This window comes from Paenibacillus sp. LPE1-1-1.1, assembly GCF_040676435.1.
Classification (GTDB): domain Bacteria; phylum Bacillota; class Bacilli; order Paenibacillales; family Paenibacillaceae; genus Pristimantibacillus.
Map to the genome: position 1 here is coordinate 229447 of NZ_JBEGHY010000001.1, position 115343 is coordinate 344789.

General features: G+C 44.6%; 124 protein-coding genes, 5 pseudogenes and 1 riboswitch (2 of these 130 only partly in view). Of the genes and pseudogenes, 22 read left to right on the forward strand and 107 right to left on the reverse strand.

What is annotated here, in order from left to right:
- From flhA to sucC, 32 genes are all read right to left on the reverse strand, one after another.
- Window positions 1–119: the 5' portion of a flagellar biosynthesis protein FlhA gene (flhA, locus tag MRBLPE1_RS01105; RefSeq protein WP_364140454.1), read on the reverse strand. Its footprint begins 1912 nt before the window's first position; the window shows 119 of its 2031 coding nt (coding positions 1–119); the start codon lies at window positions 117–119; the stop codon falls past the left edge of the window.
- A gap of 22 nt (window positions 120–141) precedes the next feature.
- Window positions 142–1239, reverse strand: coding sequence for a flagellar biosynthesis protein FlhB (flhB, locus tag MRBLPE1_RS01110; protein ID WP_364140456.1), 1098 nt, complete (start codon window positions 1237–1239; stop codon window positions 142–144).
- A 12-nt stretch (window positions 1240–1251) separates the two neighbouring features.
- Window positions 1252–2049: a flagellar biosynthetic protein FliR gene (fliR, locus tag MRBLPE1_RS01115; protein WP_364140459.1), complete on the reverse strand. Its 798-nt coding sequence runs from the start codon at window positions 2047–2049 to the stop codon at window positions 1252–1254.
- An 11-nt stretch (window positions 2050–2060) separates the two neighbouring features.
- Window positions 2061–2330 (reverse strand): flagellar biosynthesis protein FliQ, encoded by a 270-nt coding sequence (fliQ, locus tag MRBLPE1_RS01120; RefSeq protein ID WP_183561717.1) that lies wholly within the window; start codon window positions 2328–2330, stop codon window positions 2061–2063.
- A 22-nt stretch (window positions 2331–2352) separates the two neighbouring features.
- The gene (gene fliP, locus MRBLPE1_RS01125) at window positions 2353–3060 is read right to left on the reverse strand and encodes a flagellar type III secretion system pore protein FliP (RefSeq protein ID WP_364144407.1); all 708 of its coding nucleotides are present in this window, start codon (window positions 3058–3060) and stop codon (window positions 2353–2355) included.
- A gap of 37 nt (window positions 3061–3097) precedes the next feature.
- Window positions 3098–3694, reverse strand: coding sequence for a flagellar biosynthetic protein FliO (locus tag MRBLPE1_RS01130; RefSeq protein ID WP_364140463.1), 597 nt, complete (start codon window positions 3692–3694; stop codon window positions 3098–3100).
- A 57-nt stretch (window positions 3695–3751) separates the two neighbouring features.
- Complete coding sequence (locus MRBLPE1_RS01135) at window positions 3752–4114, reverse strand: response regulator (protein ID WP_028611027.1); 363 nt, start codon at window positions 4112–4114, stop codon at window positions 3752–3754.
- Window positions 4115–4135: 21 nt separating this feature from the next.
- The gene (gene fliY / locus MRBLPE1_RS01140; protein WP_364140467.1) at window positions 4136–5413 is read right to left on the reverse strand and encodes a flagellar motor switch phosphatase FliY; all 1278 of its coding nucleotides are present in this window, start codon (window positions 5411–5413) and stop codon (window positions 4136–4138) included.
- On the reverse strand, window positions 5403–6404 hold the full coding sequence (fliM, locus tag MRBLPE1_RS01145) for a flagellar motor switch protein FliM (RefSeq protein ID WP_364140470.1): 1002 nt from the start codon (window positions 6402–6404) through the stop codon (window positions 5403–5405). Before fliM ends, fliY begins: the two co-directional genes overlap by 11 nt.
- Before the next feature lie 37 nt (window positions 6405–6441).
- Window positions 6442–6906, reverse strand: coding sequence for a flagellar basal body-associated FliL family protein (locus MRBLPE1_RS01150; protein WP_364140473.1), 465 nt, complete (start codon window positions 6904–6906; stop codon window positions 6442–6444).
- On the reverse strand, window positions 6903–7130 hold the full coding sequence (locus MRBLPE1_RS01155) for a flagellar FlbD family protein (RefSeq protein ID WP_364140476.1): 228 nt from the start codon (window positions 7128–7130) through the stop codon (window positions 6903–6905). The genes MRBLPE1_RS01150 and MRBLPE1_RS01155 overlap by 4 nt, the downstream gene beginning before the upstream one ends.
- A gap of 55 nt (window positions 7131–7185) precedes the next feature.
- Window positions 7186–8004 (reverse strand): flagellar basal body rod protein FlgG, encoded by an 819-nt coding sequence (gene flgG / locus MRBLPE1_RS01160; RefSeq protein ID WP_364140479.1) that lies wholly within the window; start codon window positions 8002–8004, stop codon window positions 7186–7188.
- Between the two features lie 116 nt (window positions 8005–8120).
- The gene (locus tag MRBLPE1_RS01165) at window positions 8121–8498 is read right to left on the reverse strand and encodes a TIGR02530 family flagellar biosynthesis protein (protein WP_364140482.1); all 378 of its coding nucleotides are present in this window, start codon (window positions 8496–8498) and stop codon (window positions 8121–8123) included.
- Window positions 8498–9025: a flagellar hook capping FlgD N-terminal domain-containing protein gene (locus MRBLPE1_RS01170; protein WP_364140485.1), complete on the reverse strand. Its 528-nt coding sequence runs from the start codon at window positions 9023–9025 to the stop codon at window positions 8498–8500. Before MRBLPE1_RS01170 ends, MRBLPE1_RS01165 begins: the two co-directional genes overlap by 1 nt.
- A gap of 41 nt (window positions 9026–9066) precedes the next feature.
- Window positions 9067–10440 (reverse strand): flagellar hook-length control protein FliK, encoded by a 1374-nt coding sequence (locus tag MRBLPE1_RS01175; protein WP_364140488.1) that lies wholly within the window; start codon window positions 10438–10440, stop codon window positions 9067–9069.
- A gap of 47 nt (window positions 10441–10487) precedes the next feature.
- Window positions 10488–11393, reverse strand: a complete 906-nt coding sequence (locus tag MRBLPE1_RS01180) for a magnesium transporter MgtE N-terminal domain-containing protein (protein ID WP_364140491.1) — start codon at window positions 11391–11393, stop codon at window positions 10488–10490.
- A gap of 37 nt (window positions 11394–11430) precedes the next feature.
- Window positions 11431–11877, reverse strand: coding sequence for a flagellar export protein FliJ (fliJ, locus tag MRBLPE1_RS01185; protein WP_364140494.1), 447 nt, complete (start codon window positions 11875–11877; stop codon window positions 11431–11433).
- Window positions 11878–11885: 8 nt separating this feature from the next.
- Window positions 11886–13211: a flagellar protein export ATPase FliI gene (gene fliI / locus MRBLPE1_RS01190; RefSeq protein WP_364140496.1), complete on the reverse strand. Its 1326-nt coding sequence runs from the start codon at window positions 13209–13211 to the stop codon at window positions 11886–11888.
- Window positions 13198–14037, reverse strand: coding sequence for a FliH/SctL family protein (locus MRBLPE1_RS01195; RefSeq protein ID WP_364140499.1), 840 nt, complete (start codon window positions 14035–14037; stop codon window positions 13198–13200). The genes fliI and MRBLPE1_RS01195 overlap by 14 nt, the downstream gene beginning before the upstream one ends.
- On the reverse strand, window positions 14030–15031 hold the full coding sequence (gene fliG / locus MRBLPE1_RS01200) for a flagellar motor switch protein FliG (RefSeq protein WP_364144410.1): 1002 nt from the start codon (window positions 15029–15031) through the stop codon (window positions 14030–14032). Before fliG ends, MRBLPE1_RS01195 begins: the two co-directional genes overlap by 8 nt.
- A gap of 23 nt (window positions 15032–15054) precedes the next feature.
- Window positions 15055–16626, reverse strand: a complete 1572-nt coding sequence (fliF, locus tag MRBLPE1_RS01205) for a flagellar basal-body MS-ring/collar protein FliF (protein ID WP_364140502.1) — start codon at window positions 16624–16626, stop codon at window positions 15055–15057.
- A gap of 42 nt (window positions 16627–16668) precedes the next feature.
- Window positions 16669–16974 (reverse strand): flagellar hook-basal body complex protein FliE, encoded by a 306-nt coding sequence (gene fliE / locus MRBLPE1_RS01210; RefSeq protein WP_364140504.1) that lies wholly within the window; start codon window positions 16972–16974, stop codon window positions 16669–16671.
- Between the two features lie 39 nt (window positions 16975–17013).
- The gene (flgC, locus tag MRBLPE1_RS01215; RefSeq protein ID WP_364140507.1) at window positions 17014–17463 is read right to left on the reverse strand and encodes a flagellar basal body rod protein FlgC; all 450 of its coding nucleotides are present in this window, start codon (window positions 17461–17463) and stop codon (window positions 17014–17016) included.
- 2 nt (window positions 17464–17465) lie between these two features.
- Window positions 17466–17879 carry a flagellar basal body rod protein FlgB gene (gene flgB, locus MRBLPE1_RS01220; protein WP_364140510.1) on the reverse strand — a complete coding sequence of 138 codons (414 nt, stop codon included), beginning with the start codon at window positions 17877–17879 and terminating at the stop codon, window positions 17466–17468.
- A 216-nt stretch (window positions 17880–18095) separates the two neighbouring features.
- Window positions 18096–18866 carry a GTP-sensing pleiotropic transcriptional regulator CodY gene (codY, locus tag MRBLPE1_RS01225; RefSeq protein ID WP_364140513.1) on the reverse strand — a complete coding sequence of 257 codons (771 nt, stop codon included), beginning with the start codon at window positions 18864–18866 and terminating at the stop codon, window positions 18096–18098.
- A gap of 27 nt (window positions 18867–18893) precedes the next feature.
- The gene (hslU, locus tag MRBLPE1_RS01230) at window positions 18894–20294 is read right to left on the reverse strand and encodes an ATP-dependent protease ATPase subunit HslU (RefSeq protein WP_364140516.1); all 1401 of its coding nucleotides are present in this window, start codon (window positions 20292–20294) and stop codon (window positions 18894–18896) included.
- 79 nt (window positions 20295–20373) lie between these two features.
- Complete coding sequence (gene hslV, locus MRBLPE1_RS01235; RefSeq protein WP_364140519.1) at window positions 20374–20919, reverse strand: ATP-dependent protease subunit HslV; 546 nt, start codon at window positions 20917–20919, stop codon at window positions 20374–20376.
- Window positions 20920–20979: 60 nt separating this feature from the next.
- Window positions 20980–22299, reverse strand: a complete 1320-nt coding sequence (gene trmFO / locus MRBLPE1_RS01240; RefSeq protein ID WP_364140522.1) for an FADH(2)-oxidizing methylenetetrahydrofolate--tRNA-(uracil(54)-C(5))-methyltransferase TrmFO — start codon at window positions 22297–22299, stop codon at window positions 20980–20982.
- 607 nt (window positions 22300–22906) lie between these two features.
- Window positions 22907–25015: a type I DNA topoisomerase gene (topA, locus tag MRBLPE1_RS01245; protein ID WP_364140524.1), complete on the reverse strand. Its 2109-nt coding sequence runs from the start codon at window positions 25013–25015 to the stop codon at window positions 22907–22909.
- A gap of 28 nt (window positions 25016–25043) precedes the next feature.
- Entirely contained in the window at window positions 25044–26177 is a 1134-nt protein-coding gene (dprA, locus tag MRBLPE1_RS01250) for a DNA-processing protein DprA (protein ID WP_364140527.1), read from the reverse strand.
- Window positions 26178–26353: 176 nt separating this feature from the next.
- On the reverse strand, window positions 26354–27286 hold the full coding sequence (gene sucD / locus MRBLPE1_RS01255) for a succinate--CoA ligase subunit alpha (protein ID WP_364140528.1): 933 nt from the start codon (window positions 27284–27286) through the stop codon (window positions 26354–26356).
- 59 nt (window positions 27287–27345) lie between these two features.
- Window positions 27346–28506, reverse strand: a complete 1161-nt coding sequence (sucC, locus tag MRBLPE1_RS01260) for an ADP-forming succinate--CoA ligase subunit beta (RefSeq protein WP_169083093.1) — start codon at window positions 28504–28506, stop codon at window positions 27346–27348.
- Between the two features lie 350 nt (window positions 28507–28856).
- Between sucC and MRBLPE1_RS01265 the strand changes: the two genes are divergently transcribed.
- The gene (locus tag MRBLPE1_RS01265; protein WP_364140530.1) at window positions 28857–29801 is read left to right on the forward strand and encodes a YifB family Mg chelatase-like AAA ATPase; all 945 of its coding nucleotides are present in this window, start codon (window positions 28857–28859) and stop codon (window positions 29799–29801) included.
- Here MRBLPE1_RS01265 and MRBLPE1_RS01270 read toward each other — a convergent pair.
- The 16 genes and pseudogenes from MRBLPE1_RS01270 to MRBLPE1_RS01345 all read right to left on the reverse strand — a co-directional run bounded on the left by MRBLPE1_RS01270 (window position 29737) and on the right by MRBLPE1_RS01345 (window position 46202).
- Window positions 29737–31515, reverse strand: coding sequence for a recombinase family protein (locus MRBLPE1_RS01270; RefSeq protein WP_364140533.1), 1779 nt, complete (start codon window positions 31513–31515; stop codon window positions 29737–29739). The two genes, MRBLPE1_RS01265 and MRBLPE1_RS01270, sit on opposite strands and share 65 nt — an antisense overlap.
- Before the next feature lie 431 nt (window positions 31516–31946).
- Window positions 31947–32261, reverse strand: coding sequence for a hypothetical protein (locus tag MRBLPE1_RS01275; RefSeq protein WP_364140536.1), 315 nt, complete (start codon window positions 32259–32261; stop codon window positions 31947–31949).
- Window positions 32262–32278: 17 nt separating this feature from the next.
- Complete coding sequence (locus tag MRBLPE1_RS01280; RefSeq protein ID WP_364140539.1) at window positions 32279–32614, reverse strand: hypothetical protein; 336 nt, start codon at window positions 32612–32614, stop codon at window positions 32279–32281.
- Between the two features lie 48 nt (window positions 32615–32662).
- Window positions 32663–33592 carry a restriction endonuclease gene (locus MRBLPE1_RS01285; RefSeq protein WP_364140541.1) on the reverse strand — a complete coding sequence of 310 codons (930 nt, stop codon included), beginning with the start codon at window positions 33590–33592 and terminating at the stop codon, window positions 32663–32665.
- A 54-nt stretch (window positions 33593–33646) separates the two neighbouring features.
- Window positions 33647–33880, reverse strand: a complete 234-nt coding sequence (locus MRBLPE1_RS01290; protein WP_364140544.1) for a hypothetical protein — start codon at window positions 33878–33880, stop codon at window positions 33647–33649.
- Between the two features lie 33 nt (window positions 33881–33913).
- The gene (locus tag MRBLPE1_RS01295) at window positions 33914–34162 is read right to left on the reverse strand and encodes a hypothetical protein (protein WP_364140547.1); all 249 of its coding nucleotides are present in this window, start codon (window positions 34160–34162) and stop codon (window positions 33914–33916) included.
- A gap of 42 nt (window positions 34163–34204) precedes the next feature.
- Window positions 34205–34858, reverse strand: a complete 654-nt coding sequence (locus MRBLPE1_RS01300; protein ID WP_364140550.1) for a hypothetical protein — start codon at window positions 34856–34858, stop codon at window positions 34205–34207.
- 108 nt (window positions 34859–34966) lie between these two features.
- On the reverse strand, window positions 34967–35572 hold the full coding sequence (locus MRBLPE1_RS01305; RefSeq protein WP_364140553.1) for a DUF1643 domain-containing protein: 606 nt from the start codon (window positions 35570–35572) through the stop codon (window positions 34967–34969).
- A 38-nt stretch (window positions 35573–35610) separates the two neighbouring features.
- Window positions 35611–36246 carry a hypothetical protein gene (locus MRBLPE1_RS01310; protein ID WP_364140556.1) on the reverse strand — a complete coding sequence of 212 codons (636 nt, stop codon included), beginning with the start codon at window positions 36244–36246 and terminating at the stop codon, window positions 35611–35613.
- Window positions 36247–36356: 110 nt separating this feature from the next.
- Window positions 36357–37184, reverse strand: a complete 828-nt coding sequence (locus MRBLPE1_RS01315; protein ID WP_364140558.1) for an HNH endonuclease — start codon at window positions 37182–37184, stop codon at window positions 36357–36359.
- Between the two features lie 534 nt (window positions 37185–37718).
- Entirely contained in the window at window positions 37719–37922 is a 204-nt protein-coding gene (locus tag MRBLPE1_RS01320; RefSeq protein ID WP_364140560.1) for a hypothetical protein, read from the reverse strand.
- Window positions 37923–38183: 261 nt separating this feature from the next.
- On the reverse strand, window positions 38184–38369 hold the full coding sequence (locus tag MRBLPE1_RS01325; protein WP_364140562.1) for a hypothetical protein: 186 nt from the start codon (window positions 38367–38369) through the stop codon (window positions 38184–38186).
- 428 nt (window positions 38370–38797) lie between these two features.
- Complete coding sequence (locus MRBLPE1_RS01330) at window positions 38798–41881, reverse strand: type I restriction endonuclease subunit R (protein ID WP_364140565.1); 3084 nt, start codon at window positions 41879–41881, stop codon at window positions 38798–38800.
- Window positions 41882–41896: 15 nt separating this feature from the next.
- Window positions 41897–43159, reverse strand: a complete 1263-nt coding sequence (locus MRBLPE1_RS01335; protein WP_364140567.1) for a restriction endonuclease subunit S — start codon at window positions 43157–43159, stop codon at window positions 41897–41899.
- A pseudogene (locus MRBLPE1_RS01340) lies at window positions 43159–45720 on the reverse strand (type I restriction-modification system subunit M). Before MRBLPE1_RS01340 ends, MRBLPE1_RS01335 begins: the two are co-directional and overlap by 1 nt.
- A 305-nt stretch (window positions 45721–46025) precedes the next feature.
- Window positions 46026–46202, reverse strand: a complete 177-nt coding sequence (locus MRBLPE1_RS01345; RefSeq protein WP_364140570.1) for a helix-turn-helix domain-containing protein — start codon at window positions 46200–46202, stop codon at window positions 46026–46028.
- Between the two features lie 595 nt (window positions 46203–46797).
- Between MRBLPE1_RS01345 and MRBLPE1_RS01350 the strand changes: the two are divergent.
- Window positions 46798–47226: pseudogene (locus MRBLPE1_RS01350) on the forward strand (NucA/NucB deoxyribonuclease domain-containing protein); the annotation flags it as partial.
- 60 nt (window positions 47227–47286) lie between these two features.
- On the forward strand, window positions 47287–47445 hold the full coding sequence (locus tag MRBLPE1_RS01355; protein ID WP_364144413.1) for an excalibur calcium-binding domain-containing protein: 159 nt from the start codon (window positions 47287–47289) through the stop codon (window positions 47443–47445).
- On the opposite strand, the gene MRBLPE1_RS01360 is transcribed toward MRBLPE1_RS01355, so the two are convergent.
- Window positions 47379–47627, reverse strand: coding sequence for a TerB family tellurite resistance protein (locus MRBLPE1_RS01360; RefSeq protein ID WP_364144415.1), 249 nt, complete (start codon window positions 47625–47627; stop codon window positions 47379–47381). The genes MRBLPE1_RS01355 and MRBLPE1_RS01360 overlap by 67 nt on opposite strands.
- A 133-nt stretch (window positions 47628–47760) precedes the next feature.
- Entirely contained in the window at window positions 47761–48582 is an 822-nt protein-coding gene (locus MRBLPE1_RS01365) for a tyrosine-type recombinase/integrase (protein WP_364140573.1), read from the reverse strand.
- Window positions 48583–49897: 1315 nt separating this feature from the next.
- Between MRBLPE1_RS01365 and MRBLPE1_RS01370 the strand changes: the two genes are divergently transcribed.
- A complete protein-coding gene (locus MRBLPE1_RS01370; protein WP_364140576.1) occupies window positions 49898–50101 on the forward strand; it encodes a YgiT-type zinc finger protein in 204 nt (67 codons plus the stop codon).
- Window positions 50102–50121: 20 nt separating this feature from the next.
- On the opposite strand, the gene MRBLPE1_RS01375 is transcribed toward MRBLPE1_RS01370, so the two are convergent.
- Together MRBLPE1_RS01375 and MRBLPE1_RS01380 are read right to left on the reverse strand one after the other, a co-directional pair.
- A complete protein-coding gene (locus tag MRBLPE1_RS01375) occupies window positions 50122–51183 on the reverse strand; it encodes a hypothetical protein (protein ID WP_364140579.1) in 1062 nt (353 codons plus the stop codon).
- 1687 nt (window positions 51184–52870) lie between these two features.
- A complete protein-coding gene (locus MRBLPE1_RS01380) occupies window positions 52871–53182 on the reverse strand; it encodes a hypothetical protein (protein ID WP_364140582.1) in 312 nt (103 codons plus the stop codon).
- 298 nt (window positions 53183–53480) lie between these two features.
- On the opposite strand from MRBLPE1_RS01380, the gene MRBLPE1_RS01385 reads away from it, so the two are divergent.
- Complete coding sequence (locus tag MRBLPE1_RS01385; protein ID WP_364140585.1) at window positions 53481–55517, forward strand: ATP-dependent DNA helicase; 2037 nt, start codon at window positions 53481–53483, stop codon at window positions 55515–55517.
- A gap of 178 nt (window positions 55518–55695) precedes the next feature.
- Here the strand turns inward: MRBLPE1_RS01385 and MRBLPE1_RS01390 are convergent, their stop codons facing one another.
- The 9 genes from MRBLPE1_RS01390 to MRBLPE1_RS01430 all read right to left on the reverse strand — a co-directional run bounded on the left by MRBLPE1_RS01390 (window position 55696) and on the right by MRBLPE1_RS01430 (window position 61062).
- Window positions 55696–55911 (reverse strand): hypothetical protein, encoded by a 216-nt coding sequence (locus tag MRBLPE1_RS01390; RefSeq protein WP_364140588.1) that lies wholly within the window; start codon window positions 55909–55911, stop codon window positions 55696–55698.
- Window positions 55912–56020: 109 nt separating this feature from the next.
- Window positions 56021–56551 (reverse strand): hypothetical protein, encoded by a 531-nt coding sequence (locus MRBLPE1_RS01395; protein ID WP_364140591.1) that lies wholly within the window; start codon window positions 56549–56551, stop codon window positions 56021–56023.
- A 48-nt stretch (window positions 56552–56599) separates the two neighbouring features.
- A complete protein-coding gene (locus tag MRBLPE1_RS01400; RefSeq protein ID WP_364140594.1) occupies window positions 56600–57154 on the reverse strand; it encodes a hypothetical protein in 555 nt (184 codons plus the stop codon).
- Between the two features lie 34 nt (window positions 57155–57188).
- Window positions 57189–57359, reverse strand: a complete 171-nt coding sequence (locus MRBLPE1_RS01405; protein ID WP_364140596.1) for a hypothetical protein — start codon at window positions 57357–57359, stop codon at window positions 57189–57191.
- Between the two features lie 37 nt (window positions 57360–57396).
- The gene (locus MRBLPE1_RS01410) at window positions 57397–57816 is read right to left on the reverse strand and encodes a hypothetical protein (RefSeq protein ID WP_364140599.1); all 420 of its coding nucleotides are present in this window, start codon (window positions 57814–57816) and stop codon (window positions 57397–57399) included.
- Between the two features lie 80 nt (window positions 57817–57896).
- Window positions 57897–58703 carry a hypothetical protein gene (locus tag MRBLPE1_RS01415; protein ID WP_364140602.1) on the reverse strand — a complete coding sequence of 269 codons (807 nt, stop codon included), beginning with the start codon at window positions 58701–58703 and terminating at the stop codon, window positions 57897–57899.
- The gene (locus tag MRBLPE1_RS01420; protein ID WP_364140605.1) at window positions 58700–58882 is read right to left on the reverse strand and encodes a hypothetical protein; all 183 of its coding nucleotides are present in this window, start codon (window positions 58880–58882) and stop codon (window positions 58700–58702) included. The genes MRBLPE1_RS01415 and MRBLPE1_RS01420 overlap by 4 nt, the downstream gene beginning before the upstream one ends.
- A gap of 22 nt (window positions 58883–58904) precedes the next feature.
- Window positions 58905–59552 carry a DarT ssDNA thymidine ADP-ribosyltransferase family protein gene (locus tag MRBLPE1_RS01425; protein WP_364140608.1) on the reverse strand — a complete coding sequence of 216 codons (648 nt, stop codon included), beginning with the start codon at window positions 59550–59552 and terminating at the stop codon, window positions 58905–58907.
- A 313-nt stretch (window positions 59553–59865) separates the two neighbouring features.
- A complete protein-coding gene (locus MRBLPE1_RS01430) occupies window positions 59866–61062 on the reverse strand; it encodes a phospholipase D-like domain-containing protein (RefSeq protein ID WP_364140611.1) in 1197 nt (398 codons plus the stop codon).
- A gap of 703 nt (window positions 61063–61765) precedes the next feature.
- Between MRBLPE1_RS01430 and MRBLPE1_RS01435 the strand changes: the two genes are divergently transcribed.
- Both MRBLPE1_RS01435 and MRBLPE1_RS01440 read left to right on the forward strand, forming a co-directional pair.
- Window positions 61766–62386, forward strand: a complete 621-nt coding sequence (locus tag MRBLPE1_RS01435; RefSeq protein WP_364140614.1) for a hypothetical protein — start codon at window positions 61766–61768, stop codon at window positions 62384–62386.
- An 81-nt stretch (window positions 62387–62467) separates the two neighbouring features.
- Complete coding sequence (locus tag MRBLPE1_RS01440; RefSeq protein ID WP_364140617.1) at window positions 62468–62662, forward strand: hypothetical protein; 195 nt, start codon at window positions 62468–62470, stop codon at window positions 62660–62662.
- A 185-nt stretch (window positions 62663–62847) separates the two neighbouring features.
- Here the strand turns inward: MRBLPE1_RS01440 and MRBLPE1_RS01445 are convergent, their stop codons facing one another.
- Complete coding sequence (locus MRBLPE1_RS01445; RefSeq protein WP_364140620.1) at window positions 62848–62979, reverse strand: hypothetical protein; 132 nt, start codon at window positions 62977–62979, stop codon at window positions 62848–62850.
- Complete coding sequence (locus tag MRBLPE1_RS01450; RefSeq protein WP_364140623.1) at window positions 62964–63209, reverse strand: YolD-like family protein; 246 nt, start codon at window positions 63207–63209, stop codon at window positions 62964–62966. The genes MRBLPE1_RS01445 and MRBLPE1_RS01450 overlap by 16 nt, the downstream gene beginning before the upstream one ends.
- A 99-nt stretch (window positions 63210–63308) precedes the next feature.
- Here MRBLPE1_RS01450 and MRBLPE1_RS01455 point away from each other — a divergent pair, with 99 nt between their 5' ends.
- A complete protein-coding gene (locus MRBLPE1_RS01455; RefSeq protein WP_364140625.1) occupies window positions 63309–64049 on the forward strand; it encodes an ATP-binding protein in 741 nt (246 codons plus the stop codon).
- 65 nt (window positions 64050–64114) lie between these two features.
- On the opposite strand, the gene MRBLPE1_RS01460 is transcribed toward MRBLPE1_RS01455, so the two are convergent.
- The 7 genes from MRBLPE1_RS01460 to rplS all read right to left on the reverse strand — a co-directional run bounded on the left by MRBLPE1_RS01460 (window position 64115) and on the right by rplS (window position 69566).
- On the reverse strand, window positions 64115–64522 hold the full coding sequence (locus MRBLPE1_RS01460) for a YraN family protein (RefSeq protein WP_364140627.1): 408 nt from the start codon (window positions 64520–64522) through the stop codon (window positions 64115–64117).
- The gene (locus MRBLPE1_RS01465; protein ID WP_364140630.1) at window positions 64512–64820 is read right to left on the reverse strand and encodes an EscU/YscU/HrcU family type III secretion system export apparatus switch protein; all 309 of its coding nucleotides are present in this window, start codon (window positions 64818–64820) and stop codon (window positions 64512–64514) included. Before MRBLPE1_RS01465 ends, MRBLPE1_RS01460 begins: the two co-directional genes overlap by 11 nt.
- The gene (locus MRBLPE1_RS01470; protein ID WP_364140632.1) at window positions 64817–66670 is read right to left on the reverse strand and encodes a hypothetical protein; all 1854 of its coding nucleotides are present in this window, start codon (window positions 66668–66670) and stop codon (window positions 64817–64819) included. The genes MRBLPE1_RS01465 and MRBLPE1_RS01470 overlap by 4 nt, the downstream gene beginning before the upstream one ends.
- Window positions 66671–66919: 249 nt before the next feature.
- The gene (locus tag MRBLPE1_RS01475; RefSeq protein WP_364140635.1) at window positions 66920–67534 is read right to left on the reverse strand and encodes a ribonuclease HII; all 615 of its coding nucleotides are present in this window, start codon (window positions 67532–67534) and stop codon (window positions 66920–66922) included.
- A gap of 21 nt (window positions 67535–67555) precedes the next feature.
- Window positions 67556–68422: a ribosome biogenesis GTPase YlqF gene (ylqF, locus tag MRBLPE1_RS01480; protein ID WP_364140638.1), complete on the reverse strand. Its 867-nt coding sequence runs from the start codon at window positions 68420–68422 to the stop codon at window positions 67556–67558.
- Window positions 68423–68431: 9 nt separating this feature from the next.
- Window positions 68432–69043 (reverse strand): signal peptidase I, encoded by a 612-nt coding sequence (gene lepB, locus MRBLPE1_RS01485; protein ID WP_364144417.1) that lies wholly within the window; start codon window positions 69041–69043, stop codon window positions 68432–68434.
- A 181-nt stretch (window positions 69044–69224) separates the two neighbouring features.
- Window positions 69225–69566, reverse strand: coding sequence for a 50S ribosomal protein L19 (gene rplS / locus MRBLPE1_RS01490; RefSeq protein ID WP_053375699.1), 342 nt, complete (start codon window positions 69564–69566; stop codon window positions 69225–69227).
- A gap of 210 nt (window positions 69567–69776) precedes the next feature.
- On the opposite strand from rplS, the gene MRBLPE1_RS01495 reads away from it, so the two are divergent.
- Window positions 69777–71180, forward strand: a complete 1404-nt coding sequence (locus MRBLPE1_RS01495) for a CAP-associated domain-containing protein (RefSeq protein ID WP_364140640.1) — start codon at window positions 69777–69779, stop codon at window positions 71178–71180.
- Window positions 71181–71253: 73 nt separating this feature from the next.
- On the opposite strand, the gene trmD is transcribed toward MRBLPE1_RS01495, so the two are convergent.
- From trmD to MRBLPE1_RS01585, 18 genes are all read right to left on the reverse strand, one after another.
- Complete coding sequence (gene trmD / locus MRBLPE1_RS01500; RefSeq protein WP_364140642.1) at window positions 71254–72006, reverse strand: tRNA (guanosine(37)-N1)-methyltransferase TrmD; 753 nt, start codon at window positions 72004–72006, stop codon at window positions 71254–71256.
- Window positions 72007–72009: 3 nt separating this feature from the next.
- Window positions 72010–72534: a ribosome maturation factor RimM gene (gene rimM / locus MRBLPE1_RS01505; RefSeq protein WP_364140645.1), complete on the reverse strand. Its 525-nt coding sequence runs from the start codon at window positions 72532–72534 to the stop codon at window positions 72010–72012.
- Between the two features lie 260 nt (window positions 72535–72794).
- Window positions 72795–73025, reverse strand: coding sequence for a KH domain-containing protein (locus MRBLPE1_RS01510; protein ID WP_053375695.1), 231 nt, complete (start codon window positions 73023–73025; stop codon window positions 72795–72797).
- A gap of 25 nt (window positions 73026–73050) precedes the next feature.
- Complete coding sequence (gene rpsP / locus MRBLPE1_RS01515; RefSeq protein ID WP_056637034.1) at window positions 73051–73323, reverse strand: 30S ribosomal protein S16; 273 nt, start codon at window positions 73321–73323, stop codon at window positions 73051–73053.
- Window positions 73324–73355: 32 nt separating this feature from the next.
- Window positions 73356–74732 (reverse strand): signal recognition particle protein, encoded by a 1377-nt coding sequence (gene ffh / locus MRBLPE1_RS01520; protein ID WP_364140649.1) that lies wholly within the window; start codon window positions 74730–74732, stop codon window positions 73356–73358.
- Window positions 74733–74758: 26 nt separating this feature from the next.
- Window positions 74759–75121 (reverse strand): YlxM family DNA-binding protein, encoded by a 363-nt coding sequence (gene ylxM, locus MRBLPE1_RS01525; protein WP_364140652.1) that lies wholly within the window; start codon window positions 75119–75121, stop codon window positions 74759–74761.
- 166 nt (window positions 75122–75287) lie between these two features.
- On the reverse strand, window positions 75288–76295 hold the full coding sequence (ftsY, locus tag MRBLPE1_RS01530; protein WP_364140655.1) for a signal recognition particle-docking protein FtsY: 1008 nt from the start codon (window positions 76293–76295) through the stop codon (window positions 75288–75290).
- A 41-nt stretch (window positions 76296–76336) separates the two neighbouring features.
- A complete protein-coding gene (smc, locus tag MRBLPE1_RS01535; protein WP_364140658.1) occupies window positions 76337–79912 on the reverse strand; it encodes a chromosome segregation protein SMC in 3576 nt (1191 codons plus the stop codon).
- Window positions 79913–80142: 230 nt separating this feature from the next.
- Window positions 80143–80847 (reverse strand): ribonuclease III, encoded by a 705-nt coding sequence (gene rnc, locus MRBLPE1_RS01540; RefSeq protein WP_364140661.1) that lies wholly within the window; start codon window positions 80845–80847, stop codon window positions 80143–80145.
- Window positions 80837–82078 (reverse strand): beta-ketoacyl-ACP synthase II, encoded by a 1242-nt coding sequence (gene fabF, locus MRBLPE1_RS01545; protein WP_364140663.1) that lies wholly within the window; start codon window positions 82076–82078, stop codon window positions 80837–80839. Before fabF ends, rnc begins: the two co-directional genes overlap by 11 nt.
- 292 nt (window positions 82079–82370) lie before the next feature.
- Window positions 82371–82604: an acyl carrier protein gene (locus tag MRBLPE1_RS01550; protein WP_053375686.1), complete on the reverse strand. Its 234-nt coding sequence runs from the start codon at window positions 82602–82604 to the stop codon at window positions 82371–82373.
- Between the two features lie 91 nt (window positions 82605–82695).
- On the reverse strand, window positions 82696–83445 hold the full coding sequence (gene fabG / locus MRBLPE1_RS01555; protein WP_364140664.1) for a 3-oxoacyl-[acyl-carrier-protein] reductase: 750 nt from the start codon (window positions 83443–83445) through the stop codon (window positions 82696–82698).
- A gap of 15 nt (window positions 83446–83460) precedes the next feature.
- A complete protein-coding gene (gene fabD / locus MRBLPE1_RS01560; protein WP_364140667.1) occupies window positions 83461–84399 on the reverse strand; it encodes an ACP S-malonyltransferase in 939 nt (312 codons plus the stop codon).
- 23 nt (window positions 84400–84422) lie between these two features.
- A complete protein-coding gene (locus MRBLPE1_RS01565; protein ID WP_364140670.1) occupies window positions 84423–85409 on the reverse strand; it encodes a beta-ketoacyl-ACP synthase III in 987 nt (328 codons plus the stop codon).
- A 9-nt stretch (window positions 85410–85418) separates the two neighbouring features.
- On the reverse strand, window positions 85419–86408 hold the full coding sequence (plsX, locus tag MRBLPE1_RS01570) for a phosphate acyltransferase PlsX (protein ID WP_364140673.1): 990 nt from the start codon (window positions 86406–86408) through the stop codon (window positions 85419–85421).
- A complete protein-coding gene (gene fapR / locus MRBLPE1_RS01575) occupies window positions 86392–86988 on the reverse strand; it encodes a transcription factor FapR (RefSeq protein ID WP_364144420.1) in 597 nt (198 codons plus the stop codon). The genes plsX and fapR overlap by 17 nt, the downstream gene beginning before the upstream one ends.
- A 276-nt stretch (window positions 86989–87264) precedes the next feature.
- On the reverse strand, window positions 87265–87438 hold the full coding sequence (rpmF, locus tag MRBLPE1_RS01580; RefSeq protein ID WP_006036546.1) for a 50S ribosomal protein L32: 174 nt from the start codon (window positions 87436–87438) through the stop codon (window positions 87265–87267).
- Window positions 87439–87476: 38 nt separating this feature from the next.
- Complete coding sequence (locus tag MRBLPE1_RS01585; RefSeq protein WP_364140677.1) at window positions 87477–87998, reverse strand: YceD family protein; 522 nt, start codon at window positions 87996–87998, stop codon at window positions 87477–87479.
- 161 nt (window positions 87999–88159) lie between these two features.
- Here MRBLPE1_RS01585 and MRBLPE1_RS01590 point away from each other — a divergent pair, with 161 nt between their 5' ends.
- Window positions 88160–89419, forward strand: coding sequence for a nucleotidyltransferase (locus tag MRBLPE1_RS01590; RefSeq protein ID WP_364140680.1), 1260 nt, complete (start codon window positions 88160–88162; stop codon window positions 89417–89419).
- Between the two features lie 23 nt (window positions 89420–89442).
- Here MRBLPE1_RS01590 and MRBLPE1_RS01595 read toward each other — a convergent pair whose 3' ends face one another.
- The gene (locus tag MRBLPE1_RS01595) at window positions 89443–90495 is read right to left on the reverse strand and encodes a YlbL family protein (RefSeq protein ID WP_364140683.1); all 1053 of its coding nucleotides are present in this window, start codon (window positions 90493–90495) and stop codon (window positions 89443–89445) included.
- Window positions 90496–90706: 211 nt separating this feature from the next.
- On the opposite strand from MRBLPE1_RS01595, the gene MRBLPE1_RS01600 reads away from it, so the two are divergent.
- Window positions 90707–91933, forward strand: a complete 1227-nt coding sequence (locus tag MRBLPE1_RS01600) for a nucleoside recognition domain-containing protein (protein WP_364140686.1) — start codon at window positions 90707–90709, stop codon at window positions 91931–91933.
- Between the two features lie 28 nt (window positions 91934–91961).
- Here the strand turns inward: MRBLPE1_RS01600 and coaD are convergent, their stop codons facing one another.
- The 5 genes from coaD to MRBLPE1_RS01625 form a co-directional block, all read right to left on the reverse strand.
- The gene (gene coaD, locus MRBLPE1_RS01605; RefSeq protein ID WP_364140689.1) at window positions 91962–92471 is read right to left on the reverse strand and encodes a pantetheine-phosphate adenylyltransferase; all 510 of its coding nucleotides are present in this window, start codon (window positions 92469–92471) and stop codon (window positions 91962–91964) included.
- A complete protein-coding gene (rsmD, locus tag MRBLPE1_RS01610; RefSeq protein WP_364140692.1) occupies window positions 92458–93051 on the reverse strand; it encodes a 16S rRNA (guanine(966)-N(2))-methyltransferase RsmD in 594 nt (197 codons plus the stop codon). The genes coaD and rsmD overlap by 14 nt, the downstream gene beginning before the upstream one ends.
- A gap of 652 nt (window positions 93052–93703) precedes the next feature.
- On the reverse strand, window positions 93704–94180 hold the full coding sequence (locus MRBLPE1_RS01615) for a hypothetical protein (protein ID WP_364140694.1): 477 nt from the start codon (window positions 94178–94180) through the stop codon (window positions 93704–93706).
- 585 nt (window positions 94181–94765) lie between these two features.
- Window positions 94766–95017, reverse strand: a complete 252-nt coding sequence (locus tag MRBLPE1_RS01620) for a YolD-like family protein (RefSeq protein WP_364140697.1) — start codon at window positions 95015–95017, stop codon at window positions 94766–94768.
- A gap of 260 nt (window positions 95018–95277) precedes the next feature.
- Window positions 95278–95658 carry a DUF3221 domain-containing protein gene (locus MRBLPE1_RS01625; protein ID WP_364140700.1) on the reverse strand — a complete coding sequence of 127 codons (381 nt, stop codon included), beginning with the start codon at window positions 95656–95658 and terminating at the stop codon, window positions 95278–95280.
- Window positions 95659–95814: 156 nt separating this feature from the next.
- On the opposite strand from MRBLPE1_RS01625, the gene MRBLPE1_RS01630 reads away from it, so the two are divergent.
- The 7 genes and pseudogenes from MRBLPE1_RS01630 to MRBLPE1_RS01660 all read left to right on the forward strand — a co-directional run bounded on the left by MRBLPE1_RS01630 (window position 95815) and on the right by MRBLPE1_RS01660 (window position 99073).
- On the forward strand, window positions 95815–96036 hold the full coding sequence (locus MRBLPE1_RS01630) for a DUF2905 domain-containing protein (RefSeq protein WP_364140701.1): 222 nt from the start codon (window positions 95815–95817) through the stop codon (window positions 96034–96036).
- A 158-nt stretch (window positions 96037–96194) separates the two neighbouring features.
- Window positions 96195–96428, forward strand: a complete 234-nt coding sequence (locus MRBLPE1_RS01635) for a WGxxGxxG family protein (RefSeq protein ID WP_364140703.1) — start codon at window positions 96195–96197, stop codon at window positions 96426–96428.
- A 194-nt stretch (window positions 96429–96622) separates the two neighbouring features.
- Window positions 96623–97141: a DUF3231 family protein gene (locus MRBLPE1_RS01640; RefSeq protein WP_364140706.1), complete on the forward strand. Its 519-nt coding sequence runs from the start codon at window positions 96623–96625 to the stop codon at window positions 97139–97141.
- A 554-nt stretch (window positions 97142–97695) separates the two neighbouring features.
- Window positions 97696–97806, forward strand: a complete 111-nt coding sequence (locus MRBLPE1_RS01645) for a YjcZ family sporulation protein (protein ID WP_364140709.1) — start codon at window positions 97696–97698, stop codon at window positions 97804–97806.
- A gap of 276 nt (window positions 97807–98082) precedes the next feature.
- A pseudogene (locus MRBLPE1_RS01650) lies at window positions 98083–98505 on the forward strand (NucA/NucB deoxyribonuclease domain-containing protein); the annotation flags it as partial.
- Between the two features lie 57 nt (window positions 98506–98562).
- Window positions 98563–98661, forward strand: a pseudogene (locus MRBLPE1_RS33225) (excalibur calcium-binding domain-containing protein); the annotation flags it as partial.
- 142 nt (window positions 98662–98803) lie between these two features.
- Window positions 98804–99073, forward strand: a complete 270-nt coding sequence (locus MRBLPE1_RS01660) for a hypothetical protein (protein ID WP_364144426.1) — start codon at window positions 98804–98806, stop codon at window positions 99071–99073.
- Window positions 99074–99215: 142 nt separating this feature from the next.
- Here the strand turns inward: MRBLPE1_RS01660 and MRBLPE1_RS01665 are convergent, their stop codons facing one another.
- Window positions 99216–100745 carry an FAD-dependent oxidoreductase gene (locus MRBLPE1_RS01665; protein WP_364140712.1) on the reverse strand — a complete coding sequence of 510 codons (1530 nt, stop codon included), beginning with the start codon at window positions 100743–100745 and terminating at the stop codon, window positions 99216–99218.
- A 192-nt stretch (window positions 100746–100937) separates the two neighbouring features.
- Between MRBLPE1_RS01665 and MRBLPE1_RS01670 the strand changes: the two genes are divergently transcribed.
- A complete protein-coding gene (locus tag MRBLPE1_RS01670; protein ID WP_364144428.1) occupies window positions 100938–101756 on the forward strand; it encodes an MBL fold metallo-hydrolase in 819 nt (272 codons plus the stop codon).
- Window positions 101757–101808: 52 nt separating this feature from the next.
- Here MRBLPE1_RS01670 and MRBLPE1_RS01675 read toward each other — a convergent pair whose 3' ends face one another.
- The gene (locus MRBLPE1_RS01675; RefSeq protein ID WP_364140714.1) at window positions 101809–102147 is read right to left on the reverse strand and encodes a WGxxGxxG family protein; all 339 of its coding nucleotides are present in this window, start codon (window positions 102145–102147) and stop codon (window positions 101809–101811) included.
- Window positions 102148–102589: 442 nt separating this feature from the next.
- Between MRBLPE1_RS01675 and MRBLPE1_RS01680 the strand changes: the two genes are divergently transcribed.
- Window positions 102590–102748, forward strand: coding sequence for a hypothetical protein (locus MRBLPE1_RS01680; protein WP_364140716.1), 159 nt, complete (start codon window positions 102590–102592; stop codon window positions 102746–102748).
- Window positions 102749–102851: 103 nt separating this feature from the next.
- Window positions 102852–103420: pseudogene (locus MRBLPE1_RS01685) on the forward strand (nucleotidyltransferase family protein).
- A 56-nt stretch (window positions 103421–103476) separates the two neighbouring features.
- On the opposite strand, the gene MRBLPE1_RS01690 reads toward MRBLPE1_RS01685, so the two are convergent.
- The 11 genes from MRBLPE1_RS01690 to MRBLPE1_RS01740 all read right to left on the reverse strand — a co-directional run bounded on the left by MRBLPE1_RS01690 (window position 103477) and on the right by MRBLPE1_RS01740 (window position 114954).
- A complete protein-coding gene (locus MRBLPE1_RS01690) occupies window positions 103477–104250 on the reverse strand; it encodes a glucosaminidase domain-containing protein (RefSeq protein WP_364140718.1) in 774 nt (257 codons plus the stop codon).
- Window positions 104251–104493: 243 nt separating this feature from the next.
- Window positions 104494–105000, reverse strand: coding sequence for an ankyrin repeat domain-containing protein (locus MRBLPE1_RS01695; RefSeq protein WP_364140721.1), 507 nt, complete (start codon window positions 104998–105000; stop codon window positions 104494–104496).
- A gap of 160 nt (window positions 105001–105160) precedes the next feature.
- Window positions 105161–106012, reverse strand: a complete 852-nt coding sequence (locus tag MRBLPE1_RS01700) for a TatD family hydrolase (RefSeq protein WP_364140723.1) — start codon at window positions 106010–106012, stop codon at window positions 105161–105163.
- 3 nt (window positions 106013–106015) lie between these two features.
- Window positions 106016–106813 carry an ABC transporter ATP-binding protein gene (locus MRBLPE1_RS01705; RefSeq protein WP_364140725.1) on the reverse strand — a complete coding sequence of 266 codons (798 nt, stop codon included), beginning with the start codon at window positions 106811–106813 and terminating at the stop codon, window positions 106016–106018.
- Window positions 106814–106816: 3 nt separating this feature from the next.
- A complete protein-coding gene (locus MRBLPE1_RS01710) occupies window positions 106817–107590 on the reverse strand; it encodes an ABC transporter permease (RefSeq protein ID WP_364140728.1) in 774 nt (257 codons plus the stop codon).
- Window positions 107580–107882 carry a thiamine-binding protein gene (locus tag MRBLPE1_RS01715; RefSeq protein WP_308994609.1) on the reverse strand — a complete coding sequence of 101 codons (303 nt, stop codon included), beginning with the start codon at window positions 107880–107882 and terminating at the stop codon, window positions 107580–107582. The genes MRBLPE1_RS01710 and MRBLPE1_RS01715 overlap by 11 nt, the downstream gene beginning before the upstream one ends.
- A gap of 60 nt (window positions 107883–107942) precedes the next feature.
- Entirely contained in the window at window positions 107943–108989 is a 1047-nt protein-coding gene (locus MRBLPE1_RS01720) for an ABC transporter substrate-binding protein (RefSeq protein WP_364140731.1), read from the reverse strand.
- Between the two features lie 183 nt (window positions 108990–109172).
- Window positions 109173–109285, reverse strand: a riboswitch (TPP riboswitch).
- A 148-nt stretch (window positions 109286–109433) separates the two neighbouring features.
- Window positions 109434–110906 carry a glycosyltransferase gene (locus tag MRBLPE1_RS01725; RefSeq protein WP_364140734.1) on the reverse strand — a complete coding sequence of 491 codons (1473 nt, stop codon included), beginning with the start codon at window positions 110904–110906 and terminating at the stop codon, window positions 109434–109436.
- A gap of 179 nt (window positions 110907–111085) precedes the next feature.
- Window positions 111086–112168, reverse strand: coding sequence for a GerAB/ArcD/ProY family transporter (locus tag MRBLPE1_RS01730; RefSeq protein WP_364140736.1), 1083 nt, complete (start codon window positions 112166–112168; stop codon window positions 111086–111088).
- Window positions 112169–112184: 16 nt separating this feature from the next.
- Window positions 112185–113390: a Ger(x)C family spore germination protein gene (locus tag MRBLPE1_RS01735; protein ID WP_364140738.1), complete on the reverse strand. Its 1206-nt coding sequence runs from the start codon at window positions 113388–113390 to the stop codon at window positions 112185–112187.
- Window positions 113391–113406: 16 nt separating this feature from the next.
- Window positions 113407–114954, reverse strand: a complete 1548-nt coding sequence (locus tag MRBLPE1_RS01740; protein ID WP_364140740.1) for a spore germination protein — start codon at window positions 114952–114954, stop codon at window positions 113407–113409.
- A gap of 292 nt (window positions 114955–115246) precedes the next feature.
- On the opposite strand from MRBLPE1_RS01740, the gene MRBLPE1_RS01745 reads away from it, so the two are divergent.
- Window positions 115247–115343: the start of a hypothetical protein gene (locus MRBLPE1_RS01745; protein WP_364140743.1), read on the forward strand. 113 nt of this gene lie beyond the right edge of the window; only the first 97 of its 210 coding nucleotides appear in the window; it begins with the start codon at window positions 115247–115249; the stop codon falls past the right edge of the window.

Sequence of the window (115343 nt, forward strand, 5' to 3'; positions counted from 1 at the left end):
AATGCTATTGAAATGTTCAAAATAATTAAAATATCTAGTAGTAGGACTGGGATCGGGATTATCATCATGAGCACAATACCAATTACGCCAAATAGTACTACAAAGTCCTTTGCTTTCATGACGCCGTCTCCTCCCGTGGTGTTATGATGACTTTACTCGTCCCTTCATTTTGTATACATATGCAAGCACCTCGGCTACCGCTTGGAACAAGTCCGGAGGAATGACATCACCGATCTCGGCTCGTTCGTAAAGCGCTCTGGCCAAAGGTTTATTTTCCATCGTGACAACCCCGTTTTCTTTTGCGATCTCCCGAATCCGAAGCGCTACGTGATCCATCCCTTTTGCGATGATCTTTGGCGCCTCCATTTTCGTTGCATCATACTTCAATGCGATAGCAAAATGGGTTGGGTTGGTAATAATGACATCTGCTTTCGGCACCTCTTGCATCATGCGCTGCATAGCCATTCTTCGCTGACGCTCCCGAATTTTCCCCTTGATAAGCGGGTCGCCTTCTGATTTTTTGTATTCATCTTTGATGTCTTGCTTCGACATTCTTAAGCTTTTGTTATGCTCAAAGGTTTGATAGAAGAAATCAGCCAGCGCCAGAACGGTAAGCACTGCTCCGATCTCAATTCCGAGCTTTACGGTAAGACCCGCTGTAAACGTAAATATTTGTTGAATCGGCAGACTTGCCAGAACTAGAATGCGGTCCCAATCCCTTGAAATCGTCGTAAACACAAGCACAGCGACGATTAGGAGCTTTAAGACGCTTTTTAAAAATTCAACGACCGTTTTTGCTGAAAAAATTTGTTTAAACCCGTTTAGCGGATTAATCTTATCGAACTTCATTTTGAGAGGATCGCCGGTTAATAGAAAACCGAACTGCACGATGTTGCCTAAAATTCCGATCAAGACCGTTATTGCGAAGATCGGCAATAAAATAAGCATCAGCTCTATCGCAACATCATTGAAAAGCGACATGACATTTCCGGTTGTTAAGTCCATCAAAAGCCAGTCTTCGAATAAGTTCCCAAACATCACCATGATATGTTCTTTGAAATAGCTGCCTAACATAATGAATCCCAAAAACATAAACAATAATATAAATGAGCCCGGCAGGTCGGATGATCTGGCAACCTGGCCTTTCTTTCTTGCCTCATCTTTTTTCTTTGGCGTGGCCTGCTCCGTCTTTTCCTGACTGAAAAGCTGGAGATCAAGCTCTAGCCGGTAATTTCGCACGAAAGCATCCTCCTATGGCCCTTCAGGCGGCGGTCCTTGCACGATACCGAATAACTGCTCCAATGACTCGAACATAATGGAAAACAATCTTTCAAATATCCCGGCAAGACTTGGCATTAACAAGATAAGCAAAAACATGCCAATAATGAGCTTGAGCGGAATTCCGATGACGAACACATTGAATTGAGGAGCTGTTTTAGTCAAGAAGCCTAATCCTACATCCGTCAAAAACATGGCTACGATAAGCGGCGCTGCTACTTGTATGGCTAATAAAAATGTGTTTCCAACCATCCTCGTTAAAAAATCCGTTACGCTACCACTCATTAGCCTGCTGAACAAATCATTGGATAGAGGCATCCATTGATAGCTGTCCATAAGCCCAGTTAACAAAAAATGGTGGCCGTTCATCATCAGAAAAATAACGATTATTAACATGTACTTGAAGTTGCCAAGCAGCGGAGCCGAAGTGCCTGTATGAGGGTCTACGATGTTTGCCATTGCAAATCCGACTTGCAAATCCATAAAGGCGCCTGCCGTTTGGACCACTGTGAAAAACAAGTAAACAACATAGCCCATCAATACGCCGGTCAATATTTCACGAAACAACACTAGCACGTACTCTGCATCCGGAACGATCGTTTGTTTCATTCCGTAAGTTAAGAAAACGATAAACGATATAAAAAATCCTAGACCGATCTTGAAAACATTCGGAACACCCCGTGATGAAAACACAGGCGCTACGACGAAAAACGCAGTTATTCGACAAAAGATTAGCAAAAAAATAGGAAAACCCTGTACGATCGCGTTCATCCACTCACAACCTAACCGATGTAATTATGAAGATTATTCAGCAGATTGTAAGTGAAGTCGATAACCGTATTAAGTATCCACGGGCCAAAAATGATGATCGACACGAAAACCGCTACGATTTTCGGAACAAAAGCAAGCGTCTGCTCCTGAATCTGTGTTGTTGCTTGAAATATACTGATGATTAATCCCACGACCAAAGCAAGAACGAGCATTGGCGCACTGGCTTTCAAAACCACGAATACGGCCTCGCCGGCCAATCCGATTATGAAATCAGTACTCATCGAACGTCCCTCCCTGCTAGTATCACGTGTTGAAGCTTAACAATAAAGATTTTACGATAAGGTACCATCCGTCCACTAACACAAAGAGCAGTAATTTAAAGGGCAATGAGATCATAACCGGCGGCAGCATCATCATCCCCATCGCCATCAACGTGCTTGCGACAATCATATCGATGACTAAAAAAGGAATGAAAATCATGAAGCCCATTTGAAATGCCGTTTTAAGTTCGCTTATGGCATAGGCTGGTATTAATACCGTAATCGGAATTTCTTCAAAAGAAGCCGGTTTCTCTGTCTTGGTGTAATTCATGAAAAGCATGAGATCCTTTTCGCGCGTGTGAGAAAACATGAACTTCTTCATAGGTACGGAGGCTTCTTGAAAAGCCTCTGTTTGCGAGATTTGACCTTTTAAATAAGGCTGCAGCGCGACCTCATTTACCTGCGAAAAGGTTGGAGCCATAATGAAAAAGGTTAAAAACATGGCTAGACCGATTAGCACTTGATTGGGCGGCATTTGCTGTGTTCCAAGCGAGGTTCTTACAAAGCCAAGTACGATAACAATCCGCGTAAAGCTGGTCATAAGCACCATGATTGCCGGGGCGACGCTTAATACTGTTATCAATAGAAGAATGGATAATGCGCTTGTACCAGGCGCTTCGCCATTCCCGTCACCAATATTGATGGATACATCGGGCAACGGCTCTGCGAATACTTGCGTATGCACGAACATCGCAAGCAGCTGTACAGCGACGATTGTTATCCACCACTTATTTTTCATCGTCCATCAACCGTTCATTTGATTTAGAGTCATGCAGCAGCGATTCCAATTGCTGCTTGCGGTCGGCTTGCTGGGTAAGCTTGTTTTGCAGCAAATCTTGAAAAGAAGACGTTTTGTTCCATTGCTCATTGGATGGTTCAGGCTCGTTCTTTTTGTTGCGGTCCCTCAGCTTATTCAGAAGTTGAGTCGCAAAATCCTTCGGCCAAGCTGATTCCTGTTGACGCTCAAGTGAAGCGATTATAGCTTTCACCTGTTCGGAATCGTCAAGCTTATCGATCAGGGTTATGTTTTCGCCGACGCCAACGATATAAATGCGTCCCGCGATTTCAACGACTTGAAGCGAATTGTTTTGTCCAAGCGCAATGCCGCCGAGCGAACGAAGCGATCGGTTCGTTCCCCACATGCGGTTGCGCTGAGACAGCCATTTAATCACAAAAATAATCAACACGATAACGATGGCAAGCGAAATGATCACCCAAACCAAACTTCCCGCCAAATCGTTTGATCCGGTAAACACCATCTGTTCATCATTGTTTGCGCTGCTGCCTTCCACGGCAGCAGCCGCAAAACGAGGCCATATCGCCATTCCAAGAGCAGACACCATTGAAATGCGCGAAGCTATGTTAAACATATTATCTAACCGTTATCCGAGCGTTTTCTTGATCGCTTCAATAACGCGATCGGCTTGGAACGGTTTGACGATGAAGTCCTTTGCGCCTGCTTGAATCGCATCAATTACCATTGCTTGCTGACCCATTGCTGAACACATAATTACTTTTGCGTTACCGTCGAGCTTTTTAATTTCCTTTAGAGCGGAGATGCCGTCCATTTCAGGCATCGTAATATCCATCGTTGTCAAATCCGGTTTAAGTTCCTTGTACTTCTCAACCGCCTGAGCGCCATCTTGGGCTTCACCGACGACTTCGTAGCCGTTCTTTGATAAAATGTCACGAATCATCATGCGCATGAAAGCTGCGTCGTCTACGATAAGAATGCGGTTTGCCATCTTTTTTATCCTCCTAGGATGCTATTGTAATTTTTGAATGCGGTCCCATTGGCTTACGATATCCGTTACGCGAACACCAAAGTTTTCATCGATAACAACAACCTCGCCTTTGGCAATCAGTTTATTGTTTACTAGAATGTCTACCGGTTCGCCAGCTAGCTTGTCCAGCTCGATAATCGAACCTTGCGACAGCTCCAAAATATCCTTTATTTGCTTTTGGGTCCTACCTAATTCTACAGTGACCTTAAGCGGTATGTCGAGAAGTAAATTGAGGTTTGTTTCATCTGGTTGAATAAACGGCGCATTGCCAAAATTAGCAAATTGAACAGGCTGCACATTAACATTGCGATTAGCTGCATGACCGTATGTATGCGGTCCTGGCGGCTGCATGGACATGTCATAGCCAGCTGCCGGAATTTGGTACTGGTTAGGCGGCATTTGCTGCATGGGCGGCGCCATATTCATTTGCGGCGGCACAGCATTCATATACGCCGTTGCAGCTGTTTCCTGCATAGCCATCGCTTGCTGCGCTGCAGGCGCAGCAAGAGGCGCGGCAGGAGACGCTTGCGGCGGCGTAACAGGCGCTGCGGGAGCAGGCTCATCTACTACTCCCATCAAGATATCCACCATTTGCTTCGCAAAAGGAATCGGAAGAAGCTGCATGATGGTTGAATCGATAAGATCGCCAATCGTCAACCGGAATGAAATTTTAATGAACAAATCAACCGGCGGCAAATGATCCAAGCCGTCTCCGTTATTCACGTCCAAAATATCAATGCCTGGAGGCGAAATATTGACAAAGCGGTTAAAAATCGTTGACATCGATGTAGCGGATGATCCCATCATCTGGTTCATCGCTTCTTGGACGGCACTGATATGGATTTCATTAAGCTCTTCGATGCTAATGTTGTTACCATCCCCGCCAAGCATCAAATCCGCAATAATTTGAGCATCCTTTGTTTTAATAACCAATGAGTTTATGCCCTGAAACCCGTCAACATATTGCACGCTTACGGCGACATGCGGCTTTGGAAAAATATCTGGCAGCTCATCTTTTCTGACAATGGTGACTTGCGGAGTTGTAATATCCACTTTCTTGCCCAGCAAAGTCGACAAAGCTGTCGCAGCGCTGCCAAAAGTAATATTACCAATTTCTCCGAGTGCAGACTGTTCCATCTCAGATAAGAAGTCTGAAAGCTGAGTTCCGGCCTCAGAGGGCTGTTCCGTTTCCGGCTCACTGGAGGATTGACGAAGCAATGCATCAATTTCCTCTTGTGACAAATAGTCTTTACTCATCATAATCTTCTTCCACTCCCTCAACGACAATCTCATCTACTTGAACAGCTAACCGATCCTTAACGGAGCCAGGACTGCCAATAAACTTAAGCTTGTCACCAACTTTAATTTTCAGACCGTCATCGACTGACTTATTAAGTGAAATAACATCACCGATATTCAAGCCCAGAAACTCTTTAATCGTAAGCGATGATTCGCCGAGTTCAGCTACGATCGGAAGCTTGGCTTTATTTACCCGTTGCTCCAATATCTCGACTTCCTCAGGCGCTCTGGCTTTCTTCTGCGACACAAACCAATGATGCACGGACAATCTGGACATGATCGGTTCAATGACGACATGGGGGATGCAAAGGTTAATCATTCCTGTGGTATCGCCGATTTTGGTGCTGAAAGAAATCAGAGCTATCGTCTCGTTCGGAGATACGATTTGCATGAACTGCGGATTCGTCTCCAACGCTTCGAGTCTCGGAGAAATGTCGATGATCGTTTTCCAAGCCTCTTGCAAGCTTTCAAACGTGCGGCTAAAGATTCGCTCCATGATGATCGTTTCAATCTCTGTTAAGTTATTGATTTTGGACGGCGCCACACCTTGTCCGCCTAACATTCGATCGAGCATGGCATAAGCCACGTTCGGATGAACCTCAAGCACCATTCGGCCTTCCAGCGGCTCCGCTTCAAATATGTTCAAGATCGTCATCTTAGGAATCGATCGTATAAATTCGTCATAAGGCAATTGCTCGACCTGCACGACATTTATTTGAACAAATGTGCGAAGTTGCGCTGAGAAATAGGTTGTCAAATATCGCGCGAAGTTCTCATGAATCCGAGTCAAGCTCCGAATATGATCCTTCGAAAACCGAACGGCGCGCTTGAAATCATACAAACTGACTTTGCGGGTCGTCTCTTCCTTTTTTAAATCCTCTGCATCCATTTCACCGGAATCCAAGGCAGCAAGTAGCGCATCAATTTCATTTTGCGATAAAACATCAACCAAATATCTCACCTCCTTCGAGGAATGTCGGCGTAGTCAGTTAAATTTCAGTAATAATAAAGTTTGTGATTTCTACTTTTACCAATTTCCCTTTTGGTATGATTGGAGTGATAAGATTTAGCAGCTTGGATTCAAGCGCATCTTCGCCCTGCGAGCCCTGCAGCTCATCGGCGGTCATATCTGCCAAGGCACGGTTAATAATCGGTCTGACTTCGATTTCGATAATCTTGTCGAACTCTTCTTTTGCTTTCTTGCCGTCCAGCTGAAATGCAAAGCTAAGTACAACGACATATTCCGGATCTTTCAAGTTCCTTCTGAAATCCTTTAATTCCGAAGTCACTTCCACGCGTTCATCAGCAGACAAAACCTTAACCTCGATCGTTTCTGTCTCGGCAGCCTGCTCTTTCGGATCCGAGAAAAAGGATTTAAACAAAATGATGGCAACAATAGCGATTAACGTAATGGATAACAAAATCGTAATTAACCAGGGAAGCATTTTTTTCATGATGAGGGACCCTCCGTTTGCTCACTCTTCTGGGCCGCCGCAACGAGGCCAATGGTACGAAGATACTGTTGATTAAGTAACAACAGCTCTGCTGTCTTTTCTTTCACGACCAGCTTTTTTCCGGTCGTGAGCGTTATAACTGTATCCGCGGCTTCTTCTATCACTTCTATTAATAATGCATTGATTGTAACTTTTGTTCCGTTTAAACGCGTTACGGTAATCATTAGTAACCCCCTCTCACTTGGGGAGGCACTAAGCCTCCCGCCCATTATGACTTACCTATCGTTTTAAGTTAACAACCTCTTGCAAAATTTCATCGGAAGTTGTAATGATACGTGAATTCGCTTGGAAACCACGCTGCGCCACGATCATTTCTGTAAATTCTGCAGTCAAATCTACATTAGACATCTCGAGTTGGCCAGCAATAATTGCACCGGTGCCAAGCTCAGGGTCACCGGCAAATGTCATGAAATCTTCAATGGAAGCATCTGGATTCGCATTTGCCGTTACGCGGTACATGTTCCCGCCCAGCTTCTCAAGTCCGCTTGGATTTACTACTTTAGCAACCCCTAGCTGTGCAACGGCTTCCGTACCGTCAGCCGTCACGCCCATTATCGTGCCGTCTTGGCCTATCGAAAAAGCGGTAATCGCTTCGTCAAGCACAATCGGCTCCTGATCCGCGCTAAGTACAAAGTAACCGTCGCCTGTAACAAGCTGTCGATTCGCATCCAGCGTAAAGTTACCTGCACGCGTTAACAGCATCTCGGATTCCTCGCTTGCCCTTACGACAAAGAAGCCGTCCCCGTCAATACGCAGATCCGTCGCTTGGTTAGTCGTCATCGCGCTACCTGCGGTATGTACCGTGTCAATGGAGCCGATTGATACACCGAGACCGATTTGTTTCGCGTTTACGCCGCCCCGTACGCCTTCTTCTGGTGCGGTAACGCCCGCAACGGTTTGGCTTAGAATATCCTTAAACATCACTCGGCCTGCTTTAAAACCAACCGTGTTAACGTTCGCAATGTTGTTGCCGATAACGTCAAGCTTGGTTTGGAAACCGCGCATACCGGAAACGCCCGAATACATCGATCTTAGCATTTTACTTATTCCTCCTGGAATATGGATTAAAATCATTAGGCTTAAAAAGGATGTATGCACTATCATTTAGCTGCTTCAATCGGTCCACAGCTTGAGGCTTCCTGATAGGTCCAGCCTTACGATAAAATAATAGCGCTGTCGATTTGTGTAAATACGTTGCTTTTCATTTGTCCCCCGTCCATTGCCGTCACAACGGTGCGGCTTGGCACGTTCACGATCATTGCGATATCGCGGAAAACAATTAATGAGTCCTGCGCGCCCTTGGATGCAGCCTCTTCCACTGCGTTCATGATTTTTGTGAGTGATTCGGGCTGTAATTTAATGCCTCTCTGCTGCATGCGTACTTCTGCATGGTGACTGAACTTAAGAACTTTGGCATTAAGCATATCTTGAAACTCTGTTGACTGCGTTGCCCGGCTTGCGGCTGCTTTGCTAGCCTGAAGAGGTGTCGACTTCACGGGAAAGATATGACCGATTTTCACGCCATCGTTCATTAACTCTCAGCCCCTTCCCCCGCGCTCTCCGAACTGGAAGAATCGTTTTCCGCCGCACTCTCCTCTACATCTGTTACTTCTTCCGTATCGTTATTGGTTTCCGAGATAGATGTAACATAGTCCAGTGCTACCTCTGCTCCGCCTACTCTTGCATAAAGGATGCCTTCCTTCGAGATTATGGAATCGACAATCCCCTTAACGGTAATCACTTCGCCGGCATCGTCATATTCATTCCACTCAATCGATTTGCCGATAAGGCTAGAAGCTGAACCAATGTTCTGACGCATTAACGTAAGTTCAGTCGACATGTTCATGAGCTGCTCGACAGAAGTAAACTGCGCCATCTGTGCGATAAAATCCTTATCTTGAAGCGGCTGCATGGGATCCTGATTGCGCAGCTGAGTGACGAGTATGCTAAGAAATTGGTCTTTTCCAAGCGTATCCGAGCTTTTTTTGCTAGCTGCGGCCTGCACATTCGCTTGACTATAGTTAGGCCACACTGCGCGAGTTGAAATGCTATCTGTCATTTCCGATCACCTCCGATCATATTAACGATACATCCGATCCGCTAAGCTCTAACATTTATTCCCCTGCCAAAACCAAGGCCATGACTCGCAGCTTGTTCAACCATCTCCGTTTCAAAGCTGCCATCGCTTGAACTCTCGTCATTATGAAGCACCTGACGGTTCGAAGACTGCTGATGACTGCTGCTTTGCCCTTGATGCTGCTGAGACAGCTGCGAGGCGGATTGCCCTGTTGCTACCTCAAGCTTATCTACCATTAATCCCTGTGCTTGCAGCGCCGAGCGCAATTGAGCCATTTGATTGTCCAGCATATCTTTGGCCATCGCATTGTCTGTCTGGAAAATCGCTGTCAATAAACCGTTTTGCATCGTAATCCGAACATCAACTTGACCGAGATGCTCAGGGAATAACATGATCTTTGCTTCGGAAACACCGTTAACCGTTGTTAAATCGAACTTTTGAACGATCATCCCCGTCATCGATTGAGCAAACTCATCCGCAGCTACAAATGAAGTCGTTGCCGCTGTATTCACGACAAGCGGTGTGATTCCGCGCAACGTTTCCGGATTATTTGATCCAAGATGCAGTTGCGGGCTCATCTCAACAGCGGTAGCTGCTGCTTCCGTATCCACCGTTTGCACCACAGCTTGTGCTGTAGTCGTGGATAGCAAGGCAGGATGGACCGATTGCTGCGACAAGCGCTGCAAAAGAGTACCGGCTTCCGCTTGCGGGGCTTGCTGTACGGTAAACAGTTGTTGTGTAAAGGCCGTCGATTTCGTTTGTTGCTTTGTTGTATCCACAGGTTCGCCTTCCAAAATCGCTGTTAACGCTTGTAGCTGCTTTGCCACCAATGCAGTTGGTTCCTGCTGCTGAATCAGCTTCGTAGTCCCCTGCTGGATCATGATCTGTAACTGGATCAAGGTATCCTGCAGTTTTGGCTTAATATCCGCTGCGGTTATCATTTCTTGAGCTACCGTAACTGCGGCAGCCTCTTCGGGGATTAGTTTGTTCGTCGGCTGGATCACGGGAACGGGTAATCCAAGAAGCTCAAGTAATGCATTCATTTGATCCAACACTTCGGATAATTGTTGAAGCTGCTCCTCATTTTCAGCGGAAGCTTCCGTATCGTTTGAAACCGGAGTTTCAAGCTGCTCGAGCAGACCGTCTATGATCGACATAAGATCCGATAATGTAGGCGCCGAAGCAGATGCGCCGGCTTCGATCGCCGCTTCTTTATTTACAACAGCTGTTAAAGGCGCTGTTTGTGTTGTGCTTGGATTCGCTGCTGTCTCACCATTAATCTGTTGGACTAATGTTTTTTGAAATGCCGCGCCGCCTGCGTTTTTTCCAGCCTGAGCATTCGCAGTCGATTGTCCTTGCGGCTGCGCAATTGCAACCTGAGGAACCATCATTTCCATTTTTTCACCTCCCTTCAAATAGCAGCTATCCAAATCCAGATCAACTATTAGCTACCTGTCATTAGTTTCGATACCATTTGTGCGGTCAGCGTTTCATTAATGCCAGACATTTCGGCTAATATAGCCGATCTGGTTTCATTATCAACCGCGTTGAGGATCCGGAGAACCTTGCTCGGGCTGACCTCCACCATTTTGATCAATAGCTCACCCGCGCTCTTGGCATCCATCGCCGTAAAGGTTGCGCTTAGCTGCTCTTGATCAAGCACAGAAGATGCAGGCTTTGCCACGGTCGTTTTCTGAGAATCAAGCTTCGCTTGAAGCGCCGCAATCTGCAGATCCTTTGCCTTTACATTGTCCTTCAGCTTCATTGCTGCATCCGCAGCCGTCTGAGGATTCATTTTCTCCATAATACGAACCCTGTCATCCGGGCGCATATTCGCGAACACAAGAACCATTTCATCCAAAGTCATGCTTTGCAAAATCGGTGCTGCTTTGCTTGGCGTTATTTTGGAGAACATGCTCGCTAGTTCTTGAATCTTGGCTTGGTACTGTTCATCCTCTAGCGATTGCTCTTCATTCGCGCTCTTCAATTGTGAATTGTCGTTCTCAAGGCTCTTAACCTCTTGCTCAAGCGTGGTCTTCGTTTGATTAGCAGCGGCCAGTTCACTTTCAATGGCCGTTAGCTGTGCTTGAAGATCCGCAATCTTAGCTGACATATTCGATGCCTTCAATGCATCGTCATTTGTTAACCCGCCTGCAACCTTTGGTTCAGGCAGTACGTCTTTAATGAAAGGAATTGAATTTCCGGCTTCAAGCATCTTGTTTCGGAAATCATTATTGAACAAGGTGTACAAAACACCTAACAATACAATCGCAAATAATATAGGCGTCATCAAAAACATAATTCGTTCAAGCGTGCTGTAGCCTTGCTTCTCGTTATCCGTACCCGCCAATTCCACTCACTCCCTCTAGCCGGTGTCACGCATCACTTTATGGGGTTGGTATCATGAAACGGACGCTTGCCAGCTCATCCAGCTCGTTCTGCTCTTTGATTTGCAGAGCATACTGGAACCGGTCACGCGCATGATCTTTTGCTTTAAGCCACACTTTCTCATCCTTCATCTTGCCTGAAAGTTCAAGTCTGCTTTGCTCAACCGCTTTTTGTGCATGTAACACATCTTTCAATTTACTCGAAATGCAAGCAACCAAATAATCCAAGTATTGTTGAATAACCTGTAACTCGGATAATGGAACCGCTATGCGAGTTGCATCGTGTAATTTCTCCTCCCATTCCTGTTTCTTTGCACGCAACAGCTCAAGGGAAAGCTCCTCGGCAGTTAAAGCGCCAATCGCAGTAGAAAGTCCCCATTCTGCTTGCGTCTTCTCACTGCCCTTCAAATCGACAACCCTCTGAAATGTGTACCGAAACGCTGCCATTTAAAGGTTCAACTCCTGTAGAAATAATTGATTAATCGGGTTTGTGCTTCTTCTAAACTCACTTTTTCATTCGTTTTTTGCTTGGTGTAGCTTTGAATCGGTTCAATAAATTGCAGGGCTGTATCAATTTCTGCGTTAGAACCTCGTTGGTACGCCCCAATATTGATCAAGTCTTCCGAATCTCTATATACAGCTAGAAGTTTTTTTAATTCATTGGCGGCATCCTGTTGTTCTTCGGTTACGATTTCCTTCATGACCCGACTAACCGAAGCTAAAACATCAATGGCAGGAAAGTGTCCCTTATGCGCTAATTGACGGCTTAACACGATATGTCCGTCCAGGATTCCGCGAACGGCGTCCGCGATCGGTTCATTCATATCATCGCCATCAACGAGAACGGTGTAGAATGCCGTAATCGAGCCTGTCGGTCCCGTTCCTGCACGCTCGAGGAGCTTTGGCAGCGCCGCGAAAACAGAAGGCGTGTAACCTCGTGTAGCAGGGGGCTCCCCGATAGCTAAGCCGACTTCCCGAAGTGCCATTGCATACCGCGTAACGGAATCCATCATCAGCATGACATTCAATCCGCGATCCCGAAAATATTCTGCGATCGAAGTCGCGATTAACGCGCCTTTCATGCGAATGAGCGCTGGCTGATCGGAAGTTGCTACAATAACAACCGAACGGGCTAGACCTTCTGGTCCAAGGTCTTTCTCAATAAATTCAAGCACTTCACGTCCGCGCTCGCCAATCAGGGCGATCACGTTTACATCTGCGGATGTGTTGCGGGCGATCATGCCGAGCAGCGTGCTCTTGCCAACGCCAGAGCCAGCGAATATCCCTACGCGTTGTCCTCGTCCTACGGTAAGCAGGCCATCGATTGCCCTGACGCCGATACCGAGCGGTTCAACGACACGCGGACGCTTTAACGGATTGCTAGGCTCATTATGCGTTGAATAATGAGGCATTCTTCTAGGCAGGAAAGAACCGTCTAACGGGTTTCCTAAACCGTCCAGCACTTTGCCCAAAAGCTCGGATCCGACCTGAACGGTTAACGGCTTGCCCGTGCCGACCACGTCGCAGCCTGGACTTATTGCATGCAAATCGCCTAACGGCATCAAAATAACCTTGTTATCCCGAAAGCCTACGACTTCGGCTTTAATCGGCTTCGCGCCTTTGGATGGATAAATGAAGCAAACATCGCCTATGCTTGCGTCCGGTCCTTCGGATTCAACCGTAAGACCAATGACCTGCGTGACTTTTCCGTTAACCCGGACGGGATCGAGCGGCTGCAAATGTTCAATGTATTTGAGGACATCCAGATTATTCACTTTCATCGAAATGACCTCGTTCTTCGCCGCTGTGATGTGCAAGATGAATTAATTCCCGCTTTATCTCAGCGAGCTGCGTATCAATGCGGGCATCGATGCTGCCAAAAGCGGATCGAATGACACAGCCGTTATCTTTCACTGTCGAGTCAGGCAAAATCTGCAATTCTGCTTGCGAATCGATAGCGAAATGAAGCTCTTCCCTGGCAGCTTGTACAAACGCGAGCTGGCCCGGTGCGACACAAAGTGTGATTACGCCTTGTTCTCTTCGACGGGATAGAGACTTCCGGATCAGCTCAATAGCCATATCAGGCGCTAACGTAAGCTGCTGTCCGATAATTTTCTCTGCAATGGCACAGCTAAGCTCAACGAGAAACGGCTCAGCCTCTTGAATAATTTGCTCTCGCATCTCAAATGCCGTTTTGAGCACATCGGTTGCTTCGGCGAGCTTTTGCTCCCAGCTTTCACGGAGCTCAGCCTCGGACTGCGCTGCTCCTTCCGCATAACCGAGTTCATAGCCTGCTCGTCTCGATTGTTCGGATGCTGCTTCGTCTTCCGTTCGTTTTTGCAGCCACCAAACATCGATTTGCTGCTGTGTTTCGGCCAAAAGCTTTTCGCTTTCGTTGGCCGCTTCACGCAGTCTTTCTTCCGCATAGAGCTGAGCATCGTTCAAAATTTGATCTCGCAATGTAATAGTCTCTTCATCAGGTTCAGGCTCGACGTCCTCTTCCTGACTAAGTGTTTCATTGATTTCAAAATTCCGTTGATGCAGCCACTCCAGCTGCTTCAATTGGTCAAGAGTAATCACACTCGATGATTTGATCAAATTAGACAATGATATCGTCTCCTCCGCCACGGGCGATGATGATTTCACCAGACTCTTCTAATCTGCGGATTGTAGCTACGATACGAGTTTGTGCTTCTTCCACGTCACGAAGACGTACGGGACCCATGAATTCCATTTCTTCTTTGAAGGTCTCGGCCATGCGTTTGGACATATTGCGGAAAATCGCTTCCCGAACCTCTTCGCTTGCCACTTTAAGCGCAAGCTGGAGATCTGCATTTTCGATGTCGCGAATAATTCGTTGAATGGAACGGTTGTCGATATTGACGATATCTTCGAACACGAACATCCGTTTCTTAATCTCTTCTGCAAGCTCCGGATCCTGAATCTCGAGTGCGTCGAGAATCGTACGTTCTGTCCCCCGGTCGACGCCATTCAAAATTTGAACGATGGAATCGATACCGCCGGCATTCGTGTAATCCTGCGTTACGGTTGCGGATAGCTTCTGCTCCAAGACACGTTCCACCTGAGAAATAACCTCCGGCGACGTACTGTCCATCAAAGCGATCCGGCGCGCGACCTCTGCTTGCTTCTCTTGCGGAAGCGAAGAAAGGATATGCGAGGACTGTTCCGATTGCAAATAAGATAACACCAAAGCGATCGTTTGCGAATTCTCATTTTGAATAAAGTTCAAAATCTGGGTAGGCTCTGCTTTCCTTGCAAAGTCAAAAGGTCTTACTTGCAGGGTAGCAGTTAAACGGTTAATGACCTCTAATGCTTTTTCTGAACCGAGCGCTTTTTCTAAAATATCCTTAGCGTATGAAATACCGCCTTGCGTGATATATTCCTGGGCCAAACATATTTGATGAAATTCACTAAGGATGGTTTCCCTGTCCAAGCTGTCTACTTTACGGACATTGGCGATTTCAAGCGTTAACTGCTCTATTTCTTCCTCGCGTAAATGCTTGAATATTTGTGCGGATACCTCAGGTCCAAGCGTAATAAGTAAAATGGCAGCTTTTTGCCTACCAGATAAGCCTTGCATTGATTTTGACACATGAACCACCTCTATTCATCCACAAGCCATGTGCGAAGAAGATTAACAAACTCATCCGGTTTGCGTTTGGCAAGTGTTTCAAGATTTTTCCGAGCTTGGCTGTCGTTATTGACACTTTCCAAATCAAGAGTTGGATATTCCACTTTTGCTGGAGCAGCCAATTCAATTTCTTCCTCAACGGCTTTTTTCCGTCTGCGTGCCAGAATTACGATTAGTCCGCCGATAATGGCAAGAGCAGCAACACCTATACCGATTAACCATGGCATTGAAAGAACGCTAGCATTATCATCTGCACTGCTTCCAGAGAAAGTGCTTGCAATAAGAGCAACTTTTTTCCCCATCAGTTCGTCATTGGTCACGTCTTGACCGGAATCCGCAAGCTGGGCACGTACCAGTGCGGTCAAATAAGTCATTATGGCTGTTTTACTTGCCTCATCCTCAATTTCCGACTCTTCGATGCCGATACTAATGGAAAGGTCTTTTAAAACAAACGGTCCGGAAACGATGTTGTTATTGATTCGCGTAACATCATAGTTTCGAATTTGCGAGTTCGTCTCAGAAGTGCTTTCACCTGTCGTCGCAGCTTCATAACCAGGAACATCCGTCTCGCCTGTTCCGGCAACGCCGCCGGCATCTCCGGAGGAACCCGTTGATGTGCTGTTATTTATTTCTTCACTAATAATAATTCCGTTATTATTGTTGTTATCTAACGGCTTCACAACCGATTCTTGCGATGTCTTCTTATCGAAGTTCATACTGCTTGAAACCTGAATAACCAAGTTATCCGCGCCTACGATTGGTCCTAGAAACTGTTGAATGTTTTTCTTCAATTCCGTTTCGTATTTCCGTTGAATAATGAATTGCGACTCTACGGCATCGGAATTGTTAGCGATTCCACCATCCGTTTCCGAATAAGTCAATTCCCCTTGCGGACTGGATATCGTAATATCCTTCATCGCTAAATTGGGAACCGCTGTTTTTACAAGGTTATAATAACCGTCGATTTCTTTCTGGCTCGGACGATAGCCCGACATGAACTTCATCATGATGGAAGCCGAAGCCTGCTCTGCTTCTTCAGGCGAAAGAAAAACGCTCTCCTCGGGTAAGTTAACCAAAACCTTCGAGCTGTCAACGCCTTGCATGGCATTAAGAAGCTGTTGGATCTCACCGTTCAATGCATTCAGATACTTCACGTTAAATTCATTTTCCGTTGTTCCGAATTGACTCGAACTTGAATTAAAGGCTTCAAACCCGATGGAACCGTTTTGAACTAATCCTTGAGAACCTACATCAACTTTAATTCGCGCAGCCTCTGTGCTTGGAACCGAAATGCTTTTTCCATTATTGCTTAGCTCGTACGGAATACCGCTTCCGTCCAAGTAGGTCATGATGGCCGCAGCGTCTGTCGTATCCAAATTTTGAAAAGCAATTTCGTATTCCGTTCTTGTAAATACGATTGTTAACAAAATCACCGTCAACAACAAGCCACTAATCGAAGCCCCCAACCAAATTTTTTGTTTTCTGCCCATTTGACTCCAAAATTGCGTGAGCCTACTTCTAAATTGGGCGATTCTCTCGTTCACGTTGTCACCTCACCCAAATACTATGCTAGGTCAAAATTGCGATTAGATTTGCATCCGCATCATTTCTTGATATGCCTCGACCACTTTGTTGCGGACTTGTGAGGTAAGCTGCAAACTCAAACTTGCTTGCTCCGAAGCGATTAACACTTTTGTAACATCAATTTGGCCCGTTAAGTATTTATCATTAAGCTTATGAACGTTCTGCTCTTGATTGCTTACATTATCAATAGCGGTTTGTAAATATTGTCCAAACGATTGTGTTAATTGTGCCGGAGTCGCTTCTTGCACCGATTTAGCTTCTATGAGTTTGGCAGGTTGAACCGGACTAAGCGACATCGATTGTATCATCAATATTCCTCCAATGCTTCACATAGTGATTATGTGCAATTATCTACCTATTTCCAATGCTTTAACAAACATTGATTTGGTCGCGTTCAACGCGGTTACATTCGCTTCATAGGAACGGGTCGCAGCTATCATATCCACCATTTCTTTAGTAACGTCTACATTTGGCATGTTGACGTAACCGTTTGCGTCAGCGTCAGGATGGGTCGGATTATAAATAAGCTTGTTTGGCGATTGATCCTCTTTGATTCTTGTTACTTTCACGCCTTGGGCAGCCGTGTTCCCGTTCATTTGCTGTGAAAGCACGCTTGAGAAGGATTGCTGCAGCGGCTCCATAACAACCATTTTCCGTTTGTAAGGCTGGAATTGTCCGTTTACAAAACTACCACGCGTCGTTTCTGCATTAGCTATATTAGAAGAAATAACATCCATTCGCAGACGCTGCGCCGACAATGCCGAAGCACTGATATCAAATCCCGTGGACAACTTCATCGTTAGGCTCTCCCCTCAATTGCTGTGCGCATCATTTTCACGTCATGATTAATCTGTTGGACATAAAAGTTATAGCTTAATTGGTTTTTTGCCAGCAAAGACATTTCACGATCGATATCAACATTATTTTCATTGTTGTTCATCGATGTTGTTTCATCGGCGATTACTTTGGGTATAGGTACATTGGTTGAGGATAAGCCGATTGGAATATGCTTTTGATTGGTCCGTTTACCGACCAATTGCCCTTGCTTGTTGCCCATCGATTGTTCCAATAATTCCTCAAATAGAACTTCAGACCGTTTGAAATGCGGCGTATCACCGTTTGCCACATTGTTTGAAATGACGCGTTGCCGCATTTCTGCTGCTTGAAGCGCACCTTCCATCCTTCCAAATGCAGCGCCATTCAACAAATTCACGTATTTTCACCACTTTCACATAGAAGATCTCTTTTACGTATTCAACAGATTATTGCTCATTCCTTCTTTGTTCGACAGTAAAAATTAAAAAAATGAGATTGTTATGTCGATTTTTGCCGACATGATAATATTCAACAATTTCCTAAAATATTACAATAAGAAAAAAGCCCTATCTTTATAAAAAGATAGGGCCCATTTGGTCTGTACGACCTATTTTCACGACTTGATTTTGTCCAATTCCTGCAATAACTGATGATTTAATATTTTGATGTACGTGCCTTTCATACCTAAAGATCTAGTTTCGATCACGCCTGCGCTTTCCAGCTTCCGCAAAGCGTTAACAATAACTGATCTGGTTATGCCAACCCGGTCCGCAATTTTCGAAGCGACGAGCAGGCCTTCCTTGCCGTCCAGTTCTTCAAAAATATGCTCGACAGCCTCTAGTTCGCTGAAGGATAATGAGCCAACTGCGACTGCCACGACCGCTCGACTTCGTACCTCTTGCTCGATTTCCTCTGTACGCTCACGTAAAATTTCCATCCCGACGATTGTTGAACCGTATTCGGCCAAGATAAGATCATCGTCATCAAATGTGCCTGACAAACGGGTTAGCACTAAAGTACCCAACCGATCTCCACCGCCGATTATAGGCACAACCGTCATAATTTCTTGATCGCCTAAACGCGGGAAGGTTTCATAAATACCCGTGTCCGGCTTAACATTCGTCATCGACTCCTGCATGTCAAGAAATCGAACATTGCTTTCCTGCGGGAAACGAAGCTCATCTACGGATAGTGACCGCATGAAATCGTGATCATAAGCATCCACTGCGGAACAGCCTAATATTTTGCCCCGGCGGCTAACGACGAAAACATTCGTCTGAATCGTCGTACACAAAACCTCTGCCATTTCCCTGAAGCTGAGCGCTTTGCCGGCCGCACGCTGAAGCAATCGATTCAGTGTTCTTGTCTTTGTTAGTAAAGTCATTCTTTTGCCTCCCAAAACTCATAACAACTACAGTATATATTGACTCAAATCGCGATTTTGCGCAATACTTCCCAGCTTTTCTCGCACGTATTCCGGCGTGATTGTCATTTTTTCGAGCGACAGCTCAGGTGCTTCAAACGATAAGTCTTCAAGCAGCTTCTCCAAAATGGTATGCAAGCGACGAGCGCCGATATTCTCGGTATTGCGGTTAACGTCGGCCGCTATGGACGCGAGTTCATGGATTGCTTCATCCGAAAACTCGATTTGGATCCCCTCTGTTTCAAGCAAAGCGGAATATTGTTTTGTCAGCGCATTTTTCGGTTCTTTCAAAATACTTACGAAATCATCCAGACTGAGACTCGTCAGCTCTACCCGAATCGGAAAACGTCCTTGCAGCTCCGGAATCAAATCCGATGGCTTAGCGACATGAAATGCTCCAGCAGCAATAAACAAAACATAATCCGTCTTCACTGGGCCATATTTAGTCATTACGGTCGATCCCTCAACGATTGGCAAAATATCCCTTTGCACGCCTTCTCTTGACACATCCGGACCCGAGCCGCGCGATGGGCTGGCAATTTTATCAATTTCATCTATGAAAATAATGCCGGATTGCTCCGCTCTTGTGATCGATTCCGTAATGACATCATCCATATCGATGATTTTATTGGCTTCCTCTTGCGTTAACGCCTTTCGCGCTTCCTTAACCGGCAGCTTGCGTTTCTTCGGCTTCTTTGGCATTAATTGCCCAAAAAGCTCCTGCATATTCATGCCCATGCCTTCAGGCCCTTGGCCGGACAGCATATCCATCATATTAGGGGCGGAATCTTCTACTTCGATTTCAATGATTTCATTTTCAAGCTTGCCTGCAGCTAGCTGTTCCTTAATTAGCGATCGTTTTTGATGAAGCGCATTTTCAACTTCGGGTTCTTCTTTTGGCTCATCGGATTGCTGTTGGTTGCCAAACAACATTTCGAACGGGTTTTTTGTAGATTTCGCTTTAGCGGCAGATGGCGCCAGCAATGCTACGATTCGTTCATTGGCAAGCTTTTCTGCACGGTCTTTGACCTTTTCGGTTTTTTCCGTTTTCACCATACGAATCGCCGTCTCGACTAGATCGCGGACCATCGATTCCACATCCCGGCCGACATAACCGACTTCGGTGAACTTTGTAGCCTCAAGCTTCACGAAGGGCGCTTTCACCAGCTTAGCCAAGCGTCGTGCAATTTCCGTTTTACCTACTCCGGTTGGTCCGATCATCAAAATATTTTTCGGAACGATTTCATCGCGCAGCGTCTCATCAAGCAAGCTTCTGCGGTAACGATTGCGCAGCGCAATGGCTACTGAACGTTTCGCCGGTTTTTGTCCAACGATATACTTATCAAGCTCCGCTACAATCTGACGAGGTGTCAGTGCATCATTTCCCATTATAAAATCCCTCCGATTTATATATCTTCACTCTGACTTCCCGAAGCTTGTTCAGCCATTCTAAGCCGCATCGTTTATTTTATTCGATTTCTTCAACAATAATATTATGATTAGTGAATACGCATATTTCTGCGGCAATCTCGAGTGATGAACGCGCAATATCGCTTGCTGCCATTTGAGGCGCATGTCTTTGCAGAGCACGTGCGGCCGATAAAGCAAAACTCCCGCCTGAACCGATTGCCAGTACCCCGTCATCCGGCTCGATGATCTCGCCATTTCCTGAGATAAGCAGCAGACCCGTTTTGTCCATGACGAGCATCATGGCTTCAAGTCGGCGCAGCACGCGGTCAGAGCGCCACTCCTTCGCAAGCTCAACGGCAGATCTTTGCAAATTGCCGTGATGCTCCTCCAGCTTAGCCTCAAACTTTTCGAACAATGTAATCGCATCTGCAACAGAGCCCGCGAATCCTGCGATGACTTGACCGCGATAAAGCCTTCTTACTTTCTTCGCGGAATTTTTCATGACCATGCTGTTCCCGAAAGTTACCTGACCGTCCCCGGCAATAGCGCCCTTGCCTTCATGACGCACGGCGCAGATCGTAGTAGCGTGAAATTGCATTTCCATTGCAATGCCTCCTCTAGGTTCCATATTGAAAATAGATTGCCATGCCTTCACTACGAATTATTACTGCATATGTTCCCTTTTAAATTGTTCGATGCCTTCAAGCGCGCGATTTGCAATCATTTCATTTTTTTCTTTTTTGCTTTTCATTCTTTTCTCAAGCGGCGGGAACAGGCCGAAATTGGCATTCATAGGCTGGAAATGCTTGAAATCCGCTGTTGTAATATAATGTGCCATGCTGCCGAGCGTCGTGTGCTCGGGCAGCACGACCGGTTCAAGTCCGCGAGCCAATCTTGCTGCGTTAATACCGGCAATCATACCAGAAGCAGCAGACTCCACATACCCTTCGACACCGGTCATTTGGCCGGCAAAGAAAAGCGTATCGCGATTATTAAGCTGGTAAGTAGGTTTTAGGAGCCGCGGCGAATTAATAAATGTATTCCGATGCATCACGCCGAACCGAACGAACTCCGCATTTTCCAAACCGGGAATTAAAGAAAATACGCGTTTTTGCTCGCCCCATTTGAGATGCGTTTGGAAGCCTACGAGATTGTATAACGTGCCTGCAGCATTATCTTGGCGCAGCTGGATCACAGCGTGCGGAAGTTTTCCCGTATGCGGATTAATAAGGCCAACCGGCTTCATCGGTCCAAATAATACGGTTTGCTTGCCTCTGCTTGCCATAACCTCGATTGGCATACAGCCCTCAAAGTACACTTCTTTCTCAAAATCCTTCACTTCCGCTTTTTCGGCCGTAGTTAACGCTTCATGGAAGATTTCGAACTCTTCTTCCGTCATCGGACAGTTAAGATACGCAGCCTCCCCTTTATCATACCGAGAAGCCAAATACACCTTATTCATATCAATCGAGTCTTTTTCAACAATTGGAGCTGCTGCATCATAGAAATAGAAATACTCCTCGCCTAGCAGCTCTTGAATTTGGGAGGATAAGCCTGGAGCTGTAAGCGGGCCTGTCGCAATAACCACGATTCCGTCCTTAGGAATTTCCGTTACTTCCTCGTTGCGCACCTCAACTAACGGATGATCATGCAGCCTGCGCGTAACTTCGCCCGAAAAACCGTCACGGTCAACCGCCAACGCTCCCCCGGCAGGTACGGCATGCTGATCGGCGCAGCTTAAAATAAGGGAATCAAGCTGGCGCATTTCTTCTTTTAATACGCCAACGGCGTTCGCGAGCCCGTTAGCACGCAAGCTGTTGCTGCACACGAGCTCCGCAAATTGATTCGTATGATGAGCAGGCGTTTTTGTGACGGGACGCATCTCGTATAAAACGACAGGGACTCCTTGCGATGCAATTTGCCAAGCGGCCTCGCTTCCTGCTAATCCTGCTCCGATGACGGTTACTTTTTGTGGTTGTGACAAAATAAGTTCAATCCTTTCAAAATATAATTCACTTTGTTGGTATAGCTTCCGAACCCACCCAAACCCTCCCTTCCTAGGGAGTGCCTCAAGGGCGCTGCCCTCTGGACACCTGAATCCGTAACATGTTGCATGTTAAAGAGACGCTTAGATGTTTGGTTGGTGCATGGAACGCTTTCGTCCCTCTGGGACACGCTTTAATCATAGAGCGAATAGATTGTTAATTTAATCATTTCTGATTATTTGTCACAGTCCATTGCTCTCAAAAGCAGAATGATGCTTTTCTCAAGGCCTGAAATTGAGATTAGTCCTTTGATAGCGAGGAAACTCTAATTGCGTAACAGCAGCTATTTACAGCAGATCTGTTTATGTATCCACCATAGTAGATGATATCGAGTTATCGAGCCCATACTTATATATCCTATTGTAACAAGCCGCAAGCATAAATCTCAACTTCTGCAGCTATTCAGCTGATTACTTCCTCGTTTTAAAAGCATATCCGTAAAATTAACTTGCCCGTTTAACAACGGTGTCCCCCCTGGTTAAAGGGAGGACGGGTTCGTTGCGTTTTTATAGATTACGATATATCTGAGGGTGCTTATGCGATTGCTTAGTCGGTATCCGTACCCTGCTCGTCTTCATCAAGCACCTCTTCCGAATAGTCGCAAGTCGGACAAAGCAGTTTCACGCCGCTGCGGTTCCGCTTTTCCACGAGCTTAGACTCCTCGCATTGCGGACAAGGTTTGTTTGTCGGTTTGTCCCAAGATACGTAATCGCAGCCGGGATATTGGTCGCAGCCATAGAAAATGCGCCCTTTTTTACTGCGCCGCTCTATGATTTTTCCTTCTGCGCATTTCGGGCAGGTAACCCCAATATCTTTGACGATTGGCTTGGTGTTTCGGCAATCCGGAAAGCCCGAGCATGCCAGGAATTTACCGAAACGTCCCATTTTGTAAACCAAATGGCGTCCGCATTTTTCGCAAATCTCATCAGATACTTCGTCTTGTATCTCAATTTCCTTCATTTCATCCTCGGCCACTTCCAGCCGTTTCTCGAAGGATTCATAAAAATTCGCAAGAACCTTTACCCAGTCTTCCGTGCCTTCTTCCACATGGTCAAGATTTCCTTCCATGTTCGCCGTAAATTCAGCATCCAGTATTTCAGGGAAAAACTCTTCCATTAACTGAATGACTAAATCGCCAAGCTCGGTAGGCATGAATTTTTTCTCTTCCATGGCAATGTAGCCGCGCTTCTGAATCGTTTCGAGTGTAGGCGCGTACGTACTTGGCCTTCCTATACCGAGCTCTTCGAGCGTCTTGACTAACCTTGCTTCCGTAAACCGCGGCGGCGGCTGGGTGAAATGCTGCTTGGGATCTATCGATTCCGAGCTGATTACATCCCCTGATGCCAGAGGCGGCAAAAACTTATGTTCTTCCACTGTTCCGTCATCGTTGCCTTCCACGTAAACCTTCATAAACCCTGCAAACTTGACTTTAGATCCCGTTGCTCTAAAAATCGTATCGCCTGCCTGCAAATCAACCGTCATCGTATCGAGCACCGCAGATTGCATCTGGCTGGACACGAAACGTTCCCAAACCAGCTTGTATAGACGAAGTTGATCGCGGCTCAAAAACGGTTTCATGGATTCCGGGTCCCTTAAAATGGAAGTCGGCCGTATCGCTTCATGCGCATCCTGAGCGTTGCTGTTTTTCTTCGTATAAATTCTTGGCTGTTCAGGCACAAAGGACGCACCGTACTTTTCCGTGATATACTCTTTGGCTTCCTCTTGCGCGATTGGAGATATGCGAGTCGAGTCGGTTCTCATATAAGTAATCAAACCGACCGTACCTTCTTTGCCCAGCTCTACACCTTCATACAACTGCTGTGCGACAGACATCGTCTTTGAAGCCCGGAAGCCGAGCTTCCTAGCCGCTTCCTGCTGCAGGGAGCTTGTAATGAATGGCGGCGCCGGGTTGCGGAGGCGCTCCTTCTCCCGAACGTCAGAGACGGTAAACTGGCTGCCTTTCATCGCGCTTAGTACTTCCTGTACGTCAGCTTCCTTGCCAAGCTCCCGTTTATCGCCGCCCACCGAATAGTATTTGGCATCGAAAGGGATGCCTGAATGACTAAGCTTCGCCGTAATCGACCAATATTCCTCGGGAACGAATGCGTCAATTTCATTTTCGCGGTCAATAATGAGCTTAACCGCTACCGATTGAACCCGACCTGCAGACAACCCCTTTTTTACTTTCTTCCACAGCAGCGGGCTTATTTTGTAGCCCACCAGACGGTCCAAGATACGTCTCGCCTGCTGCGCATTGACCAAATCCATATTGATTTTCCGCGGGGTTTTGAATGCGTCCTTTACCGCCTGCTTCGTTATCTCATTAAAAACAACGCGGCAAGTATCCGTTTCATCCAGTTCCAGGTAGTGAGCCAAATGCCAAGCAATCGCTTCTCCTTCGCGATCCGGATCGGCTGCCAGAAAGACATGTTTTACTTTTTTGCTGGCATCCTTTAATTCCTTGAGGATGCTGCCTTTACCGCGTATCGTTATGTATTTCGGATTAAAATCGTTTTCAACCTCGACGCCGATCTGGCTTTTGGGCAAATCGCGAATATGTCCCATTGAAGCTTTAACGATATATTTGCTGCCTAGGTATTTCCCTATCGTTTTGGCTTTTGCAGGTGATTCGACGATAACTAATGAATCTGCCATGTAAGGCGCCTCCTCTCTCCATTGCAAGCTATAAAGCAATATATATTGATCCGGGCTGCAATTCAATTTTTCGTTTTATACATAAATTTAGCAGAAGTGCGTTCAAATGTCCAAACGGCATGGCTGAGAGCTCATGCAGTTCATTAATGGATAATGGCTGATCTCTTAAAAAAGCGATCAATTTACTTTCTTCGGCGGATAATGGCGCTTCAACTTCCACTGGGTTCGTTACGCTTGTTTTTTCCGCTTCCTTGTATGCCTCAAGCGCAGCCGGCAGCCAACTCAGTTCATCAATTATGTCGTTGATGCCCGTTATCAGCTTCGCTTCGCCCCGTTTAATCAGTTCATTCGGCCCCTCGCTCTTCGGAGATGAGATCGGGCCGGGAATCGCGAACAATTCCCTAGACATTTCCGAAGCATGCTGCGCTGTTATAAGTGACCCGCTTCTTGTCGCGCCTTCCACTACGATTGTTCCGACCGTTAGTGCCGCGATGATGCGGTTTCGCTGAGGAAACTGTCCCGGGTGCAGCGGCGTTCCAATCGGAGTTTCAGAGACGAGTAAGCCTTGCTCTGCAATTTTATGGAATAATGATAGATTCTCAGGCGGATAACATTTATCGATTGGGGTCGGAAGAACGGCAATCGTCCCTCCCGCGCCATTCAGCGCAGCTTCATGGGCTTTGCTGTCCACCCCTCTTGCAAGGCCGCTTACGACGGTTAAGCCCGCATGAGAAAGCTCTTGGGCAAATGCTGCTGCCGATTGCCTGCCATACGCCGTCGGCACTCTTGTGCCTACAACCGCGATTGCCGGTCTTTGCAGCAGCTCCAATCTGCCTCTAGCATATAAAACCCATGGCGGCTGAGCGATTTCTCTTAATATTTTGGGATAGTCGGAATCATAGGGCGTCAAAGCAACGGCATTCGCCTTTGCGACCGCTTCGGATGGATCTTCTGTCAATATCCAAGGCCGCTCGGCATAACGCTCCGCTGCCGCTTTCGCTTGACCCCGCTGTAAACCTATTGCTAGTAAATCTTCTATGCTCCATGATCGTTTATTCCAAAATTGATGCTGAACGGCTTTCTGAATCGCATGCCATCCAATACCCGGAATTTCATGAAAGGCAATGATCATTTGTCTGCGAATATCTTGATTTTGAATCATTTGATCCAACCCCTTTTTCATTCGGGCTGGCCTGCATTCTTATCTATTGTGCGTTACACGGCATAAGATTGCAAGTCAACCGCTAAAATAAAGACAACGGATAAATAAAAAAGCAACCTTCCAACTCCCGTTTACGGGTGGTTGAAAGGTTGCTTACCTTATATCGTACGATTCGATTATTTACGTGTAATACATTTTTGGAGCAAGCCTTGCTCTTCAAGAACACTAACAAGCGTTGAACCCATCTCGGAAGGTGTCGGAGCTACTTTAATGCCGCAAGCTTCAAGCGTTGCGATTTTTTCGGCAGCTGTACCTTTACCGCCTGAAATGATTGCGCCAGCATGTCCCATCCGTTTGCCTGGAGGCGCTGTAGCGCCGCCGATGAAGCCGACAACCGGTTTTTTCATGTTCGCTTTAATCCACTCAGCCGCTTCTTCTTCCGCTGTACCGCCGATTTCGCCGATCATGATTACCGCATAGGTATCTGGATCTTCGTTGAAAAGATTCAAGATATCAATGAACTCGGAACCTTTAACCGGGTCGCCGCCGATCCCTACTGCAGAAGATTGACCAATGCCGCGAGTCGTCAACTGATGAACCGCTTCATAAGTCAATGTTCCTGAGCGAGAAATAACGCCTACGTGACCTGCTGTATGAATGTAACCCGGCATGATGCCGATTTTGCACTCATCCGGCGTAATAACGCCTGGGCAGTTTGGTCCGATAAGAACGGTTTTGCTGCCGTCCATGTAACGTTTTACTTTAACCATATCAAGCACCGGGATGCCTTCAGTAATACAAATGACAAGATCAAGCTCAGCATCTACAGCTTCCATGATCGCATCAGCAGCAAATGCTGGCGGAACATAGATAACGGAAGCGTTAGCGCCTGTAGCGGCTTTCGCTTGAGCGACTGTATTAAATACAGGCAATGATACGAGCGTGCCGTTATCAAGTGTAATGTCAACGTTCGTGCCACCCTTGCCAGGTGTTACGCCGCCAACCATTTGCGTACCGTATTCCAGTCCGCCTTTTGTATGGAACAAGCCAGTAGCGCCTGTAATCCCTTGGGTAATGACTTTTGTATCTTTATTGACCAAAATGCTCACTCTTAACTCACATCCCCTGAATGAATTCGTATGCGGCATTAGCCACACAGCAAGTTATCTTATTTCACGAGAGCGACAATCTTCTGCGCGCCGTCCGCCATGGAATCCGCAGCCACGATGTTCAATCCCGATTCTTTCAAAATGTTTTTGCCGAGGTCTACGTTAGTACCTTCTAGACGAACAACGAGCGGACGGTCAAGACCGACTTGCTTCGCTGCTTCGACAACGCCGTTAGCAATAACGTCGCAACGCATAATGCCGCCGAAAATGTTAACGAAAATACCTTTAACCTTTTCATCAGACAAGATGATTTTGAATGCTTCCGTTACCTTCTCGGCTGTCGCACCGCCCCCTACGTCTAGGAAGTTGGCAGGGTCGCCGCCGTAATATTTGATAATATCCATTGTCGCCATCGCAAGGCCTGCACCGTTAACCAAGCAACCAATGTTGCCGTCAAGCGCAATGTAGCTAAGGTCAAATTTGGATGCTTCGATTTCTTTTGCATCTTCCTCTTCCAAATCGCGCAGCTCAACGATATCTTTGTGGCGGTACAGCGCATTGGAATCGAAATTAAGTTTCGCGTCAAGCGCAATAACTTGTCCGTCGCCAGTTACGACAAGCGGATTGATTTCTGCGATAGAAGCGTCTTTCTCAACGAAAGCCGTGTAAAGAGAAATCATGAATTTAACCGTTTTGTTGACAAGCTCGTTAGGGATGTTGATTGCGTATGCCAATTTGCGAGCTTGGAAAGCTTGCAAGCCTACGGCTGGGTCAACGATCTCTTTGAAAATTTTCTCCGGGGAGTGCTCAGCCACTTCTTCAATCTCAGTGCCGCCCTCTTCCGAAGCCATTATAACGACACGACCCGTACCGCGGTCCAATACAACGCCGATATAATATTCTTTTTTGATGTCGCAGCCTTGCTCGATCAGAAGACGTTTAACTTCTTTGCCTTCCGGACCCGTTTGATGGGTAACGAGCACTTTGCCTAAAATCTCACCAGCGTAAGCGCGCACTTCGTCGATGCTTTTTGCTACTTTAACTCCGCCCGCTTTACCACGGCCGCCTGCGTGAATTTGTGCCTTCACGACAACTACCGGTGTTCCGAGCGCTTTAGCCGCTTCAACAGCTTCGTCTACGGAGAAGGCTACTTTACCTTCTGGCACGACGACACCATACTGTTTAAGGACCGCTTTCCCTTGATACTCATGGATATTCATTGTTGAAATCCTCCATTTCACAGACTGAAATCAGTCATATGTACACAAACCTCTATTATTGTAGCACCTTTCCCCATCCGTTACCTTATTTTCATTCATAATAAATACGGCTTTTTTGATATGGGTTTCATCTCAATTTGAGATTAAATAAATAAAACCTGATGGATACTGGCATTTAAGGGTCCGGTAACTACGCCATCTAGTATGACCCATTGGCTGTTTTTGTACCCGATTTTTTTAAAATATTGACATCTAGAAGGGAACTATTCTATGATATTGGCAAATTCATAAATACGGATCAGAATCGTAAGGAAGCACCTTCATTCTCATACATGGGGGTGCTTTTTGTTATGTTCAGTGTTATTCAAAGTGCAAGCGTTTATGGAGTAGACGGCAAAAGCATATCGGTTGAAGTTGATATTTCGAGCGGATTGCCGCAAATCAGCATTGTCGGTTTGCCTGATCCCGCTGTGCGCGAATCGGTCGAACGTGTAAGGGCTGCGCTGAAGAACAGCGGTTTTACCTTCCCTATGGACCGAATAACGGTTAACCTTGCTCCCGCAGACCTGCGCAAAGAGGGTACATCGTTTGATTTAGCCATTGCTGCCGGCATCTTGACCGCTAGCGGACAAATAAGCGCAATGCCCTTCGAGAACACACTCCTTATTGGAGAACTCTCTCTCAACGGGAGCGTTCGGCCTGTTGCGGGCGTATTAGCCATGATTGAACAAGCGAAGCGGCTCGGCCAAAAGCGTGTTTTATTGCCTAGCGGCAACGTAAATGAAGCCGCATGGATATCGGACATGGAGCTTTATGCGCTGAATCATTTGAACGAGCTGGATTTACTCAAAAAGAAACAAGAAGGCTGGGATCACATTCGGGTCGCCCAGGGGAATGAATCTGCGTTTGGAGTTATGCAAACTAAAATAACAAAGGATAGGCAGGATGAAATAGGCGACTATGGCGATGTCATCGGTCAGCATCAGGCCAAGCGAGCCATGCTCATCGCTGCATCCGGCAAACATAATATTCTTCTAAGCGGCCCCCCAGGGACGGGGAAAACGATGATGATCCGGCGTCTACCCGGTATTCTGCCGCTGCTGAATGAACAAGAAGCGCTTGAGGTAACCAAAATTTATAGCGTAGCAGGCAAGCTGCTCGATAGTACCCACGGCTTGATTACGCAAGCACCTTTCCGCTCGCCGCATCATACGATCTCACCGGGAAATGTTATAAAAGGGGTGTGTATGGCAGGGATTCGTCCAGGTTTTCTTCAAACCCATGCTCGGAATTAAATTTCCTTATTTCCTTCTGAGCCATATCTTCATATATCTGTGATTCCACTTTATCCAAGAAGCTCCACTCAATGAATAAGATTTTCGGGTTATTTGGATCAATTTCTGGGTGATCAATTGGAATGTCAAAAGTATAAGCATTTATGTTATTTATTATTTTGCGCAAGTTTGAATTTGTAATATTGTTTTCATCAAAGTTTTGAATGAAATTAATAAATTGATTATACTTCAGTTTTGTCTCTTGGATTTTCACTTCGAAAGTCATTAATCTGTCGAGATCATTTTTAGCTACTCTTAATTCATCCTTAACTTCCTTATTCCTCAAAGTAAACTCTTCTTTATCAATTAGCCCCTCACTTAATAATTCCAAAATAAGCTTCGACCTATTGTTCAATTTCACTATTTGCATTTCAATATTTAATTTGTCTTCTGCTTCATTGTCATTTTTGATGTAAGTAAAAATATAATTATCCAGAGTTACTTCATGCTTCTCTTTCTTAAACTTAATAACTTCATCTTTAATGAATGTCAGCAAATATTCTTCCGTAAAAGAATTTCTATGTTTACACTTGGCACTGCCGTACATATCATTTGCAGCACAACTCCACTCATAACCTAATTCTTTACTTGTGCCATCTTTTCTGACAAAAGCCTTTCGCTTCTTCCTTTTAAGGGATGACTTACAATTATGGCAATAAAGTAAATTAGAAAAAACATGTTGATTACTATGTCTACCTGTTGAACGCTCTATTCTTCTTGCTTTAAAAACTTTAACATTTCCATCCTCATCAATGTATTTGTTTTCTTGGTATGATATATGACCAAATTGCTCTAATCTTTTTTGCTTCTCGAACTGTACTAAGTCAAATAAACTGGGTTCGATAATAATTAATTCATCTTTTTGTTGTTTAATCCAATCCTCTTCAGGAATGGCAATCTGAATATCACGATTAATATCAATCGTCTGGTTCATGTGTTGTATTTGAAGCCCTTTATATATTGTATTATCTAAAATCCTAGACACTTGAATTTGACTCCATTTAACCCCTTTTTTTGTGGGTATCTGCTTCTCATTAAGATATCTAACGATCTTCCCTGTACCACAACTCTCATAATAATATTTATTGTAAATTACTTTAACAACTTCTGCTTCTGTTTCATTAATAACTAAATAACCATTATTAATTTCGTATCCATAAGGAGCATGACCTGTGAATTTTCCTGCTTGTTGAGCTTTTCTTATTCCAAATTGAATAATGTATGATTTATTATTGGAGTCTTCCTGCGCTAACGAAGAGAAGAGATTAATCATAAACTCTTTGGAGTTATCAAGAGAATTGATTTTTAAATCTAAAAAATATACCCCTACACCTACTTCCTTCAAATCCTTAATTGTTTTAGCGGTATCTTCGACAGACCTACCGAACCTAGCCACACTTTTAGTTATTATCAAATTAAACTTTTTAGCCATAGCATCCTGAATCATTAATTTAAATGCTTCACGCTTCTTTAATGACTTACCACTTATTCCTTCATCCGCATAGCCACCCGAGAGAACTTGAAAAGTATTATTCTTTCTAAATAGAATCCCGCTGTCAGCTTTTTCGTATCCTTCTTCTTTAATGTAATTATCAAAAAAGTCAAGCTGATTACTAAGGCTGTTCAATTGATCTTCACTATCTGTTGAAACTCTTGCATAAAATACAGCTTTCAAATCGAAACCTCCACCCTACACAAAAATATAGTAATTGTTATATACTATATTACTTTATTGAATTATGTTAATCAATTAAAATGAGGTTATTATCGTTTGTAATAACCTCTATCAGTCATTTCCACATCTCGCCAAATCTCAGCATTTGTTGTAAACTGCTTTTAGGTCTAATTACATATACGAGACTGATGCCTCCTAAAAAAACACTAAAAATATATGAGAATGTTCGATTAAAATTTTAGATCTGTACCTTCCGTCACAAGAGACCAAAATCGCCTACAACGATAACATAGTTATCTTTTGTAATATATTTACTTTTCATGAAATTCATTTCTTCGAAACGCTCTCCACAACTTATCGAACCGTAAATATCACCTGTTATGTAAATTGCTATAGCCATCTCTCCTCTTCTTCTTTATAAAATCTTGTTTTTATAGAGCGTTATCCATTTGAATAGAAACTATTAGACCATCAATGTAATCAATGTAATCATCATTATCATTAACTATTAATTTCATGTGATTAATTATTGGTCTTCTTTCATTCTCGAATTTAATATAAATCATACTTTCATTTCGTTTAACCTCTGTGATGTTTTCAATGGAGATTATCACTCCACCAATGTAAACATTTTCTGCATCATATTTCAGTCGCACATTTCCGTTTCCAAATTCACTCACTAATCCGCCAGACACATATTTCACTGGCACTCCTATTGACATTATATATTCACTGATTAGCTCCACGAATTATTCTCTCCCCATTAAATCGTAATTTTTCTTTTCTTTTCATAGGAACTTGGTACTTTCTCACCATTTAAATAATAATCTTGGTCTCTGTATTCAACGTTTAAAATCGGATATACAGGAACGTATTTACCTCTACCTACTTGTCTAACTAATCCCAGATGCATCATTTCACGAAAATTTTGCGCCGTGTTGCTCGCGTTTGTGTACCCGATTGTGAAATTAATAAATCCACTCGTAGAAACGGGAATTTTATCGTATTCATATTTTTCTATCAAAGTTTGGTACACTCTAACATCGTACCTTAGTATATAATTAAAAAGACTTCGTATAGTCGTATTATCCATGCTCATGTTGTAAAAACTCCATTCCCCTTATAAAATCATCGATTCAATAATACTTTATATTCGTTCTCTAGAGTCATTTTTACTCATAACTTCTCCGTTATCATCAAATGTCCACTTGTCTATATTTTCTGCAAATATCATATGCTTTTCATTATCATTATCAATAAGTCTGTATAGTAAAGCTGCTACTTTTTGACCGTCATCAATGACTGTTTCAAAAGATTCTACTCGTATAACGTATGAATAATCAAAACCTGTTACCAGTGCCAATTCATCAAGTACTTTAACATACATCGGTTCACTGAATGTATGGTTTCCTTTTATGGTTTCTCCATCTATAACATTGTTTTTTATCGAAACAGAGAACGTATTTATGGTCTCACTAAAGTTTGCCACCTGTTCTCCTGTAGAATTATAAAAATGATCTCTCTCTATTGAATTATTCAATGTTTCATTACCATATTGTAAATATTGTTGTTTTAATGAATTAGAAGCATTTTCAAGATCAATATGTAGTGCTACTGCCAAATCATAAGGTATTATCAAAGTTCCATTAACTACAATAGTGCGTATAAGTCCATCCCAATCACTTTCCTCAGCTTCCTTGAGAATTGCCAGTTTAATGTTTTCATCATCTGCAAATTTCCTTGCACCAGAAGTATAGCCCTTTTTAGTTATTACTATTGCTTCATCAGGTTTAATCTGATTAACTGCTCCAAAAAAGTCACGAATAATTCCTATACCGATTAAACTATCGTACTCCTTACACTCAATTAGAATTCTCTTTTTATTATGATTTTTCTCTATGGTTACATCAATTTGATGTTGAGCTTTTTTACCATCACCTCTGAGTCGTAAATCATGGATAACCGTATCACTTTCATCAAGACTTTTAAATACAACAGCAGCCAATCTTTCATACTTTGAGCCGTTCTTTAATTTTTCTTCAGCTATGTGCTTATTGTAAATTTCATCAATAGACATTAATTTCACTCCCAAGATTACACTTTTCAAATGATTTATATTAATATGAAACCGTTATTTTATCACAATACTTTTAATGCGATTTAATTCATCTTCCACTTCTCGAAGCCATTCTTGTTTGAGTTGTTCAGCATATACTACTAGTGGTTTTCTTTTTGAACAAAAATAATAGACCCCATTGTACTGAGTAACTTCATCAGTTATAGTATCCTTCAAGTTATAGAAAACTTTTCTCAAAAGCTTAACTTCGAGCTTTCCTTCATCTTTACTCGCATATAAATTATACATATGTAGTTCTCCTTTTTTAATAAATGAGTCTTTTTATCCGATTAAACCAAACATCAAACTTGTTTTTGCCACCGTAACATGCAATCCTCTTTGGATAATTAATTCATCCCAACCTATAGGAAACACATGATTTACAAAATAAGTTTCTATTTGAGTAATATCATCTTCAGGATCGATGCATCTAAGCCCATGACCATCTCTCATGACTAATGTGTATTGTCTTAGGTCTTCTAAAGCAATCAAGTCGCCTCTCATTGGGAAGCATTCAGATATGTATTGCATTGTTCTCTCACTCTCCTTAAAATGGATCATTTATTTCTCTAATTAATTCAATGTAATTATCAACGGCACATGATCACTTTTATCAATCCAGTCGGAACGCTTGCCTACGTCAAAGTTTCCAATTCGATTAAGCAAATCATTCGATATAAAACAATAATCAAGATGAAATCCCGAACTAGGATTACGCTTATGGTAATACGTAAACTTTGTCTCTTTTCCGTATTTCTCGTTGAAGTACGTATGATACAAGCTCGAAATTTCATTTTGATTTAATAAGTTTATCATTTCTGAATGATTTCCTTTATTTATATACTTTTGATCCCATATGCTGTTACTATTGAAATCGCCTATAATCACCAACTTCTTACCACTGAGGATGGGTAAATAATACTTCATAGCCTGTATGAACGGCCCAACATAAGCATATTTTTTATCTCGTTTAAGCCAAACTGCTATAAGTATAAAATCGTACTCGTTGGTTTGGACTTCTATAGGGATAATCCATTTGTAGGATTGCGTGTAGCAGGATGCCAAATTAAAGTTAATGCCATGTTTAAATCCTATTCCAATTCCCTTCAATGGACTATCTCCGAACCAGATGTGAGATTCCATTAGCGAATCTTTTGAACATTCTTGGATGACTTTAATATCAGCATCGTAGTCCATGAGATAGTCTGATTTCTTATGATATGCCATTTGACAGTTCCATGAAATGATTCTGATATTGTCACCCCCTTTTAAAATTGACCTTTTATTGGCTCCAAAAAACCACGATGCTATATGTGCTGTCCTGTCTTTTTGATCTTAGTAAGAATCAATATGTTTCGCCTCAAAGTGAGTAAAATACGTGTTTTCTACAGGAACTTTTCTCTTCCGAGTACAGAGGTACGAAGGGTGAAGTGGATATTTTCCCCTACGATTTTTTGGTGAATATTGAACACGAATTAATCTTGCCGAATGCTTTTTTAAAAGATACTTTAATTCGGTTGGGAATAATACCTTCGTTCTTCCTTTTATAAGTCCCCCCCAACCAACCCAAACATGGGATGATCCATGTTCCAACACATTGGACACAATTTGAAGATTTAATTCATCAAAACATTCATTGACCAAGTCAGGATTTCCCCCTGTTTGAGGTATCAAGTTTACAATCTCAAAACTACCGTATCCATGATGCTTACATAGTTCTTTTATATAATTAATTGTTTTATCCTTTCCAATAAGTGAACTAGGATTGTATAAGAAAATCGTTAGTTTTTTATCTAACGAAGGATCTACTACACAAAAATAGTAGTAACGCTCCATACCACTGACAGATTGGAACCACAAATCATTACCATCTTCACCCAATTTTATTGGCGCACGATTATTTGCCATCTTGGTAATCGGTTCCCTGTATGCCTGATACATTCTAACAGCCCCTTTCGATACGTTCCAAATAAAACAACTCATTCATTTTCTTTTAGATTCTCAAGCATTTTATCGTAACATTCTTCGTAATCAGAAAAACGATGGATAATATCTAAGTGATAAGTGTTTTTGTTCATTAGAAACCTATGAATTTCCCCACCAATACCAACAGGCTCAGGACTAAGGTCGTCTTCAGTTTTCTGTTTTGACACTAGTTTTATAAACGCTTCATCTAAACTACTATTTTGAATTTCTTCATATATGTCAAAATCTACCTTAGGTTTTACTGCTGAACAATACGGATAATCCTCTTTCTCAAAGCCAGTATCACTTCTAAATACAGCTCCCAATAATTTCCCCTCTAGTTCAGAGTAACCGAACTGATATATGGTAGAAGTAGCTCCCTTGGGATACTTACTGTTTAAATCATAAAGACTATCTGTGGTTATAGTGTTTAAGAACGATATATCTGCTGCAACAATATTCCGTTGCACTTTATTTACCCACTCCAATATTAAGTCGAGATTCCCTGTTCCACAAATAACACTTCTCAAATGCGGTATAGGAAAAATCTTGCTAACAAATTTAAAGGGTTCTCTTTGCCCATTTAATGATAAAGTATCCATACAGATAATAACTTGATTCTCATCATAAACGAAATTAAATGCGGTCATTTATTCAAACTCTCCTTGAGGAAAAAATATTTTGAAACTAGTATTTTAAGTGCTTATGCTGATTCGTTCAATTGCTCAAAATACTCATTACTCCAGCGGCGTTTTTGTTTTTAATTGTTGTGTGCCCATTTTCGATAATTACAACTTGGGTGTGCAATCTTGAGGTTTTCTTCAGAATGAATGCCCTCACCTGATAATGGAATAACGTGTTCTAGATGAAATTCTTTTATGTCAACGAATTCATTGCAAATATGACATATACCATTTTCCATATGGTATATATGTATTCGATTCGTATTTCCGCTTCTTGTCTCTTTGATTTTTTCAGCTCTTCTAATTTTACTAGGATGCAGCTTTTCTGGTATTGAAAGAAAAGTCGCCATTCTTTTTGAGTGTTTCTCTACAGTATTGCACTTACCACAAGATCTGCGTCCGAGTCTAACTTCGCTGTCTTCAACTTTGAAGAGGTAGGAGTTTGCGAACAAGACATCTGATCCTTGTGTAATCATTCCTTTAGAAAGAATTTGCTTACGCACTAAAGGCTTTTTTTCCTGAAGTTTCATTAATTTCGAATCAACAACCACCTCTTCTGGATCTATTATCTTCTCACAAAAAGGACAAAGTTTAACCTTTTCATTTTCTGGAAGATCATACAGCCAAATCATCTTCCGATCATACCTAGTTGGATTTTTGACTCGCTCTTGCTCACTTTTGCAATCAGTGTAAATAGCCTTAATTGTTGTATTATAAGCTTTTGCCAGCTTTTCTAATGTTTTTTCACTTGGAAAAATTGGCTCCTGTGTTTTCCGATTTATACCACTCTCCAAGTCTTTTAAATGTCTAACATCTACACCACTAATTTTTGAAGCTTTTGTGAGTGAAACTGTTCCTCTCAGTCTTGTTAATGTATATGGCATAAACTCTAGATCACCAATCACAAAATCTCTCCTTACTAGATTAATAATCATCGTTTAAACAAACCGTATATCGAATTAAATCATCCTACTGTGCTAGATAGCTTAAACTACCTTTAGTCTCAACAGAAAGTACTCTCAATTCTGTTCCTAAAGCATCTTTAAACACTTTTCATTCCCTTACATCCCATTTCACTACAATCACCACTATCGTATAAAATCAGATATTATTATTCATCTTCCCAAACATCATCTATAAGCTTCTTTATTTGCTTTTCTCGTTGTTTCGTTTCTATTGTGTCTGTTATGGTGCTGTTGATAAGACCCGAATAGTCATTAGAGCGAATGCAAATATACGTTTCATTATAACTTCCTCCTCTTCCAACAATTATACGATGTGATAGGCAATATGTCTCAGGATTGTCAAACTATATTAATCTGTTTATGAAGAAATCTCTATATCCTTAATGCTTTCTAATTCTATCTTCCACCAAGGTATTTTCTTACCCGATAAGCTCCTTAAGGCAATAAAAAAGCCACTCCTTCGAGTGACTATCGTTACTTGATTATAAGATTCTTAGACGGAATGGGCGTGATCTTATATACTTCATCTCTAGGTATCCATTTAATGCTTTCAGCATTAACTACCTTAACATATCCGGCACCTTCAGCATCTTCTACCAGTTCAAGAAATCCTTCGTAAGTTTCGGATGTGTCCAACTCAACAATAACTACAAGTCCTACATAATCATCAATCCGCATTGAATCACCCTCCTTGTTTATAGAGCAATTCGACGGAATCAATCATTCTCCTTCAAGTTTGTTACGTTAAGCGGCTCTTTTTTACATCGGATACAATTTTAAAAATCCCCAGATCCCAACAAAAACGCCTATCGTAATAATTGGCTATTGGAATACTCGTGGCAACAATTTAGTGATCATTCCAGCAATAAAGCCACATACTATCATAACAACTCAGATACTAAGATAGCATTGAAGTTAACTCCCGCACTTCTAATTCCGTTACACTATCCAAAATGTACAATTCTCTCGCATAAAGTATTCACCATCTATTTTAACCGTTTCATCGGTGAACGACTTTACCTTACCTACTGTATCAAGCTCTCCATTAAGCCAAACTTCTATTTCTCTCTGGAATGATATTGAGCGTTGGAAGTCGGTGTCTAGTTTGCATGATTTTATTTTCATAATGATACCTCCTAATGCGAGCCTACAACTCCAACCCATTCAACAAATCCTTCACACCATCACAAACTCCCCTGACAAAATAACTGCCATCAATTTTTATAGCCTCATCAGTAAATGACTCCACCTTGCCAACCGAATCCAACTCGCCATCGAGCCAAACTTCTATATACCGTTGGAAGGTGATAGATCGCTGGAAGTCAGCGTCGTGTTTGCATATTTTTTTTCACAGATATCATTCCTACTCAACGCACATATAAAAAGAACCAATCCGAAGGCCGAAGCCCAGTCCTTTCTTGCACTCCATCAAGATAGATTAATAGAGTTTTAAAGAACAGCCAATCATCCCGAAAGATAATTGGCTATTCTTCTTGAAACTAATTCCGTATCAGAAAATGGGACAAGGAGCCTGTCTACCACGTTCCCATACTTTAATTATATTTTTGCTTTGTTTCAGCAATCCATTCTGGAAGTTTAGCAGTTAGCGTCATATTATGCTTCAACTTATTCCCTGCTGACTTATTAGTTGCTTTATTGAAGTCCACACTTCTAATGAGATCATGAATATAAGGAACAACACTAGGTTGTGCAGTAGAATAAGCAAGTACTGATTTTTCAAGCGTAGCGCTATCTAGTCCCCACTCCACCGCAAAGTCATTCACCGCATTCTGTAGCTTACTCAATTTCCAAAGTTCGAATGCTTCATCAAAATTCAAACTGTTCGATAAGTTACCAGGTACAAGCTCAGTATCTACAAATTCCTTCAATAACTGTGCTTGCTCATGTTCCCCCATATTACTCAACTCTTGAATTTGTTCGTAAATAATACGGAGCGTTTCTTTATCTACTGTTTGCACACCATTTGGTGAAGTGACTTTTGAACCGATTAAACTAAGTATATGGTTTGCGTCAATTACTTGTGTCCCTGCTAACTTTGTTTTTCCGACAAGTGCATTAACGGCTGTGGGCGGCGATGGAGTGCCGGGTTGCGACGTTAAGTTTCTATACGCACCGAGATATTGTAACCACGTATGCTCGTCAATCCCAAAAGAACCGTCATTCCACTTATACTCATAATATTGTTGAACCAAATTTAACTGTTCGGCGGCATCCTCAAAAGCAAGTATAAATGCTTCTTTTGCCACTTCATCATCTTTAATTGTCTGCCAGTCTGTAGGGTTAGGTAGAGTAGGAAGCAATTCGGCAACTTTGATCTCTAGCTTTTGTACCGCGGTTACATAGGTATCAACAATTGCCTTACTGCTCTTTCCACCACTACTATATAACCTCAAAGCTTCATTAACAATTTCTTCGGTAATCCGTGGATATTGGAAGTTAATAATCGTTCCGAACTCTTTAGTAAAGCCAAATATACGGTTTGTTCGTGAATAGGCTTGAATCAAACCTTGAAGTTCAAGAGAGCGGTCAACATAAAGCGTATTAAGCCGCTTAGAATCATAACCTGTCAGTAGTTGATCTGCCACAATCACAAGGTCTATGTTCTTAGCGTTACGCCCACTACCGCCCCTAGTTGCACGTTCCACAACATCTTCAAAGTAAGCATCCTCACCATATTTTTTATCACCAGCGATAAATTCAATGCCCGTAAATACAGCGTAGTCCTTAAACATAGCTTTTACAATCTTAGGGTCAAGTGGCGTAGTATCATTTTCATTCCCAAAGCTAAAGGTCATAGCGATATTTAATGTTTCCCCACGCTCCGTCAGCTGCTTCTTAAATTCATCATAATAAGCCATCACTCGATTTTTATAAGCAACGGTCAAAATCGCATTAAATTCCCTACCTTGTGATTGTGATTCCCAGTTATTCAGAATCTCTTCAACTACACGTGGAATATGTGTTTCATCTTGATAGATTAGTAATTTGTTTTTCTTCGCTTGTTTTTCAACGTCAACTTCTGAAAATGCTTGAACTTGACGTTCAATATCTCTTTCTAGTTTATCTGGGTGTTCTTCTTTCATTTTCTCGATAAGCTTTTCTCTCAAATTTTCGTAACTCTTAAACTCTCCCGTATTGATATAGTCAACGTGAAAGCCTAGTACGTTTTTATCTGCAATCGCTTGTTCTATCGTATACTCATGCAAATTAGGCCCGAATAACTTTTCTGTCGTATTAATGACTTCGCTTTTTTCGTTGATCATTCCTTTGATCAAGTTTTCATCAAATAAAGGCGTACCCGTAAAACCGTAGAAGAGTCCATTTTTCTTGAAGTATTGCTTTATGCTCCCCATCATCTGTCCCATTGTTGTACGATGTGCTTCATCAATAATAAAGACAAATTTCTTATCCGCCAAACTAGCATCGTGAGCTTCTTCTAGTTCCTTCACTACATTATTTAGTTTGTATGTTGTTGTCACTACAATACCATTTTTAGCTGATTTAAGTATCTTTTTTAACTGGTAGGTGTGTTGTGTATCATCAACGGAAACCGACTCATAAGCTGCATATGCTTTGAAGTTCTCGCTCGTCCGATTGTCTAGTTCACGCCGATCAACAAGAAAGATCACTTTATCAAATCCTGCTCTAGTCGATAAAAACAAAGCTGTTTTGAAGCTGGTAATCGTCTTTCCTGAACCAGTCGTGTGCCATACGAAACCGCCATGAGGTAATTTTTCATCGTTGTCCCAACCAAATGCAGCACCTTCAACGGCTTGCAGGGCATGGACTTGATAGGGACGCATAAGCATATGTCGTCTATTTTCTTCCTCACGTGCTTCATCAATAACTAAGTAATCGCCTACTATCTGATGCGCCATTGGAATCATCAAAAATTGTCCAATTACTTTTTCCCAATCGTTTACAACATTATTTTTCTTATCCGCCCAATGGAAGACGAAACTAGGGTTAAAGTCTTCATATGTTTTTGGTGTTGCGAAATAACGAGTAGCGATTTCAGAAGTAATGACCATCATCTGTGAAAACGCCATGAAGTTATTATTGTATTCACCGTCACGATAGTAACGCATAAACTGTCCAAATGCTTCATCTAGCGTTTTATCTGTCCGTTTTTGCTCGATATTGATAAGCGGCAAGCCGTTAATCAGTAACACGATATCAAAACGGTTATTGTTAGGTGTCTGTACTTCTCTAGCAATTCGATAACTAGAGTCTCCACCGCGGACTTCTGCTTTTTTGAAAATCGTCAATGTGATTTGTTTTCTCGTAATTATTGGATTGTCTTCACGGTAAATGCCGTCGATCTTGCCTTTTGATTCTTCAATGGCTAGTATCTTCGCTGCTTCATAACTGTTGCTGATTTGATGAACTTTAGCCATCACTTGGCTGAACTCGCTATCCGTCAATTCCACACCTTCAAGCTGATCAGCATTAATACGATTGAGTTCACTACGCCAATGATTAACCAGGTCAGCGACGGTTACTTTTTGCTTGTTGCCATTTAGAAAGTCAGGTGCATCCCATTTATATCTTTGCAGTTCTTTGATAAAATTCTCTTGAAACGTTTTCTCTGACGCATTTTTTGGTGTATCGCTCATGGCTATTCCTCCCTTCTATACAAACATCTCATTTAGATATGCTTTTTTTAGATTTTGTAGTTTTTCCAACTTACGCTGATGAAGGGTGATGAGGTGGTTCAGCGATAAGAAAAATCCGCCTATATGCTTCTGTTCCTGAACGCTTGGAGCATTAAATTCATACTCGTTCAACTCGTCACGGTTAATCTTCGGCATACCAGAACGCATTGAAACCGACACTGTATATTTGAAGAAATGGCGAGTTTGAAGTAGCGTGAATAAGAAGGTTTGGTCAAGTCCATTTTTTGCGTTCAGTACGTAAGCATCTGCACTTGCAAGCCCTTCAAATGGTGCAAAAACGTACTTTCCGAGTTGCGGATTTATCTTCCCGTAAATGACATCACCTTTATTGAAATGAAACTTGCCACTAATCAAATTATCATCTTTGACGGTGTTCACATTGTCGTATAATCGTCCGCTAAATGATTCAATGTTGCCCGGCCCGATGTGTGGCAGATTATCATACTTCCCAGTTTTGGGGTCTACCATATTGGTCGAAACATCGACTGTGTTTATCCACTTCCGCTGTTCCCAAGCCCCGGTAAACCCTGCAAATCTCCGTTTTGGTTCACTTTCACTTTCAGCGGGAAACATTTCAGAAAGATAAGCAGCTTTTAAGGCTTTCGTCTTTTCTAACTTACGCTGATGAAGGGTGATAAGCTTGTCGAGGTTTCGGAAATACTCACCTAATTTGGCTTGTTCTGTTTTTTCAGGAATAGAAATTTTGTAATTAGACACGTCTTTTTTTGTTAATTGTGGTTGTGCTGAACCAAAGCTAATCAAATCAATCTGTCTTTTTCCAAGTGGCGATTTCAAATATTGTGCAATATAACTTGGTTCTACATCTTCCTTTGAACGTAAAATTAACATCCCCGAATTAATTCGTGCACATGGTACTAATTGCTTAATATCGTTGTTATACCAAGCAACATGACCTAATGAGCCACGAGAAGTTAACACAATGTCATTAAGTTCAAGTTTCCCATTTCCTAACGCATTAGATTTTTCCTCTGTGATATATTGATGGCTTTCAAACAAGAATCCATTTTTAGTAACGTTTGTAGCACTTAGGAATAATGTATGACCCTGATCGGAAAAATCATCAACCGACGGATAGTTCTTTCCCCTATCTCCATCCATCAAATCAGCAACGTCAGAAAGCTCACGCCGTTCCCAAGCGTGGCTATTTAGAAATTTCTTAAATCGTCTTTTTGGTACTAAATCTGTTTGTTCCGTCATTATCTCACCACCAATTCACTCAACAATACTTCAAACGCCGATTCCAAGTCACGACTTTCCTCGTCAAGCGCTGACAATGTATCGGCATAACGATCGAGCAACATCTGTAGCATGTTTAGTTCTGTTCTTAGTGGTAACTCTGCCAAACCGACAATGGTTTCAACTGTGTTGCCGAACCATTTGTCATATATCAATCTATCAATTTCTTCGTTTGTCAACGTTAGGATACGTTCTTGTACAGCTTCTTTAAGTGCTTTTTCATCTACTTTTACTGCTTTGCTAAGTGCTGATTTATCTGTAAATAGCTCTTCAACATTTTTCAGAAGTTTATATTCAACCGTTCCTTTGCTTGCTTTCTTTAATTCCGCCTTGACCGACTTATTTTCAAAAGCCTCGCCAGCTTCATTTAAGATTCCACCTAAAGCATCGGCTTCATCGCTATCTTCAACTTTCGTAGCTTCTACTAAGTCCGAAAGTTCATTTTCAATTTCTTGAATACGCATTTGCTTTGTTTCGATTCCTTTTAACTCATCACTGTACAAACGTTTTGCTATCAACTCATTCGGTACGATCATACCAACCCAACCATCTTGCTCCTCACGTTTTTTATCGCCTGATCCTTTAGTCACCATATTAGGCTCACGAGTTCGTCCTGCCCTATAGAAATCACTCAATGCGATAATTTCTGTATCATGGACCAATGAATTTTTCCAAATCTCCGCCACAATCTGATACCCGTTATAAACATCAATATAATTAAACTCCGCCAACATCGTCTTGATTTCAACAAGCATGTCATCCATTAACTGATTCAAATTGCTGTTGCTGTCTACAACTCGTAAAATGTCCCAATATTTATCAACATATGATTTTGCTTTACTTTCGATTTCTTTCGATTTTGCAACAATGCGAGCGTCACTTAATATTTCCTTAGATATTTCCTCAACTGGTTTCAAGAGTTCTACATAACCGCTACGAATTTCCTTCAAAGACTGATTTAAAATATCTGGCACTGTAGACTGCAAAACCTGCAATTCTTCAATATTCTGTTGAGGAATCCCACCAAGTAAATGCGCATCCACATCTTGGGGAATTTCTTCGTCTATTGCTTCAACATAGCGAGAAATGTTCATGTTATATTGATTTTCAAGAATTTCTCCACGGTTAGCTAAATGGCTATAACCCTTTTCCTCTCTACGCTCAACATATGTATCCACAATTTTTGCAATGTCTTTTTCTTGTAGAACATTCTGTTTACCGACTTTAATAAAACTGCGAGAGGCATCAATAATCAGGACAGGCTTATCTAGATTACGCCCCTTCTTCAATATCATCACAGCTACTGGAATACCTGTATTGGTGAATAGGCTACTCGGCAAGCCAATGATACTATCAATGTAGTTTTTCTCTAACAGCCTTTCACGAATCTCTCCCTCAACCCCACCTCGGAATAACACTCCATGAGGTAAGACAATCGCCATCGTACCATTTTGACCTAAGTGAAATAATCCATGTAAAAGGAATGCGAAATCCCCTTTTGAATCTGGTGGCAATGCCCCGGCAATTTCAAAACGAGGGTCACTGACTTTTAACCCTGCTTTGTTCCATCCTTTTACGGAATAAGGTGGATTCATAACGACTGCATCAAACTGTACACCTTCATTCGGACGTTCTGGGTCTTCGGGCCAATCATGCGAAAGCGTGTCCCCATTTTTAATCGTCATTTTTTCTGGGCGGACACCATGAAGTAATAAATTCATACGAGTCAAGTTATAGGTAGCTGTATTCTTTTCTTGCCCGTAATAGCTCAAATCCTTTTGGACTTCTTTACCTAAATGCTTCTTAACCGTCAAAAGTAGCGAACCAGAACCAACAGTGGGGTCATAGATAGTCTTAACATCAGACACTCTTGCTACAATTTGTGCCATAACTTCACTAACTTGTTGGGGCGTGTAGAACTCCCCTGCCTTTTTCCCTGACTCCATTGCAAACTGACCGATAAGATACTCATACGCATCACCTAATACATCGCCTTTTTGCAATGCTACCATGTTCAAGTCTGCAAACAGCATAATCAGAGACTTAATGTTTTTACTACGTTCGTTTAGATTGCTACCTAAAGCCGTATCCGTTAAATCAAGTGTCGAACTTGAAAACAATCCTTTGAAATCATTAGAATCACTAGATACAGCAATTGTGCGCTCGAAATTATTCAAGCTATCCGTTACTTTTTGAACTTCGAAATTTCCTGAATTAATGTCTTTTAACCACGCTTGGTAGAGATATTCAGGAGCAACATAATAGCCAAGTGCTATTTGAAGCATTTTATCTAGTTCTGCACCGTATTCTATTTTTGCCTTTACATACTCCTCAACTAATTCAGATTCAGTTATTTGCCCTAAACCGCTGCTTATTTTGAATTCTTCCAACGTTTTATCGCTCAAAAACTTATAGAACATCAAACCAAGCATGTAATCTTTATAACGGCTGGCATCCATTGAGCCACGTAATTCATTTGCTCAGTCCCATAATCTACGTTTAATTTCTTCTGATGTAATCACTTTGTATCCTCCATTAATTTTTAGTTTTTTCAGCTTGATCATATTACATTAACTCGATACTACATATATACTAACAAAGAGGTTTCTTAAATTTCGAGTACCAGGTTCTAAAATGAATTTACCATCACCCGCGGCCTGTTTAAGCTGGAACACTTATTTTTGTTAAATAGCTTGTAAAAAGCAAAACTCGTATGTAATCAATACGGCGAAAATTCAAACCGCCTTTAATCATTACATTTTTTTATATCTCGTAGGGTCCCCTCTTTTTATTCACCATCTGAACCCTCCTACAAGGAAATCCTCTGCTAATTCTTATTTATTTTTAATCTTTCATCTTCAGGTTTTTCTGCATCTTTAGGTATTACCCAAAACACTCCAACCTTAGAAGCACCTTTGATTCTATCTTCCGCACAAAGAGTCTGCACTCTCCGCTTTGATATTCCCCATTTTAAAGCAGCTTCTTTCGCAGACATATAATCCATGAAAAAACTCCTTTCCATCATATGCTCTAATAATATTCCTAACCGCGAATAATATCAATTTAAAACTATCAACACTTGTATTCCCCAAGCCTATATCCACGGCTCTACGCCCATTAAAATGTTATTATAAGCAAAACTACCTACCATCTGTATGAGGTAATCGTCTTTTCCGCGTAAAAATAAGACCCCGGGGGAAAAAATCCCCCGAACCATTAGTCCGAGGGAACATAATACACATTTCAATATTCAACTGAAATCAACCAAACCTATTGTATCAAGCTATTTCAACTGACCACCCCGATATAGCACTACCACGCACTCCACATGCCCCGTATGCGGGATCATATTATCCTGGGATGTGATCTGTTACAATCCGCAGAAACCTTGAACAAGAGTCTTCGATTCATTGGCCACAAGTTTCTATCGCTATAGTCGACAGGATTTTGTAAAATTAAATTACTGTGTGAAAGGAAGGGGTAAATGAATGAAACGAATCGTCACGTTATATTTAGCACTGATTTTATTGATCACAGGATGCGGTCAATCTGAAGCCGCCCTGAACAGTGCATCCTCACATCCAACATCAACGAACTCATTGACGTCCCCAGCCCCATCTACGTCACCTGAAGCTACTCAATCAGCTTCCGAAACTCCGACAGTAACCGAGACATCGTCAGCCAATATCCAGACAGAACACGACGACTATGACTACGTTCTGGAATTCCCAAGTGACAAGTATCCCGAGACTGCGTTGCACATCCTCGGAGCGATCGAACAAGGTTATTCTGACGTTTGTACGATCGACAGAGATGGAGCCGAAGAGAACCGCAAAGAGTCACTGTCGGGAATAGATACACGTGAAGGTTACGATCGTGACGAGTGGCCGATGGCCATGTGCGAAGAAGGTGGTAAAGGGGCAAGCGTTGCCTATGTGGAATCGAGCGATAACCGCGGGTCTGGCAGCTGGGTTGGACATCAACTATCGGCATATGAGGACGGAGAGAAGATACTGTTTATCGTTGAGAAACCCAAAAACCTCTTCCCAGTTCAACCGGCTATGACTCCGGAAGCCAGTGAGAAGCCAATGGAGAGTCCGGACCCGAATCCTTCGGCTACAGAAGAAGACGTATACTACGCAAACTGCACTGCAGTACGTGATGCCGGTAAAGATCCGCTTTATGAAGGCGATCCTGGATACAGCACTAAACTGGACCGAGATAAAGATGGAGTTGCGTGTGAATAGGGAAATGAGCAGTGGGGTTTATCCCTCCTGCTCTTTTTTGTATTCCAGTGATTGAATCGAGTAATGACATCGCTCATGTCGAAGACTTTCAGGTCTTCGCTGCGGCTCATGTAGCCAGTCATTTTTTGTTTTTCATTCGAATCGATCTTGCCGTAAGCTGCAGCAACGATAGCACACCCTATGCTATCGCTTCATTTCTAACTACCCTGTTCGCTAGTATCAGTTCCAGGCACCTCTGTAATGCATAAACATGCATTTGATGTAAACTACCCCCCACCCACTCATAAACAACTAAAAAGCCACGCTTTCAGGTGGCTAGTCCTTGTATATGCTCTCAACTGCTCTCTGTTTATCTTCCTCACTTGGCATTGAATACCTAAGAATCATATCTGCTGAACTATGACCACTAAGGCTCTGTATCACACTTATGTCCTCACCTGAACGAACTAGTCCTGTTATGAAGCTGTGGCGTGTTTGATGCGCATTGTGACCATTCTTCTCCATTAGATGCTGAACGCTTCTGATGCTGATACGTTCTTGTCTGTTGCTAATGAAAAGGGCTGGATAGTTATCTTGACGTTGTTCCAAATACTTTTCAATAGCCCTTCTTGCTTCCACGTTGAGTGGCAGTGCACGCTCCTTATTACCTTTGCCTGACCTAATTACTAGCGTCCCTTTACGTTCGCTTAGATCAATGTCTGAGCGATCAAGAGATGTTAATTCAGATACTCTGATTCCAGTCATAAGCAACGTCATAAGAATAGCAAAATCTCTCTTATTGCCTGTACGGTCAATATCTCTAATCAACTTATTGCGTTCAAGCTTATCCATTGCTTTAGGCGCTTGTTTCTTTATATCTGCAACTTTCACAACAGCAATATCTTCAATAGTATCGTTCTTCCCAACCCATTTAGAGTAAGCTTTAATTGCGTTCCACAATTTGTTAATTGTAGATGCTGACTTTTTCTTAGCTGACAAGAAATCAATATATTGCTGAACATCTGACCTTGCATAGTTTATTAAATCTGTTCCTGCACCCTCTAACCATTTTTCAAACTGATGGATAGCGTGACCGTATGTTCTGATTGTCGTTTCCGATTTTCCACGTAAACCTTCATTAAGAAATCGCTCTAACATACACCTTTCACCCCTTAAATTGTCGTTAAATAATTCTACGCAATATTTTTCGTTTGTTAATCGGGTATTTATGTACTATCCTGGTTTAATATATGTCTCATTATAGCATAGAACTGTAATTCTACGCAATAATTCTACGCAATTTCCGAATAAGGTATCGAGGAAGTATCGGCAAAATTAATAAGAACTTTCTTTTACTTGCTTTCCTCGTTATCCTAATAATATAAAATAGATGTCGGGATTGATGTGTTATTATTGGTAACGATAGTAAAATGTCGACAGACTGCCGGCATAATCGTAAGTCTTTTCTCAACTAAAGAGCAGGGTAACCTAAAACTCTACTGTAAAAACGAGTTAAGCAAACAGAGTTTATGTTACTGTCTTTGAATATCATAACTTCAACAAATATGTAATCGTGACGCTATCGCAAAAGCCTTATTTTTCAACATTTTCTCATCAGACCTATTTTCAGGCTATAATATCAATTCAAAAAACCGTTGATATATAAGGATATTTTGTAATTTAAAATGGCGTAAATTTTGCTATAGAACAATCGTATGAATAACATGAGCGTCTACTTACATAAGTTGTACAGCATTTTTTATTTATACTTTCTAAAAATCCTTAGTTGCTTCTTCAAGACATATCTTATTCTCTTCTGCTTCAGTAATATTAAAATAACTAACTCGCTCGTTGAATGACTATCACATCATGAACCTCTGAATCATGATTTTCACCATAATTTGTAATTGAGTTTAATTCGTTCATTATACATTCATAGTCTTCTTATGCATCCGGTTCGCTACAACCTATAAATATAACCAAAATAATAACAATAAGCACAATAATAATCAGCCTTATTAAACTTATAAAATATAATAACTAAACCCAATAGAAATAAAAAAAGAGCAAGAGTACCCTCCCGCTCCTCCTTTAAATCTTAATAATCAATTCCATCCTCGGAAATTGTCAAATATATCACGTTACAGACTACCACAAATATGCTCAACTTTATCAACATGATAATAATTATCTTATAGAATCGTTATAATTCTTACCCTACACATCTATCCAGCCTCAACTAGTACATAATATTTCCTAATAATAGTCATATGAATCGAGGCTCAGAATCGATATTATGAGCACTTTTGCCTGTAATTGATCCAATACTATGAAGGAGCAGCGAATCTACTTAATCGTGACCGTCACCGTGACGTTCACCCTGAACTTCACCTCTCCGTCATAGCAGCGGAATGCTTCATTTCCATCAAATGCTACAACATGCTACAATAAACCAAAGGAGTGTGAATCAATCATGAAAACCTGTGTTGAATGCCTATCGAAGAACCTTGAACAAATAAATGATACGATTGAGGCTACAGTAAATGATAAGAAAATTGTTATTACTGATATTCAAGCAACTAAATGTACTGACTGTAACGAGATATACTATGATCATGCAGCTTCTCGTTACATTGATAAGCAAATTGCTATCTTTAAGGCCGAATCTGACGGCTGAGATCATTGCCATGAGTTTAATTAAAATGGATTGCTTCCCTCATAATCGTAATCATCTTCACTCACTCCGCTTTGAACATCAACCTTGGCTTGTTGTTCAAACTGATCCTCATTGGTCTCTTTTTGCTGATACGTGTCTTGAAGATATTCTTGTTCCCAAGCTTCAAGATCATAAATACATTCAGGATCATCATTCATTGACTCGATTTTAAACTCGCACTTTTTCACAAATATTATTGCTACGTGTTCGTCTTTCGCTAATCTATAAGCAAAATAATCTCCATATTTCAATATTTCATATTGTCCAAACTTATCTTTCTTGCCCCAATTAGATTCCTTCAATACTTTCTTTAACTCTTTGACGGTCAGATTATCACCGTAAAATGCATTGTCTTTGATAATCTCCGTATCTTTTCGTCTTCTCGCTTTATTGTTTACTTTAATATTGATGTGATTAGCATGTAATCTCTTCTTTTCTTCAGTCATGTAACGATCTGAAAAGTACACATTGACCTCTTGTTCTGGACTCCCCTCTATCCTGTCACCACTAAACCGATAAATAAACTTACCATCTAACTCATTAACAATATTCTGAATTGTCCTTACCGAGTGATTTTTGATACTATTGAAGTAGTTACACTTAGATGAAATAACGTCATAACTCAATTTGTTTCCATCAATGAACCGGTTAACATCAGCATATATGTAGAATTTCAATTTGGATTTGTCTAAATCCTCATTCAAAAACTCATCTAAAACAGAACTATCTATTCCGCTATAACCCTTTTCTAGGTTGATAACCTTACCTATGATAATCTTCGTATATTTTGTCAACTCATCAACATTACAATTGATGTATTCTTTGTTTTGGAGAGAAACAACAACATCTCTAATATAAAATTTGTTCTCACTATCGTTACCTTTTTTAAATTTCAATATTTGACTTATTAAATCAATCGTTGTTGTAAAGTCATCATCCACATTGCGATACTTGAACAGAAACGAAAAGGTAATAGTTTCATCTGGTGACAGTTTCCTATCTCCTTGAATAGTAAATGCATCGTTTGGAATTTTAATCATCATAATATCGAATCGTCTTCTCTCATTTTAAATTTTGAATGCACATCTAATTAATAAATAAAAATTAGAAATATCACATTTTCCTCATGTTTAAGCTGCTCTTATCTTTTGAACTTGAACTTTTTCTTTTCTCAAGCGTAGCGTCAATATTTCATCCATCACCTTATTATAGTAGTATTAATTATTTAAATACTTATAGAGATATGGTCTTGGCACCACAGCTACACTTTAGTAGTAGTTAATTGATAATGTGCTACGATTATGTAGTAGAAGTTGATACAATGTACTACGAATATGTAATGGATGTTTTATCGTATAAACAACTACTACGATTTTGTAGTAGATTATTTCACTTAATGCACTCATTAACGCTTTAACCTTAACTGTATTGTGGAATACGAATACTTTCTTAGCTGCGTCGTTTAAGTCTTGATTGCATTGAACATTAACCATCCAGTCATACGTACACTATGTATTATGATTGTGTTATTCAAATCTGCTCTGCCTCCATTTGTTCTCTTATAAATAGTTTAGAAATGAAATATCGAAATTCATAAAAACATATTGACTTTACATGTGTAAATGGTAATATGGATATATCTCTAGTTTACATATATAAATGACTTTACAGAGACCATCCCCTTTAAGATGATCTCATGATGAAAAAGCCTATAAAATTGGATTTTATGAGATGATTGGTAACAACTCCTCTCAAACAGAATAGGAAAATAGTAGGCGCATATTCATACTTTGCACCCACTATAGGAAATATACCAACATCGACAAACAATTGTCAATGTTTATTTTTGTTTGTAGATAATGATAGATATATACGAAAATCACCTCTTATCAATTTGGACAGCGACTAGCTAATTGCTAATCACCTCAATGAAACTATTCAATGACTGGTTTATTCTTTCTCCCCCATCTCATTGGCGAGTACTCAAAATCGACAAAACGATGTATAATTTCAACCTGACAGCCGACAATCCGACTTATCAACGCTCAGAGCTCAGAGCCTAATGCGGCTTAACGTCCCTCTGAGGACTATTGAACAGCGCCTTATACGCTTCTGTGACCTCTGCCAATCTATCCAAATCACCCTCAAACATATTGACCCAAGCGTAAAGTTCCTTCTCGTTTGTAACGTTGATGTGCAGGAACTGGAACGTCTCTGATTCCTATGACCCTGGCTAAATTATCGGAGGGAAAATTCATGTATAGTCATCAAACAAAAGTTAAAAGAGAACCGATTCAATTAAGAATTCGGTTCTTTTTATTCATATAAGCACCTTTAATCATTTCTAAGGTTCTTTTTTATCTTTCTCTTGTGTTGCTCAATGCGTTGATTTATAACTTGCTCTACTCTTGTCTTCAGTTTGTCGAATACGCTTTTTCGTTTTCGCTCGTATGGAGCCACAATCCTTTATATTGCTCTACAAATGCTTGAAACAACACATTATCATCATCAGTTGGTTCAATCTCTAATGCTTCAGAGATTATCTTATTGTCACGTATAGCCATCATTAAATCTGAAAATATTTTGCTTAGTCTTTCGGAGGCATATTTTGCAATTATGTCATGAGTATAAGGCTCACTAGGCATAACCGTCCTAACTTTTATTGATGTTTGTGATTTTCTCTATGTGGCAAGATTATCCTTATTAGATTCCATTCTTATTATCTCCACTTTAATTATATCCCAGTATGCTCAAATTCTTAATGCTGATTCCACAATGAGTAAGGCTTTTATCTATCTTGTCCATTTGAAAATCAAGCAAATTATAAATCTTATCTTTCCTCGTTTCATTTTTCTCCCGTTTCCTAACTTTCACATCTACATTATCGAATCTACTATCCTTAAGAAGTTCAACATGAAAGCTGACTGTAACCCTGTATTCATACTCTTTATTTAACTGATTACCCTCTAATATCATATTTTCTTCGATTTTGTTGCATAAATTCAAATCAAAAATATCAATATCTTCTAATAAAAACTCCAAAATTCCAACCTCCCAAAATTGTTTCTCCATATAACAATATTGCTGCTAGCGGCGGAAGTATTAACAATTTCGTGGTTGAATATTCGATATTAAGAAGATTTATCGACTTGTAGATAATACGATGTTTCACTATTGTATCTACATGAGCGTAGCGTATGAATGGAACTAGTATGTAAAATGACAAGGTTCAAGAAGTTATGGTACAATATTCCTATTGTATTCTATCTAATTATAATGAATTAGCATGTAGGTATCAGTTCTGTTTTAAGAGAAAGTAATAATCTCATAACAAAAGAGGGTGATTACTATTCTGAGGGGTTACTTTTTCCCTGAAAACAAATCCATCAATAAAAATATAGAAAGTAGCTTGATGAATGAGATTTTTGATATTTATGATCATTACGAAGATTATGGTTTAAGGGATAGAGAAGATCAAGTTAATATGTCTCTTGATATAGCTGAAGCATATGTAAATAGCACTAATATAATAATTGAAGCTGGTGTTGGTATAGGTAAGTCTTTTGGATATTTAATACCTTCTTTAATAATTAATAAGAAAACGAATAAGCCAGTAGTTATCGCAACATCATCTATTCAGTTGTCTGAACAGTTATTATCTGATGTTGGTGTTATATCTAAAAAATTAGGATTTGTAACCAATGCTGTAGTAGGTAAAGGAATGAGTCACTATTCATGTGCAATGAAAACTATGGACATATTTAGCACAGAGGGAAATGATATTAAATATAGTGATACATGGTGGTTAATAAAAGGTGTTACTGAAGGCGAATATAATGAAAGATCTGAAATTGAGCACGGCGTGACTGATAAGCAATGGAATACAGTTGCTGTGAATCGTTGTATATTTGAAAATTGCTCCTTTAGAAGCACTTGCAAATTCTATCGAATGCGATTAGACATTTCAGATAATGGTTTCAATGTTGATATAATTATAATTAATCAAGATCTACTTATTCGTGATTTGATACGTAAAAATGAGAGTGGTAAGGGGTTTATTGTAACTGATCCAGCAATGATTATTATAGATGAAGCCCACAACCTAGAGGATAAAGTACGTAGTGCACTCACTGATTCGTTTACAAAAAAAGATACCATTGAAATGTTAAATGCTATATTGAAATTGTTTGATGCACGGTTTAACGATCCTCAAACTATAAGGAACATTAAGTATATATTGAGAGTAGTTCTTAACTTTTTCAAGATAATTAATGAACAAGTTAATTATTTGATTTCTGAGAATGATATGAGTTCTGAGAGATATAAGGTAACGTTTCCATTAGAAATAGATTATCAGAGGTGGAATAAAGTAATAGGAGATTTGATTGTTTCCGTCTCGGTTTATGAGTCTGGAAAGAGAGAAAGAGAAATAGATAATGCACTTGAAGAGCTAAGTTCACTAAAAAGGCTTTTTGAAATTATAAAAGGTGTAGACAATAATTATTTAGTTTGGGCGAACAAAATAGGTAATGATGTTTCATTGAGCTACTGTCCAAAAGAAATACAATCCACTTTAGAAGATAACTTGTTTAATAGAAAATTCTCTACAGTGTTAACTTCTGCGACATTATGTCAAGGTGGCAAGAACGTTTCAGAACAATATAGTTATATAAAAAAATCGCTTGGTTTCACTGGTGACCTCTCAGAGCCTAAAATTAGTCCATTCAATTATAAAGATAATGCGTTGATGTATATTGCTGACGATACACCACTGTATGACTACAGATCAAAAAATGATTATTTAGATAATGTATGCGAGAAAATCATTATCATGTGCAACATGACCTCTGGTAGATCACTTGTACTGTTTTCATCAAAAGATGATCTCAAATATATTTCAGAAAAAATGAGTACCATTAAAACAAGCTGGAAACAGATCTATCAAAAAGAAGGTTCAACACAGGATGGTACAATTAAAGAATTTAGAGAAAGTAAGGGTGTATTATTTGGGACAGGAATATTCTGGGAAGGCATTAACATTGAAGGTTCTGATTTATCTCAAGTAATAGTTGTAAGGTTGCCTTTTCCTGTTCCAAACGATCCAATCACAGAATATAAGGTTTCTATTTCAAAGGATTCCTTCAATGATATAATGCTGCCTGAGATGCTTATAAAATTAAGACAGGGTACAGGAAGACTTATACGTTCTGAAACAGACAAGGGAATTCTAAGTATTTTAGATTCACGTTTAAGTAAGAAATATCATAAACATTACAGAGACGCTGTTTTGAGTTCATTACCATTTAAGACAATTACGGATTCGTTAGAGGTTGTTGATTCGTTTTGTAAAGCGAAGATAAGAGAAAATTATATCTAATCATATAAAATAAAGCGACCCAAGTGAATAAGGTCGCTTTATTTATTTCGTGTGCACGTCAAATTACTAATTGTGAATATAAAAAAACCATTAGATTTCCAATGGTTTAGGGGATTTGTTTGATTCCTCATAAATCTTGCATTTTATCGGATATCGTCTCTTGTGGTTAACCGTCACATTAACCCTCTTCAATCATCCACAGATCATATTCCGCTAAGGTGTCAAAGCGATTCAAGTCAAACTCAATTTCGTCAAGGTGTTCAATAGCGTCCTCCATGCTTTCGTGGTCACAGCCGCATTTGATTTCTGCCGTTGTGCCGTCACAGTCCGTAACATGTAATGTGCCCTCGAATGTGTCATTTGGGTGTTGCGTAATGCTCTTTTTGATTTTCATGTTCCAATTCCTCCAAAAAATTAGTTTGTGGTCAATTTCGCCTCAATATCTATGAAACAGGTCTTTCATAGCCGTATTATTATCCTAATAAGAAAAACATGAAATCAAATTAATTGTTTATTTCTTTCATCTTTTTTACAGCATATTCATCTGCATATTTTTCGAAAGGATGCTCCCTATATACTCTTTGAAGTTCTCCGTACAGCTCATTGTTTGCTTGTACCTGTTTTTTCAGTGAAGTTATTCCCATTTCATCTGAAATTTTTGCGTTGTCATCGTTATATGCATTACCTGACTTACCAAGATCTATATAATATCGAACATAATAATCCCAATGTCCTTCTTCATGCAACAGTGTGAAAATTGCATCAGTCTTCTCATCTAGTTTTATAGCCACCCCTTTATCAATAAGAAACTGCTCAACTATTTTAATACCTTCAGTTAATCTAAAATCATTCCTTTGCTCTTGGAAGCTCTCAGTAATTGTAACATCTGGATACCAAATACCCCCTTGTTGATTAATATCAGTAAAAGGTGTCATTCTGAATATCATTTCTCTCTTTTCTAAATGATCGGGATTGTACGGAAATGTCGGAATATCTTTTCTCAGAATTACACTTGCAAGTTCTGTCAATCTCATTTGATCAACCCACCATTCGTCGTTTAATGAAACAGTCATTTTATTTACTTAATAGCTATTATGAATTCTAATTAAAATACCATTCAAGAACTGTAATTCCGTCCCAATGAACTCTCTTTCTTGAGAATAGAAATGGTAATGCCATATATTCCACGTTCCGTTTGCATCTGTTATGGTTTGTGAAGTTATTTTATCATAACTATTATTCCTATATTTTAAAATAGCAGCCTCTTCCATTGTCATTCCAAGCTTAGGGTCAGTATCATTTCCGTACTTCTCAATGACTTTTTGACGCAATTCTAACGCTCTTTTTTCTTCAGCATCTTTATTTAAATAATGTTTAGGTTCATCTTCTAACTTATCAAAAAAAAGTCCAATTCCAGTGCAAACACCCCATTTTTCAGTTTCGATATATAAACATCTTTTGTGAAAGTCATCTAAATTCCGAATAGAAACTAATCGATACTTATCCTTATCATACAGTTTACAGAATGTTTCAAATGAATCATACCTAATAAAAGATGGTTCCCAATGTTTATAATAATGCATGAATTCCGAGTTAAACGAACGAATCAATTTTTTCAGCAGATTCCTCAACCCCATTTAAGAAAAATTAACCCTTTTATCTATATTGAATTTATTCACTTTCAATAACATTAATAACATTACTCACAGATGCATTATGAGTTATCTCATGACTACCTATTTTTTGGGACACCACAAGCAGCTCATCATTTTGACTTAACACTCTTGCTTCAATCGTATTGCCTTGTATTTTAATGACCACTACTTTACCCACATAATTCATCTAGATCTCTCCTCTAAAATATCCTTTTTAATTGCATTTAGGTATTGTCATCATTTTTCAATAGATCAATCTCCATTTTAAATGCTTCTGTCATCTCTTTCTTACTTTCTGGTGTTTGAGATTCTGGGTGTGTAGAACCAATCATTGTCTCAGTAAGCATTTCTAAAAACAATACAAGCGGAAAATCGTTATACATTTCATAAATATCTAGTATTATTCTGTAAATCTGAATTCCTGCTATTGAATTTGTATCCGCATAACACATAATCCATTCAATTGCTTGAAATTCATTATAATGTTTTACCGTAATTACAATCGAGGTTTTATTATTCTTTCTAATCACATCTTGACAAATAATAATATTATCATTAAGCATTTGGTCATTATAAAATACTGTCCTTTCTTTTAAATGATAATGCTTGAACTTTAAACCTTTGTGTGCCAACAATTTTATCACGAATATTCCTCTTTTCAGTTAATAAAGTTTCTAACTATATATTGAAATCCAGTTTTTATTTACATATTTAGTCTATCACTTTATTTTATTACAACACCTAGAACAGAAGCAGCCACCTCTAATCTCACCATAAGATCAATCTTTGAAATTTCCAACAGATAGACTATATTAAGTCTTGGATTGTAGATCCCCAATTTCTTAATTTCTTGAAATTCTTTATGGATCGAACGATGACCAAGAATATAATACATCAACAATTGAAGGGTCTGTTTGTTTGTTGGTGCATTCTTAGACACTTTAAAATCCCACAAGGTATCTTCAGTGAGATAGTCTCCATCACCTGATGTAACTGTAGGTGTATATCCATGTTCAAAGGTGAAGCCCTCTTTAATGATTGGCCCAAAATTACCCAAAAAATCAACACTACGGTTTACCATTGTTCGAATATTAAATATGGTACTCTCGTCTGCAATAATAGTTTCAACAGGCTGATATCCTGCTGAACCAGCTCTTTTGCACACATCATAGCCAACAAGTTTGCAGGCATATGTTATGGACAGATCATCCAGTCCCTTTATCTGGCTTATGAACTTCTTTGCTTTATCCTCTTGCCTAATAATTTGCGAACCCAACAGTGAAATTTTAAATGCTTCTTCCGCTGGAACCCCCATAATAAAACGGGTCATATAATCTACTGCCAGTCCAACTAAAATTGCATGAATGCTCTCTTCTGGATTAAGTCCAATCCCATCAAACAAAACTGTTTCAGAAAATTCTTTTGGTCTAATATAACCTCCACGAGGCTGCTTTATCTGTGAAATTCTATGAGTTACTGATGTAATAATATTCTCTCCTTTCACTTTGAAATGCCGTTTTAATCTTCTCACTTTTCCTCAAATTCTGTTTCAAAGTATGTATTTCCATGACCAGCCTTATACTTAGTTTTCTTGCTTTTGAAAGACTTGTAAACAATAGACACCCCTAAACCACCAGCTACAAATAGTCCAATTTTCCGTAAATTGCTTAGAAATTGTTCTTGCGTCATTTCCTTAACGATATCTTTCAACCTGTATCTCCTCCTAATAAATCTAGTATTTTATCTTCTGCCAAAATCTCCAGTCCATTCTTCTTTCAAATAATGAAGGGTCTACTACAAAAAGGCGCGATTTTATCACATCACTCTCGAATCTTCTTAACAAGTCTGAATCTCTAATTATTATCTTTTGAATCAAACTGGATTCGATTTTTCCTACTACTTGGATCTCGGCTTCTGGAGAAGTTGGATAGTGAGTCGGAATATTAGTGGCTTCTCTATCTCCCACAAAAGGATTCTCAAACATACTAATAAGACAACCAATACCATCTCTATCCCAATAATTCTTCATTTTTGCAGCATTATCATAAGAATAATAACTCAACTTTTCAAAGATGATTTCAATTGGAAGCTCAAGTATTACGAAAATGGCTTCAGGGTTTTGCTGTCTTAGTTTGTATAACATTCTGTAGCTAGGAAAACTCACAGAAAAACTGGTGAAATCGACCAACTTATCATGTCGATTGATATCATTACGTAAGAATCCGATTTCCTTCTTAACTAGTTCTGAAATTGGTAATACTCCGTATTTGAAGATGTTTTCGATGTTTTCCACTCTTGTGAAGTGATATAGATGTTTGATACCTCTTTTAGCAATATACTCTTTCTTACGTTCTTTCTCACGTTCAGCCATTGCTCCCATACTTTTTTCACCTCAGAGGTTGTTGAAATCTCGTGTTTTAATTATCCTTATATATCTGTTACTAAGGCCATTTTCTGTCCATCGAATGATCACTTTGACCTGTATGTAATGACATAAATGCCCATTATTTAGAATAACACGAGTAGTAATTTGGGTCTATAAAACTCGACAAATGACATATAAAAAAGCACCATCATAAGATGATGCTTGTCGAGGCGACCTGCATTCGGCGGATAAAACTTCTCTTTTATTGAACAAACTTTCTCCGTTGGCTTAAGAGGTTGGCAAAATTACCGAATAAATTAATTATATCTTATTGATTTGTATATTTTATTATTTCTTCTCTAAAATATGCAAATTGATCGCTCAACTTTTTTCTAACTTCCTCTTTTTTTAAATGAGGATTAACGTAACTAAAATCAATTTCTTCAATTATTTTTTCATTTGGAAGGTATATTATCTGTTCGTTTTTAACAATAAATCCTTTACTTTCTACTTCCATTCTTGCTTTTTCGCGTTTTGATTCAATTGATGGGGTTTCCAAATATCCTGATAATTCTTCAAGTGTTTCCTCCATGTTTGTTAATAACTCTACCTTTTCTTCTAGTTTTATAATAATATCATTAAGTAAATAACCTATGTCCTCCAAATCAATTTCACTTACGTTCTCCACATCATCATTTAACTCACTTAAACCATTGATTTTATTATTAATGAACTCTTTTTGAGTATTTATAAATTCAATTGACTGATGCAACTTCTCATTATCTATTTCATTTTCAAAATCCCATGTTTCAGGATAATCTTCATCAACTTCCTCTAATACCACTTGAAGTGACTCTAAAAAAATTTTTAATGCATCATCCTCTATAATGTCTATATGTCCCATGAGTATTTCTAATAAACTATTTATGTTTCCTTTCCTTTCAATTAGCTCGTCATAAATAATATCATCTATTTCACTGTCTACCATATCTAGATTGTTGTAAACAGAATAAGGGACTTGCTGTTGTAGTGTTTCAATCTTATCTTGAATTAGTAAATCTGGATATCCTATCATCGCGGATACTCGACTCACATTTAGAATAACTTTTTTTAATTTTTCTACTAAATCAGATGTGGTTTTTGTAATTGTTCCAATTTCAATATTATTTTTAGAGGATTCCGTGAAATTAGCTGACCCAAAATAAAAGTGTTTATCCGTTAAAATTAATTTTGCATGATTTAATACACAAAAATACACATTTAATTTGCAATTAAAATTTCTTGGATGAAGAGTTTTAAACATTTCAAGTTTATTGAATGTGATATTATTGATAACTAAATGTACTATTATTTCTCCACTAAGTTTTCTTAACTTACTAATCATATCGTTATCTATATTATATGTAAAAATAATAATTTCCTTTGATTCACAGAACCCGTTAATAAGTACGTCAATATATTGTAACTCATCATTAGTTACAACCACTTCTTCGCCGGAACTAGATCTGATAATCTCAGTCCTCATACCAATGTCCCCCTCTATAATATTTAAACACTCAAAATAAATTCCTTCCCATAAATTCCATTAAACTGCCGTTAGCTTAATGAAATCCGTGTTTCGCTGTAAATTTATTTCTTGAATTTAGCTTTAATCAATACTATTACTCCACCAATAAAAATCCCAATAATAGCCCAAGCTGCAATAAATAATATCGAATCCATCATGTACACTCCTTAGTTGTTACTGTAATTGCGAGTTTCTAATGTCAATCAATCTTAAAGTTTTCACTTTCTATGCTACAACATTTCCAGCAAGCAACTTTCCCCACTCCATCGCATCTACGGCAGTCCCTCTATAACCATCGCATTTCTTGCAGTCAATCATCTTTATCCCCAAACAAACTGTACAAGATGTGTCTCCACCTTGGGTATCTGCTTGTATAGTTCTTCCCATTAATTAAGTCTCCCCCTGAACGCAATACAATCAGACATTTATTTTTCTTCAAACAATTATACGATGGAATCGGTAATTTATCTCAGGTTTGTCAAACTAAATGAATCTTTTAGTGAAGCACTTCTATAACCTTAATTCTTATGAGCCCCATATCTTCTATCAAGATATTTCTCTCCGTACAAACTAAAAAGCCGCTCATTTGAGCGACCATTTAAAGTCATAATTTTATTAGTGAAACATAACCTTTGTATCATATCCATACGAGGTGAGATATTTGATACCTAAACTTTCCGTTAAGAAAAAATGGAGACCTGCTAATGAAATCATTGAAGACTATGATGAATATGAGTTGTGTTATTTAGATCTATGTGATGTTTTCCCTGACGATATAATTGGGCTTAGTTTATGGCCTCCCGAAAAACTGATAGCAGACGAAAAAATGACTCGTCTTTATCAATCAATACTTCAAAACGGTTGGAAAGATGAATTTCCCGGAGACTTAGATCTTTATTTGCTACCAACTGGCAAGTTTGTAGTTAGTTATGGAGGAAATCACAGAGCCGTAATATCTAACGAATTGAGTGTCCCCAAAATTAAAGCAAATGTTGATCTATTGATTCCAAGGTCTTTACTTTCGGAAGATGTAATAAATCACATTTCCATATTAAGAAAAAATGAACAGCAATTAAACCATGCTGCTAAGGAAATTTCATTTTTTTTAAATTCAAAGGACATATATAGGGATCAATATCCAGACAAAATAAAAGAATTTAATCAACTATGCGAACAGGCTAAAAAATCTACTAACAAAGTTAATGAAATATTAAAAAATGAAGCTTATAAACTAGAACTTATACCAAAAAAACTTAACCTTACACGAATTACCATACGTTAATATAAAACTCCTTCGCCATTTCTCCAACAGGAAGGAAATTTCACTTTCATGGCGAAATATGTCAGTAAGGAGATGAATTACATGTTTAAATCCGGCTTCATCTTAACCACCGATGTCCACATATCAGCTGCTATGTTCAACAAAACACCTGTCATCGTCTGGCTAGACGGAGAAACATTTGACTTCGGCGGCGTAATCGAAAAACAGGATGAGCATACAGTCACTATTGACGGCATGCACTATATGAAAGCCGCTTGCGAATTCAAAGTTCGCTAAGTGGCTTTTTTTCTGTGTCAAACTTCCCTTGATACAAATCGTCCAGTAGATTAGTAAGCATAATCTTCTTTGCAACCCACATTAGAATCATTCCGCTATCGATACTCTTGGCTTCTTCATAACCATCAATCTTGAAACGGAGCTGCTCAGCATTAAACTCAAGATGCTCGATTAATTTCTGACGATCAATAGTCAAGCTGAGCACTTTCGATATCTTTGATTTGAAACCATTCTCCATCGACCATGAAGCGACCTTTCAAATGATCAACGCGCCCCACGATGCCGATTATGGCATGTTCATCTAGGGGATGGTACATTTGAGGACAATCTCCTTACGATGGCTTAGAGAGTCACCTACGGCCTGAGAGATACTTTCCCATTCCTGTTCATCGAGTTGAATTCGATCTCTCTTCTTTTGTTGCTGAGCCAATTCGATAATTCTTGATTTGTATTCAGGCAGCATCATACGGCTGCTTTCCCAGAATCCGTTTCCTGTTAATTTCTTAGACAATGAAAACACCGTCCCTTTTAGTAGTGTATACATCATATGAGAACATTTGTTCTTTATTCAATATTGACTTGATGGAAACAAAATTAATAAAACCGACTTCACCCTTTAATTAGAGGGGAATCGGCTTTATTAATTTTGTTTATACATATTTACTACTACCTTTTTATAACACTCTCACCGGGAGGCTTAATCGGCGGCGGCTCCATTCCGAAGCCTGGGGAAGTAACCCTTGCACACCGCGGCATACTATTTCTCGATGAATTGCCTGAGTTCCCGCGGCAGGTGCTTGAGGTTATGCGGCAGCCGCTTGAGGATCGCATCGTAACCATCTCCCGCTCAAAAGCCGTGTTTCAGTTTCCGGCAAACATCATGCTTGCCGCCTCTCTCAATCCTTGCCCTTGCGGTTATTTCGGTCACGAATACGGCGATAAGCACTGTATCTGCAGCGCAACTCTAATTAGTCGTTACCGTTCAAAAATATCGGGCCCGCTGCTTGACCGGATCGATTTGCAGCTGGAGGTTCCCCGTCCGATTTCGCTGGATCATCACTTATCCGGTCCTTCGCTCAATACGGCTCAAATGAAGCTTATGGTGCAAAAAGCTAGGGATTTCCGAGAAGCCCGCACGGCAGACAGTTGTTTCAATTCCGCTGCCGAACTTACAGGCGCAGCTCTGCGCAAAGCCATTCTTATAAAGCCAGAAGCGGTAAGCCTGCTGGAAAATGCATTTGAAGCGCTCGGAATCAGCATGCGTGCTTATGACCGAATGCTCAAACTGGCGCGAACGATTGCCGACCTCGAAGAAAGCGACTTCGTTGAAGCGGCGCACATTGCCGAGGCCATCCAATTTCGCGGTCTCGACAAGCCGCTGCCCTAATCACATGAAAAAGGCTCTCGCAGCGTGTGGTGTACTCCTAAAAGAGCCCTTATTTGGCGGATTCGCTAAAAAGCTCCTTGATAATGCTTGCATGCGATAATTTTGTCATCTATTCGGTCTATCGTAACAGCAATGACATCAAACCGCAGAGAAGCATCCAAGCGCCCAATGCTGCGCAAATAAACCTGTGCCGTATTCCTCACCTTTTGCTGCTTGCGATAGTCGACAGATTCTGCCGCCGTGCCGAACCTGCCGCCTTCCCTTCTCGCCCGCACCTCAATAAATATAAGCCTGTCTTCATATTCTGCGATGATATCGATCTCTCCGCTGCGGCAACGCCAATTCCGTTCAACGATGGAATATTGCGCTTCGGTTAAATAAACGCAAGCTGCATTCTCGCCAAGCTCGCCAGTTTGCTTTCTACTGTCGCGTTTGTTCTGTGCACTCAGGTAACCCTTCCCATTATCCGTCAATCATATCCCTCGCTTTGCGGTCTGAGCGATAGACGAAGCTCAAAATTTCAGCTACCAACGTATAAAGCTCTGGAGGAATCTCTTGATCGATATCGAGCCTGGAGAGCACCTCGACTAGCGAGGAGTCCTCTTGAACGGGAATCCCATTTTCTTTTGCCCGCTCAAGTATGAGATCTGCGATATACCCTTTTCCTTTGGCTACCATGACCGGAGCCGTTCGTTCACCCGGCTGGTACCGAAGAGCTACCGCTTTCTTAACTTTTGCCGGCTGCGCTTTGTTTTCTTGGTCGCTGGTCATATCCGATAATCCACTCCTTTATAACGGTTCGCTGAAAAAGCGGACATTTCGGTCATTTGCTGATTCTTAGGCGCCAATGCCGTCGGTGAGGCTTCTTCCCCTTTATTTTCGTTGGCCTTTGGCAGCGGCGTAGTGCGCAAAGAGAGCAGCTGGTAGCCGGCAGCCTGAAGGCTGCCTGCGATTTCGGTCCGGGAAGACTCTGCAAGCCCAGATATAGCCGGATGGTCATTCCATAAATTCAAGCTTACGATTTTGTCCATGACATTCACGTCAACCATCGTATCGCCAAGCGTATTCATGGACAAATTGAACAGCAGTCGGCAATTGGAAGAGTCTAATTCGCCTTTGCTTCCGCGTCTTGTTTGTATATGCACGGATGCGGTTTGTTTGCCGTCTGCGCTATTAAGTGGAATAAACATCGTTACATGGGTAAGAACTGAATTATTGCGCTCAGGCGTTAATAAAAGCTGCTGCCCCGTTATTTGTTGCACAAGCTGCTGAGCGGTCTCTTTTACCGCTGGCGGCGTATTATCCGCTGATACCAGAGCCAGGAGTGCGCTTTTAAGTGATTCATGCTGTACCGCAGGCGCCGGGTCCGGCGATTGAATACTGTCAGCTATCCCCGCTGCGACGAGCCCTGCAGCCCTTTCAATACCTTGCCTGTAGTCTTGTACCCTAACCGGACGCTGTTCTTCGCTTTCAGTAAACTCCAGTTTAACTGCTTGCTCAACATCGGCTGTTGGCACGGTTCCTTGTTTAATCGTCCCCTCGGGTTGATTATTAGGCGTAACGGGGGGATTATGGGCAAGCAAAGGTTGCTTTACGGAAGTATCTCCGGAAGAAGCCGACTGCGTCGATGACGGCGGTGTTGATTGAACCGGCTGGTTCGGCTGAGGATCGCTCGTAAGCGACTTCGCAAGCTGCAGCTCGTGATCCACCCCCATCCATTTCATCATCTGGCCAAGCCAATTAGGCTGGTTGGCTGCCGGCTTGACGGTTTGCGGCAAACCTTTATCTGCAGAACCTTCCTCGAAAGTATTCATCTTAGCTGTACTTTCTTGCTGCGTGTCTTGCTTTACATTCGGCATATTTTGGGTTTTCGCGGCAGCGACTTCTTTTCCAGCGTCACCATCCGAGCTTGCGGCCTCTATCGCAGCTGCCGCACCGCGAAGGAGCTCCATTCCTTCTGACAGAAGGGCTTGCACGCGAACTGCGGCATGGTTTATTGGCTTGCTTTCCGTTTCCAGGCCATCCGCTTTGCTCATCGACAGCGTCGAAAGCTGCTGCTGCAGCGTATCCAGCAGCTCATGCGCGCTTTTTCCAAACATAACCTGCTGCATGGCTCCCACCGCGCCACCTGTCATTGGCAATCCGCGTTTAAATGCAGCGGAGGCGGACTGCATCCATTGCTCCGCATCGCCGCCTGCCGGCATCGCCGAGGCAGCCTGCTGAAATGCTTGCGCGACCTCGCGGTTAAGGATTACGCCTTCCTTGCGCAAATCCTTCACGAGCTGGACTGCCCATTTCTGTTCAGGCAATGCCAACTGCTTCGCCCATTCCTTGAACGTATCCTCCGGTAAGCCTACTTGACCTGGCTCAACCTGTTTAAGCATGACGAGCGCTCCGCTTGACTGCGGCTGGACTTGAAGCATTGCGGTTTGACCTGCATGCAGGGGCAGCTCCAGCTTTGCCCTGACCTGCACACCGTTAATTTGTACAAGCGCCTCGTTATTTTCCATCACCTGCAGGATGACTCCGCGTACAATCTGTCCAACCTTAAGCTCTACCGCTCTTGTATCCGTACTTGAAGCTTCACCCAAGAAGCTTCGCATCATTTGGCTAATATTCATCTGCTCATCCGCCTCCGCTGCTTTTGCGCCAACTTGCGCATCTAAGCGTTCCTTGCTGTCTCTATGTATTTTCTTGCGACTGCATTAATCCTATAAGCCTTATATCGGTCATCATGCGCAAAGCATGAAGCTATTCGCCCCAAAAAATGTTCTCCAAACAAAATAACGCCCGATAAGTACACAAGGCATTCTTTGCCTCGTACTACTAATCGAGCGTTAAATCCTTTTTCATTTCATAAAAAGGAGCCGTTAAAAAAGCAATAATTGCTCCTCCGAAAACAAATTGCCAAGAAACGACCTGCGATGCAGGGGGCTTGGCCCATTTTCGAGCAATCGTTCACGGTGCAGCTTTGTTGCGTAGCCTTTATGAATCGCGATTCCGTATGCAGGGTATTCCGTCTCCCATTCCGATGCGCAGAGCCTATCGCGGGTAACCTTGGCTACTATTGATGCAGCTGCAATGCTCTGGCTCGTCGCATCCCCTTTGATGATGGATTGCTGCGGCAATGCCACATCCACTTTCTCCGCATCGATAAGCAAATAATCGGATTGAATTTGCAAAGACTCTACGGCAATCTTCATGGCAAGCCGTGCCGCCTGCTTGATATTGATACGATCGATCGTTTCTGCGTCGACGCGAGCCGCCGACCAGGCGACGCATTCCTGCAAAATAATATCGTAAAGCTGGTCACGTTTCTTCTCGGACAGCTTTTTTGAATCATTTACCCCTTCAATCACCAGGCCAGGCGGCAAAATAACGGCAGCTGCGACCACATCTCCGAAGAGACAGCCCCGTCCTACCTCATCTACGCCCGCAATGGCTTTATAGCCTTCCTGCCATAACGACTGTTCGTATTGCAGCACGTTACGTTCCCCCGTTTCACATCAATAAGGCGGAGCCTCAAGCGTAATCCGTCCCAGCTTTCCTGAGCGCAAATCACGCAAAATAATGCCTGATGTCTTCTCCAAATCGACGTGTCCGCCGCTAACAAGGCATCCTCTGCGCCGCCCGATGTCTTCCATTACCCGCACGATTTCATCCGAATCCGATGTATCCTTCGGCGGTGTTTCAAGCTCATAACGTTCTTTGATGTTAGGCCAGTAGCGATCTACCAGTTCACGCATTGCAAAAAAAGCAATATCGTCAACGTTCAAGATTTGCTCCCTGATCGCGCCCGTCATCGCAAGCCGATAGCCGACAAGCTCGTCCTCGAATTTCGGCCACAAAATGCCTGGCGTATCGAGGAGCTCCATTTCCGTACCGATCTTTATCCACTGTTGCCCTTTCGTCACGCCTGGACGGTCGCCTGTTAAAGCAATCGCACGGCCGGCGAGTTTATTGATCAGCGTCGATTTCCCGACATTCGGTATGCCGACAATAAGGCCGCGAAGCGCGCGCGGGTTAATTCCTTTGTTGATCTGACGGGCAATTTTCTCATGTAAAATCTGCTTCGCCTTTAACGGTACCTCATTTACCTTCGTGCCCGTTGACGAATCGATTGCAATCGATTCATGGCCCTCGTTGCGAAAATAAGCCATCCATTGCTCCGTTGTCTTAGGATCAGCCAAATCGGATTTATTCAGTACGATCAATCTTGGCTTTCCGTTCAATATTTCCTCAATCATCGGATTGCGGCTTGAAAGCGGAACTCGGGCATCCAATAGTTCGATGGCAAGATCGATTAGTTTCAGCTTGTCTTGTATTTGCCGTTTCGCCCGGGTCATATGACCCGGAAACCATTGAATGGTCATTTACTCACCTCATTTTGTCCAGTGCTTAATAAACTCCAGCTTGTTCAGCGGCCAAAAAATAATATCGGCGCGGCCTACAACCTCTTTATCGGATACAAACCCGATCACGCGGCTGTCCGTGCTGTCGCTTCGGTTATCGCCAAGCGCAAAGATCGTATCCTCCGGGACGACAACTTCAGCTACATCGGAGGTCGCTCCTTTTTCGTTGTAAAGCCTGCCCTCGGCATGTGCTGCCTCAACGGCTTCTTTAATATACGGCTCATCGATTTTATTATCATTGATATAGAGGTCATCACCTTCAAGCCTTATCTTGTCCCCCGGCACGCCGATAACCCGTTTAATAAATTTACGGCCTTGCTCTGGAACATCGAATACGACGACTTCTCCAAATTTAGGCTCGCGAATCGTATACAATATTTTGTTTACAATCAACCGTTCGCCCGTCTCGAAGTTGGGTTGCATAGAAGGACCGTCGACGATGAAAGGCGAAAACAAAAATTGACGTATAAGAAATACGAGAACGACAGCGATCACCAAAGCTTTGATCCATTCTACGATTTCTTTATATGCACCGCCCTGCTTGCCGGAGCCGGAAGCATGGACTGCTGCTCGATTAGGTATATTTTGCTGAATATCCTCATGGTCCTGCGAATCCTTTAGATCATGTTCATTGCCTGTCCCGTCATTTCGCTGCTGAGAGTCCACTCTGCCCGCCTTCTTCCCATATGCTGTAGTATGTAAATGACCTTTGAGAAAAAACGAAAAGGAGCTTGTTTGCGCAAGCCCCTCTTGTCGTTTGTTCTTAACGAATTTCTTTAATACGAGCAGCTTTTCCGCGAAGACTACGTAGGTAGTACAATTTCGCGCGACGTACTTTACCACGGCGAGCCACTTCGATTTTTTCGATTTTAGGCGAGTTAAGCGGGAAAGTTCTTTCCACACCAACACCGTAAGAAATTTTACGCACTGTAAAAGTTTCGCTAATACCACCGCCGCGACGTTTGATTACAACGCCTTCGAACAACTGGATACGCTCACGAGTTCCCTCGATAACTTTTACATGAACTTTTAGCGTGTCACCAGGACGAAAGTTCGGTAGACCTTGACGCAGGTTTTCTTGCGCAATTGTTTGCAAAAGATTCATTTGATTCACTCCTTCCGCCATAGACGTTCTTATAAGCTCGCCGAATTCCTCTGAACCGGGTCATCACTGATAGCGGACCGTCCGACTTTTCGAACAACATTAGAAATTTTACCATAGCCAGCCCAATATTACAATACGATTTTTTATTCCTATTTCATGTATACTGAAATATGACAAACACCGTCAGAAGAGGTGACTACTTTGCATTACATGAGTAAAACGGTTTCAGCGATTAAAAAAGGGGGAATATCGGCTGTCCTTTTATTGTTAGCTTTCTCTGCTCCTGCTCAAAGCTTCGGCGCAGCATCTGCTTTCAAGGATACGAACGGACACTGGGCAGGCTCGTATATAACCTGGGCCGTCGATCAAAAATTAGCACAGGGCTACGGCGATGGCTCCTTTAAACCCAATAATCTTATTAATGAAGCCGAATTTTTGGCTATGCTGTTAAGAACCTATAACTTGGCGGCTGAATCTCCTTCTGCCGGCAGCGCATGGTCAAAACCCTATTACGATTACGCTAACCATCACGGTTGGCCGCTCCTTCTCACTCCGCAAAATAATGAGTTACGAAGAGGCCAAGCTGCTCTCCTGCTCGCTTCTGCTGCCAATGGGAAAGCCTTCACGGAGCAAAGCGCAATCCAATGGCTGCTCGATGAGAAAATATCTAACGGCCGTACTTCTGCAACGGTTGCGGGCTTTATTCCGGACGGTAAGCTTACACGGGCGGAAGCGTTAACCTTCTTTTACAACCTCAAGCAGCACTCAAAAACATTATCGAACGCAAAAATATTAAAAACGAACCACTTACTCGGCGGGATCGCCCTGAACGATACGCTCGACAAGCTCCAGAAAACGCTCGGCAAACCGACTCGCGTTGATCCAAGCGAATACGGTTTCTCCTGGTATGTTTATCACGGAAGCTATAGTCATTTCATGATGTTCGGCGTTCAAAATTCCCGCGTCGTCGCGCTTTTCTCGAATGCAAGCGAGGACTGGGTGAGCCCATCCGGGATCATAATTGGGCAAACGGTTGAAAACGCTAAGAAACTTATAAAAAATGCAGTCAGTCCCGACCATAAGGATGACTATTATGCCTTTACCTTAGGCAGCGAACGAATTACCCTTTTCTACGACAGGCATGACGCAAACAAAGTTACAGGAATCTTGCGAATGAATCAATCGGTCTCTAAGCCTGTTAAGTCAGCTTATACAAGCAAGCTTGAATCGGCCTTCGAACAGCAGCTCTTCGATCTTGCAAATGCGGAGCGCGCCATCCGAGGCATCCCTCTATTCCAATGGGACAAGCTCGCAGCTGCTTCCGCGCATAACCACAGCAGCGATATGAATAATCGCGACTTTTTTGATCACATCAATCCGGACGGCTCCTCGCCGTTTGACCGTATGAAAGCAATGGGCGTCAAATATCACAGCGCAGCCGAGAATATTGCGGCTGGTTATGCGAACAGCCTTTTCGCCCACTACGGCTGGCTCAATTCCAAAACCGGACATCGAGAATCGCTGCTGGACAGGAAGCTCAAGCGGCTAGGAACGGGCGTTTCCGTTGGCGGAAGCTATCAAATCTATTATACCCAAAATTTTTATACCCCATAACACGGGTATACTGCTAATAACCAAGTAAAAGCCGCAGCGGAGGCCCGCTGCGGCTTTTATTTTGACCTGTCCATTATTTATCCGTTTTAGCCGCCTGCTGCCTCATCTGAGCAGCTAGCCACTTGCGTTCCTTGTCCGTTAGCGCTGCACTCTCTAGAAGGTCAGGACGCCGCTCAAGCGTTCTCAGCAGTGATTGCTCCCGCCGCCAAACCTCGATATTCGCATGATGCCCGGAAATTAAGACATCCGGGACCCCCCAGCCGCGAAATTCAGCAGGCCTGGTGTAATGAGGATGCTCTAAAAGCCCTGTGCTGTAAGAATCCGTAACGGCCGATGTCTCGTTTCCGAGCACGCCCGGGAGCAGTCTTACGACGCTGTCAATTAAAACCATTGCCGGAATTTCTCCGCCAGTAAGGACATAATCGCCTATGGAAAGCTCATCCGTCACAAGATGCTCCCGGATCCGCTCATCGTACCCCTCATAATGACCGCAGATGAGTACCAAATGCTTCTCCTTCGATAGCTCCTCTGCTTTTTGCTGCGTGAACTGCGCTCCTTGCGGGCATAGCAGAATGACACGCGGCTGTACGTTATTTTCCAGCTTAAGATCCTCAACGGCGGAAAAAACAGGCTCTGGCTTCAATACCATGCCGCCCCCGCCGCCGTATGGATAATCATCAACCGTATTGTGCTTGTTGCCTGAATAAGCTCGAAAATTGATCGCTTGAGGGTTAACGATCCCCTTTTCTTTCGCTTTCCCTAGAATGCTGGCATTAAACACGCCTTCGAACATTTCCGGAAACAGCGTGAGTACATCAATTTTCATCGGTTAAATCAATCCTTCCATCAAATGGACCGTCACGATTTTCTCTTTCTTGTCTACATTTATCAGAACATCATCTATAACGGGCAAAAGAAGCTGTTTGCCGGAGCCTTTTGGACGGTCAACGACCCACACGTCATTAGCGCCCGGGCTTAAAATTTCGGAAATAACGCCCAGCTCCTCCCCTTCTTCAGAAACCACGCGGCAGCCGATAATTTCATGGTAATAATATTCGCCTTCGTCAAGCTCAAGCTGCTTGTCCTCCGAAACCTTGAGCACCCAGCCTTTGTATTTCTCGACTTGATTAATATCGGTGAAGCCTTCGAGCTTCAATATGTATACGTTTTTGTTCGCGCGCGAGCTAATTATCTTTACTTCCAGCGAAGCTCCGCTTTCCTCGTTAAGCATAAGCAGCTTGCTGCCTGCTGCAAAACGAACCTCGGCAAAATCCGTTTGCGATAGGATTTTTAGCTCTCCTCGAATACCGTGCGTATTGACGACCTTTCCGACTGTAAACCATTTCTCGTTCATGACAACCAGCCCTTCATATGTGTATTGCCTTATTATACATGCAAAAACGGCATCGTTCCATGTTGGAGAACGAAGCCGTTATGAAATGCATACGCGCATAAATGACTTAACCAGCAACCGTCTGAGCTTGACGCCGTTATTTGGCGGTAAAAGCTCATTTCGCGTTGTTTTATAAGCGTATTTATTAACGCAAAATTATAGATCCGCAAATAATGAAAAAAGGCTAGGACATTCATCCTAACCTTCTCCCCGTACGTGCATCATGACATAATGTCGACGATGACGCGCTTTTGCGATTTGACGGAAGCAGAAGTCACTACCGTACGCATAGCTTTCGCTATGCGTCCCTGTTTACCGATGATTTTACCGATATCCTCGGGGTGAACCGAAAGCTCGTATATCGTGCCACGGTCATCATCCTTCACATTGATTTGCACCTGATCAGGATGATCAACCAATGCCTTCGCTATGACAAGAATCAATTCTTTCATCTCAAGGCCCTCCGCTATTCAACAGTTATTTCTGTTGCCGAAGCTCATGGAACTTTTTAAGAACACCAGCTTTGGAAAGCAAGTCGCGAACTGTATCAGAAGCTTGCGCTCCTGTTTGCAGCCATTTCAACGCTTTTTCTTCATCGATCTTAACTTGAGCCGGTTGTGCAACCGGGTTGTAAGTGCCGATCTCTTCGATAAAACGTCCGTCACGCGGCGAACGGGAATCCGAAACTACTACGCGGTAGAAAGGAGCTTTGTGAGCACCAATTCTTTTCAAACGAATACGTACTGCCATGAAAATTCACCTCCTTCAAAGAGTAAACTTTATTAAAACGGAAACTTCATATTTTTGCCGAGCATGCCCTTCAGGCCTTTCTTGCCGCCCTTCGGTCCTTTCGGCCCCATCATCGATGAGAATTGCTTCATCATTTTCTTCATGTCATCAAACTGTTTAATGAGGCGGTTAACTTCAACAATCGTCGTACCGCTTCCCGCAGCTACACGCTTACGGCGACTATGATTAAGCAGCTCGGGCTTTTGTTTCTCCTCTTTCGTCATGGAGCGGACAATCGCCTCGACACGGCCGATCTGCTTCTCATCGACCTTCATATCCTTCATGCCCTTCATTTTGTTCATGCCGGGCAGCATATCCATAATTTGATCAAGCGGTCCAAGGTTGCGAACCTGCTCCATCTGTTCAAGAAAATCATCAAACGTAAATTCAGCGGTACGCATTTTACGTTCCATTTCTTTCGCTTTGTCCGCATCGATGTTCGATTGAGCTTTCTCAATCAGCGATAGCATGTCACCCATACCGAGTATGCGAGAAGCCATGCGCTCAGGATGGAACGGCTCAAGGGAGTCGATCTTTTCACCCATCGCAGCGAACTTAATCGGACAACCTGTTACGGCTTTTACCGAAAGCGCCGCGCCACCGCGTGTGTCGCCGTCGAGCTTCGTCAACACGACACCCGTAAGGGCGAGCTGCTCGTGAAAGCTTTGCGCTACGTTTACCGCATCTTGGCCCGTCATCGCATCTACGACCAGAAGCACTTCATCCGGTTTCGTAACCTGATGGATTTGCTTAAGCTCTTCCATCAGCTCTTCGTCAATATGCAAACGGCCGGCGGTATCGATAATGACATAATCGTTGCCGTTCTGTTTCGCATGCTGCAATCCCGCACGCGCAATCTCTACAGGCGAGGTCTGATCCCCCATGGAGAAGACCGGCGCATTGATTTGATCACCAAGCACCTGCAGCTGCTTAATCGCAGCCGGACGATAAATGTCACATGCGATCAAAAGCGGCTTGTTGTTGCTTTTCTGAAGCAGCTTGGCCAGTTTTCCGGTCGTTGTAGTCTTACCGGCACCCTGTAAGCCCGCCATCATAATAACGGTAGGAGGCTTATTCGCCTTTGCCAGCTTGCTTTGCGTTCCGCCCATCAGTTCAGTGAGCTCTTTATTTACGATATCGATGACGACCATGCCGGGCGTGAAGCTCTTGGATACATCCAAGCCGATAGCCCGTTCCTTCACCTTCGCTATAAAGTCCTTCACGACTTTAAAGTTAACGTCCGCCTCAAGAAGCGCCAAACGCACCTCGCGCATTGCTTCGCTAACATCTTCCTCGGAAACCTTGCCTTTGCCCCTCAGCTTGCTGAACACATTTTGAAGCCGGCTCGATAAGCTTTCAAATGCTGCCATGTACCGTCACCTCCATTCATTATGTATTATTCGGCTAATTTAAACTGCTCGATTACGTTCATAAGCATCTGCCTATCTTGCTCGGCAAGAACAAGCTCATTCACGCTATTTATAAGCTGTTCGGTTATCTGCTGAAGCGAATCATGTCTCACCAGCAAGCCAAGCTTGCTCTCATAGCTTTCCAGCACCTGCTCGGCACGCTTGATATGCTCGTACACGGCCTGCCGGCTAATCCCGAATTCAGCTGCGATCTCTCCAAGCGAGAAATCATCGTGAAAATAATATTTGAGAAACGTCCGCTGCTTCTCAGTCAAGAGCGGCTCGTAAAAGTCGAACAACAAGTTTATTCGGGTCGTTTTGGATAAGGCATCTGGTTCATTTGCTTTCATCCCCTCAGCCCCTCCTGTTATTTAGCTTGTTTCGCCGACAAGGTAAACACCTTTACACCTGACAACGTCTTTTATAATACATGACGTCATAGGCTGCTGTCAAGCATTTCTCCTTGTCACCTTTACGATCGCTTAATGCATGCCGCTGCTTTCCCTTAAATCAGTGTTATTCCGTTTTTTTTTCCGATTCTTCCGCGTCCTCGCGTTGAATCAAACCGGCAAACAAGGCATGGATAAACTGCTCGGAATCAAACTGCTGAAGATCGCCCATCTTCTCGCCCAAGCCAACCAGCTTCACCGGCAAGCTGAGCTCATTGCGGATCGCAATAACGATACCGCCCTTCGCTGTACCGTCCAACTTCGTCAAGACCAGACCGGTAACCCCGCTCTTCTCCCCGAACAGCTTAGCTTGACTAAGCGCGTTTTGGCCAGTAGTCGCATCGAGCACAAGCAGGACCTCATGCGGAGCATCAGGCAGCTCGCGCTGGATTACGCGAAAAATCTTGTTGAGCTCTTCCATCAAGTTCGTTTTATTTTGCAGTCTTCCCGCCGTATCGCATAAGAGCACGTCTACGCCGCGCTGCTTAGCCGCTTGCACGGCATCGAACATAACGGCTGCCGGATCAGAGCCCGATTGCTGCTTAATAACATCTACCCCAACACGTTGGCCCCATACCTCGAGCTGTTCGATCGCTCCGGCACGGAACGTATCGCCAGCCGCCAGAAGCACGCTTTTGCCTTCGCTTTTGAACTTGTGCGCTAGCTTTCCGATCGTAGTCGTCTTGCCTACACCGTTAACGCCAACGAACAAAATCACGGTGATACCGCTCGGCGCCATGCGAAGGCCGGAATGGTCGTCACCCTTCATGAGGTTAATCAGTTTCTCGGATAAGATCGGCTGCAAGTCGGCTGCATCCTCGATTTTACGCTTCTTAACTTCGACGCGAAGATCGTCAATAAGCTGCATCACCGTATTGACGCCAACATCCGCGCCAATCAAAATTTCTTCCAGCTCCTCGTAAAACTGCTCGTCGATTTTTTTGCGGCGCGTAATAAGTTCTTCAACCTTTTCGACAAACGCCGTCCGCGTCTTCGTCAAACCTTCTTTGAAAATATTCGTTACCGCTTCTGTTTTCGTCGCGATGCTTTCCTTCAGCTTCTTAAAAAAACTCATCGTTTCCACTCCCTATCCTCACATTGCCGGCCGTTCTTTCTTTATGCGGATACCGGCTCTTCATCTTCAAGGCGCACGGAGACCAGCTTCGATACGCCGCCTTCCTCCATCGTAACACCGTACAGTACGTCCGCTTCTTCCATCGTGCCTTTGCGATGCGTCACGACGATAAACTGCGTCAGTTCCGAAAACTCTCGTAAATATTGCGCAAAACGCGATACGTTTGCTTCGTCGAGCGCGGCCTCAACCTCATCGAGCACGCAGAACGGAACCGGCTTTACCTGCAAAATCGCAAATAGCAAAGCGATTGCCGTCAAAGCCCGCTCTCCGCCGGAGAGCAGCTGCAGGTTTTGCAGCTTTTTGCCCGGCGGCTGCGCCACGATATCGATGCCTGTATCCAGCACGCGGTCCGGCTCTACGAGCACCAGATCAGCCCTGCCGCCGCCGAAAAGCTTCGCGAATACGACGACAAAATGTCCCCGGATCGCTTCGAAGGTAGTTCGGAAACGCTTCGACATCTCATCGTCCATTTCCCGGATAACCTGATACAGCGTCGTTTTGGCTTCGATCAAATCATTTTTCTGCTCGGACAGAAATTCAAATCGTTCGCTGACCCGCTCATATTCCTCGATTGCGCCAAGGTTAACGTCGCCTAGCGAGGTGATTTGGCGTTTAATGTCCCTAACCTCGTTCTGGGTACCCAGAACATCCTCCGGGATCGGATATTCTTCCTTTGCAAGCTCATAGCTTAGCTCATACTCCTCGCTGAGCTTGCGAAGGAGATTATCCAATTCTACATCAAGCCTGTTCGCGGCAATTTCCGTTTGTCTCATCTGCTCCTCGACTTGTCTAAGCTGGGCGCGCTGCTCCTTTGTCTCACTCTCGCCCTGATCGAGCTCCGTAATACGCTGCGCGCGCGCAGATCGTTTCAAATCCGTTTGTTCCGCGCATTCTTGTTTCTTAATGCGCAGGTGGTTAAGCTGTTCAATCTGCTGAACGGTCTCATTCGCGTGTCTGGAAATTTCTTCTTCCTGCTGTACAGCCAAGTCGCGAAGACTTTCCAGTTCCTGCTTCGCCCGCCCAATCTCAGCGCGCACGCGAGCCGATTGATCCTCGAATGAAAGCCTCTCCTGGTCCGTCTTCGCCGCAGCGATTTTAATATCGGTAAGCTGCCCCTGCAGCTCCTCTTTTGCAGACTCGCTCGCTTTGCGGCGCTCCTCCGCCATACGGATCGCTTCCTGCAGCCTCGCCTCGTCCACGACAAGCTGCTCTAAGCGCAGTTCTGCTGCCGCTGCCGCTGCTTGGACATCCTTCTGCTCGGATAAATGCGTGCTGCGGTCTGCCGAGTAAAGCTGCCGCTGCTCATCCAAGTGTTTCGCTTCGTTAAGGAGCTGCTGAAGCTCAGCCCTGATTTGCTGTTCCTCGATACGGCTTTTCTCGCCTTCTGCACGAAGCTCCTCAATATTATGAGTGCGAATGGAATGCTCCTTGCGTAAATCACTGAGTTTATCACGCAGCTGTCCGACCATTCTGCGAGCATCGGTAATTTCTTGGTCCAGCGCATCGATTTGACGTTGGCGGCCGAGCAAGCTGGCTCCTTTTTTCTGTAAGCTGCCTCCCGTCATCGAACCGCCGGCATTAACCACATCCCCTTCGAGGGTTACGACGCGGTAACGGTACTGGCATTTCGATGCGATCCGGTTTGCCTGTTCCAGCGTCTCGGCTAGCAGGACATTGCCGAGCAAGCTGTTAACAATCGCTGAATAGCGGGCATCAGAACTCACTAAATCAGCGGCAACGCCTACAAATCCTTCCACGGATTCCGCTGTACGCTTATCATGCTCCGGCACCTGCCTGCCGCGGATTACATCGAGCGGCAGGAACGTTGCCCGCCCCAGCTGACGCTGTTTCAGGAAAGCGATAGCCGTACGCGCCGTTTTCTCATCCTCCATGACGATATGCTGCAAGGCACCGCCGAGCGCCGTTTCTACGGCAGTCTCGATTCTTTCCGGTACGCGAACAAGCTCTGCAACGGCACCGTGAACTCCGGTGATGCCGCTATTTCCGCGTCTCGAGGCTTTAAGGACCTCCTTAACGCCTTGCATAAAGCCGTCTAACGCATCCTGCATTTCCTTCATCGTGTCGCGCCTTGAAATGTGGCTGTCGAGCTTTTGCTCCCACTTTCGGATCGCTAACGTAACTTCTTCCAGGCTCTGCGAAATCGTTCTCGTCTGCTCGGATTCGGCGAGCGTTTTGCTTCTTGCCTGCTCTAAACGAGCGAGCGTAGACTCAAGTGCCTTTGCAAGCTCCGAGCGTCTCTCGTCCAACTTCGTTTGCTGCTCCAGCCACTTGGTTTCATCCTCGCTTATCCGCTCCATGCGGCGCTGCAGCGTTTCTTGCTGCTGCGCCGCATAACGAATCTCATTGCGATGCTGCGCCATTGCGCTAAGCACCTCTAACAGCTCGCTTTTCAGCGTTTCTTCCGCATCAGCGACGGCACCGCCAGCGACGCCCAATAAACGCGCTTCCTCTTCCGAAATCTTAGAGCGAAGATCGGCCAGCTGAAGCTGTAGCGACGCTGCGCGGCTTCGGAATTCAGCTTCCTCCTGCGTCATTGTAATAATTCGAGCATCCTGCGCTGCAATCGATTCCTCGAGCTTTTGCTTGTTTTGCTCCAAATTGCGCTTGCGCTCCTTCAGAACCTCGCCATAGCCCTCGCATTTTTCGAAATCCTCGCTGATTTGAAGCATTGCTTCATGCAGCTGATCAAGCTCCTGCTCCAAATCCCGAAGCTGCTGACGGTCTTTCTCTAAATGGGCATCATGCTTGCTGACGACAGTGGAAAGCTGAAGCTGTTCCTGCTGCAGGCGCTCCAGCTTGCCGCTAGTTTCGGTCCATGAACCGTGAATCTGTTCAATGTTATGTACGTACATTGAAATTTCTTTCGTCTTCAACTGCTCCTTTAGCGCTTTGAAATGAATCGCTTTCTCTGACTGCTTGCGGAGCGGCCCTACCTGATCCTCAAGCTCCGTAACGAGATCGTGAATGCGCAGCAGATTTTGTTCGGTTTCGTCGAGCTTCCTCTGCGCTTCGCGTTTACGCGACTTATACTTGACAATGCCGGAGGCTTCCTCGAAAATACCGCGCCGGTCCTCCGAGCGCGTGCTTAAAATTTCTTCAATTCGGCCTTGTCCAATGATGGAGTAGGCCTCTTTACCGATACCGGTGTCCATAAATAGCTCGGTAATATCTTTTAGCCTGCACGGCTGTTTATTAATCAAATATTCGCTATCTCCGCTCCGATGCACGCGTCTGGTTACGGTAACCTCGTTATATTCAAGAGGCAGCGCATTATCCGCATTATCGAGAGTGAGTGATACCTCGCTGTAGTTTACAGCCTTTCGGGCATCGCTTCCCGCAAAAATAATATCCTCCATCTTGCCGCCGCGCAGACTCTTCGCGCTTTGCTCGCCAAGCACCCAGCGTATGCCGTCCGAAATATTACTTTTACCGCTGCCGTTCGGACCTACTACCGCGGTGATGCCGGTTACGAATTCCATTTCAGTCCGATCAGCGAAAGACTTAAAGCCTGATAATTCAATCCGTTTCAGAAACATGTCTTGGTTTTCACCTCACCCCTCATTGTACCACATCTTATGGGTCTTGATAACCATTCCAGCCGCTATTTGAGGCATGCGAATCCTCCGTTTTCTTCAACTAATCACTGTACATGCAACTATTTTCAAAATATAGGTATTTATGCATTTAAAAGGTATAGTGTTCTTTTATGATTAAAAAAGAGAGCATCCCTCAGGCCGAATGGCCTTACAGATGCTCTCTTTGCTCATTATGCTTGTTCCTGCGACAGTGTACGCCACGCTTCCGCGGCAGCACGTTGCTCCGCTTCCTTCTTTGTTCTTCCGCTGCCAACGCCAAAGCGCTCTTCGCCGAGATATACCTCGACGACAAACTCACGGTCATGCGCAGGTCCGCGTTCCTCGATGATCCGATACTCGACTGCGCCAAGTCCGTGATGCTGCGAACGTTCCTGAAGCTTCGACTTGGAATCCTTCACGAGAAGGCCATAATCGTTAGACTCTACAAAAGGAAACATATGCTCATTGAGGAAGGCTCTGGTCTGATCAATCCCTGCATCCAGGAAAATAGCACCGACAAAAGACTCGAACAAATCGGCCAGCAGCGCTTGGCGCTGCCTGCCTCCAAGCTGTTCCTCGCCGCGCCCCAGCAATACATGCGAGCCAAGCTCCAGCCGTTCTGCAAACTGCGCTAAAGACGGCTCGCAGACGATGGATGCACGCATTCTCGTAAGTTCACCCTCAGGCCGCTGCGGATAAGTCGCAAACAAATATTCCGACACCAGCAGCTGTAGAACCGCATCGCCCAAAAATTCCAAACGCTCATTATCCTGAGCAGACCCGCGTTTATGTTCGTTTACATAAGAGGTATGGGTGAAAGCCTGCTTGAGCAGCTTCGTCCGCTTGAAGCTGAGCTGCAGCCGCTGCTGCAGCTCATAGAAGGAATCACGCTTCATAAACTTTCATCACGATCGATGCATTGTGACCGCCAAAGCCAAATGAGTTAGACAATGCCGTTCTCACATTTGCTTCACGCGGCTTATTCGGAACATAATCGAGATCGCATTCCGGATCTTGATTATCCAAATTGATAGTCGGAGCAATGATGCCGTTCTTGAGCGTCAAACCGAGTATAACTGCTTCTACGCCACCCGCAGCGCCAAGCAAATGGCCTGTCATTGATTTTGTAGAGCTTACCGCCACTTTATAGGCATGATCGCCAAGCGCTTTCTTGATCGCCTTCGTCTCGGAGCGATCGCCTACCGGCGTCGATGTGCCGTGCGCATTGATGTAGTCGATTTCAGATGGTTCGACTCCAGCATCCTTAAGCGCCTTCACCATGCAGCGAGCAGCGCCGTCCGGGTCTGGCTCCGTCATGTGATGAGCGTCGCCGCTCATGCCATAACCGATCACTTCAGCGTAAATCTTCGCTCCGCGCGCCTGCGCATGCTCCAGTGATTCCAGCACCAGTACGCCGGCACCCTCGCCCATTACGAAACCGTCGCGATCGATATCAAACGGCCGGCTTGCCTTTTCAGGTTCATTGTTCCGAACGGACATGGCCCGCATCGAGCAGAAGCCTGCCATTCCTGTCGGTCTAATCGTTGCTTCAGCTCCGCCTGCAATCATCACATCGGCATCGCCGCGTTGAATCAGTTTGAAGGAATCACCGATGGAGTGCGTCCCTGTCGCGCAAGCGGTAACCGCCGTGCTGTTCGGTCCTTTAGCGCCCGTAAGCATCGATACTTGGCCGGAAGCCATGTTCGCGATCATCATCGGAATAAAGAACGGGCTCACGCGTTTAGGGCCTTTCTCCAGCAGGATATTGTGCTGGTCTTCCCAAGTGCCGAGTCCGCCGATTCCCGAGCCGACCATAACGCCAACGCGTTCAGGATCAGCATTTTGACCGATTTGCAAATCTGCATCCTTGACCGCCAATTGGCTGGCTACAGCCGCGAATTGCACGAAACGGTCCATTCTGCGCGCTTCCTTCTTATCTAAACCGTAATCCTCGGGATTAAAGTTTTTAACTTCTGCGGCAATATATGTGGGGTAGTCGGAGAAATCGAAAGCCTCAACAACCGATACGCCCGATTTTCCTTCCAGCAGGTTACTCCAAAATTGTTCCAAATCAGAACCTAGCGAAGTAATAACACCCATACCCGTAACCACTACTCTTTGTTTCATTCGATTCACCTCTGTATCCAGCAGTTTGGATGAGCACATGGCATCATCTTGTTTCGATAAAATCATGTTTCTCTAATGCGTATACCCTGCTTATATTTCTCGGTAAATACAAGCCAGGCCGTTCCTCGACGGTGAGAGCCTTTACGCTCGAAATATAAGGAGGTATAAATTCATTGCGCTTGAAGCCCTTTACGCTTGTTTATGTAAAAGCCGTGACGCCTGCATAATTAATTTAACGGAAACGGTCTAGATGGAGAGAAGTCCCGTTTATTAAAAACGGGACTTGTCCTTCTTACGTATGAGATTGTATGTATTTAACTACTTCTCCCACAGTGGTGATAGTCTCTGCATCTTCATCAGAGATTTCCATATCAAACTCGTCTTCCAGCTCCATGACCAATTCAACGACATCAAGAGAGTCAGCGCCGAGGTCATCTTTAAATGAAGCTTCTAGTGTAACTTCCGCTTCGTCTACGCCTAGTCGGTCGATGACGATACGTTTTACGCGATCTACTACTTCGGACATCCGGTTCACCTCCTCCATGGTATTATACGAGAATTAAAGATAAATTGCCATACGTAACCGTTTTAATTCCCCAATAGGGAATTATTTCGTGTTACATATACATCCCGCCGTCCACATGAATCGTCTGTCCAGTCATATAGGCTGAGGCATCGGAAGCAAGAAAACGGACGGCATTTGCGATGTCGCTCGGATCACCGAGACGGGCAAGCGGAATTTGGCCAGACAAGGCTTGGCGCGTTTCTTCCGGCAGCTTGTCCGTCATTTCGGTTTGAATAAATCCCGGGGCAACGCAGTTAACTGTAATGCCGCGGGAAGCAAGCTCGCGTGCGCTAGCCTTAGTCAAACCAATTACGCCGGCTTTCGCCGCAACATAGTTAGCTTGCCCAGGATTTCCGAGCACACCAACGACCGAAGAAATATTAATGATGCGGCCGGAACGCTGCTTCATCATCGGGCGAGTGACCGATTTAATGCCATTGAAGACACCTTTAAGGTTCGTCTCGATGACTTGGTCAAACTCGTCTTCCTTCATACGCATGATTAAATTATCTCTTGTAATACCCGCATTATTCACTAAAATATCAACCGCGCCGAATTGCGCGATGACTTCCTTGACCATCGCTTCAAATTCATCGCTTTTGCCAACATTTGCTTTTAGGACGATTGCGCGTCTGCCAAGCGCTTCAACGGCCTCTGCCGTTTCTGCTGCCGCCGCCTCGCTGCCAGAGTAATTAATGGCAACGTCTGCTCCTGCCTCGGCGAGAGCTATGGCAATCGATCTGCCGATACCTCGCGATGCGCCTGTTACAAGAGCTTTCTTGCCTTCCAAGCTTCCAAACATGGTATCCCCTCCATCCTAAAGTTCGTTCACCTTCAGCGCTTCAAGCGCAGAGATACTGTTTATCGAAATGACGCGTAGATTTTTATCGATTTTTTTAATCAAGCCGGCAAGCACCGTGCCAGAACCAATCTCAACAAAAGTCTCGACACCTTGATCGATTAAGAAACGGATGCTGTCCTCCCACAGAACGGGAGAATAAACCTGCTCCACAAGCAAATTACGGATTTCGTCAGCAGATGTAACAGATGTAGCGTTAACGTTAGCTACAACAGGTACCGTTGCATCAAGCATCGCGATGCCAGCCAGCGTCGTTTGAAGATTTTCCGCTGCAGGTTTCATTAGAGACGAATGGAACGGACCGCTGACTTCAAGCGGAATAACCCGTTTTGCCCCCGCTTCTTCTTTGCCCCGCTGAACAACAGCTTCTACCCCGGCTGCCGTGCCCGATACGACAATTTGCCCCGGGCAATTCACATTTGCAAGTTCAACAGCCGTACCTTCCGCTGTAATCGCTGAGCATAGCGCAGCCAATGTGCCGCGCTCTGCGCCGAGCACGGCTGCCATTGCGCCTTGTCCGCTCGGGACGGCTTGCTCCATGAACTGTCCGCGCGCGCGGACCGTACGCACGGCATCTTCGAACGAAAGAACGCCAGCTGCTACGAGGGCGCTGTATTCTCCGAGACTGTGACCAGCTACGTAATCCGGCTTCATCCCGTGAACCTGCAAGGCTTCTAGCAAGGCTATGCTGACAGTAAGCAGCGCTGGCTGCGTATTCGCCGTTTGTTTCAGCACCTCATCCGGTCCTTCAAAAATAATATTGCTTAAGGAAAAGCCAAGCGCCCGATCCGCCTGTTCAAAAATCAAGCGTGAATGATCAAACGAATCGAATGCATCCTTACCCATTCCGACAGCCTGTGCGCCTTGTCCTGGAAAAACAAATGCAATTTTACTCAAGCGTGTTTCCTCCTCAACGTTTATTACCACACAAGAACGGAAGCTCCCCACGTCAAGCCGCCGCCGAAGCCCACAAGCACTATGCGGTCGCCTTCCTTCACGCGGCCCTGCTCGACTGCTTCCGCAAGAGCAACCGGAATCGAAGCCGAAGACATATTGCCGTATTTATCAAGATTGACCATGGCTTTCTCTTCTGACAGGTTCAGCCTGTTCAAAGCGGACTGGATAATACGGATATTGGCTTGATGCGGCACGAGAAGATCAACTTCTTCTTTCGCTATGCCCGCTTTCAGCAAAGCTTCTTCAGCTACGCTGCCCATAATTCTTACTGCGAATTTGAATACATCATTGCCTGCCATGTGAATATAGTGCTGTTTGTTTTGGATGCTCTCTTCTGAGGCCGGTACCCGCGAGCCGCCACCATGTACTTTGAGCAACTCGCCTCCACTGCCGTCTGCGCCAAGCTCAAACGACTGGAATCCGCGGCCCTCTTCGACTTCCCCCAGAACGACGGCACCTGCACCGTCTCCGAACAAGATGCATGTATTGCGGTCTGTGTAATCGGTAATCCGAGACAGAGTTTCGGCGCCTACAACAAGTACGTTTTTGTACAAACCGCTAGCAATCATGCTCGAACCTGTTGCAAGCCCGTAAATAAAACCGGAGCACGCGGCAGACAAGTCGAATGCCGCAGCTCTCTTCGCGCCCAGCTTATCCTGAAGCAGGCATGCCGTCGATGGAAAAAACATATCGGGCGTTATCGTAGCCACGATGATTAGATCGATATCTTCTGCTGTCAGACCTGCCGCGGCAATCGCTTCACGCGATGCATGAAGGGCAAGATCGGACGTCGCTTCCTCAACGGCCGCAAGGCGGCGTTCTTTAATGCCTGTGCGCGTTACGATCCACTCGTCATTCGTTTCCACCATTGCTTCCAGCTCTTTGTTCGTTAAAATACGTTCAGGAACGTATTTGCCCGTTCCGATTATTCCTACAGGATGTAAACCCATTTCGCACACTCACTTCCCGTTTATTTCTGCTGCTATTGTTTCAATCAGCTGGCCTTGAATCGCGCTTCTCGCTTGCCTAACCGCATTTTTCACGGCAAGCGCATCCGAAGAACCGTGGCATTTCACTACTAGCCCGTTTAACCCAAGAAGCGGGGCACCGCCATGCTCCTTATAGTCCATCCTTTTCTTCAAAGGCCTTAGCTTAGGCAGCAAAACCGCAGCAGCCAGCTTCGTCAGTAACGATTGGCTGAAAGCTTCTTTCAGCGACGTAAAAATCGTTCCCGCCGCGCCTTCCATTGCCTTCAGCATAATATTGCCGGCAAAGCCGTCGCAAACGAGTACATCGCAATTGCGGTTAAGGACATCCCTTGCTTCTACGTTTCCGATAAAATGGACAGGCGCCTGCTCCAGCAGCGCATAAGCAGCTTTAGCCATCTCGTTGCCCTTCATCGCTTCGGTGCCGACATTTAGAAGTCCGACTCTCGGATTAGCAAGGCCATGAACCTTAGCTCTGTAGATACTGCCCATAATTGCATATTGCAGCAAATGCTCCGGTTTGGCATCCATGTTCGCTCCCAGATCAAGCGTTAGAATACCGACATCATCCATTGTAGGCATCATCGGCGCAAGCGCCGGCCTCTCTATGCCGTCCATTCTCCCGACTACAAGCAATCCCGTGGCCATCAAGGCGCCGGTATTGCCTGCCGAGAGCATCGCGTCTGCTTGCTTCTCGCGAACGAGCTGTCCGGCAACAACCATGGATGCCCCTTTCTTGCGGCGCACCGCCTTTACCGGCTCATCATCGGGTCCGATAACCTCATCGGCATGACAAATAGTAACGTTAGCTGGTTTCTTTCCATTCATTAACGATTCAATAACAGACGTTTCACCTACGAGCAGCAGCTCTGTGTCCGGCCATTCCGCCGCGGCGTCCAGCGCACCTTGTACAATTAAACCGGGAGCATTATCCCCGCCCATAACATCAATAGCGATCCGCACGTTCGTCTCCTCCTTCTGTATCCGTGTCTCCCGCGGACCGATAAATTACAAAGTTACCTTGGAACACCATTTCATCGCCCACATAAGTAAAGAGCTCTACCTTTGCTTTGCTCCGTTCTCCCGATATGGAGCGGACGTAAGCCTTGGCGATGCACTTTTCTCCAAGCTTAACGGGTCGTATGAACCTAATATCTGCGGTTACAGTAAGGGCAATTTCGTCATCTATAATAGCAACGGCTAGTGAATTTGCTTGAGCAAACACATGATGGCCGCGTGCAATGCCGGTCCTTGAGAAAACATGTTCTTCCCGAATTTCAAATACCGAGATCCCGCTCTTGTCCAATTCCAAATCGACAATGTCGCCGATTACTTCATGCAATGGCAACGAACGTACGGAATCGTAAGAGCGTTCGGCCATCAGCTTCAGGCGTTCTCTCAGTTCAGGTATCCCAAGTTCCATCCGGTCAAGGCGAATCGTCTGGATGCTTACTTTGAGCAGTCGCGTGAGCTCCCGATCGTTTATAAAAGGATTTTCATCAATATATCGGGCAAGCTGCTGATGCCGCTGCCGTTTGGGCATTCGTTCGATGTTCGGCACCACCTTTACCATATAATACGATTAAGAACTCATTAACCGCGCCCCGGAATCCCGTAACAAGAAGCACGATTAGTATATGTATGTTGCTTGATATTATCACCTGGTACTAATTAAGTATATAAAAAAATGCGCCTGAGCGCAATGCTGCATAAAAAGTAACGATAGCGAACATTCCCTTTCACGAGGTGAACAATGCTGTCACTTAGAAAAAAATAGCACTCCATCAAATGATGAAGTGCTACCTCTGACATCAATTCACTATTGGGAAATGATCTCTTTTGTTTTGTAATATCCACAAACTTTACATACGTGGTGAGCCAATTTCAGCTCGCCGCATTGCTCACATTTCACCATGCCCGGTACTGCAAGTTTGAAATGCGTACGACGTTTATCACGGCGAGTCTTGGATGTTCTACGCTGAGGTACTGCCATATTTAACACCTCCTTCAAAAAATCAATCGGCACTACGCTTATTCCTTAAATAGATCCTTTAGCGCCGCAAAACGGACATCGACTTTCTCCGTTGAACAGCTGCATGTGCGCTCATTTAAGTTCTGTCCGCAAGTTTGACAGAGACCCTTGCAATCATTGCTGCAAAGCGGTGCAAAAGGCATGAACAGCTGAAGCGCTTCTTCCACATAAGGCCTCAGGTCCAGTCTTTCCGCATCTACTTCAATGAAGTCACTCTCTTCCTCTTCCATACCCTCTTCGCGTTCTTCGTTAGACGTTGCCCGCTTGAATACTTCCGAAAATCGAATAACCGTGTGATCCTTCACTGGTTCTAGGCAACGCGAGCAGGCGAGTTCGAGGTCAATGGCAAGCTTGCCATCAACTTCAATGAAGCCTTCGTGCCCAGTTACCTGAAGCGCTACATGAAGAGGTCCCGTACGATAAACATCTTGGCGTCCTTTAAAAAGGTCACTGACATCCAACTCTTCGTCGATTGTCGTTTTCAACCCTTTGGACATTGTTTCTTGAATATGAAACTGCATCAGATCACCCCAAACAAACAAAGATTATTATATCTATCAGACTACTGTTTTGTCAACATTTTCACACTGTTTTTCCATAACGCTTTAAGCAGGCCGTGATTGAGCTTCTTCTCTATGCTATAGTTAAACCACCAACATTTAACAGAGAGAGGATCAAGCGTATGCGTACAGTCGGACTTATTGTCGAATACAATCCTTTTCATAACGGACATTTGTATCATTTACAACAATCGCGCAAAATAACGCAGGCAGATGCAGTCATTGCCGTAATGAGCGGCAATTTTCTGCAGCGCGGCGAGCCCGCCCTGCTCGACAAATGGTCCCGCACGCGAATGGCGCTTGAAGGCGGCTGCGATCTCGTTATCGAACTGCCCGTTGCCTATGCCACGCAAGCAGCCGAATGGTTTGCCTACGGGGCTGTCTCTTTGCTCGAGGCCACAGGCGTCGTTGACAGCTTCTGCTTCGGTACGGAGAACGGCGAGCTTGAACCGCTGCTCCTAGCTGCTGATATCGTAGCACATGAGCCTCCAGCATTCAAAGTATTATTAAAACAGCTGCTGCAAACGGGGATTAGTTACCCGAGCGCATATAGCAGCGCCATAACCGCCTATTTAGCGGATCTGGGACATGCCTCTGCCGCAAATTTCCCATTTTCCCTGCCGAACCACACGCTAGGGCTTCATTATTTGCTTGCCCTGAAACGGCTGCATGGCAAAATGGAGCCTTACACCATTACACGCGAAAAAGCTCAATACAACCAAGAAACGCCGACAGACAGTCAGATTGCAAGTGCCACTGCCATTCGAAAGCTGCTGCTCGAGCATCGCTCGCTGGAAGACGCGCGCGCTTACGTGCCTGAGACTACGCTGCGTATCCTTCAGGAGGCATGGACGTCCGGGCGCTGCCCAATCAGCTGGGAGCCCTTCACACACGCATTGCTGCATGCGATCGTAACCCGCTCGCCAAACGAACTATCAGAATTACACGAGATTAACGAGGGCTTGGAGCACCGCATTCGCAATGCCCTGCCAGGCCTTTTTTCCGGGAGCTTCGACGAACTGCTGGAAGCATTGAAAACCAAGCGCTATACGCGAACTAAGCTGCAGCGGTCCCTCCTCGCTATCCTTCTCGGACACCGTAAAGAAGAATTCACCGCAGACAAGCTCGCTTCGGGCGTTGAATATATAAGAGTGCTCGGTTTCACCGAAAAAGGCAAGCTTTTATTGCGGCGCATGCGAGATTCAGCCACGCTGCCCGTGCTTCACAGCGCCGCTAGGCCGCCAAAACCGTTTCGGTTCCTGGAGCTCGACACGCAGGCCAGCAGCGTTTATATGCTCGGAGTTCCAGGCAAAACCTCTGTCAAATCCATGTTTCGTGATTTCACGGAAAGGCCGGTCGTTATTGAATCTGCTTCAAAGTAAGCAGAGAAGCGGCGCTGCCGCTTTTAATCCGTCCCCGCGCGGAACATTTCTATTTGCTCCAAAGCTTCCTCCAGCGTGCTTACGCTTACCACTTTCATCGAGGCGCCAAGCGCTTGCGCTTTCGCCTCGGCTTCCTCAAAATTGTCAGCGGGTACCAAGAACAACTGTGCTCCCGCTTCACTGGCAACGACAATTTTCTGCTTAATGCCGCCGATCGCTCCAACCTTGCCATCTACCGTAATCGTACCCGTGGCCGCTATGCGGCTGCCGCCCGATAAGTCGCCTTCCGTCAGCAGGTCCAGAGCTTGCAGCGCAAAAACCAGGCCTGCCGAGGGACCTCCGATATCACCAGCCGTTATCGTTATCCGGTTGTTGCGATTCGCCGGCTCCAACCCATATATCTCCGTTATGCTCCTTATGCCAAGCGCATCCATCAGCTGTTCGTTCGACTTTATGGATAATAACCGGTCCGCCGGCAGGACGACTTGCATTCGCTGGCCGTTTCTTTCCGTATCAAATGAAAAGGTTTTATTGCCGCTCATCCTTTGCAGCGATTCAAGCAATTCTTGGATGCTTTTCGATGGCTTTTCACCATGGATCCCGAGCAGTAAATCACCCGTCTGAAAGGCTGCCGAGCCAGCCGACGCTTGAGCGGGAACGTCGGCGATAACAATGCCTAACGCCTTGCTCTCATAGGGCAAACCAGTGCTCCGGTAAGCTGCTTCAATTGCATTATTTTGCGACCCCTGCATGATTACGCGCTGTCTTTGGGCATATTGCTCCTGCGTATATCCCCTAAGCACGGTTCGTTTGGGATGTACCTCTTTATTCGAATTCATCATAGCCGAAATCGCGTGCAGCAAATTCGGTTCCGTCAGCTTCACCGCCGTAAGCAGGAAATCGCCTTCACCGAGCTCATCACCCGCTTCTACCGTTAGCATTGGCTTAACCGGGACTGCAATGCCAGGCTCATAAACCACATATGGCGTTGGGGCATATAGCAGTACCCACATAAAAACCGCGGTTGCCGCAGCGACTATAGCAATTCTCCGCAAATCTGACCGTTGCTTTTGCATCCGCCACTCTCCCGGTCCAGCGATCTCTTCACTTTGTTTTGATTTCTCCGTCTTTATATCCTGCTGAACAACGTCCGGCATTAGGTCTATACCAGGACAAATAAGCGTACTAATTAACGTATACGATTGTCCATGCCTTCATGACATTCCCCTGCCTGTCGAATGTGAACATTGCCTCATTTTCCCAATAATATAAAGGAGTTGTGTAGCATTGGCTAAAACGGTTATGTTAGCGTTCCTGTCCATTTTGCTTGTCGTTGCCATCATCCTTCAGCCGGATGCTGCCTTCCAGTCGTCCCTGCAAGGACTCACCGTGTGGTGGAACATTGTTTTTCCCGGCTTGCTGCCGTTTCTGGTCTTATTCGAGCTCATTGCCTCTTTCGGCCTCGTCCACGCCATTGGGTCCTTGCTGCAGCCCCTCATGCACCGGTTGTTCAAGCTGCCTGGGGAAGCGTCGCTCGCTATCGTGCTAGGGTGGATGGGCGGTTATCCTGCAGGGGCTGAGGCCGCTGCGTCCCTGCGCAAAAAAAACCTCGTTACAAAACAACAGGGCCAGCGGCTGCTCGCCCTTGCCCATATGCCTAACCCCTTATTTATGCTCGTAGTCATCGGGGCAGGCTTCCTGCACAAGCCGATTACCGGTGTTCTTATTGCGGCAGCCGTGTGGTTTTCTGCCCTGTGGGTGATGATCCTCATGACCTTGGTTCGGCCCAAAACCGAGACGGAGAATAGCCAGACGGATGAACGCGAAGCCTTAGAGAACGGTAACATTTTGCAGCGCGCGGCAGAGGCGCTTCGCCTCGGCAGAGAGCAGGATGGCCGAAGCTTCGGCAAAGCGCTTGGCGATGCCGTTACTGCCAGCGTTCAGAAGCTGATGATGATCGGAGGCTTTATGATCTTCGCTGCGGTGCTTGCCAAATTATCAGAACCGCTTTTCTCTCCTCTTCTGGCTAAAACCGGACTTGGCTTTATCAGTCAAGCTTTTTTTGAAGGCCATTTAGGGGCTTATTCGGCCGCCGTCTGGGACGCACCGGGAGCCGGCACGCTCGGCAATGCCGCTGCCATCGCCGCAGTTCTGGCGTGGAGCGGACTTAGCGGCATTTTACAAGCTGGCTATTCCATCACGGGTACCGACCTCAAGCTGCTTCCATTCATCGCATGGCGCGTCGTCCATTCCCTGCATGCCCTGTTGTTCATGCTGCTTCTTTGGAAACCAGCTACAGCGTTTTTGCGTTCTATTCTGGCGCAAGGGGATCTGCCAGTCTTTGTCCCTGCCGAAACCTTCTTGCCTGGTCATGCGGTCGCAGCAATCATTAAGGCAGGCGAGCTTCCCGCGTTATGGCAGTTCTCGCTTCCGGCTGCTTTCCTTCTTGCGCTTCTCGGACTTTTTGTTTCAATGATCCTGCTGCCATTTCGCAAAGCTAATAAATCGATATAAAGTTAACTTAGAAATACAAATTCCGGCTCTATGATAAACTCTTAGATTTATATTTCTCGCGTAATTGCTGCTCAACGACAGGCGGCACCAACTCATGCACGGCACCGTGGAACTGTGCGATCTCTTTTACGATGCTGGAGCTTAAATAAGAATATTTCGGATTCGTCATCATAAACATGGTATCGATTTCTGCATCTAGAAGATGGTTTGTTGAAGCAAGCTGCAGCTCGTATTCGAAATCGGTTACCGATCGGATTCCCCTGATAATGACATTTGCCTGCCGCGATTTCATGAAACGGACGAGCAAATCTCGAAAGCTGTCAATTTCCACGTTCGGAATATCACTTGTGACTTCGGTTAGAAGCGCCTTCCGTTCATCGACGCTGAACAGCGGATTTTTGCTTGAATTATTTAAAACGGCTACAATCAACCGGTCAAATTGCTTGGCGGATCTGCGAATAATATCCAAATGACCGTAGGTGACGGGATCAAAGGTGCCGGGATATACCGCTACGCGCTCTTTTTTATTCATGAACATCGGCCTCGTTTCCATCGTGACTTTCTAAGCTGATATATTGATAGATTGTAACCGCGGTATCCCCGTATTTTGCATGCTTTAGTTGTTCAAAATGCTCCAGCTGCTCCGGGTAACGGTGAGATGCATCATGTTCGACTACAATAACGGCATCCGGTTCCAACAGTCCATTCTCCACAAGCTGCGTCATTAAACTGTCCATCGTAATCATTTTGTACGGAGGGTCAAGAAAAACAAGCCGGAACTTTTGTCCCCGCTTCGCTAGCGCTTTCAATGCGCGCTCCGCATCATTCCTATAAATTTCGGCAGCGCTTCCCATATTCGCCGTCTGCACATTATGGCGAATGATGTCGATGCTGATTTTCTCGCGATCAATAAAAACCGTACGCTCTACGCCTCTGCTCCAAGCCTCAATACCTAAACCGCCTGTGCCTGCGAACAGGTCCAGCGCCATTCCACCATCGAAATAAGGACCAATCATGCTGAAAATAGCTTCTTTCACCTTGTCCGTTGTCGGTCTCGTATTCATGCCAGGCACAGCCTTAAGCGTGCGGCCTTTGGCCTCGCCCGCAATGACTCTCACTGCAATTGCCCCCTTCTATCTCATTCCCGCCTATCGTACCATAGAATCCCTTTCATAATAAAGCGGAGATCCGCTTAAAAATGGAGAGCCAGCAGCACTTTTTCGGACAACATGAAATTTATTATCTCAAACGTGTATATTTACCATATATAAGGACAAAATAATTTTATCGGCGTCGCAAGATGTCGTAGACAACCGCGGAGAAGACTTACGTTTCCCCATAAGCTCTTCGTCCGGTTTCTCCTCTCCCATGAAAAGGGCACCCCGCAAGGGGTGCCCGATTTTTTGTTTAATCCCTTATATAGCAAGGTTTCTTCGAACATCTCTTCTTTCCGTCAATTGCAATTTCATGATTTTGGGCACCGATTGGGCACCACTTTAACTCACCACAACTCTAAAGCACTATAGCTACGTCAATCTGCTTCAGAACGCGTGATGCTGCACAGATTCAAGGTTCACTAAGCGGCTTTTTTTCTTCGTTAGATTTTTTTCCGTTATACAGATCATCCGGCAGGTTTTTTTCGCACCCGAAAGGCACGGCTAATCTGGGATAGCCGTGCCTTTTGCAATCAATCCGTATAGATGAGTTGAGAAAACGAACTGCGACAGGCACTGCATGGTTATTGACTCGAGTATGCCATTCTTTATCCCTCTATGCGATCTGCGTGATAACAAGGTGTGCTGAAACAGCCGCAGCCGCTCCTCCATCCGCCTGCCCTGCTGAAGGTGTGATGGTTAGAGCCGGAGTATTGCCAGTTGGATTTCGTACTGAGAGTATTTGATTGATTGCTGTCGTTTGCACAAGTGCCATTCCCACTATCTGAGTAGCGCCTACGGCTCTCCCGACCCTGGTATAAGCTAGTTCTGTGGCACCGAGAGCTAAAATCAGTTGGCCTGCTTCGCTCACACTCACCTGAAACAAGACCTGATAAACGCCAATTTCGGCCAAGTTAAAAGTATTGTCACTCAAACGGGTGATAGAAGTGCCACTAGTTGGTCCATCTTGCGGAAAATCTACGGGCGTACCCGCACCAACTGTGTCTGCATTATCACCAGGCATCAACGCAAAAAAATCAGCAAAGCCTAATAAGCCACCAGGCAGTCCAGGCTGTCCCGTCAGTCCCGTCAATCCTCTCAGACCTCTCAAACCTCTCAAACCTCTCAAACCACTAGGTCCAACAGGACCGCGAGGTCCAACAGGACCGCGAGGTCCAACAGGACCGCGAGGTCCAACAGAACCGCGGCTACCGTTTTCTATGACTTGCTTATTGACGATAACGGGGCAGCAAGCTTTGAGTGGTTTTTTAACAAGACGCTTTTTACAAGATTTCAAAAAAAAACACCTCCACAATATTTGTAATATATATTATGAAGCTATTCTAGTTGTTGATTGGATGAAAAGCTGATAGTTATATATTCTTTGCTGCCCAAATCAAGATCGATTGGCACCATATTTCCAAACTCATTCAAAAACACCCTCATTCCTCCACAAGAATTTTTGAAAAACCCCAATAAAACAAGGGATTGCCTCTTGACTAGGTTGCAAAAAAAAACAGCATTTTCACATCTCCCATGAAAAGGGCACCCCGCAAGGGGTGCCCTTTTTTTGTTTAGAGCCTTAATATGACAAGGTTCACATGGGTTTCATTGAATACAATCTATATGTTTGTCACCAATTGCCCACCAAAAAAGGTAGAGAGGGATTTGCAGTTTTTTATGCGTCAATAGACTGAATTTTCATGATATCCATAAAATGCACCTTCGTTATATTTCCTTTATACTCCATATGTACCGATTTCGTTCGCGAGTCCATCTTTGTTATTTTTCCAAGTACCGGCTGATCCCAATTCCAAACAATGAGCTTTATTTGCAATTCCTCTTGTTGAGCTTCAACTAGGCGCTCGCCCAGTTCCTCCATCTCGAACTCATCTCTAGTTGGCCGTTTTGGTCCTTTTGCCTTTGCCATGTCATTATCCTCCAATTCTTAATGGTAGCTGTTACTGCTATCACATGCTTAGGTAACATCGTACGGATCTGATTAAGATTTCACGATTACAAATATTGCGATTTCAGTCACTACAAATAACACTGTTTGGCCGATATAATTTTCAACTATGCGATATGCCAATATTTGCTTCCATTTTAACACAAACATACGTTCGATATCAAAAGTAAAATATAACACATGGGTCCCTACAATGAAATGGCATAAACCATGAAGGTACTCTATTCTCCCGGAATAATTTTCGGGATAAGATCCCCTACTCTTTCTATCTTACCCGCGACAATTTGAGGGGGATCCGATTGCATCACTACATATTCCCCATTTTCATTTGTTTTGGGCGTTACATTTACTTTTTCGCCTACTCTAAGTTCATTATAAAGTTGGGATTCATCAACAATATAATAGACTAATTCGACGTTATTCTTTTTGAGGGCAGCAAAATCACTTTCAGACTCCTTCCGGGAAATATTCTTCGCTACCAAGATTCTTTCGTCTTCCTTATCTATAATATAATTCCCCTTTGCTGCTTCGGACGGAGCATTGCAACCACTAAGCATACATAAGATAAGTGCTAAAGCTAATCCCATTACTAATTTTTTCAAGGTTTTTACTCCTCCCATGTCTTATCCCTTCATTATTAGACGGATCCATGAAAAATTTGTTGCAATACATTGCTCGTTCGTTTTCACTCAATCGTTATTTACAAGAGATTATGCCTATAATAATTTCAAGAATGTATCAAGAAGGAGCCAGCTAACATGAATGCCATTCCCAAATTTCTTATCCTAGCCGGTATCGCGTTAATTGTTATTGGGTTGATTTGGGCGGGGCTAGGAAGGTTTATCAATCTTGGGCGTCTTCCTGGCGATATCGCAGTCGAAAAAGGGAATGTGAAGTTTTATTTCCCAATAGTCACCTGCATAGTTATTAGCATTGTTTTGTCGTTGGTCGCCTACATTGCGAGATGGTTTTTCAAGTGATGCAAACATGAAGAATTTACTTTGCACTTACGCGTAAAGCATTATTTTTCGATTTTAATGGTCTTAAATACCAATACGGTAAGCTTGAGTATAAAATTATGCTTTGTAACTAAAAATAAGCTCGATTTCAATTCTAAACACGAATGGAGCATGTAACTATGAAGAAAGTAATTCTAATGGTTAGTTTCATCGCATGTTTGATGATGTACACAGCTATACCTGCATCCGCAGATCGTGCCAATAACGGAACAACGGTGAACGCAAACAATTACAGAACAACTGCTGCGACAGACGATGATGGAATTGATTGGGGTTGGCTTGGTCTTTTGGGTCTGCTCGGTTTGGCAGGAGCGAGAAACCGCGGGCGCGAACGTGATCGTGACCATGCTTAACATTTGATTTTATCAACAAACACCCCCGCTCTAACATGGGGGGTGTTTGCTTTGCGTTTTTTTGACCCAAATATTGTTAGAAGCTTCCTTTTTATTGAGCTGTTTGGTAACTCTTTCAAACTTAGACCGTACATTCTTTAATTACTCAAGGATATAATAAACCAGTCAAATTGAGACTAAAAGGAGAACATTCAATGGGGATTTTAAGCGGTAATCCAAAAGACGAGCCGATGCACTATGGTGAAATCTTTAGTGTCTGGACAGCATCTACAACAGCTAAAGGCGCTGTATCCTGCTACCAAGCCTACCTAAACCATTCCGGTGACAAGGAACTTAAAAAAATTCTTGAGGCTCTCATTGATCAAGCTAAGCTAGAAATTAAAGAATTAGATACACTGCTTACGGATAACGGAATTGCTTCCTCGCCAATGATGCCTGAAAGACCGCAAGTTAAACTCGAAGATATCCCGGCGGGTGCAAGATTCACCGATCCTGAGATTGCAGCTAAAATCGCATCTGACGCCTCTTTGGGATTAATTGCTTGCAGTCAAGTTATGGGTCAATCCATCCGAGAGGATATTGGTGCTTTATTTGCTAAATACCATATGACCAAAACGGCATTAGGCGTTAAAATACTGGAGATGAGCAAAGAAAAAGGTTGGATCATTCCTCCTCCCTTGCAAATTAAGAGACCTGAAGCTGTCCATGCATAGTTTTATTTATAAAACCCCGCCCTTAAGGGCGGGGTTTTTTTGCAAGAATTTATCCGCATAGCAATTGTGACATGAAAAAAGACTGCCAAGCGGCAGCCTTTATATACTTGACTTTTACACTTTAAACTCTCGATCATACCCGCAGTGAGCGATAATTTACTTACAAACACACAAATTTCCGTCTCCGACCGACTTGTCCAAACCAATCTATCAATTTACGAATACAGTAGACTATCTTCTAAGAGAGGAGGCGATTCGAATGAGTCGCAACAAGAAAAAATTGGTTGTCGTGATTGTTGTCGTTATTGTCGTCGTGAAGAAACATCGCAAGTTCAAACGCGCTTGCTAATTTTCACGGAGTGCCTGATCCTTCAGGCGCTCTTACATAATTCTTTATTCGTTTCGTTGTGTTTCTGCTTCACCGGCAAACGGCAATATCTGCCTGATTAGGCTAATGACACGGATAAGCTGCCTTGGTAACAAACACCCAATCAGAATCCTTCATTCCAACATAATCTACAATGTACACAAGACGTAAGGAGGTGTAATGAACAATGTCCGGATACGTTGGTGGTGCATTTACGAATACCGGTACCATTCTGGTCCTTTTCATCTTATTGGTGATTATCGCTTGCAGCTGCGGAGTTTTTGGCGGCTACCGTTAAAGATTACTAAAATAAGCGATTTCGCTTACTCAACATACAAGGAGGTGCAATGAACAATGTCTGGTCTTGTTGGCGGTGTTTTCACAAACACGGGTACAATCCTTGTCCTTTTCATATTGTTGGTCATTATCGCTTGTAGCTGCGGTGTATTCGGCTACTAATATAAATTTGAATATACGGTAAAGGCCCCTTTTGCGGGCCTTTTTCGTTTTTCTCTTTTCGGCGATTTCAAAAGTATAGTATGATGATTTCAAATAGCCGGAATGGAGATACATCATGAAATCATATTTAGCCGCACTGCTTATTTTGACGTTACTCCTCGCAGGCAGCGGCGATTTATTAACAACCACCTCTTCAAAAACTAACGTTTCGGAAACGGATTATGATGAAACCATCCTATTGCCGACTGACCGCTATCCGGAGACGATGGCGCATATCGCTTCAGCGATAAAGGCCGGAGCTTCCGCCGTATGCACGATTGACAGAAATGGAGCTGAATCTAATCGGGAAGCTTCTTTGAACGGGATTCCGATAAAGAAAGGCTTTGATCGGGATGAATGGCCGATGGCAATGTGTCAAGAAGGCGGTGAAGGCGCAGATATCGCTTACGTGTCGCCGAAGGATAATCGCGGGGCTGGCTCGTGGATTGGAAATCAATTAGCAGATTTAAAGGACGGCACGCGGGTTTTGTTCGTGCTTGACGGCGCGCCTGAACAAACGGCAACGGAAAAAGAAAAAGTTTATTACGCCAACTGCAAGGCCGCAAAAGACGCGGGTGCAGCTCCCTTACACAAAGGGGATCCCGGCTACAGCGAGAAATTAGACCGCGATCAAGATGGCGTTGCATGCAGTTAATTCATTGCTATTCCGTAAACCATTTCCGAATAGAAACGCCTCCTTTAAAACATAATAGTTGAGTAATTCCAATCAACTAGGAGGCGTTAACTTGAATCAAATCACGCAAACACAGCAAATTTCACAGCTTGTAAATCAATTGATGCAGCAAACACAGCAGGCGTCTGCAAAATATCAACAATTGCTGCAGCAGGAGCAAGCAAATGCTATTCAGCTTGAGCAGATTGCGCAACGCGAGCAACAAGCCGCACAGATGATTCAAACTGCTTTGCAAGGTCACCAAACGGCTATGCAGCAGCTTCAACATATTAACAGCTTATGTAATCAATTGGATCAATCTTCTTCTTTTGCGCCAAACTATATGTCCAATCAAAATCATGTATCACCTTATTCAAACTACGCACAACATTAAATGGTTAGCCTACTTATGAAAGTTGTTAGCTAGATTCTATCGAAACACAAAAAGTCACCCTAATGCTCATTCTCTAGAGCTTGGGGTGACTTTTTTGTTCATGGATTGCAGCTCCCGTTTCCTTTCTCGGCTTAAATTAAATTTACATCCGCAATGTCTTCAACGGCTCCTCCGCAGGGCCTTCAATGACATCGCCATTGATAGCAAACCTAGAGCCGTGGCATGGGCAATCCCATGTCCGGTCTCCATTATTCCATTCGACCTCGCAGCCCATATGCGTACAGGTGGTATCAACAAGAAAAAGCTTGCCCGCTTCGTCTTTGTACGCTCCCGCGCGTTTGCCGTGGAGCTTAACGACGCTGCCTTCATCCGGGGCCAAATCCTCCGGACGCTTGTTCACCATTTCTAGCTTGCCAGCTAGGAGATGCTTTGCTACATCCACGTTTTCTACGACAAGGTTCTTCATCGTACCAAGCGTGATGGAGCGTGAAGGCGCATAGAGGTCCTCGTAAGCATTTTCCTTCTCCGTAATTAAATCTCTAATAAGCAGGGCAGCAGCCGTCCCGTTCGTCATCCCCCATTTGCGATAGCCTGAAGCGATGTACACATTAGGGGAGGAAGAAGTAATGCGGCCGATATAAGGGATTTTGTCGCCGGTGACCAAATCCTGGGCTGACCAGCGGTAGGCAATCTCTTTCACTTGAAAATGCCCTTCGGCATATCTCTGCAATTCCTCATAATGATTTATCGTGCATATGCCTTGACCGGTCTTATGGCTTTGGCCGCCGACAAGCAGCAGCTTGCCATGCTCCGCCGTTTCCGCATAACGAAAAGATTTTTTGGGATCCTCGGCGCTCAAATACATCCCTTCCGCAAGCTCATCCGCAACATGAATGCCAAGCACGTAGGAGCGGTCCGCATGCATTCGCGCGAAATAAAAGCCATGGCCGTCATAAAACGGAAAGTGTGTGCAAGACACAATATGCTTGCATTTTATCCGGTGCCCTTTACTTGTAATGACCTCCGGCAAAGGTCCCTCCTCTACATCGATTGCCGTAGTGTTTTCGTAGATGGTTCCGCCTGCATCGATGAACTTCTGGGTAAGGGCATTTAAATACTGCAGAGGATGAAACTGGGCTTGACCATGCATGACCACCGCAGCTTTTGCAGGGATTTGCAAGGGAATATGTTCTGCATAAGCTCCCGAAATACCAAGCGCTGAATAAGCAGACATCTCCTTCTCAAGCTTTTTTATGTACTCATTCGAATTTGTATAAACATAAGCGTCTTGTACCGAAAACCCGCATTCTATTTTGTTTTTTTCTATCGTTTGCTTTATAAATTGCAGCGCTTCATGATTTGCTTCGTAGTACAATGCCGCTTTTTCTTCTCCTTCGCTTCGAATAAGCTCGTCATAGATCAAATCATGCTGCGCCGTTATTTTGGCAGTCGTATGTGCCGTTGTCCCGCCTAGAAGGCTGCCCGCTTCAAGAAGCACGACTTTCAAGCCTTCTTGAACAAGCAAATAAGCCGTTGTGATTCCGGAAATCCCGCCTCCTACAACCGTTACATCCGCTTCGGTATTTTGCTCAAGCGCAGGAAAGGATGCACGCAGACTCGATGATTCGGTCCAATATGGCCTTGGAAATTTGGGCATGCCGTTTGTTGTCATTTTGGTCATCTCCTTTTAGACATAGATACTCCTTAATTTGCACGGATTTATACTATCTCATTCTTAACCTCAAAGAGCCGGTATAGAAACGGTACATCGAATAGAATAACCGCACGGCATTAGGACAGTTTATAGAGGTATGTAATAAAAAGGAGGCGGTTTACGTTGGAGAGCTCGTTTGAGCATACTTTTATGCCAATTACGACCTTTGCAAGCGGAGAGGGACTAGCTTATCGGCCTGATATCTTTTGCTTCCCCATCCAGATCGTTAATGTATGTTTCATTGGTGATCCGAAGGATGAACATGGAGGCTGGGTTTTGGTTGATGCCGGCATGCCCAGATCCGCGAAAAAAATTATAAAAGCAGCGGAGGAGCGTTTCGATTTTCCGCCTAAAGCGATTATTTTGACCCATGGGCATTTTGACCATGTCGGCGCTATTATCGAGCTGATTGAACATTGGAATGTACCCGTTTACGCACACAAGCTGGAGCTGCCTTATTTGACTGGCAAGTCCGACTATCCGCCGGCTGATCCTACCGTACACGGCGGTCTTATTTCGGAGATGTCTCCCTACTTTCCGCATGACGGAATCAATCTTGATGACCGCGTGCGGCCATTGCCTAAGGATGGAAGCATTCCTGGGATGCCGGATTGGGAATACATTCATACGCCGGGCCATACGCCGGGCCATATCTCCCTGTTTCGGCAAGATGACGGCACTTTGATTGCCGGTGATGCGTTTGTAACCGTGAAGCAAGAATCGCTCTATAAAGTCATGACGCAAGAGCAAGAAATAAGCGGTCCTCCAAAATACTTCACGACCGATTGGGATAAGGCCGAGAAATCCGTAAATAAACTCGCTGCCCTTGACCCTTATTTAGCGATTACGGGACACGGAGAGCCGATGTTCGGCGAGCTTCTGAAAGACAACCTGAAGCTGTTAACCCAGAAATTCAAAGAGATCGCTGTACCCGAGCAAGGAAGATATGTAGCCGAGAAGCCGCATTGACCAAACAAAAACCCTGCCGCATGGGCAGGGTTTTTACATTTTCAGAAATCAATTACGTGCGCTCATGACGGCGGTTTCTTAGTCCGGCTAATCCGATCAGCCCGAGCAAACCCAGCCAGCCCCAATCCATATCATTATCGGTATCCGCTGCTGTTGTTCTGTAATTGTTCGCGTTCATATTGTTGCGATCATCTACGTCCAAAGCGCGAGCAGCCCTATCGACTCCTCTTTCGACATCATTGCGCATGCCGGTATCCGGAACCGCAGTACCCATTCCTCTGTTCGTGTAATTCTCCATTGTACCCGTTCTCGAATTATCAGCAAAAGCAGGTACCACAAGCACAAAAGTCAAGCATACAGCCAAACAGAACACTGACCAAAACTTTTTCATTTACTCGTCCCCTTAAGTGTTAGATTTTCGTTCCGAATTATTATTTCTCGGTACCGCCAAATCTATACCGAACCGCAGTAAGGGGGCCTATGCACCTTAAAGGCAGCTTTCGTCAGCCTCTTTCTAATTCATCAATTCAATATTCCGACAAAGTTTTTTAAGGTGATGTTAAGGTTGGTTTTTTATACTTAAAGACATCAACCCCACTGTTGATATCTATAGATCTAGGACGCAGGCCCGCAGCGATGCGGGCCATTTTTTTTGTTGACGCAGGAATCCTAAAGCCGCCGCAAACCATGTTGTTCTCCTTTTTTTAATTTCCTCCTTATTATTTGGAACCATACAACCCATAAAAACGTTATAATCGAATATACTGTCAGGAAGTGGATGCTTGCGAAGAAGGCTTTGCCTTGCAAAGCCTAAGCTTTAGGAGGCGATGGGTATGGAAACATTCGGCAGAGGCTGTTTGTACATTATTTTCGGTGTCATCATCGTGATGGCGCTGGCTTTTATCGTTGGAGGCACCATTACGATCCCCTGGTATATTCTGATTCCCTTAATCATACTCGCCTTCTGGGCCGCTTCCCGGAAAGGGAAATGACCCTGCTGTTTAAACACGGCAAAGAAACCGGCACTCGATCTGACGAATGCCGGTTTCTTTCTGCATACATGCATTGATTATTAAACAAATAGGAGGATTTTCTTTGAAGCTGCATACGCAGGAAGACATTATTTTGCTGGTAAGCCAAGATGATTGGATGATGGGCGATTTAAAAGCAGCGCAAGCTTTGCATTTGCCTGACTGGTGGATCTGCGCAGGCTTTATCCGCTCCAAGATTTGGGACACGCTGCACGGCTTTGGCGAGAGGACCGTTACGGCTGACGTAGACGTCATCTATTATGACGCCAGTGTTCTAGACGAGGCCGAGGAAAAGAAGCTAGAAGCACGATTGCGGCTCCTTCGCCCCGATATTCCCTGGTCCGTCAAAAATGAAGCAAGAATGCATCTGCTTGACCATTCCCTGCCCTATTCCTCTTCGGTCGATGCAATCTCAAAGTTTCCCGAAACAGCTACCGCGCTTGGGATTAAGCTTAGCAAAAATAACGAAATCGTGCTAACCGCCCCTGCGGGATCGACGATGTCATACATATGCAGGTAAGGCCTACTCCTTTTTTCGCAAGTTCAAAAGAGAAGCTGAAGCATTACTATGCCCGTATGGCCGCGAAAAAATGGAAGCAAACCTGGCCGATGCTTTTGATCGATGCCACTTAACCGCGCAAGCCGTGGCAGCTGCTATTTATATCTCAATGAGCTGTTTTCTGTTTACCCTATTCCAGCAAAATGACTCTGGCTAAGGGATCCCAATTCGCCGTAAGACCCAGCTCTGCTGCCAATGCTCGAACCGGAACATACCCCGTTGCTTCGGACAAAATGGACTCCAGCGCACTACCGTTGACGGTTACCTGCGTTCCCGTCCAATCGATTGCTGCTCCGAGTGCTTCTCCGAGCAGCCTGGCAGGCACCCAAGTCACTCCTCCAAGCAGATAGCCGTCTGAAATAAACTGTCCTTGGTACAAAACTACAATAAGCTCGGCATCCTTCAGTTTCTCCGGCTTCGGAAACTGCTTGCTGCCTGCGGCGTCAAAGCGTTTTAAGCCATATTGGTTAATGATCGATTTTAATTTTATGGGGTAAGCGGGATCTGTCGCATAGCCGCACGCGAAGAGCATATCCGCTTGCCGCTCTGGCGTTAAAGCCTTCCGAACGCGTTCATACCGCGGGGTCGCCAGCAATAAATCTAAATCTTTGTAAAAATGATAGACGCTCTTGTAGGCGCGGAATGCCGCCCGGGTCGTTTCGCTTCGCCCGTCGACAACCTCCCATGTCCCCTTCACGACAGCCTCGCCCTGCCAATAGGCGTTCGATTGCCCGCTGCCAACCTTAATGCCGCCTAAATTGTACCACGGGTGAATAACGCCGCCGGTTTCAAGCAAATTTTGCGCTAATCGCACGGATGGAAACATCGTCGAACCTTCCCGCCTGATCTTGATGACGGTAGGAGCCAGAACCGCAAAAAATTGATTTCTGGACAACTGTGCCATTGTCCCACTCCCTTCTGCCGCTTCCTGCAGCGCGTGTGATCGTACCTGTTGTCCTTATCTTTGTATGCAGCAGCTCAGCATTTGGCAATGGACAATAGGGTAACGATAACCGCGTTCCACCTATACGCTGCTTCGTTTAGATCCGAAAATTAAATACAGCAGCAGCCCCGGACAGCACTATAAAGTCCGGGACTGCCGCTGAATTAGATAACCATTCGATTGCAAATCCTGAATTTGCCGCAGTTATTCGAAGGCTCCTTTTTCGATTAAACGGCCGGCTGCTTTGGAATTGCCTTTTTCCTCTGCCAAGCTTAGTGCCGTTACTCCGCCCTCCGCCTTCGCCTGGATGTCGGCCCCATATTCGATCAACAGATCGATGAGTTCAATATGATCGTCATGGAACGCCGCCGAATGCAAGCTCGTATGTCCGTTGCTGTCAAAGATATTTGGCTTCGCATCATGCGCGAGCAGCATTTGGATGACCTCCATATCCCTTTCTCCCGCGATAGCGGCATGCAAGGCTGTATTGGATGGAATATAGCTTACTTTGGAATGCGATAAAGCATTCACGTCGGCGCCGTGCTCTAGCAGCAGCTTAACGGCATCGGCATGACCGTAATGCGCCGCATAACCTAAGGGAGTCAGCCCGTCGCCGTTCTCCGTATTGGATAATAAGGGGTTCACTTCTAGCAGTTCCTTTAATCGTGCCGTATCTCCCTTGCTGGCTGCCGCAAAAAAATCGTTTATCATTTGTCATTGACCTCCGTCATTTCCTTTATTCATATGTATTAAGAGATTCGCTGCCATACAAAAATTTCCTTCTTGGAATGGAGGCTGTCCCAAACAAAAAAACCGCCCCGCCAGAGTGTTCCTCTAAACGAAGCGGCCCCTCGGGCGTATTCGGCAATCTTTATTGCATACCGTAAAAACGGCGGGTATTCGCAAGCAAGAGATCCGCAGCCTGCGGAGCAGGCAGCTGCTTCAAGCGCGCGATATGCTTCGCCGCATCCGCTGCCATTTGCGGCTGGGTCCGGCAACCTGCATACGGCCCTTCGAAGGGCCACGGTCCATCTGTCTCAACCATTAGCTGCCCGATGGGATACTGCTCTACAAGCCGCTGGATTTCTTCCTCGTAGGCAACATCAGGCGTTACAGACACCATATAGCCGCTTGCTGCCATTCGGCTAATCACGTCCGCGCTGCCTTTGAACCAATGGAAATGCGCTTTGCGAACGCCGTATTTCTCTAAAATATCGCAAGCTTTCTCCGCATCCTCATACACGGCATGAAGCACGATCGGCCGGTCCAGCTCCGCAGCCAGCGCGGCGAAGCGCTCAAGCAGCTCCAAATAAGGCTGTTCGTCAAAAGCCGCCCCTTCCCGTGTGGCCTCCGCCTCTGTCCGCGTATAATAGGGAAGTCCTACCTCGCCAATCGCGAACGGCTCGCCCCCGGCATGCCTCATACGAATCCATGCGAACAGCTCATCGACTTCCTCGGCGGAAGGTATTGGCTGCTCGGGATGAAAGCCATAGGCCGGATGCACGCGTCCAGCGTAACGCTGGGCGATTTCCCGATTCGCCTTAGACGATGCCAAATGCATCGAGACTGCAACCACACCCGCAACCCCTTCAGCAAAGGCGCACTCAAGCAATCCAGCCCGTTCCTCCACCGCATACTGATCCAGATGGATATGTGCGTCTATGCAAGCGGCAGGCGGTGAACTAGACTGCCCTGGCTGCCGCTCTTTTTCCATATCTCTCATCCGCTATATTCTCCCTTCCCTTGCGCCGGCCTTAAGGAGCCCATGAATACGCTGCTTCAGCGTGTTGAACTGCGGATCCGTCCATAAAGCTTCCTGGCGCGGACGCTCGAAAGGCACCTGAAACTCCTCCAACACCTCCGCCGGAGACGCTGAGAGCACAAGGATCCGGTCCGAGAGGAACAAAGCTTCCTCTATGCTGTGCGTAACCAGCACCACCGACCTGCGATTCTGCTCCCAAATGGACATGAGCCACTGCTGCATTTGCAGCCGGGTTAAAGCGTCCAGCGCCCCAAACGGCTCATCCAGCAGCATCAACCGCTGCGGCGCAAGCAGCGCGCGCAGGAAGGAAACGCGCTGCTGCATGCCGCCTGACAGCACATGCGGGTAGGCATTCGCGTATTCCTGCAGGCCGATTCGCTCCAGCCACTCTTTTGACTTGAGCTTCGCCGTCTTTCGGTCGACGCCCGAAATCTTCAGCGACAGCTCAATATTACCTGTAACGGTTTGCCAAGGAAGCAGCGACGATTGCTGCGGCATATACGAAATATGGCCACGCTCGCCGGTCGTATGCTTCCCATTGATCCAAATTTCACCTTCCGACGGCTGTTCCATGCCGCCGATAACTTGGAATAACGTCGTTTTCCCGCTGCCGGACGGTCCTATAATCGATACGAATTCTCCGTCCGCTACCGTAAAGGACAAGCCGGCCAGCACCTCTTTGCTTGACGCTCCCTTGCCATATTTCTTCCGAATACCCTTTACTTGCAGCGTTGCCGATGGTTTGCCTGCTGTACTGTTCATTCGCTATCTCACCTCTTTCTCAGGGCGCCAACGAATGACGAGACGTTCTGCCCATGTTACTAAGCCAAACAACGTCAAGCTGAGGGCGACGATAATAAAAACGGCCGCAAACACCCGGTCCGGCATAAAGCCCTTGGACGAGATGAGCATAAATGCCCCCAGCCCCTTGTTTGTGCCAAGCCATTCAGCCACAATCGCGCTCAGCACGCTGTACGAGGCAGCAATCCGTAGACCGGAAAATAAATGGACGATCGCATGCGGAAGCTCCAGCCGCCAAAACAGCTCCAGCTTGTGAACCCCGATCATTTGCAAATAGTTGCGAAGCTGCGCATCGGTATTCATGAGGCCGCTCAGCATGGCCACTGTAATCGGGAAGAAACATACCATGATGACCAGCAATGCCTTTGGCAGCAATCCAAAGCCAAGGAGCATCGTCAAAATAGGCGCAATCGCGATAATGGGTACATTTTGCGATAGGACAAGCAGCGGATATACCGCCGTTCGTACGCCGGGAATTAAATGCAGCAAAGCGGCGAGCACGAAGCCCACCGCCGATCCTCCCGCAAAGCCGAGCAGCGTAAGCTGCACCGTTGCTTCCGTATGCTCCATTAGCCGCGGCCATATTTCAATCGCTTCTTGTACGATTGAAATCGGCGACGGGATCATCCATTGATCAAATAATTCAAGCCATGCCGCAGCCTGCCAGCCAAAGAGCAGTACGATAAGCAGTCCGGCAGGCGGCCCTATTTTCGTCCAAATGCTTCGCTTATTGCCCATCTGGATATTTCTCCAGCAGCCTGCCCATAGAAGCGCCGTTTGCCGGATTATAATAAATTTTAATTTGCGAAATGACCGATGGACAGCCCATCTCCGTCATCGCCTCGCTCATCGACTGCACCACGCCAAGCAAATGGCTGAGCTCGCCTTCCATTGTGGTTTCGAGCGGCGCAACGCGGTACGGCACTCCCGCTGCCTTAATGATTTCAATAGCCTTGTCCACATAGGGGATGACGCTTTCGCCGCCTGGCGTTGTCGGTAAAATTTGAATGCTTACTAATGCGTTTGCCATTTATATTCCCTCTCTCTCATCGTTGTCAAAGACAGCGGCCTTTTTTTGTAACTGTAACTGTTATTCCGGCAAAAACGCATTCGTAAATGCCTTGTCCGCCTCAAGCTCTTTCTCAAGAAGCTTATGTTCAAACATCCAGCCTGCGTAATTCTCCCAAACGCTCAGCTTCTGCTCGCCCCAGCGAGGCGCATCGTCCTTGTATTTCGGACTCAGCCATTTTTGGCTGGCACGCACAAGCTCCGCGTTCAAATCCGGTTCCGCTTTGATCAAGACCTCCGCCGCATCGTCCGGATTGTCGATCGCGTATTGGTAGCCTTTGGCCGCAGCAGCGGTAAAAGCTTTTACGATCTCCGGCTTGTCCTTGATCATCGTCTCGTTCGTAGCAAGTACCGGCGTATAATAATCCAGCTTGTCGCTGTAATCCGTCAAATAAAGCATGTTGATTTTCTCGCCGCGAAGCTCTGCCTCTACGCCTGTCCACGCATAATAGATCCAGGCAAAATCAATGTCTCGCTTAACCGCCGTAAAAAAGTCGCTGTCGCCGATGCTGATCATGTTAACCTTGCCCACGTCTGCGCCTTTTTCCTGCATCAGCGATTGGATGACCGCCTCTTCAACGGGAGCTCCCCAGCCGCCGTACGTTTTGCCTTCGAATTTCTCCGGCGAATCGATCCCCTTGGCAAGCGGCGACGCAAAGCCTGAGGTGTTATGCTGGATCACGGCTGCGATCGACACGATCGGAACCCCTGAGATACGCGCCAGCGTAATCGATTCTTGATAGCTTACGCCGAACTGCGCGCTGCCGGAAGCGACCATTTGATCAGCCCCGGTTTGACCCGGCTGAACGATTTCCACGTCCAGTCCCTGCTCCTTGAAGAAGCCTTTATCTCTAGCGACATAAAGCCCGGTATGATTGGTGTTCGGCGTCCAGTCCAGGACGACCTGCACCTTCTCGAGCGGCTTATCCGCTGTTCCCTCTTGCTCTTGCGGCTGCTCAGTCGCTGCCGGCGCGTTATTGTTAGCGCCGCAGCCTGCCAGCGCCATTACGAAGACGAGCATAGCGGCTGTCAGCCTCCATGACATTTTTCCTGCTTTTCTTGGATTCATGATGTTTGTTCCCCTCTCACTGCTTCTATTTGTATAAGGCGACGAGTCCTCGTAATATCCGGTGCCAAGCTGCCGATTTCACGCGGCAATAAAAAAAACGTCCTCCTAATCCGGAGGACGCCATATCATCGGCTTGCAGCTGTTTGAACCAGCAGGGGCTTGATCGAATCGACCAGCCGGCTTTCTAAACAGAGCTTCTGTCCCTACGCTGGCATTATCCAGATCAGGTTTAACGGGTCGGAATTGTACTGATAATCCCCTCTCAGCCGGCCTAACCAGCTCCCCGGAACATATTCGGTTTCGTCAACAACCTTAATTGTATAGCAAAACCCGAGTATAATGCTAGTCTTTTTTTGAAAATGATTATCATAAGTCCTTTAATCGTCTCGGTCCGGTGCGAGGGCGTTCATCCCACGAAGCCTGCGCATCGAGGGAAACCGGGTATCATCGAACGCTTTCCGCTGCATCCGCTTCCGGCTCGCTGCTTTCCGGTCCGGCAGGCGCTTCCTTTTCGTCTGCATCCTGCTGGCAGGCAGCACGAGCGACGCGGCCATATACAAGGAGATGAGCGGCGGTCAGCTCATTCGATATCGCCCCGTCCGTTACCTGATCAAGAAGTCGAATATAAGCGAGCTGATCCTTCGGTTTATTTTCGGAGAGCGTTACCTTTACGCAGCAGAGGCCAGCCATCGCAAATAACCGGTTGACCTGCTGCGTCGTGTACTGGACAGCCGCTTGGCGCTGGGCTTTAACATTCGAAGGATCTAAATATTGCCTGATGTTCTCGAAATACAAACGGTTCGCGAAGCACCCGATAATCCAGCCTCCGGGTTTCAGCATACGGACGAGCCGTCCCATCGCCCGCGGCTTCCCGTAAGCATGGGCATCCCCGATCATAATCCCGTCTACGCCTTCGGCTGGTATCGTCCAATGCGCCGGCTCGTTTGAGCGGAACACCGAAATGCCCGAAGCTTCGGCAATGGCTGCCGCCACCTCATTTCGTTCGACGCCAAACCATTTGGCTGCCGGAAACAGCTGCTTCATATGGAGAATTGTCGCTCCGCAGCCGCAGCCAATTTCCAGGATGGAGCAATCCTCGCGCCTAAACTCATGCGATTCCCGCTGAATAACGGTACTGAAATCCAATCGTATATGCGCTGCTTCTTCCGGAAGAAAGCCCCATTTTGCCATAAAAACATTCGCGGCTTTCTTAAAAGTCCGCTGGTACGACTCGGGATCGGAGCTGCAGACAATGCCGCCTGAGCCGGAACGATGAATAAAAACATCGCCGCATACGATGAGCTTATAGCCTGCCAACCGCAGCCGCAGTCCGTAATCGTCATCCCTAAAGCCGCGGATGCCGAAGCTCTCGTCAAGCGGTCCGACCCGCTCCCAAGCCTCGCGCCGCATCAGCAGGCAGTAGCCCTCCAGCCTCACGCGCTCCTCCCATCTCGTACGGTTGGGTATCGCATGCAGCGCGGAAGCGAACAGCTCCATTTCCTCCACACTGTTATACGTAACCGGAATAGCCGTTCCGGAAGGGGCCGCGTTCGTAACGGGACTCACAGCGCCGATTTGACCGTCGCTGAACATGCAGCGTTTTAATCCGTCAAGCCAGCCTGGCGTAACGATGGTATCGTTATCGAGCAGCATTAACAGATCGCCCGAGGCCGCTGCTATGCCTTGATTGCTACCTCTTGGATAACCTGCCTCGCTTTCGTTTTCAATAAAGATGATGTCGCTTTCACTTTTAGCCCAATCCACCGTGTCATCCGTCGACCCGTTATCTACAATAATCAGCTCATAGCAGCCCCGCTGCGTATGCCTCCGAATGCTTTCCACGCATTGCTTCGTATAGTCAAGCTTATTGCAGGTAACAAGAATGATGCTGGTTATGCAACCACTGGCATCGCTCACGCATGTATCCCCCTCAAGCAAGCGTAAACGGCTCACGCAGTCCTTTGGCGGCATAAGCCCGTTTCGCGATAAAATATAAGCACGGTTTGACGTCGTTTTATCGCTTATATTTCAAGCTGTACCCATAAAATATGTCGGCGCAGCCGTTTCGGTGAGAAATGCAGGGCGGCTAATGCGGTCTATGCGGCTTGTTTATATTTTTTCCTTATACCTACCACAAGCATCAGGAATGGCAGGATAACCTGGAATAAAGGAACGATCTTCAGCGTAACATCGAGCCCGATCCAGATGTGATACGTATTATTCGGTTCCAAGAACGACGCGCCATAGATAACGAGTCCGATCGGCAGCACGCAGTAACGGTACGCTATGCCTGTTACCGTCTTCAACGTGAATACCGACGCCATGTACAGCGCGGTCATTTTCACGTAGAGACCGATAAACAGAAGCAGCGTAACAATGACATCAAGCCGCTCCAGAAAGTTAGCCAGTCTAATCAATTGAACGACCTCAAGCAGCGGCAGCGCTGTAATGGCTGCCATCTCTGGGCCTAATACGCACATGATGAGAGAATTCATGAGGATAAGAAAAAGGGATACCCCGATAAAAGCCCAATAGGAAGCGCGTCCGATGATTTTTTTCTCGCTCACATGCTTCCAAAAAACGAGGAAAATAACCATTTGCCCAAAAGGAAAGGACATTAAATCCGGAAATGCCGCCTTTATGACCGGACCGAAGCCATTTTCCAATATCGGTAGCAATTGCGACAATTTTGGCAGTCTCGAAATAAAAATCAGCAAAAGAATGGAAGCATAGCTAAGGGCTACGATCGGAAACAACAGCTGCACCACGCGGACAAATACTTCAATCCCCTTGCTGACGGTATAGGCCGCAGCGCTCAGGATAAGCAGCATAACAATCCATTTAGGCGTAAAGGTAAGAAGCGCCATCATCGTTAGCTCGCCTACGTCCCGTACGTTTCGCATCGATTCGTAAGCAAACCAAATAGCGTGGAGAAATCCGATAAAACCGCCGATCCATTTTCCGAAATGCATGATGTAAAGCTCGGCAAGCTCCGATTCGGGCGAACGCTTCTGGATGCGCACGTACATCACCGTAAGCAGCAGTCCCGCAAACGCGGCTAGCGTCATCGCCATCCAAGCATCCTGTTTTGCTTGAATGCCTAGCTCGAACAATGGCGTGCTGCCGATCAAAAAAACGGCGATCAAAATAGAAAGCTGATTTTTTCCGATCTGCTGCATACGTTCTCCTTTCCGCTTATGGGCTGCCTTTTTTCTGTTCCTTCTTAAATCCGCTTCCGCTCATGCCCGTTGAATTCAGCTTCACTTTTATCGATACCTTTACTTCCGTGTTTGGGAATAACTCCGGCCAGCTGTCGCTTATTTTTGACCATTGCTTCGGGTATTTTTTGTGAATCGCACTGCCAAAGCCAACCACATCGGTCCGGTGCCTGCGAACTGCTTTCCAGCCCTGTTCTATTATGGAAGTGATTTCTCTTCCAATGAGCCCCTCGACTTCCTCTACCTGCTTCGGCTTCGCGAGGTCGCCCTCGCAATTGTATTCCATCAGTGCCCCGTCCGCGCTCACATTCACATACATAATCCACTTGCCGTTTGAAAATTCGGGTCTAAGCTTAGTCTTCGCATGTATAATGCGAACAGAGGAGCCCTTCTCCTTTCCGTCCTCCGAGCAGGCAAAGGCGATTGTCGTTCTCTTCACATGATCGGTAAGCCACATGACGCCTTGACTCTCCCCATTGTTAATCCACCCTACCAGCTTATCGCCTGCAATCAGCGCCAGATCAAACAATCTAACCTTGCTGGGCGTGCTGGTATGCGTCAACTGCTCAGCCCGATCAATATTTTCATTCGCCCCTGACACGACCAGGCCAGGTATGCTAGTCGCGTGCGTCGTACCCAGCAAATCGAGCAGCACTTGATGGATGGTCATTTGACGGAAGGTAGAGCTGTTCATTTCCTCATTGGTAATCATCCGTTGAATGGCTGCGCCTGGAATTTTCTCCAGCGGGATCAACTGCTCCAGCATGCGCCGCGCGCTTCCTTTCGCTATATAGACGCTTACGGTCTCGCGAGAGTCATGATTGCGCAAATAGGTGTCGAGGAGCGGGCCCAGCCCTTTGCGTGCAGCCTCTTGGCCTATGATAACGATTTGATTATGCGAGAAATAAAGACGGCGCGAAGTCTCCTGGCTCGCCTTACTGACCGCGCTTCGAAAGCTCTCGCCTTTCGTTGAGAATACATTGACCGCGGCCGAGTTGCCAGCAGCGCTTTGGCTGGAAATCGCCTGCGGTATGACGACCTGGTACGAAATCACCCACTTCCCGTCCTTCCAGTCAAAGCCGGATGCGGAAATAACGGCTATATCGTTCAGCTCCACGCGGTTCCAGCAGCCTGTTGCCAGCAAGCATGCAAGCAGCGGCAGAAGCAGCCTCCATTTATTCATTGCCGTTCCCCTCCCGTTAAGCCTTATCGGAATGACGCTGAGCCGGCGGCTTTTTCCCGTTCGGCCTCCGTTTTGGATTTCTCAGGTTTAAATCCAGCGGCCGAAGGACAACCGCCCACCATGGCAGCCTGATGAACACGTCTCTCCATGGTCCTTGTTTAGTTGGTCCCGGCGCCATGGGAGACATGTACGGCACCCCGAAGGAGCGCAGCGACGTCAGATGGATCAGCATAAACAGCACCGATATAAAAATGCCGAAAAAACCAAAAATACCGGCCATAATCATGAACAGAAACCGGATAATACGCGAGGTGGCCGCCATATTGAATTCCGGCATAACAAAATTCGAAATCGCCGTAAAGGAGACAATGATGACCATCCCCGCAGATACGATGCCCGCCTGTACGGCCGACTGCCCTAACACGAGAGCGCCGACGATCGAAATGGCAGGCCCGATAGCCCGCGGCATCCGCAGGCCTGCTTCCCGCAGCACCTCGAACGTCAGCTCCATCAGAAGCGCTTCGACTAGACCCGGGAATGGAATGCCTTCGCGCTGTGCTGCCAGACTAATAAGCAGGGTTGTCGGAAGCATCTCTTGATGATAGGTCGTTACCGCGATGTACAAGGCTGGCAGCACAATGGAAACGACATAGGCGCCGTAACGGATGAGCCGCACGAATGTGGCAATATCAAATCTTTGATAATAATCCTCTGGCGACTGGAAAAACGTAAAAAAGGTGGTCGGGGCCATTAAAGCCATTGGCGAACCGTCGATCATCACCGCTACTCTTCCCTCAAGCAGTGCTGCCGCAACCGTATCCGGCCTCTCCGAATTCAACATCGTAGGAAACAGCGTAAAGGTCTCATCTTGAATGAATTCTTCGATATAGCCGCTCTCGAGCACGCCGTCGATGTCGATATCCGCCAATCTTCGGTAAACCTCTTTCACGATCCCTTCGTCAACTATCCCGTGCAAATACAGCACGGCCACGTTGGTATGGGTTTGCCGGCCAATCTTATGCATCTGCACATGAAGGTCGGAGGATCGAATAATGCGGCGGATCAAGCTGATGTTAGTCCGGATGCTTTCCACAAAGCCGTGCTGCGGCCCCCGAATAACCGTCTGGGTCTGGGGAATCGTGACGCTTCGCTGCTCCCCTCCGCCCACGTCAGCCATCAGCGCCTCTGTGCTTCCGTCCGCCATAATCACGCAAAGCCCGTCCGTCATAAATTGCAGCGCTTGTTCCAGCGTATTTATGGTAAGCACCGAGCCGATTGAAACGACGCAGCCGCGAAGCGCATCAAGCAGCTTTCCGCCCTTTACGTACGCATGCTGAGGCAGCTTCATCGACATTAACGGCTCCATGACACTTTCGTTTATGGTCTCGGAGTCCACGATTCCATCCACATAAATAATCGCAATCTCGCGGTCCGGAGCCGCGTCGCTGCGAAACATCCGAATGACGATATCCGTACTGCCGCCGAAGCGATCGCGAATCGTTGCGACGTTTGCATGCAGCGACGGGCTGAACGGCGTGAACGTACCTGCGTCTTGTTTATTCATAATGGCACCTTTCGTTTCCATGTTGATTCTATTTTGCCGCATTATGGGTTTAAATATGTACGGCACCATCTAAGGGCATAGGAAAGAGGACAGTCCGTGTCCGAACCGCCCTCTTCCCCATTTGATTTCATTTCCACCCTGCAGCATACGAATTTATATCTTTAGCGGCGGGGTCTTACGATTAAATCAACAACCAGCCCTTGTAAAAAATAACCACAAAAATCCTATAGTATAAGAACTCATGTTCTGTATATAATAAGAACAGACGTTCTTATACCGAAGGAGGAGCATCATGGCATTGGAAAAATGGTTCAATACGATCGGTTGTGTCGTTGATGTCATTTATATAAGCAAAAAAGGAGTGTTTACGAAGCGAAGAATTCGGGTCC

Bases quoted from the DNA above. Each gene is read 5' to 3' on its own strand.
- MRBLPE1_RS01595 (WP_364140683.1), bottom strand. From the start codon at position 90,495: ATGCAAAAGCAACGGTCAGATTTGCGGAGAATTGCTATAGTCGCTGCG.
- MRBLPE1_RS01375 (WP_364140579.1), bottom strand. From the start codon at position 51,183: ATGATGATTAAAATTCCAAACGATGCATTTACTATTCAAGGAGATAGG.
- MRBLPE1_RS01675 (WP_364140714.1), bottom strand. From the start codon at position 102,147: ATGAAAAAGTTTTGGTCAGTGTTCTGTTTGGCTGTATGCTTGACTTTT.
- fapR (WP_364144420.1), bottom strand. From the start codon at position 86,988: ATGCCCAAACGGCAGCGGCATCAGCAGCTTGCCCGATATATTGATGAA.
- fliQ (WP_183561717.1), bottom strand. From the start codon at position 2,330: ATGAGTACTGATTTCATAATCGGATTGGCCGGCGAGGCCGTATTCGTG.
- MRBLPE1_RS01550 (WP_053375686.1), bottom strand. From the start codon at position 82,604: ATGTCCGAAGTAGTAGATCGCGTAAAACGTATCGTCATCGACCGACTA.
- MRBLPE1_RS01680 (WP_364140716.1), top strand. From the start codon at position 102,590: ATGGAAACATTCGGCAGAGGCTGTTTGTACATTATTTTCGGTGTCATC.
- MRBLPE1_RS01430 (WP_364140611.1), bottom strand. From the start codon at position 61,062: ATGAGGACTGAGATTATCAGATCTAGTTCCGGCGAAGAAGTGGTTGTA.
- ylqF (WP_364140638.1), bottom strand. From the start codon at position 68,422: ATGACCATTCAATGGTTTCCGGGTCATATGACCCGGGCGAAACGGCAA.
- MRBLPE1_RS01715 (WP_308994609.1), bottom strand. From the start codon at position 107,882: ATGGCAAACGCATTAGTAAGCATTCAAATTTTACCGACAACGCCAGGC.
- MRBLPE1_RS01370 (WP_364140576.1), top strand. From the start codon at position 49,898: ATGAAAACCTGTGTTGAATGCCTATCGAAGAACCTTGAACAAATAAAT.
- MRBLPE1_RS01320 (WP_364140560.1), bottom strand. From the start codon at position 37,922: ATGCGGATTGATGATTATGTAGGACTTGTAGTTATTGTTGAGTTGGAC.
- MRBLPE1_RS01400 (WP_364140594.1), bottom strand. From the start codon at position 57,154: ATGGGGTTGAGGAATCTGCTGAAAAAATTGATTCGTTCGTTTAACTCG.
- MRBLPE1_RS01280 (WP_364140539.1), bottom strand. From the start codon at position 32,614: ATGAGCATGGATAATACGACTATACGAAGTCTTTTTAATTATATACTA.
- MRBLPE1_RS01630 (WP_364140701.1), top strand. From the start codon at position 95,815: ATGAATGCCATTCCCAAATTTCTTATCCTAGCCGGTATCGCGTTAATT.
- MRBLPE1_RS01565 (WP_364140670.1), bottom strand. From the start codon at position 85,409: ATGGGTTTACATCCTGTAGGAATAATCGGAACGGGCAAATACGTTCCT.
- coaD (WP_364140689.1), bottom strand. From the start codon at position 92,471: ATGTTCATGAATAAAAAAGAGCGCGTAGCGGTATATCCCGGCACCTTT.
- MRBLPE1_RS01660 (WP_364144426.1), top strand. From the start codon at position 98,804: ATGCAGCAAACACAGCAGGCGTCTGCAAAATATCAACAATTGCTGCAG.
- MRBLPE1_RS01365 (WP_364140573.1), bottom strand. From the start codon at position 48,582: ATGTTAGAGCGATTTCTTAATGAAGGTTTACGTGGAAAATCGGAAACG.
- MRBLPE1_RS01175 (WP_364140488.1), bottom strand. From the start codon at position 10,440: ATGGAAATGATGGTTCCTCAGGTTGCAATTGCGCAGCCGCAAGGACAA.
- flgC (WP_364140507.1), bottom strand. From the start codon at position 17,463: ATGAAGTTGTCCACGGGATTTGATATCAGTGCTTCGGCATTGTCGGCG.
- MRBLPE1_RS01440 (WP_364140617.1), top strand. From the start codon at position 62,468: ATGTTTAAATCCGGCTTCATCTTAACCACCGATGTCCACATATCAGCT.
- rplS (WP_053375699.1), bottom strand. From the start codon at position 69,566: ATGAATCTTTTGCAAACAATTGCGCAAGAAAACCTGCGTCAAGGTCTA.
- smc (WP_364140658.1), bottom strand. From the start codon at position 79,912: ATGTTTCTGAAACGGATTGAATTATCAGGCTTTAAGTCTTTCGCTGAT.
- MRBLPE1_RS01590 (WP_364140680.1), top strand. From the start codon at position 88,160: ATGCGTACAGTCGGACTTATTGTCGAATACAATCCTTTTCATAACGGA.
- MRBLPE1_RS01670 (WP_364144428.1), top strand. From the start codon at position 100,938: ATGCCAATTACGACCTTTGCAAGCGGAGAGGGACTAGCTTATCGGCCT.
- MRBLPE1_RS01645 (WP_364140709.1), top strand. From the start codon at position 97,696: ATGTCCGGATACGTTGGTGGTGCATTTACGAATACCGGTACCATTCTG.
- fliE (WP_364140504.1), bottom strand. From the start codon at position 16,974: ATGATACAATCGATGTCGCTTAGTCCGGTTCAACCTGCCAAACTCATA.
- MRBLPE1_RS01700 (WP_364140723.1), bottom strand. From the start codon at position 106,012: ATGAGAGATATGGAAAAAGAGCGGCAGCCAGGGCAGTCTAGTTCACCG.
- MRBLPE1_RS01130 (WP_364140463.1), bottom strand. From the start codon at position 3,694: ATGGCGATATGGCCTCGTTTTGCGGCTGCTGCCGTGGAAGGCAGCAGC.
- hslU (WP_364140516.1), bottom strand. From the start codon at position 20,294: ATGGGAAATGATGCACTGACACCTCGTCAGATTGTAGCGGAGCTTGAT.
- MRBLPE1_RS01585 (WP_364140677.1), bottom strand. From the start codon at position 87,998: ATGCAGTTTCATATTCAAGAAACAATGTCCAAAGGGTTGAAAACGACA.
- fliG (WP_364144410.1), bottom strand. From the start codon at position 15,031: ATGCAAGGCTTATCTGGTAGGCAAAAAGCTGCCATTTTACTTATTACG.
- rpmF (WP_006036546.1), bottom strand. From the start codon at position 87,438: ATGGCAGTACCTCAGCGTAGAACATCCAAGACTCGCCGTGATAAACGT.
- rpsP (WP_056637034.1), bottom strand. From the start codon at position 73,323: ATGGCAGTACGTATTCGTTTGAAAAGAATTGGTGCTCACAAAGCTCCT.
- MRBLPE1_RS01710 (WP_364140728.1), bottom strand. From the start codon at position 107,590: ATGGGCAATAAGCGAAGCATTTGGACGAAAATAGGGCCGCCTGCCGGA.
- fabF (WP_364140663.1), bottom strand. From the start codon at position 82,078: ATGAAACAAAGAGTAGTGGTTACGGGTATGGGTGTTATTACTTCGCTA.
- MRBLPE1_RS01690 (WP_364140718.1), bottom strand. From the start codon at position 104,250: ATGGCACAGTTGTCCAGAAATCAATTTTTTGCGGTTCTGGCTCCTACC.
- MRBLPE1_RS01265 (WP_364140530.1), top strand. From the start codon at position 28,857: ATGTTCAGTGTTATTCAAAGTGCAAGCGTTTATGGAGTAGACGGCAAA.
- MRBLPE1_RS01300 (WP_364140550.1), bottom strand. From the start codon at position 34,858: ATGGCATATCATAAGAAATCAGACTATCTCATGGACTACGATGCTGAT.
- MRBLPE1_RS01335 (WP_364140567.1), bottom strand. From the start codon at position 43,159: ATGACGGAACAAACAGATTTAGTACCAAAAAGACGATTTAAGAAATTT.
- MRBLPE1_RS01465 (WP_364140630.1), bottom strand. From the start codon at position 64,820: ATGACCAGCGACCAAGAAAACAAAGCGCAGCCGGCAAAAGTTAAGAAA.
- MRBLPE1_RS01155 (WP_364140476.1), bottom strand. From the start codon at position 7,130: ATGATTACCGTAACGCGTTTAAACGGAACAAAAGTTACAATCAATGCA.
- ffh (WP_364140649.1), bottom strand. From the start codon at position 74,732: ATGGCAGCATTTGAAAGCTTATCGAGCCGGCTTCAAAATGTGTTCAGC.
- hslV (WP_364140519.1), bottom strand. From the start codon at position 20,919: ATGGAAATGCAATTTCACGCTACTACGATCTGCGCCGTGCGTCATGAA.
- MRBLPE1_RS01640 (WP_364140706.1), top strand. From the start codon at position 96,623: ATGGGGATTTTAAGCGGTAATCCAAAAGACGAGCCGATGCACTATGGT.
- MRBLPE1_RS01295 (WP_364140547.1), bottom strand. From the start codon at position 34,162: ATGCAATACATATCTGAATGCTTCCCAATGAGAGGCGACTTGATTGCT.
- MRBLPE1_RS01665 (WP_364140712.1), bottom strand. From the start codon at position 100,745: ATGACAACAAACGGCATGCCCAAATTTCCAAGGCCATATTGGACCGAA.
- MRBLPE1_RS01395 (WP_364140591.1), bottom strand. From the start codon at position 56,551: ATGAGATTGACAGAACTTGCAAGTGTAATTCTGAGAAAAGATATTCCG.
- sucC (WP_169083093.1), bottom strand. From the start codon at position 28,506: ATGAATATCCATGAGTATCAAGGGAAAGCGGTCCTTAAACAGTATGGT.
- MRBLPE1_RS01325 (WP_364140562.1), bottom strand. From the start codon at position 38,369: ATGAAAATAAAATCATGCAAACTAGACACCGACTTCCAACGCTCAATA.
- rimM (WP_364140645.1), bottom strand. From the start codon at position 72,534: ATGAACGAGAAATGGTTTACAGTCGGAAAGGTCGTCAATACGCACGGT.
- MRBLPE1_RS01330 (WP_364140565.1), bottom strand. From the start codon at position 41,881: ATGAGCGATACACCAAAAAATGCGTCAGAGAAAACGTTTCAAGAGAAT.
- MRBLPE1_RS01355 (WP_364144413.1), top strand. From the start codon at position 47,287: ATGGAGAGTCCGGACCCGAATCCTTCGGCTACAGAAGAAGACGTATAC.
- MRBLPE1_RS01150 (WP_364140473.1), bottom strand. From the start codon at position 6,906: ATGAAAAAAATGCTTCCCTGGTTAATTACGATTTTGTTATCCATTACG.
- fliJ (WP_364140494.1), bottom strand. From the start codon at position 11,877: ATGGCAGCGTTTCGGTACACATTTCAGAGGGTTGTCGATTTGAAGGGC.
- MRBLPE1_RS01735 (WP_364140738.1), bottom strand. From the start codon at position 113,390: ATGAATAAATGGAGGCTGCTTCTGCCGCTGCTTGCATGCTTGCTGGCA.
- MRBLPE1_RS01740 (WP_364140740.1), bottom strand. From the start codon at position 114,954: ATGAATAAACAAGACGCAGGTACGTTCACGCCGTTCAGCCCGTCGCTG.
- MRBLPE1_RS01445 (WP_364140620.1), bottom strand. From the start codon at position 62,979: ATGTACCATCCCCTAGATGAACATGCCATAATCGGCATCGTGGGGCGC.
- MRBLPE1_RS01705 (WP_364140725.1), bottom strand. From the start codon at position 106,813: ATGAACAGTACAGCAGGCAAACCATCGGCAACGCTGCAAGTAAAGGGT.
- fliY (WP_364140467.1), bottom strand. From the start codon at position 5,413: ATGATGAGTAAAGACTATTTGTCACAAGAGGAAATTGATGCATTGCTT.
- MRBLPE1_RS01720 (WP_364140731.1), bottom strand. From the start codon at position 108,989: ATGAATCCAAGAAAAGCAGGAAAAATGTCATGGAGGCTGACAGCCGCT.
- fliI (WP_364140496.1), bottom strand. From the start codon at position 13,211: ATGAAAGTGAATAATCTGGATGTCCTCAAATACATTGAACATTTGCAG.
- MRBLPE1_RS01165 (WP_364140482.1), bottom strand. From the start codon at position 8,498: ATGAACGATGGCGTGAAAATCGGTCATATCTTTCCCGTGAAGTCGACA.
- MRBLPE1_RS01450 (WP_364140623.1), bottom strand. From the start codon at position 63,209: ATGATGTATACACTACTAAAAGGGACGGTGTTTTCATTGTCTAAGAAA.
- MRBLPE1_RS01305 (WP_364140553.1), bottom strand. From the start codon at position 35,572: ATGTATCAGGCATACAGGGAACCGATTACCAAGATGGCAAATAATCGT.
- MRBLPE1_RS01345 (WP_364140570.1), bottom strand. From the start codon at position 46,202: ATGGATTATATGTCTGCGAAAGAAGCTGCTTTAAAATGGGGAATATCA.
- codY (WP_364140513.1), bottom strand. From the start codon at position 18,866: ATGACTTTACTAACAAAGACAAGAACACTGAATCGATTGCTTCAGCGT.
- MRBLPE1_RS01285 (WP_364140541.1), bottom strand. From the start codon at position 33,592: ATGTCTATTGATGAAATTTACAATAAGCACATAGCTGAAGAAAAATTA.
- trmD (WP_364140642.1), bottom strand. From the start codon at position 72,006: ATGAAAATTGATGTACTCACGCTGTTTCCGGAAATGTTCGAAGGCGTG.
- MRBLPE1_RS01695 (WP_364140721.1), bottom strand. From the start codon at position 105,000: ATGATAAACGATTTTTTTGCGGCAGCCAGCAAGGGAGATACGGCACGA.
- rnc (WP_364140661.1), bottom strand. From the start codon at position 80,847: ATGAAGCGTGATTCCTTCTATGAGCTGCAGCAGCGGCTGCAGCTCAGC.
- MRBLPE1_RS01730 (WP_364140736.1), bottom strand. From the start codon at position 112,168: ATGCAGCAGATCGGAAAAAATCAGCTTTCTATTTTGATCGCCGTTTTT.
- ftsY (WP_364140655.1), bottom strand. From the start codon at position 76,295: ATGAGTTTTTTTAAGAAGCTGAAGGAAAGCATCGCGACGAAAACAGAA.
- MRBLPE1_RS01425 (WP_364140608.1), bottom strand. From the start codon at position 59,552: ATGGGAGCAATGGCTGAACGTGAGAAAGAACGTAAGAAAGAGTATATT.
- MRBLPE1_RS01405 (WP_364140596.1), bottom strand. From the start codon at position 57,359: ATGAATTATGTGGGTAAAGTAGTGGTCATTAAAATACAAGGCAATACG.
- fliR (WP_364140459.1), bottom strand. From the start codon at position 2,049: ATGAACGCGATCGTACAGGGTTTTCCTATTTTTTTGCTAATCTTTTGT.
- topA (WP_364140524.1), bottom strand. From the start codon at position 25,015: ATGGCAGATTCATTAGTTATCGTCGAATCACCTGCAAAAGCCAAAACG.
- MRBLPE1_RS01495 (WP_364140640.1), top strand. From the start codon at position 69,777: ATGAGTAAAACGGTTTCAGCGATTAAAAAAGGGGGAATATCGGCTGTC.
- ylxM (WP_364140652.1), bottom strand. From the start codon at position 75,121: ATGAAAGCAAATGAACCAGATGCCTTATCCAAAACGACCCGAATAAAC.
- dprA (WP_364140527.1), bottom strand. From the start codon at position 26,177: ATGATTCAAAATCAAGATATTCGCAGACAAATGATCATTGCCTTTCAT.
- MRBLPE1_RS01170 (WP_364140485.1), bottom strand. From the start codon at position 9,025: ATGACAGATAGCATTTCAACTCGCGCAGTGTGGCCTAACTATAGTCAA.
- MRBLPE1_RS01620 (WP_364140697.1), bottom strand. From the start codon at position 95,017: ATGGCAAAGGCAAAAGGACCAAAACGGCCAACTAGAGATGAGTTCGAG.
- MRBLPE1_RS01510 (WP_053375695.1), bottom strand. From the start codon at position 73,025: ATGAAAGAATTGATTCTTGTCATAGCGAAGGCATTGGTTGATCATCCT.
- fabG (WP_364140664.1), bottom strand. From the start codon at position 83,445: ATGTTTGGAAGCTTGGAAGGCAAGAAAGCTCTTGTAACAGGCGCATCG.
- fliP (WP_364144407.1), bottom strand. From the start codon at position 3,060: ATGTTCGTGCATACGCAAGTATTCGCAGAGCCGTTGCCCGATGTATCC.
- MRBLPE1_RS01135 (WP_028611027.1), bottom strand. From the start codon at position 4,114: ATGGCAAACCGCATTCTTATCGTAGACGACGCAGCTTTCATGCGCATG.
- MRBLPE1_RS01310 (WP_364140556.1), bottom strand. From the start codon at position 36,246: ATGACCGCATTTAATTTCGTTTATGATGAGAATCAAGTTATTATCTGT.
- MRBLPE1_RS01635 (WP_364140703.1), top strand. From the start codon at position 96,195: ATGAAGAAAGTAATTCTAATGGTTAGTTTCATCGCATGTTTGATGATG.
- MRBLPE1_RS01470 (WP_364140632.1), bottom strand. From the start codon at position 66,670: ATGAATATTAGCCAAATGATGCGAAGCTTCTTGGGTGAAGCTTCAAGT.
- MRBLPE1_RS01290 (WP_364140544.1), bottom strand. From the start codon at position 33,880: ATGTATAATTTATATGCGAGTAAAGATGAAGGAAAGCTCGAAGTTAAG.
- MRBLPE1_RS01390 (WP_364140588.1), bottom strand. From the start codon at position 55,911: ATGAAAATCAAAAAGAGCATTACGCAACACCCAAATGACACATTCGAG.
- flgG (WP_364140479.1), bottom strand. From the start codon at position 8,004: ATGCTAAGATCGATGTATTCGGGCGTTTCCGGTATGCGCGGTTTCCAA.